This is a genomic window from Methylophilus sp. DMC18 (genome assembly GCF_056314005.1).
Map to the genome: position 1 here is coordinate 733,269 of NZ_JBQUZE010000001.1, position 100,866 is coordinate 834,134.

Annotated in this window: 100 protein-coding genes, 1 tRNA gene and 1 other RNA gene; 72 read left to right on the top strand and 30 right to left on the bottom strand. The window is 47.2% G+C overall.

Going from position 1 to position 100,866, the window contains the following annotated elements:
- The 15 genes from ACT53G_RS03300 to ACT53G_RS03370 all read left to right on the top strand — a co-directional run.
- On the top strand, window positions 1-285 hold a 285-nt coding region (locus tag ACT53G_RS03300), incomplete at its 5' end, for an SPOR domain-containing protein (RefSeq protein ID WP_476168701.1).
- Window positions 286-291: 6 nt separating this feature from the next.
- Complete coding sequence (locus tag ACT53G_RS03305; protein WP_476168702.1) at window positions 292-810, top strand: CvpA family protein; 519 nt, start codon at window positions 292-294, stop codon at window positions 808-810.
- Window positions 811-843: 33 nt separating this feature from the next.
- Window positions 844-2,379, top strand: a complete 1,536-nt coding sequence (gene purF, locus ACT53G_RS03310) for an amidophosphoribosyltransferase (RefSeq protein WP_275355070.1) — start codon at window positions 844-846, stop codon at window positions 2,377-2,379.
- Window positions 2,380-2,572: 193 nt separating this feature from the next.
- Window positions 2,573-3,760 carry an O-succinylhomoserine sulfhydrylase gene (locus ACT53G_RS03315; protein ID WP_476168703.1) on the top strand — a complete coding sequence of 396 codons (1,188 nt, stop codon included), beginning with the start codon at window positions 2,573-2,575 and terminating at the stop codon, window positions 3,758-3,760.
- Window positions 3,761-3,971: 211 nt separating this feature from the next.
- On the top strand, window positions 3,972-6,545 hold the full coding sequence (gene gyrA, locus ACT53G_RS03320) for a DNA gyrase subunit A (RefSeq protein WP_194746829.1): 2,574 nt from the start codon (window positions 3,972-3,974) through the stop codon (window positions 6,543-6,545).
- A gap of 24 nt (window positions 6,546-6,569) precedes the next feature.
- The gene (gene serC / locus ACT53G_RS03325; RefSeq protein ID WP_313989053.1) at window positions 6,570-7,649 is read left to right on the top strand and encodes a 3-phosphoserine/phosphohydroxythreonine transaminase; all 1,080 of its coding nucleotides are present in this window, start codon (window positions 6,570-6,572) and stop codon (window positions 7,647-7,649) included.
- Between the two features lie 23 nt (window positions 7,650-7,672).
- Window positions 7,673-8,755: a prephenate dehydratase gene (gene pheA / locus ACT53G_RS03330; protein WP_476168704.1), complete on the top strand. Its 1,083-nt coding sequence runs from the start codon at window positions 7,673-7,675 to the stop codon at window positions 8,753-8,755.
- A 14-nt stretch (window positions 8,756-8,769) separates the two neighbouring features.
- The gene (hisC, locus tag ACT53G_RS03335) at window positions 8,770-9,891 is read left to right on the top strand and encodes a histidinol-phosphate transaminase (RefSeq protein WP_476168705.1); all 1,122 of its coding nucleotides are present in this window, start codon (window positions 8,770-8,772) and stop codon (window positions 9,889-9,891) included.
- Window positions 9,888-10,970: a 3-deoxy-7-phosphoheptulonate synthase gene (locus ACT53G_RS03340; protein WP_275355079.1), complete on the top strand. Its 1,083-nt coding sequence runs from the start codon at window positions 9,888-9,890 to the stop codon at window positions 10,968-10,970. Before hisC ends, ACT53G_RS03340 begins: the two co-directional genes overlap by 4 nt.
- Window positions 10,971-11,221: 251 nt before the next feature.
- The gene (pqqB, locus tag ACT53G_RS03345; RefSeq protein ID WP_476168706.1) at window positions 11,222-12,163 is read left to right on the top strand and encodes a pyrroloquinoline quinone biosynthesis protein PqqB; all 942 of its coding nucleotides are present in this window, start codon (window positions 11,222-11,224) and stop codon (window positions 12,161-12,163) included.
- 9 nt (window positions 12,164-12,172) lie between these two features.
- Entirely contained in the window at window positions 12,173-12,934 is a 762-nt protein-coding gene (gene pqqC, locus ACT53G_RS03350; protein ID WP_194746823.1) for a pyrroloquinoline-quinone synthase PqqC, read from the top strand.
- A gap of 14 nt (window positions 12,935-12,948) precedes the next feature.
- Window positions 12,949-13,233, top strand: coding sequence for a pyrroloquinoline quinone biosynthesis peptide chaperone PqqD (gene pqqD, locus ACT53G_RS03355; RefSeq protein WP_194746822.1), 285 nt, complete (start codon window positions 12,949-12,951; stop codon window positions 13,231-13,233).
- A gap of 14 nt (window positions 13,234-13,247) precedes the next feature.
- Window positions 13,248-14,429, top strand: coding sequence for a pyrroloquinoline quinone biosynthesis protein PqqE (gene pqqE / locus ACT53G_RS03360; RefSeq protein ID WP_194746821.1), 1,182 nt, complete (start codon window positions 13,248-13,250; stop codon window positions 14,427-14,429).
- A 65-nt stretch (window positions 14,430-14,494) separates the two neighbouring features.
- Window positions 14,495-15,694, top strand: coding sequence for a multidrug effflux MFS transporter (locus tag ACT53G_RS03365; protein ID WP_476168770.1), 1,200 nt, complete (start codon window positions 14,495-14,497; stop codon window positions 15,692-15,694).
- 177 nt (window positions 15,695-15,871) lie between these two features.
- The gene (locus ACT53G_RS03370) at window positions 15,872-16,564 is read left to right on the top strand and encodes a hypothetical protein (RefSeq protein WP_476168707.1); all 693 of its coding nucleotides are present in this window, start codon (window positions 15,872-15,874) and stop codon (window positions 16,562-16,564) included.
- Window positions 16,565-16,631: 67 nt separating this feature from the next.
- On the opposite strand, the gene ACT53G_RS03375 is transcribed toward ACT53G_RS03370, so the two are convergent.
- Both ACT53G_RS03375 and ppsA read right to left on the bottom strand, forming a co-directional pair.
- Window positions 16,632-17,435 (bottom strand): pyruvate, water dikinase regulatory protein, encoded by an 804-nt coding sequence (locus ACT53G_RS03375; RefSeq protein WP_275355085.1) that lies wholly within the window; start codon window positions 17,433-17,435, stop codon window positions 16,632-16,634.
- A gap of 44 nt (window positions 17,436-17,479) precedes the next feature.
- Complete coding sequence (gene ppsA / locus ACT53G_RS03380) at window positions 17,480-19,852, bottom strand: phosphoenolpyruvate synthase (protein ID WP_476168708.1); 2,373 nt, start codon at window positions 19,850-19,852, stop codon at window positions 17,480-17,482.
- A gap of 203 nt (window positions 19,853-20,055) precedes the next feature.
- Between ppsA and ACT53G_RS03385 the strand changes: the two genes are divergently transcribed.
- The 8 genes from ACT53G_RS03385 to miaA all read left to right on the top strand — a co-directional run bounded on the left by ACT53G_RS03385 (window position 20,056) and on the right by miaA (window position 27,393).
- Window positions 20,056-21,030 carry a GHMP family kinase ATP-binding protein gene (locus ACT53G_RS03385; RefSeq protein ID WP_476168709.1) on the top strand — a complete coding sequence of 325 codons (975 nt, stop codon included), beginning with the start codon at window positions 20,056-20,058 and terminating at the stop codon, window positions 21,028-21,030.
- Between the two features lie 120 nt (window positions 21,031-21,150).
- On the top strand, window positions 21,151-22,044 hold the full coding sequence (locus ACT53G_RS03390) for an NAD(P)-dependent methylenetetrahydromethanopterin dehydrogenase (RefSeq protein ID WP_194746816.1): 894 nt from the start codon (window positions 21,151-21,153) through the stop codon (window positions 22,042-22,044).
- Window positions 22,045-22,051: 7 nt separating this feature from the next.
- On the top strand, window positions 22,052-23,161 hold the full coding sequence (locus tag ACT53G_RS03395) for an ATP-grasp domain-containing protein (RefSeq protein ID WP_476168710.1): 1,110 nt from the start codon (window positions 22,052-22,054) through the stop codon (window positions 23,159-23,161).
- On the top strand, window positions 23,127-24,122 hold the full coding sequence (mch, locus tag ACT53G_RS03400) for a methenyltetrahydromethanopterin cyclohydrolase (RefSeq protein ID WP_275355092.1): 996 nt from the start codon (window positions 23,127-23,129) through the stop codon (window positions 24,120-24,122). The genes ACT53G_RS03395 and mch overlap by 35 nt, the downstream gene beginning before the upstream one ends.
- Before the next feature lie 76 nt (window positions 24,123-24,198).
- Entirely contained in the window at window positions 24,199-25,095 is an 897-nt protein-coding gene (locus ACT53G_RS03405) for an ATP-grasp domain-containing protein (RefSeq protein WP_476154733.1), read from the top strand.
- Entirely contained in the window at window positions 25,096-25,965 is an 870-nt protein-coding gene (locus ACT53G_RS03410; protein ID WP_476168711.1) for a triphosphoribosyl-dephospho-CoA synthase, read from the top strand.
- 61 nt (window positions 25,966-26,026) lie between these two features.
- Window positions 26,027-26,401 (top strand): 4a-hydroxytetrahydrobiopterin dehydratase, encoded by a 375-nt coding sequence (locus tag ACT53G_RS03415; RefSeq protein WP_194746812.1) that lies wholly within the window; start codon window positions 26,027-26,029, stop codon window positions 26,399-26,401.
- A 38-nt stretch (window positions 26,402-26,439) separates the two neighbouring features.
- Window positions 26,440-27,393, top strand: coding sequence for a tRNA (adenosine(37)-N6)-dimethylallyltransferase MiaA (gene miaA / locus ACT53G_RS03420; RefSeq protein WP_476168712.1), 954 nt, complete (start codon window positions 26,440-26,442; stop codon window positions 27,391-27,393).
- A 264-nt stretch (window positions 27,394-27,657) separates the two neighbouring features.
- On the opposite strand, the gene ACT53G_RS03425 is transcribed toward miaA, so the two are convergent.
- The gene (locus ACT53G_RS03425; RefSeq protein WP_194747474.1) at window positions 27,658-28,995 is read right to left on the bottom strand and encodes an undecaprenyl-phosphate glucose phosphotransferase; all 1,338 of its coding nucleotides are present in this window, start codon (window positions 28,993-28,995) and stop codon (window positions 27,658-27,660) included.
- 366 nt (window positions 28,996-29,361) lie between these two features.
- On the opposite strand from ACT53G_RS03425, the gene epsL reads away from it, so the two are divergent.
- From epsL to ACT53G_RS03560, 27 genes are all read left to right on the top strand, one after another.
- Window positions 29,362-30,558, top strand: coding sequence for an XrtB/PEP-CTERM-associated polysaccharide biosynthesis outer membrane protein EpsL (gene epsL / locus ACT53G_RS03430; protein WP_476168713.1), 1,197 nt, complete (start codon window positions 29,362-29,364; stop codon window positions 30,556-30,558).
- 27 nt (window positions 30,559-30,585) lie between these two features.
- Window positions 30,586-31,515 carry an EpsD family peptidyl-prolyl cis-trans isomerase gene (locus ACT53G_RS03435; protein WP_476168771.1) on the top strand — a complete coding sequence of 310 codons (930 nt, stop codon included), beginning with the start codon at window positions 30,586-30,588 and terminating at the stop codon, window positions 31,513-31,515.
- 68 nt (window positions 31,516-31,583) lie between these two features.
- Entirely contained in the window at window positions 31,584-32,606 is a 1,023-nt protein-coding gene (locus tag ACT53G_RS03440) for an SLBB domain-containing protein (protein WP_476168714.1), read from the top strand.
- A 14-nt stretch (window positions 32,607-32,620) separates the two neighbouring features.
- Window positions 32,621-34,021 (top strand): chain length determinant protein EpsF, encoded by a 1,401-nt coding sequence (gene epsF, locus ACT53G_RS03445; protein WP_476168715.1) that lies wholly within the window; start codon window positions 32,621-32,623, stop codon window positions 34,019-34,021.
- A 1-nt stretch (window position 34,022) separates the two neighbouring features.
- Window positions 34,023-34,895 carry a chain length determinant protein tyrosine kinase EpsG gene (epsG, locus tag ACT53G_RS03450; RefSeq protein WP_476168716.1) on the top strand — a complete coding sequence of 291 codons (873 nt, stop codon included), beginning with the start codon at window positions 34,023-34,025 and terminating at the stop codon, window positions 34,893-34,895.
- A gap of 7 nt (window positions 34,896-34,902) precedes the next feature.
- Window positions 34,903-35,790 carry an exosortase B gene (gene xrtB, locus ACT53G_RS03455; RefSeq protein ID WP_476168717.1) on the top strand — a complete coding sequence of 296 codons (888 nt, stop codon included), beginning with the start codon at window positions 34,903-34,905 and terminating at the stop codon, window positions 35,788-35,790.
- The gene (locus tag ACT53G_RS03460) at window positions 35,783-36,472 is read left to right on the top strand and encodes an exosortase C-terminal domain/associated protein EpsI (protein WP_476168718.1); all 690 of its coding nucleotides are present in this window, start codon (window positions 35,783-35,785) and stop codon (window positions 36,470-36,472) included. Before xrtB ends, ACT53G_RS03460 begins: the two co-directional genes overlap by 8 nt.
- A 19-nt stretch (window positions 36,473-36,491) precedes the next feature.
- Window positions 36,492-37,556, top strand: coding sequence for a hypothetical protein (locus tag ACT53G_RS03465; RefSeq protein ID WP_476168719.1), 1,065 nt, complete (start codon window positions 36,492-36,494; stop codon window positions 37,554-37,556).
- Between the two features lie 14 nt (window positions 37,557-37,570).
- The gene (locus tag ACT53G_RS03470) at window positions 37,571-38,911 is read left to right on the top strand and encodes an O-antigen ligase family protein (protein WP_476168720.1); all 1,341 of its coding nucleotides are present in this window, start codon (window positions 37,571-37,573) and stop codon (window positions 38,909-38,911) included.
- A gap of 12 nt (window positions 38,912-38,923) precedes the next feature.
- On the top strand, window positions 38,924-40,066 hold the full coding sequence (locus ACT53G_RS03475; protein WP_476168721.1) for a glycosyltransferase: 1,143 nt from the start codon (window positions 38,924-38,926) through the stop codon (window positions 40,064-40,066).
- A 1-nt stretch (window position 40,067) separates the two neighbouring features.
- Window positions 40,068-41,162, top strand: a complete 1,095-nt coding sequence (locus ACT53G_RS03480; RefSeq protein ID WP_476168722.1) for a glycosyltransferase family 4 protein — start codon at window positions 40,068-40,070, stop codon at window positions 41,160-41,162.
- 136 nt (window positions 41,163-41,298) lie between these two features.
- Window positions 41,299-42,357 carry an acyltransferase family protein gene (locus ACT53G_RS03485; protein ID WP_476168723.1) on the top strand — a complete coding sequence of 353 codons (1,059 nt, stop codon included), beginning with the start codon at window positions 41,299-41,301 and terminating at the stop codon, window positions 42,355-42,357.
- Between the two features lie 36 nt (window positions 42,358-42,393).
- Window positions 42,394-43,905: a murein biosynthesis integral membrane protein MurJ gene (murJ, locus tag ACT53G_RS03490; RefSeq protein WP_476168724.1), complete on the top strand. Its 1,512-nt coding sequence runs from the start codon at window positions 42,394-42,396 to the stop codon at window positions 43,903-43,905.
- A gap of 47 nt (window positions 43,906-43,952) precedes the next feature.
- Window positions 43,953-45,116: a glycosyltransferase gene (locus tag ACT53G_RS03495; RefSeq protein ID WP_476168725.1), complete on the top strand. Its 1,164-nt coding sequence runs from the start codon at window positions 43,953-43,955 to the stop codon at window positions 45,114-45,116.
- A gap of 30 nt (window positions 45,117-45,146) precedes the next feature.
- A complete protein-coding gene (locus ACT53G_RS03500; protein WP_476168726.1) occupies window positions 45,147-46,253 on the top strand; it encodes a glycosyltransferase in 1,107 nt (368 codons plus the stop codon).
- A gap of 18 nt (window positions 46,254-46,271) precedes the next feature.
- Window positions 46,272-47,270 (top strand): NAD-dependent epimerase/dehydratase family protein, encoded by a 999-nt coding sequence (locus ACT53G_RS03505; RefSeq protein ID WP_476168727.1) that lies wholly within the window; start codon window positions 46,272-46,274, stop codon window positions 47,268-47,270.
- 48 nt (window positions 47,271-47,318) lie between these two features.
- Window positions 47,319-48,485: a nucleotide sugar dehydrogenase gene (locus ACT53G_RS03510; RefSeq protein ID WP_379076401.1), complete on the top strand. Its 1,167-nt coding sequence runs from the start codon at window positions 47,319-47,321 to the stop codon at window positions 48,483-48,485.
- Window positions 48,486-48,602: 117 nt separating this feature from the next.
- Complete coding sequence (galE, locus tag ACT53G_RS03515; protein WP_476168728.1) at window positions 48,603-49,592, top strand: UDP-glucose 4-epimerase GalE; 990 nt, start codon at window positions 48,603-48,605, stop codon at window positions 49,590-49,592.
- Between the two features lie 70 nt (window positions 49,593-49,662).
- The gene (locus ACT53G_RS03520; RefSeq protein ID WP_194746788.1) at window positions 49,663-51,072 is read left to right on the top strand and encodes a mannose-1-phosphate guanylyltransferase/mannose-6-phosphate isomerase; all 1,410 of its coding nucleotides are present in this window, start codon (window positions 49,663-49,665) and stop codon (window positions 51,070-51,072) included.
- A gap of 22 nt (window positions 51,073-51,094) precedes the next feature.
- On the top strand, window positions 51,095-52,525 hold the full coding sequence (locus ACT53G_RS03525; protein ID WP_476168729.1) for a phosphomannomutase: 1,431 nt from the start codon (window positions 51,095-51,097) through the stop codon (window positions 52,523-52,525).
- A gap of 35 nt (window positions 52,526-52,560) precedes the next feature.
- Complete coding sequence (gene lnt, locus ACT53G_RS03530; RefSeq protein WP_476168730.1) at window positions 52,561-54,132, top strand: apolipoprotein N-acyltransferase; 1,572 nt, start codon at window positions 52,561-52,563, stop codon at window positions 54,130-54,132.
- Between the two features lie 288 nt (window positions 54,133-54,420).
- Window positions 54,421-54,942 carry an FxDxF family PEP-CTERM protein gene (locus ACT53G_RS03535; protein WP_194746785.1) on the top strand — a complete coding sequence of 174 codons (522 nt, stop codon included), beginning with the start codon at window positions 54,421-54,423 and terminating at the stop codon, window positions 54,940-54,942.
- A gap of 47 nt (window positions 54,943-54,989) precedes the next feature.
- Complete coding sequence (locus tag ACT53G_RS03540; RefSeq protein WP_194746784.1) at window positions 54,990-55,625, top strand: FxDxF family PEP-CTERM protein; 636 nt, start codon at window positions 54,990-54,992, stop codon at window positions 55,623-55,625.
- Window positions 55,626-55,702: 77 nt separating this feature from the next.
- Window positions 55,703-56,236: an FxDxF family PEP-CTERM protein gene (locus ACT53G_RS03545; protein WP_194746783.1), complete on the top strand. Its 534-nt coding sequence runs from the start codon at window positions 55,703-55,705 to the stop codon at window positions 56,234-56,236.
- A gap of 26 nt (window positions 56,237-56,262) precedes the next feature.
- Window positions 56,263-56,778 (top strand): FxDxF family PEP-CTERM protein, encoded by a 516-nt coding sequence (locus ACT53G_RS03550; protein ID WP_194746782.1) that lies wholly within the window; start codon window positions 56,263-56,265, stop codon window positions 56,776-56,778.
- Between the two features lie 134 nt (window positions 56,779-56,912).
- Window positions 56,913-57,341: a PEP-CTERM sorting domain-containing protein gene (locus ACT53G_RS03555; protein WP_194746781.1), complete on the top strand. Its 429-nt coding sequence runs from the start codon at window positions 56,913-56,915 to the stop codon at window positions 57,339-57,341.
- Window positions 57,342-57,368: 27 nt separating this feature from the next.
- On the top strand, window positions 57,369-57,824 hold the full coding sequence (locus tag ACT53G_RS03560; protein ID WP_194746780.1) for an FxDxF family PEP-CTERM protein: 456 nt from the start codon (window positions 57,369-57,371) through the stop codon (window positions 57,822-57,824).
- A gap of 57 nt (window positions 57,825-57,881) precedes the next feature.
- Here the strand turns inward: ACT53G_RS03560 and dapC are convergent, their stop codons facing one another.
- Window positions 57,882-59,078 carry a succinyldiaminopimelate transaminase gene (dapC, locus tag ACT53G_RS03565; RefSeq protein ID WP_476168731.1) on the bottom strand — a complete coding sequence of 399 codons (1,197 nt, stop codon included), beginning with the start codon at window positions 59,076-59,078 and terminating at the stop codon, window positions 57,882-57,884.
- Window positions 59,079-59,093: 15 nt separating this feature from the next.
- Between dapC and ACT53G_RS03570 the strand changes: the two genes are divergently transcribed.
- Window positions 59,094-60,014, top strand: a complete 921-nt coding sequence (locus ACT53G_RS03570) for a DMT family transporter (RefSeq protein ID WP_476168732.1) — start codon at window positions 59,094-59,096, stop codon at window positions 60,012-60,014.
- On the opposite strand, the gene ACT53G_RS03575 is transcribed toward ACT53G_RS03570, so the two are convergent.
- From ACT53G_RS03575 to ACT53G_RS03625, 11 genes are all read right to left on the bottom strand, one after another.
- Window positions 60,000-61,781 carry an O-linked N-acetylglucosamine transferase, SPINDLY family protein gene (locus ACT53G_RS03575; RefSeq protein ID WP_476168733.1) on the bottom strand — a complete coding sequence of 594 codons (1,782 nt, stop codon included), beginning with the start codon at window positions 61,779-61,781 and terminating at the stop codon, window positions 60,000-60,002. The two genes, ACT53G_RS03570 and ACT53G_RS03575, sit on opposite strands and share 15 nt — an antisense overlap.
- A complete protein-coding gene (mnmC, locus tag ACT53G_RS03580; protein ID WP_476168734.1) occupies window positions 61,778-63,754 on the bottom strand; it encodes a bifunctional tRNA (5-methylaminomethyl-2-thiouridine)(34)-methyltransferase MnmC2/FAD-dependent 5-carboxymethylaminomethyl-2-thiouridine(34) oxidoreductase MnmC1 in 1,977 nt (658 codons plus the stop codon). Before mnmC ends, ACT53G_RS03575 begins: the two co-directional genes overlap by 4 nt.
- 36 nt (window positions 63,755-63,790) lie before the next feature.
- Window positions 63,791-65,080 (bottom strand): class I SAM-dependent methyltransferase, encoded by a 1,290-nt coding sequence (locus tag ACT53G_RS03585; protein ID WP_476168735.1) that lies wholly within the window; start codon window positions 65,078-65,080, stop codon window positions 63,791-63,793.
- A gap of 16 nt (window positions 65,081-65,096) precedes the next feature.
- Window positions 65,097-65,870, bottom strand: a complete 774-nt coding sequence (locus ACT53G_RS03590) for a DUF1365 domain-containing protein (RefSeq protein ID WP_476168736.1) — start codon at window positions 65,868-65,870, stop codon at window positions 65,097-65,099.
- Window positions 65,867-67,114 carry an NAD(P)/FAD-dependent oxidoreductase gene (locus ACT53G_RS03595; protein WP_476168772.1) on the bottom strand — a complete coding sequence of 416 codons (1,248 nt, stop codon included), beginning with the start codon at window positions 67,112-67,114 and terminating at the stop codon, window positions 65,867-65,869. Before ACT53G_RS03595 ends, ACT53G_RS03590 begins: the two co-directional genes overlap by 4 nt.
- A 5-nt stretch (window positions 67,115-67,119) precedes the next feature.
- Window positions 67,120-68,064, bottom strand: a complete 945-nt coding sequence (locus ACT53G_RS03600) for an acyl-CoA desaturase (protein WP_379076352.1) — start codon at window positions 68,062-68,064, stop codon at window positions 67,120-67,122.
- Between the two features lie 73 nt (window positions 68,065-68,137).
- Window positions 68,138-68,635, bottom strand: a complete 498-nt coding sequence (locus ACT53G_RS03605) for a lipocalin family protein (protein WP_476168737.1) — start codon at window positions 68,633-68,635, stop codon at window positions 68,138-68,140.
- A gap of 38 nt (window positions 68,636-68,673) precedes the next feature.
- On the bottom strand, window positions 68,674-69,312 hold the full coding sequence (locus ACT53G_RS03610; RefSeq protein WP_476168738.1) for a DUF6134 family protein: 639 nt from the start codon (window positions 69,310-69,312) through the stop codon (window positions 68,674-68,676).
- Window positions 69,309-70,076 (bottom strand): DUF1295 domain-containing protein, encoded by a 768-nt coding sequence (locus tag ACT53G_RS03615; RefSeq protein ID WP_476168739.1) that lies wholly within the window; start codon window positions 70,074-70,076, stop codon window positions 69,309-69,311. The genes ACT53G_RS03610 and ACT53G_RS03615 overlap by 4 nt, the downstream gene beginning before the upstream one ends.
- A complete protein-coding gene (locus ACT53G_RS03620; protein WP_476168740.1) occupies window positions 70,073-70,606 on the bottom strand; it encodes a DUF2878 domain-containing protein in 534 nt (177 codons plus the stop codon). Before ACT53G_RS03620 ends, ACT53G_RS03615 begins: the two co-directional genes overlap by 4 nt.
- 15 nt (window positions 70,607-70,621) lie before the next feature.
- Complete coding sequence (locus ACT53G_RS03625) at window positions 70,622-71,665, bottom strand: SAM-dependent methyltransferase (protein WP_476168741.1); 1,044 nt, start codon at window positions 71,663-71,665, stop codon at window positions 70,622-70,624.
- Window positions 71,666-71,871: 206 nt separating this feature from the next.
- Between ACT53G_RS03625 and ACT53G_RS03630 the strand changes: the two genes are divergently transcribed.
- The 5 genes from ACT53G_RS03630 to ACT53G_RS03650 all read left to right on the top strand — a co-directional run bounded on the left by ACT53G_RS03630 (window position 71,872) and on the right by ACT53G_RS03650 (window position 76,677).
- The gene (locus ACT53G_RS03630; protein ID WP_476168742.1) at window positions 71,872-73,659 is read left to right on the top strand and encodes an outer membrane protein assembly factor BamB family protein; all 1,788 of its coding nucleotides are present in this window, start codon (window positions 71,872-71,874) and stop codon (window positions 73,657-73,659) included.
- Between the two features lie 287 nt (window positions 73,660-73,946).
- Window positions 73,947-74,393 carry a hypothetical protein gene (locus ACT53G_RS03635; protein WP_476168743.1) on the top strand — a complete coding sequence of 149 codons (447 nt, stop codon included), beginning with the start codon at window positions 73,947-73,949 and terminating at the stop codon, window positions 74,391-74,393.
- A 121-nt stretch (window positions 74,394-74,514) separates the two neighbouring features.
- Window positions 74,515-75,012 carry a chemotaxis protein CheX gene (locus ACT53G_RS03640; RefSeq protein ID WP_194746764.1) on the top strand — a complete coding sequence of 166 codons (498 nt, stop codon included), beginning with the start codon at window positions 74,515-74,517 and terminating at the stop codon, window positions 75,010-75,012.
- Window positions 75,009-75,908 carry a response regulator gene (locus ACT53G_RS03645; protein WP_194746763.1) on the top strand — a complete coding sequence of 300 codons (900 nt, stop codon included), beginning with the start codon at window positions 75,009-75,011 and terminating at the stop codon, window positions 75,906-75,908. The genes ACT53G_RS03640 and ACT53G_RS03645 overlap by 4 nt, the downstream gene beginning before the upstream one ends.
- On the top strand, window positions 75,859-76,677 hold the full coding sequence (locus tag ACT53G_RS03650) for a hypothetical protein (RefSeq protein ID WP_476168744.1): 819 nt from the start codon (window positions 75,859-75,861) through the stop codon (window positions 76,675-76,677). Before ACT53G_RS03645 ends, ACT53G_RS03650 begins: the two co-directional genes overlap by 50 nt.
- Before the next feature lie 87 nt (window positions 76,678-76,764).
- On the opposite strand, the gene ssrA is transcribed toward ACT53G_RS03650, so the two are convergent.
- Window positions 76,765-77,130, bottom strand: a transfer-messenger RNA (tmRNA) gene (gene ssrA / locus ACT53G_RS03655).
- A gap of 82 nt (window positions 77,131-77,212) precedes the next feature.
- Between ssrA and ACT53G_RS03660 the strand changes: the two genes are divergently transcribed.
- Both ACT53G_RS03660 and aroA read left to right on the top strand, forming a co-directional pair.
- On the top strand, window positions 77,213-78,082 hold the full coding sequence (locus ACT53G_RS03660) for a prephenate dehydrogenase (protein WP_313989185.1): 870 nt from the start codon (window positions 77,213-77,215) through the stop codon (window positions 78,080-78,082).
- Window positions 78,083-78,094: 12 nt separating this feature from the next.
- Window positions 78,095-79,393, top strand: a complete 1,299-nt coding sequence (aroA, locus tag ACT53G_RS03665) for a 3-phosphoshikimate 1-carboxyvinyltransferase (protein ID WP_476168745.1) — start codon at window positions 78,095-78,097, stop codon at window positions 79,391-79,393.
- A 6-nt stretch (window positions 79,394-79,399) separates the two neighbouring features.
- On the opposite strand, the gene ACT53G_RS03670 is transcribed toward aroA, so the two are convergent.
- Entirely contained in the window at window positions 79,400-79,627 is a 228-nt protein-coding gene (locus ACT53G_RS03670; RefSeq protein ID WP_194746696.1) for a DUF2061 domain-containing protein, read from the bottom strand.
- A gap of 94 nt (window positions 79,628-79,721) precedes the next feature.
- Here ACT53G_RS03670 and cmk point away from each other — a divergent pair, with 94 nt between their 5' ends.
- The 9 genes from cmk to ACT53G_RS03715 all read left to right on the top strand — a co-directional run bounded on the left by cmk (window position 79,722) and on the right by ACT53G_RS03715 (window position 86,951).
- A complete protein-coding gene (cmk, locus tag ACT53G_RS03675; RefSeq protein WP_476168746.1) occupies window positions 79,722-80,396 on the top strand; it encodes a (d)CMP kinase in 675 nt (224 codons plus the stop codon).
- Between the two features lie 207 nt (window positions 80,397-80,603).
- Window positions 80,604-82,070: a 30S ribosomal protein S1 gene (gene rpsA, locus ACT53G_RS03680; protein ID WP_018985242.1), complete on the top strand. Its 1,467-nt coding sequence runs from the start codon at window positions 80,604-80,606 to the stop codon at window positions 82,068-82,070.
- 14 nt (window positions 82,071-82,084) lie between these two features.
- Window positions 82,085-82,372: an integration host factor subunit beta gene (locus ACT53G_RS03685; RefSeq protein WP_018985241.1), complete on the top strand. Its 288-nt coding sequence runs from the start codon at window positions 82,085-82,087 to the stop codon at window positions 82,370-82,372.
- A 128-nt stretch (window positions 82,373-82,500) separates the two neighbouring features.
- Window positions 82,501-83,733 (top strand): lipopolysaccharide assembly protein LapB, encoded by a 1,233-nt coding sequence (gene lapB, locus ACT53G_RS03690; RefSeq protein ID WP_476168747.1) that lies wholly within the window; start codon window positions 82,501-82,503, stop codon window positions 83,731-83,733.
- 51 nt (window positions 83,734-83,784) lie between these two features.
- Window positions 83,785-84,480: an orotidine-5'-phosphate decarboxylase gene (gene pyrF, locus ACT53G_RS03695; protein ID WP_194746692.1), complete on the top strand. Its 696-nt coding sequence runs from the start codon at window positions 83,785-83,787 to the stop codon at window positions 84,478-84,480.
- A gap of 110 nt (window positions 84,481-84,590) precedes the next feature.
- Complete coding sequence (locus tag ACT53G_RS03700; protein WP_194746691.1) at window positions 84,591-84,902, top strand: ComEA family DNA-binding protein; 312 nt, start codon at window positions 84,591-84,593, stop codon at window positions 84,900-84,902.
- Window positions 84,903-85,139: 237 nt separating this feature from the next.
- A complete protein-coding gene (locus ACT53G_RS03705) occupies window positions 85,140-85,598 on the top strand; it encodes a tyrosine-type recombinase/integrase (RefSeq protein WP_476168748.1) in 459 nt (152 codons plus the stop codon).
- Window positions 85,599-85,690: 92 nt separating this feature from the next.
- A complete protein-coding gene (locus ACT53G_RS03710) occupies window positions 85,691-86,080 on the top strand; it encodes a lysozyme inhibitor LprI family protein (RefSeq protein WP_476168749.1) in 390 nt (129 codons plus the stop codon).
- Window positions 86,081-86,549: 469 nt separating this feature from the next.
- Window positions 86,550-86,951, top strand: coding sequence for a lysozyme inhibitor LprI family protein (locus ACT53G_RS03715; RefSeq protein ID WP_476168750.1), 402 nt, complete (start codon window positions 86,550-86,552; stop codon window positions 86,949-86,951).
- Window positions 86,952-87,048: 97 nt separating this feature from the next.
- On the opposite strand, the gene ACT53G_RS03720 is transcribed toward ACT53G_RS03715, so the two are convergent.
- Together ACT53G_RS03720 and ACT53G_RS03725 are read right to left on the bottom strand one after the other, a co-directional pair.
- Window positions 87,049-87,504 (bottom strand): hypothetical protein, encoded by a 456-nt coding sequence (locus ACT53G_RS03720; RefSeq protein WP_476168751.1) that lies wholly within the window; start codon window positions 87,502-87,504, stop codon window positions 87,049-87,051.
- Window positions 87,501-87,860, bottom strand: a complete 360-nt coding sequence (locus tag ACT53G_RS03725; RefSeq protein WP_476168752.1) for a DUF805 domain-containing protein — start codon at window positions 87,858-87,860, stop codon at window positions 87,501-87,503. Before ACT53G_RS03725 ends, ACT53G_RS03720 begins: the two co-directional genes overlap by 4 nt.
- Window positions 87,861-88,062: 202 nt before the next feature.
- Here ACT53G_RS03725 and ACT53G_RS03730 point away from each other — a divergent pair, with 202 nt between their 5' ends.
- The 3 genes from ACT53G_RS03730 to ACT53G_RS03740 are packed head-to-tail and all read left to right on the top strand — an operon-like array spanning window position 88,063 to window position 89,162.
- Window positions 88,063-88,647, top strand: coding sequence for a recombinase family protein (locus ACT53G_RS03730; protein WP_476168753.1), 585 nt, complete (start codon window positions 88,063-88,065; stop codon window positions 88,645-88,647).
- Window positions 88,644-88,979, top strand: a complete 336-nt coding sequence (locus ACT53G_RS03735; protein ID WP_476168754.1) for a hypothetical protein — start codon at window positions 88,644-88,646, stop codon at window positions 88,977-88,979. Before ACT53G_RS03730 ends, ACT53G_RS03735 begins: the two co-directional genes overlap by 4 nt.
- A gap of 48 nt (window positions 88,980-89,027) precedes the next feature.
- The gene (locus ACT53G_RS03740; RefSeq protein ID WP_476168755.1) at window positions 89,028-89,162 is read left to right on the top strand and encodes a helix-turn-helix domain-containing protein; all 135 of its coding nucleotides are present in this window, start codon (window positions 89,028-89,030) and stop codon (window positions 89,160-89,162) included.
- 46 nt (window positions 89,163-89,208) lie between these two features.
- Here the strand turns inward: ACT53G_RS03740 and ACT53G_RS03745 are convergent, their stop codons facing one another.
- The 3 genes from ACT53G_RS03745 to ACT53G_RS03755 form a co-directional block, all read right to left on the bottom strand.
- The gene (locus tag ACT53G_RS03745; RefSeq protein ID WP_476168756.1) at window positions 89,209-89,967 is read right to left on the bottom strand and encodes a hypothetical protein; all 759 of its coding nucleotides are present in this window, start codon (window positions 89,965-89,967) and stop codon (window positions 89,209-89,211) included.
- A 133-nt stretch (window positions 89,968-90,100) separates the two neighbouring features.
- Window positions 90,101-90,523, bottom strand: a complete 423-nt coding sequence (locus tag ACT53G_RS03750) for a DUF4113 domain-containing protein (RefSeq protein ID WP_476168757.1) — start codon at window positions 90,521-90,523, stop codon at window positions 90,101-90,103.
- 400 nt (window positions 90,524-90,923) lie between these two features.
- Window positions 90,924-91,013: transfer RNA gene (locus tag ACT53G_RS03755), tRNA-Ser, on the bottom strand.
- A 323-nt stretch (window positions 91,014-91,336) separates the two neighbouring features.
- Between ACT53G_RS03755 and exaC the strand changes: the two genes are divergently transcribed.
- Both exaC and ACT53G_RS03765 read left to right on the top strand, forming a co-directional pair.
- On the top strand, window positions 91,337-92,857 hold the full coding sequence (gene exaC / locus ACT53G_RS03760) for an acetaldehyde dehydrogenase ExaC (RefSeq protein ID WP_194746687.1): 1,521 nt from the start codon (window positions 91,337-91,339) through the stop codon (window positions 92,855-92,857).
- A 101-nt stretch (window positions 92,858-92,958) separates the two neighbouring features.
- Complete coding sequence (locus ACT53G_RS03765; protein ID WP_476168758.1) at window positions 92,959-93,336, top strand: DUF779 domain-containing protein; 378 nt, start codon at window positions 92,959-92,961, stop codon at window positions 93,334-93,336.
- Window positions 93,337-93,415: 79 nt separating this feature from the next.
- On the opposite strand, the gene cheZ is transcribed toward ACT53G_RS03765, so the two are convergent.
- The 8 genes from cheZ to ACT53G_RS03805 all read right to left on the bottom strand — a co-directional run.
- Window positions 93,416-94,096, bottom strand: a complete 681-nt coding sequence (cheZ, locus tag ACT53G_RS03770) for a protein phosphatase CheZ (RefSeq protein ID WP_194746685.1) — start codon at window positions 94,094-94,096, stop codon at window positions 93,416-93,418.
- A gap of 2 nt (window positions 94,097-94,098) precedes the next feature.
- Window positions 94,099-94,497: a chemotaxis response regulator CheY gene (gene cheY, locus ACT53G_RS03775; protein WP_194746684.1), complete on the bottom strand. Its 399-nt coding sequence runs from the start codon at window positions 94,495-94,497 to the stop codon at window positions 94,099-94,101.
- Window positions 94,498-94,609: 112 nt separating this feature from the next.
- Window positions 94,610-95,680 (bottom strand): protein-glutamate methylesterase/protein-glutamine glutaminase, encoded by a 1,071-nt coding sequence (locus tag ACT53G_RS03780; RefSeq protein ID WP_194746683.1) that lies wholly within the window; start codon window positions 95,678-95,680, stop codon window positions 94,610-94,612.
- A 26-nt stretch (window positions 95,681-95,706) separates the two neighbouring features.
- Window positions 95,707-96,315, bottom strand: coding sequence for a chemoreceptor glutamine deamidase CheD (gene cheD, locus ACT53G_RS03785; RefSeq protein ID WP_124551641.1), 609 nt, complete (start codon window positions 96,313-96,315; stop codon window positions 95,707-95,709).
- Window positions 96,312-97,211, bottom strand: coding sequence for a CheR family methyltransferase (locus ACT53G_RS03790; RefSeq protein ID WP_194746682.1), 900 nt, complete (start codon window positions 97,209-97,211; stop codon window positions 96,312-96,314). Before ACT53G_RS03790 ends, cheD begins: the two co-directional genes overlap by 4 nt.
- Window positions 97,212-97,252: 41 nt before the next feature.
- Window positions 97,253-97,960, bottom strand: a complete 708-nt coding sequence (fae, locus tag ACT53G_RS03795) for a formaldehyde-activating enzyme (RefSeq protein WP_194746681.1) — start codon at window positions 97,958-97,960, stop codon at window positions 97,253-97,255.
- 56 nt (window positions 97,961-98,016) lie between these two features.
- Complete coding sequence (locus ACT53G_RS03800) at window positions 98,017-99,969, bottom strand: methyl-accepting chemotaxis protein (protein WP_476168759.1); 1,953 nt, start codon at window positions 99,967-99,969, stop codon at window positions 98,017-98,019.
- Window positions 99,970-100,428: 459 nt separating this feature from the next.
- A partial coding sequence (locus ACT53G_RS03805) for a methyl-accepting chemotaxis protein (RefSeq protein WP_476168760.1) occupies window positions 100,429-100,866 on the bottom strand: 438 nt, incomplete at its 5' end.

The window sequence follows — 100,866 nt, forward strand, 5'->3', positions numbered from 1 at the left end:
GTTGCGCCAGTGAAACCTGCGGTTAAAGAAGCCGCTGTGGAATCCGATAAAAAAACAGGCAAGTTTTTTGTCCAGTTTGGGGTTTTTTCTGATCCAAAAAATCTTGAAAATCTCCAGGTCAAGCTGAAGCACGCAGGGTTTGAAACGGCCACTGAGAAAGTCGATGCGGCTGGACAGAAGCTGCGTCTGCGGACACGGACTTATGCGACACGTAACGAAGCGGCAGCCACCCTCAAAAAATTGGAAGCGGCAGGTTTTAGCGGTATTGTCGCCAGTAAGTCATAAGTACTTATGACAGTATTTGATTATGTAGTATTAGGCATTCTTGGTTTTTCGATTTTGGTCGGTCTCATGCGTGGTGCCATTCATGAGCTGTTTTCTGTGCTCGGATGGGTATTGGCTTTTTATTTAGCCAACCGCTTCAATAGTCAGGTGATCGCTTATATGCCAGAACAGATTCCTGGTGAGGCGATCAAGGCCATGGCCGCATTTTTACTGGTATTTTTACTGGTATTGTTTGTTTGTACCTTGCTGGCGCTGTTGTTGACCACGTTGATTAAAGCGGTAGGTCTGGGTGGTCTGAACCGTATTTTGGGCGGTGCGGCTGGGGCGCTGAAGGGGCTGCTGATTGTCTGTATTCTGGTGATGTTGGCTGCCATGACGGAACTTCCAAAGGATCCGCGCTGGTCAAATGCCATTTTTAGCGCGCCAATTGAAGTGCTGGTCTTGAAATTGCTACCCTGGATGCCATCTAGTATTGCCAAGCATGTGCATTTGGACCAGCAACAGCTCGACGAGTCAGTGATTTAATTTGTAATCTCAAGTGTTTGATAGGATGTCACTATGTGTGGAATTATCGGTATTGTAGGCAAGAACCCGGTGAATCAGTTGTTGTATGACGGATTGCTGGTCTTACAGCACCGTGGTCAAGATGCCGCTGGCATCGTGACCTGTGATGGCAATACCTTCCATATGCATAAAAATAATGGCCTGGTGAAAGACGTCTTTCATACGCGCCACATGCGTAACCTGGTTGGTAATGTGGGTATCGCGCATGTCCGTTATCCAACCGCGGGTTCCTCCAGTGCGGCAGAAGCCCAGCCTTTTTATGTCAACTCACCATTTGGCATCGTGTTGGGCCACAACGGTAATTTGACCAACTCCGAGCAGTTGAAGTCAGAAATGTTCCGCCAGGACCTGCGTCATATCAATACCAATTCAGACTCTGAAGTGTTGTTGAATGTCTTGGCACACGAAATTGAAAGCACCTCAAAAAATGCCCTGTTAAACAGTGATATGGTGTTTGATGCGGTGGCAGGCGTGCACAGACGTTGTAAAGGTGCCTATGCCGTGGTCGCCATGATTGCTAATTTCGGGCTGCTGGCGTTCCGCGATCCGCATGGCATCCGTCCGCTGGTCATCGGCAAGCAGGAAACAGAAAAAGGCACCGAGTATATTGTGGCTTCCGAGAGCGTGGCACTGGATGTGTTGGGCTTTACGCTACTGCGTGATGTAGAGCCTGGTGAGGCCGTGTTTATTGATATGGATGGCAACCTGTGCAGCCGCCAATGTGCCGAAAATGCCAAGCTCACTTCCTGCATTTTTGAATATGTCTACCTGGCTCGCCCGGACTCTGTGATTGATGGCGTGTCTGTCTACCAGACTCGTCTGGACATGGGGACCTTGCTGGCAGAAAAAATTAAACGCGAATGGGCTGATAAGCAGATTGATGTTGTGATTCCGATTCCTGATACCAGCCGTCCAAGTGCTTTGCAACTAGGTATTGCCTTGGGTCTGGATTATCGCGAGGGCTTTATTAAAAACCGCTATATTGGCCGCACCTTCATCATGCCAGGTCAGGCCTTGCGCAAAAAATCCGTGCGCCAAAAGTTGAATCCAATCGGGATTGAATTCAAAGGCAAAAACGTCTTGCTGGTAGACGACTCAATTGTACGTGGCACCACCTCACAGCAAATCGTGCAAATGGCGCGCGATGCGGGCGCGAACAAGGTTTACTTTGCCTCAGCTGCGCCACCGGTGCGTTATCCTAACGTGTATGGCATTGATATGCCCAGCCGCCATGAACTGCTGGCAACCAACCGTACCGATGAAGAGATTTGCGCTGAAATCGGTGCAGATGCCTTGATTTACCAGGATCTGGACGCTTTGCGTGAAAGCATTACCAAGTCCAATCCACATATGACTGAATTTGATTGCAGTTGCTTTGATGGCAAATACGTGACCGGCGACATTGACGCCGCTTATTTGAATCGTATTGAGTCTGCTCGCAGTGACATGAGTAAAAAACAGTTGCCGCCAAACTCCACCACCCAGCTGGATCTGAACTTGTTATCAACGGATTTGGTGGGCGTCGAGTAAGACTTGACAGCCTACTTTAAAAGGCGTTTAATGAAATTGCGCTGATTTGAGTGGCGAACTTTAAACGAAGCCAAACTCAGCTTGCGGGCGCATTATAAATACTGCTAAAGCGAGAGCCCAAAGACCCGTTTTAGCGCAATGCTGAAACGGGTTTTTTATTGCCGTCCGTTTGCGGACAGAAGTTTGAGGAAGTATGAACGATCAATACCATTTGGAAACGCTGGCGGTGCGCGCTGGCACCTTAACCACCGAGTTTGGCGAAAACTCAGAGGCGCTGTTTTTAAACTCGAGTTTTCGCTTTAAAAATGCAGCGCAAGCGGCAGCACGTTTTGGCGGCACCGAGCCAGGTAATATTTATTCACGCTTTACCAACCCGACCGTCACCATGTTTCAGGATAAACTGGCCGCGCTGGAAGGCGCCGAACAATGCGTGGCGACTGCCAGTGGCATGTCTGCCATTCTGGCTTGCATCATGGGGATGTGCAGTGCAGGCGATCATGTGGTGGCGTCACGCAGTATTTTTGGCACTAGCGTGCAGTTGTTCACCAACATCCTCAAGCGCTGGGGCTTGGAGGTGACGCTGGTTTCCTTAACGGATCTTGATGCCTGGCAAGCGGCCATCCAGCCGAATACCAAACTGTTTTTTGCTGAAACGCCATCTAACCCACTAACCGAGATTGGGGATATTGCCAAACTGGCAGCGATTGCGCATGCCGCAGGTGCTTATCTGGCGGTAGACAATTGTTTTTGTACACCAGTCTTGCAGCAACCGCTTAAATTGGGCGCGGATATTGTGATTCATTCCGCCACCAAATATATCGATGGACAGGGTAGGGTGCTGGGCGGGGCAGTGTTGGGTAGTAAAGCCTTGATGGAGCCTGTGTATGGCTTCTTGCGTACGGCCGGGGTGACCATGAGTGCATTCAATGCCTGGGTGTTTGTGAAGGGGCTGGAAACATTGCAAGTGCGCATGGAGGCGCATGCGGCGCGTGCATCGGCTTTGGCGCAATGGCTGGAGCAACAGCCTGGCGTTGAACGTGTATTTTATCCTGGGTTAAGCTCGCACCCGCAATATGCCCTGGCGCAGCAGCAACAGCGACTGGGCGGCGGCATCGTCAGCTTTGAAGTGAAACCACGCGCCGGTCAAACCGGTCAGGAAGCTGCCTGGGCATTGATTGATGCCACACGCTTGATTTCGATTACCGCGAACCTGGGTGATGCCAAATCCACCATCACCCATCCAGCCACGACCACGCATAGCCGGGTGAGTGCTGAGGCGCGGGCTGAGGCGGGTCTCAAGGATAACCTGGTTAGAATCGCTGTTGGGCTTGAGCATGTTGAGGACTTGAAAGCCGATTTGCAATTGCTGACAACCTATTAATTTGTGTGCATGGTCCGTGAGTCGATTTGACTGCGAGTAGCATGGTCTGCAAAGGGAGCATTTAGGCTCCCTTTTGCATTTTACATAGGTTGTCCCTGCTTACGTTGAGGCACGTAAGGCCCGGGGGTCTATCGGTGGTGATTTAGCAAGCGGAAGTGCGCTATTTATGCTAAAATCGCGTGATAACTTTTAACTATAAATTGGGTCAAGAATGAGTCAGTCTCCAGATCAATTTGCTAAAGAAACCCTGCCTATCAGTTTAGAAGACGAGATGCGCCGCAGCTATCTCGATTACGCCATGAGCGTGATTGTAGGACGGGCGCTCCCGGATGTTCGTGATGGTCTCAAGCCTGTGCACAGACGTGTATTGTACGCGATGCACGAGCTGTCTAACGATTACAACAAACCCTACAAAAAATCTGCGCGTATCGTCGGCGATGTGATCGGTAAGTATCACCCGCATGGTGATACGGCTGTGTACGACACCATCGTCCGTATGGCGCAGGACTTTTCATTGCGCTACATGCTGGTAGACGGACAGGGTAACTTCGGTTCGGTCGATGGCGACAATGCTGCCGCGATGCGGTATACCGAAATCCGCATGTCCAAGATCGCACATGAGCTATTGGCGGATATCGAGAAAGAAACGGTAGATTTTGGCCCTAACTACGACGGCAGCGAGCAAGAGCCGCTCATTATGCCGACCCGTATTCCTAACCTGCTGATTAACGGTAGCTCAGGCATTGCCGTGGGCATGGCAACCAATATCCCGCCTCACAACCTCAACGAAGTTTTGAATGCGTGTTTTGCCCTGCTCAAGCAGCCAGAAATCAGTGTGGATGAGCTGATTGAATTGATCCCAGCCCCTGATTTCCCGACAGCCGGGATTATTTATGGCACGGCAGGCGTGAAAGAGGGCTACCGCACTGGCCGTGGCCGTGTGGTAATGCGTGGTCGCACCCATTTTGAAGACCTGGACAAAGGCGGTCGTCAGTCCATCATCATTGATGAGCTGCCATATCAGGTAAATAAAAAGACCCTGATTGAAAAAATTGCCGAGCTGGTCAACGAGAAGAAAATAGAAGGTATTTCTGACCTGCGCGACGAGTCCGACAAGTCCGGCATGCGCGTGGTGATTGAGCTCAAGCGTGGCGAAGTGCCCGAGGTGATTTTAAATAATCTCTACAAGCAGACTCAATTGCAAGACACGTTCGGCATGAACATGGTGGCCCTAATGGATGGCCAGCCACGGCTGCTTAACCTCAAACAGATGTTGGAAGCGTTCCTGCGTCATCGCCGTGAAGTGGTGACACGCCGGACTGTGTTTGAGTTACGTAAAGCGCGTGACCGTGGGCATGTGCTGGAAGGCTTGGCGGTGGCATTGGCCAACGTGGACGAGATGATTGCCATCATCAAGGCCGCGCCAACCCCACCTGAAGCGAAAAAAGAGTTGATGGCCCGCAGCTGGCATTCACCAGTGGTCGAGGAAATGCTCAAGCGCGCCGCCATGGAGGCCTCGCGTCCAGAAGGGCTGTCGGTCGATTTTGGCCTGACACCGCAAGGTTACAAACTGTCAGATGTACAGGCGCAAGAAATTCTGCAAATGCGTTTGCAACGTTTGACTGGTCTGGAACAAGACAAGATTGTCAGCGAATACAAAGAAGTGATGGATATCATTGCTGACTTGCTGGATATTTTGGCCAAACCTGAACGTGTCACGGCCATTATTGTGGACGAGTTGAATGAAATCCAGAAGCAGTTTGGTGACAAGCGCCGTTCAGAGATCGAGCAGAATACGCAAGATTTATCGTTGGAAGATCTGATTACACCGCAGGATGTCGTGGTGACCTTATCACATACTGGCTATGTCAAATCGCAGCCGCTAGACGAATACCGTGCCCAAAAACGCGGTGGTCGTGGCAAGCAGGCGGCCGCCACCAAAGAAGATGACTTTATCGACAAGATGTTTGTCGCCAATACGCACGATTACATTCTGTGCTTCAGTAGCCGTGGTCGTGTGTACTGGTTAAAAGTGTATGAAGTACCGCAAGGTAGCCGTGTCAGCCGTGGCAAGCCGATTGTGAACCTGTTCCCGCTGGAGGAAGGCGAGAAGATCAATGCGATCCTGCCGGTGAAAGAGTTTGACGAAAATCACTTCGTCTTTATGGCGACCGCAATGGGGACCGTGAAGAAAACAGCGCTGACCGAGTTTGCAAATCCACGTAAGTCCGGCATTATTGCCATTAACCTGGATGATGGTGACTACCTGATTGGCGCTGAAGTAACCAACGGCCAGAACGATATTGTCTTGGTCTCCAATGGTGGTAAAGCGGTCTGGTTTACCGAAGATGATGTGCGTCCGATGGGACGCGCGACGCGCGGTGTACGCGGCATGAAGCTGGCTGCGAAACAACAGGTTCTGTCCTTGCTGATTGCCGAGAACGATCAGCAGTCTGTGTTGGTTGCCACTGAAAATGGTTATGGTAAACGTACAGTGTTGTCCGAGTTCCGTCATTCCGGCCGCGGTACCCAGGGTGTGAAAGCTATTGCCATCAGCGAGCGTAACGGTCTGGCCATTGCTGCCAAGCTGGTGACGGCTGAGGATGAAATCATGTTGATCACGACCGGTGGCGTGCTGATTCGCACCCGCGTCAAGGAAATCCGTGACATGGGCCGTGCCGCACAAGGCGTGACGCTGATTAACCTGGGCGAAGGTGAAAAACTGTCTGGCTTGGAAAAAATTGTCGAAACTGACGACGACACTGACACCGACATCGAAGAATGACCTTACTCAAGAATATTTAGGCACATGAAACAGATTTTTAATTTTTCTGCCGGGCCGGCAGTGTTACCAAAACCTGTGCTGGAACGTGCCCAGGCTGAAATGCTGGATTGGCATGGTTCAGGCATGAGCGTGATGGAAATGTCTCATCGCGGTAAGGAATTTACCAGCATTCTTGAGAAAGCCGAAGCCGACTTACGCCAGTTATTAGCGATTCCAAGCAATTACAAAGTATTGTTTTTACAGGGCGGGGCGATTGCAGAGAATGCCATCATTCCCATGAACCTGTTAAACGGCAAGTCTGCTGATTATGTGGTGACGGGTTCCTGGAGCAAGCGTAGTGTTCAAGACGCAAAAGCTTATGGCCAGATCAACATTGCCGCAACGGCAGAAGCAGATGGCTTCACTCATGTGCCCGCATTTTCCGACTGGAAGCTCAATAAAGAGGCGGCCTACGTTCATTACTGCACCAATGAAACCATCAATGGGGTGGAGTTTCTTGAGGTGCCTGAGACGCATGGTGTGCCGATTGTTGCCGACATGTCTTCGCATATCCTGTCACGCCCGATTGACGTTTCAAAATACGGTGTGATTTATGGCGGTGCGCAGAAGAATATAGGCCCTGCCGGATTGTGCCTGGTCATAGTGCGTGAAGACTTGCTGGAGCAGGCTTCTCCGCTCACGCCGGCAGTGTTTCATTGGAAAACGCAGGCAGACAACCAAAGTATGATCAATACGCCACCGACTTACAGCATTTATATTGCTGGTCTGGTGTTTGAGTGGTTGCTGGCTCAGGGTGGCGTGGAAGCGATTGAGAAAATTAACATCGCCAAAGCCAACCTGCTGTATGACTATCTGGATCAAACCGAGTTTTACAGTAATCCGATTGAGCACGCCTATCGTTCGCGCATGAATATTCCCTTCCGGTTGCGTGACGAGGGCTTGAACGAAGCCTTCCTCAAAGCAGCGGATGCGCGAGGCTTATTGCAACTCAAAGGACATCGCTCAGTCGGCGGCATGCGTGCCAGCATCTACAACGCGATGCCGATTGAAGGCGTGCAGGCACTGGTCGCCTTCATGCAGGAATTTGAAAAAAATAATTCGTAAAACACATTAGAATTAAGCTTTAAATGTCTGATTTATTGAAACAATTTAGAGATAAAATTGACGCAATTGATGCGCAGGTGCTTGCGCTCGTCAACGAGCGTGCCAAGTTGGCACGCGAAATCGGTCATTTAAAAGATGATGGTGTGATCTACCGACCCGAGCGCGAAGCACAGATTATCCGCCGCCTGCAGGCTGAAAATCAGGGCCCGTTAGCGCCTGAAGCCGTGAGCCATATTTTCCGCGCCGTCATGTCAAATTGTCGCGCACTGGAGAAAGAGCTGGCCATTGCTTTTCTTGGCCCGCTGGGGACTTATAGTGAAGAGGCTGCACTCAAGCAATTTGGCGAGGGTAGGCAGGCCGTGGTGTGCGGCAGTATTGATGAGGTCTTTCGCACAGTAGAAGCAGGGCAGGCAGATTATGGCGTTGTGCCGGTCGAAAACTCAACCGAGGGCGCGGTGGGCATTACGCTGGATTTACTATTAGGCAGTGCGTTGCAGGTGGTTGGTGAAATCACTTTACCTGTGCACCACTGTTTGCTGTCGGCGCAGCAGGATCTCAACCAGATCACGCATGTCTTTTCGCACGCGCAGTCGTTGTCGCAATGTCATGAATGGTTGAACAAGGTACTGCCCAATGCCCAGCGCGAAGCAGTGACCAGCAATGCACGCGCTGCGCAAATGATCCATGAATTGGTTGCCACACAAGGCACGTTTGCAGCGGCAATTGCCAGCAAGCGCGCGGCAGAACTGTTTGACTTGAATATCCTCGCCGAGAATATTGAGGATGATCCCAAAAACACCACGCGTTTTCTGGTGTTGGGCAATCATGGTGTCGCGCCATCCGGCCAGGATAAGACCTCGCTGGTGATGAGCGCACATAACCAGCCAGGTGCTGTCCTGCAGTTGCTGGAGCCTTTATCGCGTCATGGCGTGAGCATGACCAAGCTCGAGTCACGTCCTTCACGCCAGAATCTCTGGAACTATGTATTCTTTGTGGATATTGAAGGTCACCAGCAACAGCCGACAGTGCAGGCGGCCTTGCAAGAGCTGGCTGCACGTGCCACTTTCCTTAAAGTGTTGGGTTCTTACCCAACCGCCATTATTTAACTACGTCTTCGATTATGTCTGACTTATCCAGCGATACTATTTTGTCTGCTTTGGCGCCTGCCAATATTCGTGCGATTGCGCCTTACCAAGGCGGTAAACCGATCAGTGAACTCGCTCGCGAGATGGGCCTTAACGAAGCCGATATTGTCAAATTGGCATCGAATGAAAACCCGCTGGGCATGAGCCCCAAGGCGCAAATGGCGGTAGAAGAGGCCATTGATGACATCGCGCGTTATCCTGATGGTAATAGCTTTGCTTTGCGCGATGCCGTAAGCCACAAGTATGGCGTCGCTCCCTCGCAAATTGTGTTTGGCAATGGTTCGAATGATATTCTGGAATTAGCGGCGCGCGCATTTTTGTCTGCAGGCGATGAGGTGATTTATTCGCAACATGCGTTTGCCGTGTATCCCTTGGTGACACAGGCCGTTGGTGCCACTGGTGTGGTGGTGCCCGCCATCGACTTTGGTCATGATTTGCCTGGTTTTTTAGGTGCTATGACGCCTAAAACCAAAATGATTTTCGTGGCAAACCCAAATAATCCAACGGGTACATTGATTCCTAAAGCAATATTGAAGGATTTTCTACACCAGGTGCCTAAAAATATTCTGGTGGTATTGGATGAAGCCTATGACGAGTATCTGTCAGCCACGGACAAATCTGAAGCGATTGGCTGGCTAAGCGAGTTTGAAAACCTGATCATTTCGCGTACTTTTTCCAAAGCCTATGGCTTGGCCGGATTACGCGTTGGCTTTGGTCTGATGCATGCCACCCTGGCTGATTTGATGAATCGCGTACGGCAGCCATTCAATGTGAATAATCTGGCACAAATTGCAGCGACAGTGTCTTTGCAAGATGACGACTTTGTGGCGCGCAGCTATGCCGCCAATCAGGCCGGGATGGCGCAAATTACCCAAGGCCTGACGCAATTAGGCTTGAGTTACATCCCGTCATTCGGCAACTTTGTCAGCTTTAAAGTGACCAACGCGGGTGCGGTTAATCAGGCCTTGCTCAAGCATGGCGTGATTGTGCGGCCGGTGGCCAACTATGAAATGCCGGATTATCTGCGCGTCAGCATCGGCCTGTTTAGCGAGAATGCACGTTTTCTGGACGTGCTGGAAAAGATTTTAAAGTCATGACTGCATACGAAAAATTAGCCACCGACGACGTCAGGGTGCTGGAAGTTAAACCGCTCATCAAACCTGCAGAGCTGTTGTCACGCCTGCAGGAAAGCACGGTGAGCACACAAAATATCCTGCAGACGCGCACGGCCATTCACCAGATTCTGCATCAGGGCGATGACCGCTTGCTGGTCATCGTTGGGCCATGCTCTATTCATGATACCGAGGCGGGCATGGAGTACGCCAGGCGTCTGCTTGACGTTCGTCAGCGCCTGGGCAACGAGTTGCTCATTGTGATGCGGGTCTATTTTGAAAAGCCGCGTACAACAGTTGGCTGGAAGGGACTTATCAACGATCCGCATCTCGATGGTACTTACGACATTAATTTGGGCTTGGAAAAAGCTCGCCGATTTTTGCTCGATGTAAATGAAATCGGCATGCCAGCCGCCACCGAGTTTCTGGATGTGGTTTCCCCGCAATACACGGCAGACCTGGTCAGCTGGGGCGCCATTGGCGCCCGTACGACCGAGTCGCAAATCCACCGTGAGCTAGCCTCTGGCTTGTCCTGCCCGGTGGGCTTTAAAAATGGTACCGATGGGGGCGCCAAAGTCGCGATTGATGCGATCAAGGCCGCTGCCAGCCCGCATCATTTCCTGTCAGTCACAAAAGAAGGCGAGTCGGCGATTTTTGCAACCAAGGGCAATGAAGACTGCCACGTGATTCTGCGCGGTGGCAAAACCCCTAACTACGATGCAAACAGCATTGCGGCTGTGTGTGATCAATTGGCTGAAGCGGGGCTGGCGCCTGTTTTGATGGTGGATTGCAGTCATGGCAATAGCCAAAAACTGTATAAAAACCAAATGGTCGTGGTCGATGATGTCGCGACGCAAATTGCTGGCGGCGATGCCCGGATCATAGGCGTTATGCTGGAGTCGCATCTCAATGAAGGCCGTCAGGATCATACGCCTGGCTGCAGCCTGAATTATGGTCAATCGATCACGGATGCCTGTCTGGGTTGGGACGACTCGGTCTCCGTGCTGGAGACACTGGCCGCAGCCGTGAAAGTCCGGCGCGCTAAGCGCGCTGCTGAGGAATAAGCCTCTCTGAATATCCGCCGTGCTCGAGGGCACGGCTTTTTTACGCCCATTTGCGAGCAAAACCTGAGTGCTCATGATAATCATGAGGGGGGAATCATTGTGAGTAGCAGGCTCTGACTGCAACGCATGCGTATGATGCCAGTCTTACTGATGAACAAGTGGCAAGCTGTTGCTGCAAGTGCAAACACAGAATTGTTGTATGATGCAGCGGTACAACACGATTAGAAGATCCAATGGAATAACGAGCGATTATGCATATACATGTTTTAGGTGCCGGGGCAGGCGGGGGCTTTCCGCAGTGGAATTGTAATTGTCAGAACTGTGATGGTCTGCGTAAAGGCAAGATCAAGGCCAAACGCCGTACGCAATCATCCATCTGTGTCTCCAGTAATGGCATCGACTGGGTGTTGTTCAATGCCTCCCCAGATGTATTGCAGCAGATCCAGGAGTTTCCACCGTTGCAACCTGGGCGCGCCATTCGTGACTCAGGCATCCAGGCGATCATTTTGATTGATGCGCAAATTGACCACACGACAGGCTTGTTCATGTTGCGTGAAGGCCAGGTCAAGCGTGAGATTTATTGTACACAGGCCGTCTATGGCGACTTGACCTCTGGCAACCAGATTCTGAATATTCTGGGCCATTATTGTGGCGTGAATCATCATGAAATCCCGATTGATGCCAGTGATATCAGCTATGCGCACAGTTTTGAGATTCCCAACGTGCCCAATCTGCGGTTTACTGCCGTGGCCTTAAAGAGCGCAGCGCCACCATATTCGCCACACCGCAATGACCCGCATCCGGGCGATACCATAGGCGTATTGATTGAAGAAATCACCACAGGCAAAAAGTGCTGGTATTCCCCAGGGCTGGCAGAAATTGAGCCGCATTTACCGCCACTGATGCACCAGGCGGATTGCATTATGGTCGATGGCACTTTTTGGACCAATACTGAAATGCTGGACATGGGCTTGATGACCAAGACTGCACGTAGCATCGGTCATAATCCCCAGTCTGGCCCAGGCGGCATGATAGAAGAGTTGGACAAGTTTGGTACGGATAAGGCAGTGCGCAAGGTACTGATTCATATCAACAATACCAACCCCATTTTAAGGGAAGATTCCGCCGAACGCGCCATTCTGTCCGATCACAAGATCGAGGTGGCGTATGACGGCATGGACATCATTCTATAGGAGAGCATTATGAACGCAGTCAGCCACGATAACTTGCCATGGTCCCGTGAGGAGTTTGAAGCCAAACTCCGTGAAAAAGGGCAGGGCTATCATATCTATCACCCACTGCATATGTTGATGTATGAGGGCAAGTTGAGCAGAGAGCAACTGCAATGCTGGGTTGCCAACCGCTATTACTACCAGATCATGATCCCGCAAAAAGATGCGGCTATCATGTCTAACTGCCCGGATAAAGAAGTGCGTAAAGGCTGGATTCACCGGATTACGGACCATGATGGCTATGAAGGGTCTGAGGGCGGCATCGAGGCTTGGGTCAAATTGGGAGAAGCCGTGGGCCTGACACGCGAACAGGTGACCTCACTCGAACTGGTATCGCCCGGCGTCCGTTTTGCGGTAGATGCTTATGTGAACTTTGCCCGTCAGCGCCCTTGGCAAGAAAGTGTCTGCTCCAGCCTCACCGAATTGTTTGCACCACACATCCACCAGCAACGCATCAGTTCCTGGCCCACCATGTATCCGTGGGTAAAAGAAGAAGGCTTTATTTACTTTAAAAAGCGTTTGACCGAAGCCCGTCGTGACGTTGAGCAGGGTCTGGATATTACGCTGGATTATTTCAGTGTCAGCCGTGACATGCAGTTGCGTGCGCTGGACATTCTGCAATTCAAGCTGGATGTCTTGTGGGTGATTGCTGATGCCATCATGCTGGCCTCTACACAAGTCAAGGTTGAAGACCGCGACTATACCCGTCAGCCCGTGATTAAATTCAGATAAGCGAAAGCATTGTGATGGAAAACAACATTCAACATTCAGATATTTACGCCATTGCCTTGCATCATCGCTTTCAATGGGAAGAGGCACAACAGAGTTATGTCATTCTGTTTCCTGAAGGCATGGTCAAATTGCATGGTGGCGCAGGCGAAATTCTGAAACGTGTGGATGGCAAGACCAGTGTCGGTGAGATCGTGGCTGATCTGAAGGCCACGTTTCCCGACGCGGAAGATATTGAATCCGATATCGTCGGCATGTTTGACTTGGCGTTGGGTAAAGCCTGGCTACGCAAAATCAATTAAGCAAAGGTAACAACATGGCACAAATGAATAACGGTGTAGCATCCAGCGTGACGCGCAAACAGCCTTTATGGTTGCTGGCGGAAATCACCTATCGCTGTCCATTGCATTGCGCCTTCTGTTATAACCCGACCGATTATGACAAACATACCAAAAACGAATTAAGCACCGAGGAGTGGATCAGAGCCTTGCGGGAAGCCAGAAAAATGGGCGCCATACAGCTGGGCATCTCCGGCGGGGAGCCTTTGTTACGCGATGATATTGAAGAAATTGTGGCAGAAGCGCATAAGCTGGGCTACTACAGCAACCTGATTACTTCTGGCGTTGGGCTGACCGAAAAACGCATTCAGGCCTTTAAAGAAGGCGGCCTGGATCATATTCAGTTATCCATGCACGATATCACTGAAGAAATCAACAACTTCATTACAAACACCAAAACCTTCGAACTCAAGAAAAAAGTCGCGGCCATGATCAAAGATCATGGCTATCCCATGGTGTTAAATGTGGTGATTCACCGCTACAACATTGGGCATGTCGACAAGATTCTTGAGATGGCCGAAGCGCTGGGGGCCGATTACGTCGAGCTGGCCAATACGCAATATTATGGTTGGAGCCTGGTTAACCGCAGTCAGCTGATGCCGACGCGCGAACAGCTGGCAGAGGCCGAGCGCATGACCAACGCTTTTCGTGAGCGGGTAGGCAACAAGATGAAAGTATTTTTTGTCGTGCCGGATTATTTTGCCGATAGACCTAAAAAATGCATGAACGGCTGGGGCGAGGTGTTTATGATCGTCACCGCCAATGGCGACGTATTGCCTTGCCACTCGGCGCGTGCGCTGCCCGGACTGACCTTCCCGAATGTGCGGGAACATGGGCTGGAGTGGGCCTGGAATGAATCGCCAGCCTTCAACAAATATCGTGGCATGGATTGGCTCAAGGAACCTTGCCGCAGTTGCGATGAAAAAGAAAAAGACCTCGGTGGCTGCCGCTGCCAGTCTTATTTGCTCAGTGGCGATGCTGAGGCTGCTGATCCGGTCTGCACCAAGTCACCGCATCGACATTTAATTGATGAAGCAATCAAGGATTCGGAAAACCCTTTGTTACGTGAGCAACCGATCATTTTCCGTAACGATAAAAATTCCAAGAAATATGTAGAAGGCGATAAAGAGCGTATTGAGCAGTTTCACGCATTGCCTTGATGCCTTGCTCGCCTGCATAATGTCAAAGGTGCCTGTTGGCACCTTTGCTTTTTAAAAGGGTATTTATTTTGCTTTCCCGTGCTTCTCTTTTGGTCCTGGTGCTGGCCATGCTCGCTGCTTTAGCGCCGTTTGCTATTGACACTTATCTGCCAGCCTTTCATGTGATGGCCGCTGAATTCGGCACAGATGAGCTGGCGATCCAGCAGAGTTTGACCTTATATCTGCTCCCTTATGCTGTGATGACGCTATGTCATGGCGCGATTTCAGATGCGATTGGACGCATTACCACGATCAAATGGGGCCTGGCGATTTTTATGCTGGCCAGCCTGGGTTGTGCATTTGCACCAAACGTGCAGACCTTATGGCTGTTCCGCGCGCTACAGGGCGTCAGTGGCGGGGCAGGTAACACCGTGGCACGCGCGATGGTGCGCGACCTGTTTGACGGGCCACAAGCGCAACGGGTGATGGCCACGGTACAATTGCTCTTTGGCATTGCGCCTGCGGTGGCTCCCATTCTGGGCGGCGTATTGCTGGGCATCCATTGGCAAGCTATTTTTCTCTTTCTGGCATTATATGCGGCGGTTGCCCTATGGATGGCGGTGCGTCATCTTCCCGAGACCGTTAGCCCAGAAAAACGCATTGCTTTTTCAGTGGCTGGTATCGCCCACACCTATGGGCAAATGCTTAAGAACCGGCTGTTTCTATGTTTGATCACTTGCCTCGGTCTGAATTTTTCGGCGTTTTTTATTTATGTGCTGGCCAGCCCGGTGTTTCTGGTCAAACATCTGCATTTAAATAGCCAGCAATTTGGCTACCTGTTTATTCCTACGGTCACCGGAATGATGCTGGGCTCATGGATTTCTCGCTATACAGCGGGCAAGGTCGCTGCGGCCAGGCTGTTACGCTGGGCTTTTGCCTGGATGGTCGCCATTGCAATATTGAATGTCTGCGTGCAAGTGGCGGCAAGTGATCAGCTGCATGAGGCCTGGTGGTTAGCCATTTTGCCTATTGCCTTATTTAATATCGGCATGGCTACGGCCATGCCGGTGCTATCCATTGCCGCGCTGGATTGTTATCCAAAATTACGGGGGACGGCTGCCTCGGCACAGGCATTTATGCAAATGCTCTGTTCTACCTTGAGTTCGGCATTGGTGGTGCCATTGGTATGGCACTCGCCCTTGACACTTGCCTCCGCCATGCTCGCAATGACAGGCGTGAGCGCGTTGTTGCTGTTTTTCGTGCGTAGGTTAAAGGTCAGCGCTTAATGTGAGCTTCATCGTCACTTTTCTCTGCTTACTTTATCAGGGAGGGTGCGATACGCTGAAATATAGGGCATTTCCCGATTTGATCGCATGTTTGATACACCCTCAGCTGTTTTAAGATAAAGCTGTAAACACTTGCCTTAAGTGAGTGATCCTAAAAAGAAATAGTGGGAGTCAAATATGGAAATGAACCGCGAACAAGAAGCGCAAAAAGCGTATGTCAGGCTGCTGACCGGTCAGGGCGTCAGCCAACGTGTTCTGGTACAGCGTGAATTTGTCATTGTTCGGTTAAGTGCATTTTTGAAAGATATTCCTGCAGATGGTAGCCATTATCGTCAGGCCGTAGACCGCTTTATTGCCAGTATTGATCCGGCAGAGATTCCAACGGTCTTACCGGTGATTCGTGAGTTTTTCTCGTTTTGGGTACGCGACATCAAGGCCATTGCCGCCATGAGCCAGGCGAAAGTCTTTAGTGGCACAACACCGGTGACCACCGTCACGCAGGATGAGCTGTTCAAGCATTGGTATGAGTTGGATAAAACCGTATTGAATAGCCAGGAAAAACAAACAATAGATGCATTTGAGCAGGTGATACTGATGCGTGGTTACGAGCCATCGGTATTCAAAGAGCGCATGCGCATGGCCAAATGTCTGCTACTTTCGTTGCGTCATGTGTCGTACAAGCAATCACACAGCTATCGCCAAATGGTCGATCGCAATCTGCCTCTGTTCAATGCGCTGGGTTCCCAGCATACCTTCTTGAGTGTTTCGCGCGAGTTTTATCATTTCTGGCGTGCTGATATGCTGAAACCGCAATCTGCACCAGCCAAGCCTGCTATGAGCCAATCACGTGATATGGCCATGGCGGCTTAATTGCCTGAGTCGCTATTTGGCTGCATCATCCCTGATATTGGGGAAAAGTAACAAAAAAAACGCCAGCTTAACGCTGGCGAATTTTTTGCAGGATCAATGCCGCTAGCTCTTCAATCGAGCGGCTCGTTGAGTCTGCCCATGGGATGCCAGCCTTACGCATCATGCCTTCGGCAATTTCGATTTCCTTGCGGCAGTTATCCATGGAGGCATAAAAGCTGTCTGGACGGCGCTCGTTACGCACCGAGTGCAGACGCTCAGGTTTGATGGTCAGACCAAAGATTTTATCCAGGTTTTTTTGTAAAGCCGCGGGCAGGGCACCGCGTTCAAAGTCTTCTGGAATCAATGGGTAATTGGCCGCCTTAATACCAAACTGCATGGCCAGGTAAATACTCGTCGGTGTTTTGCCGCAACGAGAAACCCCGATCAGAATCACATCCGCTTCATCCAGCCCCGAGTTAGTCATGCCATCGTCGTGGTTTAGCGTGAAGTTAATCGCCTCCATGCGCTCAAGATAACTTTGCCCTTTGACGCTATAAGCAATGCTGGCGCCTGTCAGTGGCTCTTGGTTAAGCTCGGATCCCAGCGGGTAGATAAAGCGATGGAACAGGTCAATAAAGTAAGCGTTGGCTTGCTTTAAATGATTACGATGCTCACCGTTACCGATGGACATAATCACGATAGGACGAATCCCATCCTGCTCAGCCACTCGTTGGATATGTTCAAACGCGGCTTGTACTCTTTCATCGTTATCGGTGAAAGGCAGGCGGGTCGTGGTGAATTGTGTGTTTGGAAAATGCTCGAGCAGCTTGCTCAAGGCACCCGCCGTAATCCCCGTACCATCAGAAATAATAAATACAGAACGGTGATTCATACAGGTGGGTACCTCAAGTCAAATGCTGTTTTAATACTGACTGCTTATTTTTTTGTCAGACGTTGCCAGGTCGCAACCACGGTATCCGGATTCAGCGACACGGATTGGATGCCTTCGGCAACCAGCCACTCAGCAAAGTCTTCGTGGTCAGAAGGACCCTGACCGCAAATCCCGACGTATTTGCCCAGACGGTTGCACGTATTGATGGCCATCTTCAACAGCACTTTCACTGCATCATTACGCTCGTCAAACCCATCGGCCAGGATGCCTGAGTCACGGTCCATGCCCAATGTCAGCTGTGTCAGGTCATTGGAACCGATGGAGAAGCCATCAAAGTACTCCAGGAACTGCTCTGCCAGCAAGGCGTTGGCTGGGATTTCACACATCATAATCAGGCGCAGACCATTTTCGCCGCGCTTCAGGCCATTGGCTGCCATGATTTCGGTCACGGCACGCGCTTCTTCCAGCGTGCGAACAAACGGAATCATCAACTCAACATTGGACAAGCCCATTTCATCACGTACTTTTTTCATGGCCTGGCATTCCATGGCAAAACACTCTTTAAAGTCTTCAGCCATGTAGCGTGCTGCACCACGGAAACCAATCATTGGGTTTTCTTCATCGGGCTCATAAATGTCTCCACCGACCAGTTTTTTGTATTCGTTAGACTTGAAGTCTGAAGTACGCACAATCACTGGTTTTGGATAGAAAGCAGCGGCAATGGTTGCCACGCCTTCGGCCACTTTGTCGATGTAGAACTGTTTGGGGCTGGCATAGCCGCGGGCACGGTTCTTGATCGTCGCCTGTATGGCTGCCGGCATGGCGTCAACGTTCAGGATAGCTTTCGGATGAATGCCAACCATGTTGTTAATCACAAATTCCAGGCGAGCCAGACCTACACCGTCATTTGGGGTTTGCGCAAAGGTAAACGCCATATCCGGGTTGCCAACGTTCATCATGATCTTGCAGGGTGGTTTGGACAGCTCGCTATTGGATTGCGTAGACACTTCATAGTCCAGCGCACCGTGATAGACAAAGCCGGTTTCACCTTCTGCACAAGACACCGTCACAATCTCGCCATCGCGCAACAGGTCAGTCGCGTTGACCGAGCCTACGATCGCTGGAATGCCCAGTTCACGTGCAATAATCGCTGCGTGACAAGTGCGGCCGCCACGGTTAGTCACCAAAGCGCTGGCGCGCTTCATGACGGGTTCCCAGTTCGGGTCAGTCATGTCGGCAACCAGAACATCCCCTGGCTGTACTTCATGCATTTCAGAGGGATCCAGCACGATACGCACAGGACCCACGCCTACTTTTTGTGTCACAGCACGACCGGCGACCACTGGCACGGAGGCGTGTTTTTGCAGCTTGAAGGTTTCTGTGACATTGTTGGCCGCTTCCTGGGATTTCACTGTTTCAGGACGGGCTTGCAGGATGTACAGTTTGTTATCCAGACCGTTTTTACCCCATTCAATATCCATTGGACAGCCATAATGCTGTTCAATCGTCATGGCATAGCCGGCCAATTCCAGAATGTCCGCATCAGTCAGGGAGTAACGGTTGCTTTCAGCTGGATCAACTTCCACGGTGTGGGTGGATTTTCCGGCTTGTGTCGCATCCGAGAATATCATCTTGATCAGTTTTGAGCCCATGGTGCGACGCACAATGGCTGGCTTGCCTTGCGCCAGCAATGGCTTATGTACATAAAACTCATCCGGGTTGACCGCGCCTTGCACCACCGTTTCACCCAAGCCATAAGACGAGGTGATGAACGCGACATCACGGTGGCCGGATTCAGTATCAATGGTAAACATGACACCGGCACAGCCAATGTCTGAACGTACCATTTGCTGCACACCCGCAGACAAGGCAACATCGGCGTGCACAAAGCCTTTGTGTACACGGTAGGAGATAGCACGGTCGTTATATAAAGAAGCAAACACTTCCTTGATGGCGTGGTTGATGTTGTCCAGGCCATGAATGTTGAGGAAGGATTCTTGCTGACCGGCAAAAGAAGCATCAGGCAAATCTTCAGCGGTGGCAGAAGAGCGCACCGCAAACGTGGTCCCTGGCGCTGATTTTTCAATCAATTTGGCATAATTGTCAGCAATCGCCGCCTGCAGGGCAGGGGGGAACTCGGCTTCCATGATCCATTGGCGAATTTGCGCGCCTACGCGAGCCAGTTCTTGCGTGTCATCAGCATTTAGCTTGTCTAGCAAATCGTTAATCTTGTTGTTCAGTCCGCCTTGCGCTAAAAATTCACGGTAGGCATCTGCGGTCGTTGCAAAACCAGTCGGAACGCGCACACCTTTGGCAGAAAGCTGAGAAATCATTTCACCCAGTGAAGCGTTCTTGCCGCCCACGGATGGCACATCGGTGTTTCGTAGATTCTCAAATGGAATAACATGACTTACCATATAAAACCCTTAATGATTTAAAACTGGTGATAATCTATCGCGAAATGCAATGGATTGAATTCGATAAATAGAGGCCGTTTGCCAGACATCGTCTGATTATAGAATGACTTTTATTCCGTGCATTATGCCAAAATCATGTTTTAATGTCACGTCAACGTCAAAGACGTGAAATAATTTTTTTCACACTAAATAATATTAATGCCATGAATGCTCAGATCCCTGTCGATCGTTCGGTCAGTGTGGCCACTTATGGGCGTTTGCACCTGGGTTTTTTTAACCTCGGTGCGGACGATACGCGCCGGTTTGGTAGCATGGGGGTGGCGATCGATGCCTTTCAAACCGCGCTGACTGCCAGTATTGGCCCACAGTCTGCGCCACTGGATAGCTGGGCCGCTGCCATTGTACACCGTCATCTGGCTGCGCTTGGCGTGCAACAAGCCGTCAATCTGAATATACAGCAGGCAATCCCTCGCCATGGTGGGCTGGGCTCAGGCACGCAGATGGCCCTCGCCATTGGCGTCGCCCTCAATCACCTGTTTGCTCACACACTCACTGAATCGCACATTGCAGCCTTGCATCAGCGTGGTGGTCGTTCGGGCATAGGCATTGGTACCTTTGTTCAGGGCGGCTTGATTGTCGATGGCGGCCGTGGCCCGAATACCGTGGTGCCTCCCATTCTGGTTAGGCATGCGTTTCCGCAAGACTGGCATTTTTTGCTAATCACCGACAATAGCCGCGATGGCCTGCATGGGCAAGGTGAAAAAACAGCATTCCAACAATTGGCCCCGCAATCGGCCGCAGCCACCCAGGCGATACAGCAGCAACTGCTCAGTCACGGGCTGCCTGCCTTGATCGAACAGGATTTCGCTGCATTCAGCCAGTTTGTAGGCGATTTGCAAGCCTACAATGCCGAGTATTTTGCCCCGGCCCAGGGCGGCCTCTACGCCAGCCAAGGCGTCAGCCAGATTCTGGAGCAGCTCAAAGCACAGGGGCATCGTGGCTTGGGGCAAACCTCCTGGGGGCCGACCGGATTTGTGTTATTACCAACGCGTGCAGCAGCGGTAGCCTTGCAGATGCAATTGCTTGCCCGGTATGAAGATCGGCCTGCACTGGGGTTTATCGTCACGGCAGCCATAAATTCGCCAGCCTTGATTGAGGTCAAGGCATCTGTCGATTAACTTTTATTAAGATAATTTTGAAAAGTTACAATTTTCACGGTCTGCTCTTGATTTTGAACGGGGCTCTTAGTGTGTATATTTGAGCATGAATCTATTTAACAAACGGTTTCAGGGGGAACAATGAAGAAAACCAGCATTATGCATTTGTTTACAGCCGCAAAAAATGCGAGTCCATTTGATGTCAATATGGCATTTGATGCAGGCTATGAAAAAATTATTTCTTATACCGACGTCACCCTGAATGAAATCATTCCATTGACTCAGGATGCCATTTTCTCCCGCAGTCCGAGTGGCCTCAAACAACAGGCCTTGTTTTTTGGCGGCCGTGATATTCAAGTCGCGCTTGAAATGCAGAAGCAGGCACGTAGTGCCATGTTCAAACCTTTTGAGTGTCATACCTTTTCCGATCCCTCTGGCGCGTTTACAACCGCTGCAGCCATGTTGGCCAAGGTTGATTTTTACTTGCAAAAGTCCGGCAGCGGCCTGGGCAAGGAAAAAGTCGCCATTTTTGGTGCCAGTGGCACGGTAGGTTCTACCGCGGCATTGATCGCGGCACGCCAGGGCGCAACGGTGCTAATGGTGGCACATGCCGAAATCGCGAGCATGCAGGCTTATGTGGACAAGTTGTCGACCAGTTACGACGTCAAATTGCAAGTGGTGGATGGTAGCAATGAAGCTGCGAAAATGGCGGTGTTGAACGAAGCCAGCGTGGCATTGTGTGCAACCCCGGCCGGCGTGCGTGTGCTCGAAGTGCGTCATTTCGCCAACTCCAAAACACTGAAGGTGGTTGCAGATGTCAATGCCGTACCGCCGTCTGGCATTGAAGGCGTGGACACCTTCTCGAATGGTGGCATGATTGAAGGCACGCAAGTCGCCGGTTTTGGTGCGCTGGCGATTGGTCAGCTCAAATATGTCACCCAGAATAAATTGCTGGAGCAAATGTTGCAGAGCGAGAGCCCGATGCACATTGATTATCATGAGGCATATGAATATGCCTGTGCGCACGTAGAATAGGCTGCGCTTGCGGTTGGCCATTTTGTCGCACAGTGCACGCATTTATAGCCAGATGGCACGACGTGAGGGCTTTAACGTGTTGGCTGTGGACGCGTTTGCGGATGCCGAGACGCGACAAGCCGCACAAGCCTGTGTTATCTGGCCAGGGTTTGACAACCCTGGGGCTGCACACGGGATGGCCGACCTGGTTGTGCAACTGGATGCGTTTGCACCAGAGGCCGTTGTGTTCGGTTCAGGATTTGAAGCCAATACAAAAGTGTATCAAACATTGTGCGAGCGCTATCCGGTGTACGCTAATGCTGCTGAGGTCGTGATGCAGGTGAAGGACCCTTTCGTATTGCAGCAGACTTGTGAGCGCAGCGGTATTGCATCCCCGGTGGTGGCAAGGAAAAAGCCGGTTTCTGGTACTTGGCTGTATAAACAGATTGGAGCATGCGGTGGCGGACATGTGCAGATCGACGATTGCGCAGCGACAGCGCCGTTTGTAGCTTCTGACCAAGCCTATTGGCAAGCTTTTCAAGCGGGCCAGGCCGTTGGTCTGTTGTTTATCGCCCAGTCGAACGCATGCGAGCTGATTGGCGTTCATGCGCTCAAACAGCGCCCCGGCGGCTTTACCTACGCCGGCGCGAGCCGCCTGCACGATGAAAAAATATGGGCGGCAGCGCAGCAAGTGTTGAACGCGCTCCTGCCAAACTTAAATTTGATAGGCTTGAATAGCCTGGATGCGATCTGGGTAGAGGGCACTTTACATGTGCTCGAGATCAATCCACGACTCAGTGCCAGCATGCGATTGTATAGCCAGATGCCTCTGATACAAGCACATCTGGCCAGTTGCCAGCAAGCGCAAGGGCCTGCACTGAATCGACCGACAGGCTACGCCAGCCATTGCATGGTTTATGCCCAACAGGCTATCACGGTCGGTTCACTCGACTGGCCAGAATGGGTAGAAGATCGGCCAACAACCCATGAGATTGCAGCCGGACAACCGGTGTGCAGTCTTTATGCTGAAGCAGAGACCGCGCGCGAGGTGCACGCGGCCTTGCAAGACCAAAAAACACAACTTGAAAAATTATGGGGGACGTATGTCTGCAAGCACATCGAATTCAATATCCACTAATGAGCAACCGTCAAGCATTAGCGTTCAACGCTACAGCGCACCGCTCGTTGCTGAGCTGGTTGCCAATGCAGCCGCCTTGGGCTGTGCGGTATCCACGCACGAGACAGGGGCAACCATCGTCGATGCGGGCATTCAAGTGCCGGGAGGATTGGAAGCAGGTCGCCTGATTGCTGAAATCTGTATGGGCGGACTCGGTAATGTGGCCTTGCGCCATGTGCCGCAATTTGCCAACTGGCCATTAAGTGTGGTGGTTACGGCCAAACAACCGGTGATTGCCTGCCTGGGCAGCCAGTATGCTGGTTGGGCGCTGTCCCATGAGAAATTCTTTTCGCTGGGTAGCGGCCCTGCACGGGCGATTGCGCAGCGTGAAGAGGTGTTTAAAGACATCAATTATCGCGACCAGGGCGAGCAATCGGTATTGGTGCTTGAAACTGACAAGGTGCCGCCTGCCGCCGTGATTGAAAAAGTATCCAAAGACACCGGGCTTCCGGCGAATAAACTCACCTTTATCCTGACGCCCACACGCAGTGTGGCCGGTTCATTACAAGTGACCGCACGCGTGCTCGAAGTTGCCTTGCATAAATGTCACGCCTTGCATTTTGATTTATCTGCCATTGTGGATGGCTACGGGATTGCGCCGGTGCCTGCACCATCGCCAGACTTTATCGTCGGCATGGGCCGCACCAATGATGCGATTTTGTTTGGTGGCTTTGTGCAGTTGTTTGTGAATACGGACGATGCTGCGGCAGAAGCCCTGGCAACACAATTACCTTCTTCCGCCTCCAAAGACTATGGTCGTCCTTTTGCTGAGGTATTTAAAGCGGTCAATATGGACTTTTACCAGATTGACCCGATGTTATTCTCACCGGCCAAAGTCAGTGTCAGCAATGTGAAAACAGGCCGCACATTCTTTGCTGGAAAGTTTAATGAAGATCTTTTAAATCAATCTTTTGGTAGCTAAATCTCAAGTGATTTAATATGTTCCGAGGGCAGGCGTCAGGTCTCAAAACCTGCACCTGCGTCATCGTACAAGCCTTATGCAAGTTGTTCCTATTTTTACTGACGAAGTGGCCCAGGCCGGTGGCTGGCATGGGCAGAGCTTGGCTCAGGCGTTTGCCCGTCGTGGCTGGCAAGCGCTGATGGTGTCACTGGATAGCTGTCATCTGAGTATCGCCAATCAGCAGGTGCTGATTCATATCCCCGGCTTGACGCAACCAGCCCCCATGGCCTTTGTGCGTGGGGTGGCCGCAGGCACGACACAACAAATTATTACGCGCATGAACCTGCTGCATACTTTGCAGCGGCAGGGCATTGTCATTTATAACTCGGCACGTGCCATCGAAACCACGGTGGATAAAGGGCTTACCAGTCAATTGCTGGCAGAGCAGGACGTGGCGACGCCAGCTACCTGGGTCTGTGAGCATCGGCACATTGCGCATATGTTGATGCAGCAGGCACTGGATACTGGAAAAACGCTGGTGATCAAGCCGTTGTTTGGCTCGCAAGGCAAAGGCGTGCGTCTCATCGAAAGCCGTCAGCAGTTTGCCTTGCCGCAAGACCCTTTCGTTGATGGCGTGTATTACTTGCAGGAAAAAATTGAGTGCGGGCCTTACCAGCATGATTACCGTGTGTTTGTGGTGCGCGGAGAGCCGATTGCCGTGATGCAGCGGCAAGGTGACAGCTGGTTGCATAATGTGGCGCGTGGTGCACGTTGCAGTGCCTGTGACGAACAGGATGTGGCTGACATTGGCGTGCGCGCTGCACAGGCCGTGAATATCGCCTATGCCGGGGTCGACGTGATGCGGGACAAGCATGGCAAATTGTGGGTGATCGAGGTCAACAGTATCCCGGCCTGGCGTGGGCTGCAAAGTATTACCTCGTTTGACATTGCGGATGTGCTGGTCAATGATGTGTTACAGCTGGCTGATACTTAAATGATGCAGATGAATGCACAGATTCAAACCGCTTATTTGCAGGCTTGCCTGGCCGAGCTCGAAGCGCTCAAGCCTGGCAATGTGCATATTTTTGCCGATGGACATGGCATGCAGGTCCAGCATTTCGTTGAGAGCGCACGTGTCTCGGCACCTGCGCTGTGTGATGATGCACAATTTGGCAAGCGCAGCCTTGGGCAACGTATTTTGCAGGCCTTGCAGGCCACCTACACCCAAGTCGGTTGCAATACCAATTTGGGGATTGTCTTGTTGGCCGCGCCGCTGGTGCAAGCCACAGTGGATTATGCGGCTTTGCCGTTAAAGACAGGCTTGCAGCAAGTCTTGCAGCAGACCACGGTGGAGGATGCGGCAGCGGTCTATGCCGGGATTCGTCTCGTGAATCCGGCCGGCATGGGGCAGCGCAGTGAGCATGATGTCTCAGAAGTGCCACAGATTACCTTGTTGCAAGCCATGCAACTGGCCAGCGCGCAGGATGAGATCGGCCGTCAATACAATGAGGGCTATGCCCGTCTGTTTGAGGAGGCACTGCCCCTTTATCTTGAACAATGCCAACGCTGGGAACGTCCCGCCTGGGCGTTGACGGCGGCTTATTTGTACTGGCTTTCAAGCGTGCCGGATAGTCATATTGTACGCAAATATGGCTTGCAGACAGCGCTGGAGGTGCAAGCTACCGCCGGGCAGCATTATGAGGCACTGCTGGCGTTAGATAATCCTAAAACCTACCTGCCTGCATTGCTGGCCTGGGATCAGTCACTGAAAGCGGAGCGCTTAAATCCAGGCACCAGTGCGGATTTAACGGTCATCACAGCCATGTTGGCAACCATGCAAACAACGGGCGCCCGCACCCTATAAGTCAACGCCCGACCTGCGGTATACTGCAGGATTGACATGTTTAGTCAGTCTGGAGCCGCGTATGTCCGAGCAAGTATTCACCGAGCAGGAAATTCAACAACTTTTGAGTAGCTCTTTGCCGCATTGGTACTATGAAGAGGGCTGGATACGTCGTAAATATAAAACCAATAGCTGGAAAGGGACGCTGATGGTGGTTAACACCATCGGTCATCTAGCAGAAGCGGCTTGGCACCATCCTGACCTGACGGTTTCTTATGCCTTTGTCATCGTCAAGTTATGCACGCACAGCGCAAAAGGTATCACGATGAAAGATATAGAACTCGCCAGAAAAATTGAAGAGGTGATTCAATGGCAACCTGCTCAGCAAGCAGGCTCAGCCTTAGAGGGCACACCACAAGATGACCTCCGCTTTAGTTACGTCAAATACGACCAATAACTGTTTTTACGTTTAATCTTCATTGTTGATGTTGTTGTATGCCAGCCCCAGACAAAAGCCATCTACCGCCAGCGATCTTTTTTATGGGGCCGACGGCTAGTGGCAAAACAGCCGCCACCATTGCGCTAGCCCAGCGCTTTCCGGTGGAAATCATCAGCGTCGATTCTGCGCTCGTCTATCGCGGCATGGACATTGGCACCGCTAAACCCGATGCCGAGACCTTGCGCCAGGCGCCACACCATTTAATCGATTTAATCACACCACTGGAGCAATATTCCGCCGCCCAATTTGCCAAGGATGCGTTAGCGCTCATGCACGCTGCCACCGCCAACGGACGCATCCCGGTGCTCGTGGGCGGCACCATGCTTTATTTCAACGCCTTGCAACATGGCTTGAGCGACTTGCCGCCGGCGGACCCTGTCATCCGCGCGCAAATCGAAGCTGAAGCAAGCGCGGTTGGCTGGCCAGTCATGCATGCCCAATTAGCCAGCATAGACCCCAGCGTCGCTGCCAAAATCCATACCACTGACTCGCAACGCATCGAGCGTGCCTTGGAAGTGTATCGCATCAGTGGTCAGCCGATGAGTGTCCTGCGCGCGCAGTCCGAAAAAGTCACGCTACCGTTTGATATCCTCAAAATCGCCCTCATGCCTAGCGATCGCAGCGTCTTGCATCAGCGCATTGCCGATCGTTTTCAAGCCATGCTGAAACAAGGCTTTATTGAGGAGGTTCAAGGCTTGCTCAGTGCCTATCCGCAACTCACCACCGAGACACCAAGCATGCGTTGCGTCGGTTACCGTCAGGTGTTGCAGCACCTCAATGGCGAGATTGACCTGCCCACCCTGGCTGATCATGGCGTCTACGCGACGCGGCAATTGGCGAAGCGCCAACTCACCTGGTTACGTGGTATGGATGATGTAGAAGTGTTAGATTGCTTGAGCCCGAGCTGGATCGGGCAGATGTTGACCAGAATGACCGCGCACAGCGATTAATCGCATGTGTGTGAGATTGAGATGTAAAGTTAGGGATACGCGGAATAAGTGGCTACGCGGGCCAATTGCTGCGTTGCGCGGTACTCGAAACCTCGCTGTACACCGCGTACTATCTCGGTTTCTGCGTTCCGTGCGCCTTGCACTTTATCCCGCTCGCTCACTTATTCCGTGTATCCTTAGCTTGGTAAACAAAGCTTACCATCATAAAAAAAGCCTGACGGCGTTGTCAGGCTTTTTTTATGATCCGCTTTAAAACGGATGCTATCAGTAAGCACCGTCTTGGCCGACAATGGTCAGCCAGATTGTTTTTGCCACAATTAACATATCCAGGCGAGGGCTCCAGTTCCGCAGATATTCCAGATCATAGTGCACGCGCTGTTCCATCTTATCAAGGGTGTCTGTTTCACCTCTAAAGCCATTCACCTGTGCCCAACCGGTAATCCCAGGTTTGACTTTATGACGCACCATATAGCCTTTAATCAGCTTGCGGTATTCCTCGTTATGAGCAACGGCATGCGGACGCGGGCCAACCACACTCATGCGGCCTTGCAACACATTGATAAACTGAGGCAATTCATCCAGTGACGTTTTACGTAAAAAAGCCCCCAGAGGCGTAATCCGCTGGTCATTTTTAGTAGCCTGTGTCACCTTGCTGCCATCTTCGGTTACCGTCATCGAGCGAAATTTATACACTAGGATCTCTTGTCCATCCAAACCGTAGCGGCGTTGCTTGAAAATAATTGGCCCAGGTGAAGTTAACTTTACCCCTAACGCAATAACCAGCAAAATGGGTGAGATTAAAATCAAAACAAATAACGAGAATAAAATATCTGCCGTCCGTTTGATCACACCATCTACACCAGTAAAAGGCGTCTCGCAGACAGATACGACTGGAATACCGTTTACTTCAGAGACTCGGCCCTGGATAAGGTCGGTCACAAAAATATCTGGCACAAAATAGATTGAAGCCGTCGTATCTTTTAAATCATCCAGCATTTTTAAAATCCGAGGGTGGCTAGACATCGGCAATGCAATATAAAGTTTATGTACAGTGTGCGACTTTAAGTAACGACTTAACTCATTTAAGCTACCTAACACCGGATAGGCGTCTGTTTGCGGTAGTCGATTCGGCGCACGATCTTCAAAAAAACCTAAGATATTAATACGCTGGTAGTAGTCGCGTTGTAGGTTATCCGCCAGCAACAGGCCTTGTTCATTCAAGCCAATAATCAGCGTGTTTTGCGGAGGACCTTGCCACTCAATCAGTTTCGGGCTGGCCAACTTTAAAAGCTGCAATGCAAGAATTTGGACAATAGGTGTTGCAATGAGCCATGCAAGAATGAGCTTTTCGCTATAAAGCGTAATGTAACGCGTGATGTAAGCAAACGTTAGTACAAACGTTGCAATCACCAACCACTGGCCAATCACATCGCGGCACATTTTTACAAAGCCTTTGCGAATTTTGGCGCCACTTGGAAAAGAGATAGAAAACAGCACAATGGATGTAATAAAAATCGACATCGGAATGCGGTTTTCGGTATAAATAAACAATCCCCACAAGACAAATACCATGACCAGAGGCTCAACAAGTGACTCCAGCATGTAGAGTGGATTGTTGGCACCAGCAGAAAAGCCTGAAAGTGTTCTGATCGGGGGTTTGGTAGTCATGGAAGTTAAAATTATTTTGATTAAGACTCAAACATAGTTTAACGCATCCGTTATAGTTGCATCAATGCCTTATTTGGGGCAATCGTCCAGATGGATAGGTGCAACTCTTCAATGAACATGGTAATCTGTCAAAAAAGTTTAATCTTAACGAATCATCATGTTTAACTTTCAGGGAATTGAAGTTTGCATGTGTAGATTTTAAAAAGTGTGGCCTTAGCGTAAGACGGTCTTTGGCCTCCGTGAATAATTATTAAAACAAGTAGCTCACTTCTAATTTCTAAAACTTCACACGGCTAATGCATGTTATTAAATTCTAAAAAGAGAAAACGATCTTTATTGATGACCCGCATAATGTGTTGTCTGTCATCACTCTACTTGGCAAATGCGCACGCCGATGAGTTTGATACTTTGCAATTTAGTGCTGCAGTGAACCGCACTTGGGATAACAACCTCTTTCGCCTGAGTAATAACGAGATTTCTGACCAGATTACCACCTACAATGCCGGGATTAAGCTTGATAAAAGATACTCTCAACAACGCTTTATAGTTAATCTGAACTATATTGATAACAAATATCAAACCAATGAGTTTTTGGATTTTAATACCCTAAATTACGATGCCGCATGGCAATGGACACTTACGCCTGCATTAACAGGCACAGTTTCAACTGTTAAAACAAAGTCCTTAGCTGGCTTTGCTGACTTTAGAACGCTTGCTCAAAATATTCGTACTAATGAAACTGATCAGTTTCGGGCAGAGTATTCTCCACACAAGGTTTGGGCATTGATTGCTGGTGTAACACAGTCAAAGTCAACTAATAGCCAAGTATTTAATGCTATTGCCGGTGTTGATTCAAAAGCTTTTGATTATGGTGCAAAGTACAATTATCCATCTGGGGCTAATATTACTTTTTTAGGGCATAAGAGATCTAACGATATTCAACGCCAGTTGAATCCCATAAATTTATTCGACACTGGATACAGTGAAGATGAGTTTGAAATCGATGTGGTACTTAAAGCGACTGGAAAGAGTAACCTAAGTGCAAAACTTGCCTATCTCTCACGTGATTATGATAATTTTAGCGAGCGTAATTACGGCGCTTGGCAAGGTTTTATTCGTTACGATTTGTTGTTAACTGGCAAATTAAAAGCCAATGCTGAATTATCGAGGTATTTGGGAGCGTTTGAGACAGCTTACAGTACTTATACTGCCACAGATGCAATGACTATAAATCTTAGTTACTTTTTAAGCGAAAAACTGATTTTTGGTTTAAATGGCCGTTACGCACAGCGAGATTTTCTCCAACCAGTTCGACAAGGATTGCCAACTAGAGATGACACGGAAAAGAGTTTAGGGGCATCTGTAACTTGGCAACCAATGAAGAGCATCGGCTTCATTTTCAACTCCAGCAAATCCTCAAGAAATGCCTCTAGTGGATATGATTCGTTTGATTATGATGATGTTACGTCAAGTGTTACACTGGACCTTAAAATTTAACTTTAGTTAATATATTCTGATTGCAATATAAAAAGCCGGAACCATCAACAAATGAAATCTCTGCTCATAACAATAATCACTCTAAGCTCTCTTTCAGCGTGTAGTAGCAGTGATCCTGGCGGTAAACAAACGCAGGTAGTAGCTAAAGTAAATGGTGATGAAATCACTGTGCACCAGATTAATAGTGAAATGCAGCGCTTACAAGTGCCAGTCGCTAATCCGCAGTTGGTTGCAAAAAAAATGCTAGGTAGTCTGATTGACCGGCAGCTCTTAGTTCAAGAAGCTATCAAGCTTAATTTAGACCGTACGCCTGAAGTTGTTCAATTAGTGGATGCTGCCCGTGCACAAATTTACGCTCAAGCCTACTTGGCTCGTAAGGTGTCTACATTAGGGCAGGCGACCGAAAAAGAGGTGCAACAATTCATGGTTGAACATCCAGAGGTATTTAGTCGGCGCAAAGTTTTTACTACTGCAGACATTATTTTTGCCAACAACCCTGCTAAAGTTGATCCTGATACTTTGAAAAATCTGGTAAGCAATGCCGAAGAGTTGAAGGCTTGGTTAAACAGGCATCAAATTCATTTTGAAATTGCTGAAGAAACCATCCCCACTGAGGCCTTACCCAAAGAGGCCGTCAGTTTGGCAGATCAGGTAAAAGTAGGGGATTTATTGTTTATGCATGATGACATCAAAGTGGTTGCGCGAAGCATTGCCAACATCGCTGAGGTTCCATTGACTGAACAACAGGCATTGGATATGGCCACCAAGGCTGTTAATGAGCGTAAACGTCAGCAGCTCATTTTGGATGAGTTACAACGCCTAAAAAAACTGGCGCAGATTGAGGTGCTGGATCCCAATTTAAAGTCTGAACCAGCAGCATCAACGGCTAAAGCTTCGCCTGCCTCAACAACTCAAAAAGCACCGAATACGGTGGATCATGGCTTAAAAGGGCTATAGATCAATCTGATTTTTGCCGATAACGTATCGTCTGCTTGACTAACACTACTATTTATTGAGACCTACATATGAAATTGTTAACGCGCTGTTTGTTTCTTTTCACCATGCTATTTCCGATTTGGGCTTTTGCTGATTACACCCTAGGCACTGGTGACTTTGTAAAAGTTACCGTCTATGGGGATGCAGAGCTGACCCGCGAAATTCGCATTGCCGAAAATGGTATTTTGACATTCCCATTGATTGGTGAGGTCAAGGTCGGTGGATTATCCACAGTTGAGGCTGAAAAGAAAATTGCAGAGCAACTGCAGCGCGGCGGCTTCATTGCAAGCCCACAAGTGTCTGTTGTTGTGATTCAGTTTCTAAGTAAGACCGTTTCTGTACTGGGTGGGGTGCTCAAGCCAGGTCGGTATCCTGTCACACGACCTTCCGATGTCAAAGACATGATCGCTGAAGCCGGTGGGATCACGCCAGATGGTTCAGAAATTGTGACTGTAGTTCGCGGCGACAAGCGAACCGAGCTCGACTTACATGATGTGATCAACCAACATGCTAGTAAAGAAGAAATAACTGTAGCGGGGGGGGAAACGATTTATGTAGGGTCTCGTGATGTGGCTGTGGTGGGTCAGCTGTTACGCCCAGCCAAATATGGTATTCAAGGTGGGATGCGTAAGATTAGCGACTTTATCTCAGTTGCAGGTGGCCCAACCGAGTTTGCCGGCGAAACCATTTTCTATACTACGTCTATCTCTGGTACACCAGTGACTGAGCAAATTAATATCGACGAGCTGTTTAAAGCACCGAACTCTGCACACAATAAACAGGTGTACCCAGGTGATGTACTCTATGTGCCAAAAGCCCCGCAAGTGTATGTGTATGGTGAAGTGCAGCGGCCAGGTATGTATAAAGTTGATAAAAACATGACCGTGATGCAAGCCATTGCCAAAGCAGGTGGTTTAACCATGCGCGGGACGCAGCGCTCTGTAAAATTACATCGCAAGGATGAGCATAATGAAGTCGTTAAGCAAACGCCAAGTTTAACCAGCGTATTACAAGACGAAGATGTTCTTTATATTGAGGAAAGCTTGCTATAAGCAAAGGTAATACTATGAATTTTTCACAATTTTTATTGATTTTAAATGCGCGTAGAAAATACCTTTTGTGGACATTTGGTTTGGTTATTGGGCTAACGCTTTTAATTAGCTTTTTAATCCCTAAAAGCTATACGGCTACAACCTCATTAGTCGTTAATTACAAAGGAGTTGATTCAATTACTGGTATGGCCATGCCAGCGCAGTTGATGCCTGGCTATATGGCGACACAAATGGATATCATTACTAGCCATGCTGTAGCTGTAAAGGTTGTACAAAACTTAGGTTTAACTAATAGCCCTGTAATCAAGCAACAATTTGAAGATGAGACTGCTGGCGCAGTAAAAGTTGAGGATTGGTTAGCCGATATTTTATTAAAGAAACTCGATGTAAAACCATCTCGCGAAAGTAGTATGCTTGAAATTAGCTATTCGGGAAACGATCCGCAATTTGCAGCTGCGATTGCAAATGCGTTTGCTGATGCTTATCAAGAAGCAAGCTTAAGATTAAAGGTAGAGCCTTCGCAAAAGGCAGCAGGCTATTTGGTTTCTCAGGCAAAGATTTATCGAGATAAACTTGAGGATGCGCAAGCTAAACTCTCAAAGTATCAACAAGATACGGGGTTGACCAGTATTGCTGAAAATCTGGATGTTGAGAACGCCAAGCTTAACCAACTTGCTAACCAGCTGATTATGGTACAAGCGCAAGCATTGGACTCTTCAGCGCGTCAACGTAATGCTAATTCATCTGGCGATGCCTCTCCAGATGTTGCAGCAAGCCCGGTTATTCAAAACTTAAAAGTGGCACTAGCTCAGGCTTCATCCAAACTTGCGGAAGTTGGTAATCGTCTAGGAGCAAATCATCCGCAATACCAATCGGCCGAAGCTGAGGTTGCAAAATTAAAGTCGCAACTTGAGATTGAGGTTGCCAGGATTGGTAGTAGTGTTGGTGGGAGTGCTCGCATTTATCAACAAAATGAATCACAGTTAAAAGCTGCTTTGGCAACACAAAAACAAAAAGTGCTCGAATTAAATCGTAACCGAGATCAACTTTCTGTTTTACAGCGCGATGTGGAGACTGCGCAGACTGCATATAATACTGTCGCTCAAAGATTAAACCAAACAAGCATAGAAGGTAAAGTAAATGAAAGTGATATTTCAATTCTAAACCCAGCTATACCTCCAGAAAAACCATCAAGTCCTCGTATATTACTAAATCTAGTGATTGCAATTGTTTTTGGCGGGTTGTTATCTATTGGTATTGCACTTTTAGCAGAACTTTTGAACAGAAGAGTGCGTAGTGCTTACGACATTGTTGAGCTACTAGATATTCCTGTGCTAACAGTATTAAGTGCGAATAAATTGCCTAAGTCTAAAGGTGGGCGTGGCAAGCTGACATTTAACTCTAAAGGTATTTAACATGAGTCATCAAATAATTGATCCGCAAGCAAACTCCAAAGTATCTAATATAGGTAGGCTGCTATTAGAGCTAGGTAAAATCACTCCAGAGGATACTGATCGAATTTTGCGTAAGCAAAAGGAAACGGGCCAGAAGTTTGGCGATGTTGCCAAACACCTTGGTTTAATTAATGATGAGGATGTTCAATACGTATTATCGAAACAATTTGAATATACTTATTTACAGTCTGAAAATGTTAATTACAGCCGAGATTTGATTGCAGCATACGAACCATTCTCTTCTCAAGTTGAGGCTTTTAGAGCTCTACGCAGTCAGCTACTTTTTCGTTGGCTAAATGAAGGTTTTAAAGCGTTCTCCATTGTTTCAGCCAACTCTAATGAAGGATGTTCTTACTTAGCTGCTAATCTTGCAATTGTTTTTTCTCAAATGGGGAAAAAAACATTGTTGGTAGATGGAAATATGCGTACTCCGCGGCAGCACAAAATTTTTAATTTGAAACATACTTTTGGCTTATCTGATATTTTGGCTGATCGGACTGCCGGCTCTGAAGTTTTAACGGGTTTATCTGACTTTCCTAATTTAACAGTATTAGGTGCGGGAACTGTGCCTCCTAATCCTCAAGAATTAATTGGAAGAAGCACTTTTACACAACTAATAAAATATGCAAGTTCAATTTTTGATGTAATCATTGTAGATACACCATCACTCAAGAGTGGCTCAGATGCGCAAATGTTTTCGTCAATTTTGCGAGGTGCGGTGATAGTAACTCGATTAAATCATACTGCTGTATCCGATATTCAGGAACTAAAGCTTCAAATTGAAGGTTCAGGTGCAACAATTATTGGTGCAGTATTGAGTGACTTTGAGAAGTGACAGAAAAATGGGTTCGCAGATATTATTTAGGCATATTTATTTAACTTTGGAGAACTGGCTATTAGTTTTCTTTGGTTTGTTGTGCATGTATATGCCGACTTTCTTATATCTATCTGAGAATATTTGGAACAATGACGAACAAGCTCATGGACCATTAATTATATTAATTGTTGGTTATTTGTTTTGGACAAAAAAAGATACTTTCCAACAATCAAAAACAAAGTCAAGTCCAATTCTAGGCAGTTTATTTTTATTGATTGGTTTTGTATTTTACATAATCGGTAGATCACAAGAGGTAATGGTTCTAGATGTTGGTTCAATAATTCCCGTATTAATCGGATTGTTACTAATCAAACATGGTCCTTCTGCTCTAAGGCACTTTTGGTTTCCACTTTTCTTTTTATTCTTTTTAGTACCTTTGCCAGGCTCTTTGTTGGATGTTGTCACTCTACCCATGAAAATAGCTGTTTCATATGTAGCTTCTAACATTTTGTATTTTTTCGATTATCCCATAGCAAGATCTGGGGTGGTTTTGCATATTGGACAATACCAATTGTTAGTAGCTGATGCATGTGCTGGTATGCATACTCTAATTTCGCTTGAAGCCATGGGGCTGCTTTATCTTAATTTAGTCAAGCATGATTCCTTCATTCGTAATTTATTTTTGGGTATTTTAATTATTCCCATTTCCTTTACTGCAAATGTGATTAGGGTTATGGCCTTAGTTCTCATTACTTACTACTATGGGGACGAGGTTGGTCAAGGATTCGTTCATGGCTTTGCTGGTATGTTGCTTTTTGTAGTAGCGTTGTTCCTCATTATTTCTGTCGATAATCTCATTCAATACTTTGTCATTAAAAATAAGACGAAGTTAACGGTTGATTCATATGTCTAGGTTAAATTATGTTTTGGTTGTTTTACTGGTGACCGTTGCTATTGTTGCTTATTTGCTTACGCCCAAACAAATTATTGCGTCTTCACATGATCAATCACTCGATAGCCTTTTACCCAATGTGATAGGTGAGTGGGAAGTTGTGACCAATAACAATATTCAAGTCGATTTAGTCCCTAGAAAAGATGGTAAGCCGGTGCCTTTCGGTCCCTACGATGACTCTTTAACTCGAACTTACAAGAATAAAAATGGTGACTTAGTTATGTTGGCACTTGCATATGGGCGAACCCAAAAGCAAGAGGTCAAGATTCATCGACCAGAGTTGTGTTATGTTGCACAAGGCTTTCTTGCCAAAAATCTCAGCGAAGCAAACTTTGGAAAAATGCAATATAGCTCAGCTGATGTAATTGGCAAAAATATGCTCGCTGAGACACCTGGTCGTTTTGAAGCAGTAAGTTATTGGATCAGAATTGGTGATCTCTACAGCAGAAATGCCTGGCAAACTAGATATTACATTTTAAAAAAAGGACTCTCTGGATTTGTCCCAGATGGTATATTGGTTAGGGTATCTTCATTTGTTAAAGATGATAGTGATGCTCAACAAGGTTGGGACATGAATAAGCGATTTATGTCTGATCTGGTTCAAAACTCCAATACTGACCTGCGTAAATTATTAATACACTAACATCGGTTAAAGGAAGTTCATGGGAAAAGACCTGACTATGAGAAATTTTTATCTTTCAATATTGGTAACGTTTCTTTTAGTCATTCCATATTGTGCATATGCCGAAGATTCACTCACAGGAAATGATGAAAGTCTTGTGGGGGTTTCAATGCACCTTTGGGGAATGAGCAGAGTAAACGTTGATAAGCAGATCCAAGCTGCGAAATTAGCCGGGTTCAAGGTAATTCGTTGGGATGCGCCATGGAAAGCTGTAGAAATCCAAAAAGGTCAACTCAGGATTCCTGATAATTGGAATTATATTGTTAGTAGAGCAAATGCAGCTGGGCTGCAATCTCTACTTATACTTGACTATGGTAACAAGTATTATGACAACGGCGATAAACCTACATCACCTACAGCAATAAAAGCTTTTGCACGCTATGCAAATTTTGTTGCAACTCATTTTAAAGGCCAGGTTAAATATTATGAAGTGTGGAATGAATGGAATGGGCGGGTTGGTGAAACTACACCAGGTAAATTAAATGATTACGTGAAGCTTTTAAGGGAAACCTATCCTGCAATTAAAAGTGTAGATAATACCAATATTGTATTAGGCGGGAGCTTTACAACAGGTGGCAATGATTCTATTCTCGGCCTCAAGCTGACTGATACAGTTTATCAAACACACACTGAAGCCTTTCTTAAAACCGATGCATACAATTATTTAGATGCTTTATCACTGCATCCATATGTTTGTGAGCGTAAGGCGGAGTGGAGGTCGGCAAATGGCTTTTCAACTTTTCTATCAACAATCGTTAATAAGGTAAGATTAAGCCCGGGTTTTCAATCAAAACCAATATATATTACTGAAATTGGCTGGCACACCTCAAAGCTAAATAAAAACGGCGTGAGTGAGTCTGAGCAAGCTGATTACCTGGAGCAATCTATTGCTGAGGCTAAAAGTCTTGGTATATCAATGGTAATTATTTATGAGTTAATTGATGGTGGGATAAATCCAGCTGACAAAGAGAACAATTTCGGTCTTCTTCGCTATGATGGTTCTCAAAAGCCCTCATTCCAAAGAATGCAATTAATAAACAATTAGTTTAAAGCCCTGCTGTGATTTTAATATTTCTTCTTCTGCTCCTATTCTTAATAGGCTTATCTGCGATTGTCATTTACAAGACTAAGCCGATTTTTTTTGCATCATTTAGTGCGATTACTTCTACTATCCAAATTTATACTATACCAATAGCTGGTATTTACTTTTCCCTCTCTTTTATCTCAGGTTTGTTTTCAATAAAAGCAATATTAAATAGGCATAGTTTCAGATTTTCTTGGATCAAGTTTTTACTCTTATTCGAGTTGGCTCGTGCTGTAAGTATTTTCTGGTCACCAGTACCAATCGAAGGCATTCGATATATAGTTTATGAAATGGTTTTTGTATTTATTTTTTGCGCTTTTAGCAATAGCGATCCAAAAATACAAAAAACAAAAGAGCTATCTTTAATAGTTGGGTTAATGGCAGTTTCAATTAACGCGTTATTTGTAATATTTTTTAGAGTATTTCCTGAACTTGAGTCAGCATTCTTGCATTCTGGTTTTGCTTCGTTATTAATTTCTGAGAATACTATTCGATCCCTATTAACCAATGAGCCAAGTAATGTACTTGATCCGCTGAAAGCTGGAGGAGTATTTGTTAATGCAAATATTGCTGCAGTTCATTTAGGTGTGTCATCCTTTCTTGCAATAACTTTTGGGAAAGTATTGAAGTCAAAATATTTGTTCTTCTTGGGATGTTTTTACTGGGTGGCTGTTTTCTTTGCTGGATCAAAGGCTTCCATTATGATTGGCCTAAGTCTGCCAATCTTTATTTATTTTATTGGCAATTTTTATACTAAAAACATAACCCTTAAACATGTTGTTTTTTTAGTATGGTTCATAATCTTTGCAATAATTGTCGCTGGTCTAATTTATTATTTTATTAAGGACTCTCGGTTCGCCGAAAACTCTCAATCTACTTTGGAGAGTAGGATTGCGATTTGGGAGTTCGCTCGAATTTCATTTTTTAAATCTCCTCTTTTAGGCTTAGGATTCGGGGGATGGAGTAAAGAGTTTGCTGCTTATGCCTATTTAAATGGTATTCGTGCGGACTTCCCTGCCCATAATTCATATTTGGTTTTGTGGGCTCAAAGTGGCATGTTGGCACTTCTATTAGGTATTTGTTTTACGGTGTCTTTAATAAAAAATTTGCTTCAAGCTCTGAAAAATAATAATACGGCAACAGAGAGGCTTTTGGTCAAGGGAATATTGGGCGCCTTTTTATGGATGACTATGCAATCTCTGGGCGAAAATTATCCAGTAATAGGGGAAATTCATATTGCTCCATTACTTGCGATGGTATTAGGCTATGCTGCAAGCATTGGTATTCTTGATAAGAACATTCAACAAAAGACGTAAGGGAAGTTGTCGATGAAGTTGGTAGCAGTTTTTAGATGGCAATTATTTAAGCCTTCGGAAGGCTTTATTGCCTCTCAAGTATCAACAATGGCAAGGTTTAAACCGATTTTTTTCGGTGGGAAGCTTTTTGGTAAAGCGCCCAATTATGATGTCTATAACATATTGACCTCCAGCTCTCGTATTGTAAATTTATTGACCTATTTGAGATTGGTTGTTCTTGGTAATGTGCAACCGTTTTTAAAGCTTATCAAAACCTCAGAGATTAGATTGATTCATGCCCACTTTGCAATGGATGCCGTGATAGCTCTGCCATTGGCAAAGAGACTTAGAGTCCCTTTTATAACCACATTACATGGGATGGATGTTACGGTTTCTGATAAAAATTTTATTCTATCTGGGCGCCCCAATTTAATTAAATACGTACTTTTAAGAAAGCAGCTATTTAAAACGGCTGATCTGTTTATTTGTGTATCCGCATTCATTAAGAAAAAGGCCATTGAAAGAGGCTTTCCACCAGATAAGCTTGTTGTGCATTACATAGGTATAAACACTGAGCTTTTGAGTCCAAGATCAGGTAGCGGTGAGAATAACCTTGTTGTGCATGTTGCCAGGTTAGTTGAAAAAAAAGGGACAATATATCTAATACGGGCATTGGCATTGGTAAAGCAATCAATCCCAGATGTTAAATTAATGATAATTGGCGATGGGCCACTGAGATCCGAATTGGAAAAAGAGGTTGCCGATCTTGAACTATCCAAAAACGTTCAGTTTTTAGGTGTACAACCCAATAGCGTAACGGTTGATTGGGTACGTAAGTCTTCATTACTTGCTGTTCCTAGTGTGACAGCTTCCAATGGTGATTGCGAAGGTTTGCCGACTGTAATCGCAGAGGCTGGTGCACAAAGAGTTCCTGTGGTTGCATTTAATTCTGCCGGGATTGGTGAAATTATCACTCATGGCCAGACGGGCTTGCTTTCTGAAGAGCGAGATGTAATTGGTTTAAAAGATAACTTACTTTGTTTGCTGAGTAGTCCAGCATTAAGAGAAGAAATTGGTACCAAAGCCCGTGAAAATATTGAAATAAATTTTGACCTGAAAACGCAAAGTGCCAAGTTGGAAAATATATATCTGGATTTAATACAGGCTAAGAATTGATATGAGTCAAAGTTTTGAGATTGTACAAGTTGTCCGTGGAATACATCCCAATGGGGGTATCAGCGGTGTAGCGTTTTATTTGCGTGAAGAGTTTAATAAAAAAGGGGTTAATAACTCTGTTATAAACCTGGATGCAGAGCAGTCAAAGATTAAGAACAAATTCTTTAATAGACTCCAGTATATTAAAGATGTATTAAATTTTACATTTAACGCCAGTTTAAAAATTAGGAGCTTAAAGCAGCGTCCTGATACTGTAGTGATAGTGCATGGTGACGCGGTCGGCGGCGATGTATATGTCGATCATGGGTTACATAAGGCTGTTGTTTTGCAAAAACCAGTCATGTTCCTGCGTAATCCTTTCCACGTATTTTTATACTTGCGTGAGGAAATAAGGCATAGATTCAATACTTATCGCTATCTTGTAACACTATCAAAGTTTAGCGAAAGTAATGTGAATCGATATTACTCATTTGTACCCTCATCAAAAATTGTCAGAATTCCTAATGGGATCAATCTGGAGCGATTCAAAATGAAAAGCTCCTTTAATGAAAATAATCCTTTAAAGCTTATTTTTGTCGGTTACGAATATGAGCGCAAAGGTTTGAGATTCATAATCGAAGCATTATCCTTTTTGGACACAAACGTAACTCTCACCGTCGTAGGCGGCACGACAGGCGAAATACAATCCCATAAAGAAATTGCTATAAAACATAATGTTTTAGATCGCGTTTTTTTTCTTGGCCCAAGAAAAGATGTTGAAGCGCTTTTTTCTCAACATGACATTATGGTTTTGCCATCTGCATTTGAGAGCTGGCAATTGGTTGCGCTAGAGGCAATGGCAAGCGGACTTCCTGTATTAGGGACACCAGTGGGTTGCGCAGAAGAGGTGATTTTTGATGGAAAAACGGGTTATATCATATCGCAGTCTGCTACGGATATTGCTGATAAAGTGGCCTTAATAAATCAAAACCGGGCAGCGCTCAAGACAATGGGGATAGAGGCTGCTGCGACCGCCCAAAACTATTCCTGGGGGCAAATTGCAGATCTTTATATTGGTCTTGCTCAAAAAGTGGTTCAAGAAAAATTAAAAAAATAAATTCAATAGCTTGTTTATAGCACGCTAATGCATATTGCCTCAATCATTCAATATCCAGATTAAACATCTGAAAAGGCTAATTTAGCCCACCAATTAATAGAAGCTGGTATTAAAAAAATAAAACATTGGATGAAATATGAGAATCAAATTTTTAGATAGCTTGCGCGGTTTAGCAATATTGATGGTCATTTTTTACCATTCATATGCTCGATGGGTTGACATTGTTCCCTATAAAAATGCTTATGCTGATTTCCCCGTTTTCAAATTCGGATGGTTAGGAGTTCAACTTTTTTTCTTGATTTCGGGTTTTGTCATTTTTATGACCCTGGATAAAACTGAAAGCTTTAAGAGTTTTTTATACAAAAGATGGTTAAGGCTATTCCCAGCAATGTTAATTGCATCGTTGCTAATTTTCACTACCTCTAGTTTTTTTGCTGAGCGTCCTGCAGGTATGCCTTATTTGATATATTTTCTACCAGGATTAACATTTATTGAGCCTAGTTGGTGGAGTCAGCTATTTTCTCTTCCGATACGTTCCTTAGAGGGTACATTCTGGTCCTTGTATGTTGAATTCAAGTTCTACTTAATTGCGGGCGCAGCTTATTACTTTTTAGGTAGAAAGTATCTAATCAAAATAATTTTCTTGTTATTTATTATTGCTGTTGCTGCATTAATAGCGGTAAAAATGACGTCTTTTAATTTAAATCTTGTCGTAAGGCTTACGACTGCATTATCAACCATTAACTTTGGATGGTTTGCATCAGGGGCTTTATTTTATGAGTATTACCTGTCTAAAAATAAGAAATACCTATACTTTGCTCTATTTTCAGCCGGACTGTCTGCATTTGTAGTCAAAGATCAAATAAGTTTATCCATGATTATTTCAGCATTTTTGGTGGCAGTATTATTTGCAGTTTCAATTTTATCTGAGAAGGTTCAAATGTTGCTGGAGAATAGGGCTTTAATGTTTGTCGGCTTTATTAGTTATCCTTTATATCTGATACATGAAAATGCACTGATTTCGATGATAATAAAATCATCAGTAATATTCCCTTACATGCATTCATTTGCATACCCTATTTTACCATTTGTGATTTTATCTACTGTTGCTTATGTCATTGCTAAATACTTGGAACCATGGCTAAGAAATGCGATAAAAAATAAAATAAATTCAAAGCCATATGTATCCAGTTAAGTTATTCCTACTTACATACAAAGAAAAAACATTTAAATGAAACTTGGGTTTCTTTCTATTATCGTAGGAAATTTAGCCTCTAAGCTATTGGGTATAGTTAGGGAGATTTTGTTTGCTGCATGGTTTGGTGCGGGAGAAGTTGCAGCCGCTTATCGTATTGCTCAAACTGGTTTTCTCATGCCAACGCATACATTGGTCGGTGACACAATTAGTGCAGGAGTATTGCCACTTTATAAAAAGCTACAAAGCGAAGGAGCTAATCAGCATCAAGTATTATTAATTATTGCTTGCCTATATGGAGTCGTCTTTTCTGCGGTAGTTACTAGTCTTGTTTATCTTTATTCTGAGCTCGTGGTGAGCATCATCGCTCCCGGTGCTTCAGCATATGCGCTTGAGTTAGCTTCCAAGTTACTCAAAATAATGGTACTAGCTACACCATTTTACGTTCTGAGTGGGGTTATTGGTTATGTGGAAACTGCATTTGGTAAATATGGTGCAATCGCTTGGCGCCCCTCACTGATTAATCTTGGCGCTATTACTGGAGCCGCTATTGCGGTTTTTACTGGTATGGCTGACTGGTTGGCGTGGGGGCTTTTATTAAGCCATATTTTCTTTTTCTTGCTTACCGTTTACAAGTTTAGAAAGTTGGAGCAAATACTTCCAGAAACATCTTTTTTTAAAACACACTTCCACGCAATAACAAAAAAGTTCTTTAAAAATATGTTGCCATTACTTGGGTTGCCTATGTTGGCCCAAGGTAATGTTTTAATAGAGAGGGTGGTTTCGTCTTGGATTGGTACAGCAGTAATTCCAAGTGTTGATTATGCAAGATTTATTTCAGAAACCATGGTGAATTTGATTGCAATGCCTTTGGGAATTTTAACCATGTCTAAACATGGTGGTTCGACTGAGGCCGAATCGAATAAACATATTTATGATATTTCCAGTTTAATCATGGTGATATCTTTTCCAGTAGCGATATTTACAGCACTTAACTCTACCGAATTGGTAACTTTGTTGTTTGCACGAGGAAAATTTGATCAAAATGCCGTTCAGATAACATCCCAAATTTTATTTTGGATTGGGTTGAGTCTCGGAACTACGATTACTGGTTACTATATGATTAAGGCATTAAATTCTCAGCTAAGGAATTCGGAGACGTTGTTGATCACTGCTGCAGGATGTGTTGGTAACGTTTTGGTAAATTTGATCTTTTGGCGTTCTTTGGGACCCGCTTGTTTAGGCGTTGGTGCTGCCACTTACAGCATAATCATATTTTTAATTTGTACTTTTAGATTGAAGTTGAGTGCCAAGCTACTCAACTTGATCTTGTGGTTGATTGTAGGCTCTTTAGTGCAATTAATCATATGGTATGGACTAAAGAATCAATTTCTTTATCCAGTAAACCTGATTGTAAATACTATAATTTTTGTGTGTATTTGGTCTTTTGTTTTTGTTTTATCAAAGCCTTTTAGAATTGCTACCTTACCGATTATTGAACGGTTGCCTGGAAGTATAAGAACACGCTTACTCCACTCTCTAAAATAAACAGTGAGCTTTATAGAGTTTATAAGTATCGTTAGTTAGGAAATATCTTGATAGATGCTGGAATAATTTTATTGTCTACTGCTGACTGGGATAACCCTTTTTGGACTAATAAGCAGCATGTTGCTTGTGAGTTAGCTCGCACAGGGCACAGAGTTTTTTACATTGATTCATTGGGCCTAAGGAGACCCTCTGCATCCGCCCAAGATTTAAAGCGGATTTGGGGGCGGGTTAAAAAAGCAATCAGGCCACCGCAAAACGTAAGGGAAAATGTGTGGGTATGGTCACCTATTGTGATTCCTTTGCAGCGCTATAAGGCTGTACAGCAGTTAAATCGTTTTTTGTTAAATGCGGGCCTCAAGTTTTGGCTGTGGAAACTAAATTTTAACGATAGTCTGTTTTGGACATATAACCCGATGACTACTCGTTTTTTTAATCTTAAAGATTACAAAAAAACGGTTTATCACTGCGTGGATGAAATCAAGGCACAACCTGGTATGCCGGTTGAAGAGATTGAGGCGGCTGAGACTGAGTTAGTGAAAGGCGTGAATGTTTGCTTTGTGACAGCAGAGAATCTTTTTGAAACGCGAAAGTCTTTAAATCCTAATACGCATTATTTTTCTAATGTTGCCGATTATGCTCACTTTTCTCAAGCGAGAGAAAGTGATCTTGAGGTTCCAGAGGATGTGAAAAATTTGAGCAAGCCTGTGATTGGCTTTGTGGGTGCAATTAGTGGTTACAAGGTTAATTTTAGCCTGTTAGAGCAAATGGCTGCTAAACATCCTGAGTGGTCCATCGTGATGATTGGTAAAGTTGGGGAGGGTGATCCATGGACCGATGTTTCAACCTTAAAAAAATATTCGAATATTCATTTTTTGGGTCCCAAGTCTTATCAGTCTTTGCCTGCTTATATGAAGGCATTTGATGTAGGTATTCTGCCTAACATGCTTAATGAGTATACCAAGTCAATGTTCCCAATGAAGTTTTATGAGTATTTGGCAGCGGGTTTGCCGGTGGTAGCAACCGAGTTAAACGCTTTGAAAAATTGCAAACATATTGCTGCGATCACCAAATCTGACGAAGCATTTGTACAAGCATTAGAACAAACCTTAGCAGGACAAGTGATCCCTCTTGAAGCCAGACTTGAGGCAGCAAAAGAGCAAACATATGAGCGTCGTACAAAAAAAATGCTCGATATTGTTGGCGATTTTTGATTCCAGATTTTAAAAAACTAAAGGCATGCTATGAAAGTTGCAGTTGTACATTATTGGTGGCTGAGTAACCGGGGAGGGGAGGCTGTTGTATCTGCGATTGTCTCTGCGTTTCCACAAGCTGATGTGTTTATCCACGTGTGTGATCGAGATCTGGTTATTAAGACGTTGGGGCCAGATTTTAAAGGCAATGTTTACAATACCTTTATTTCTAAATTACCAGGCGCAAAAAAACATTATCAAAAATATTTGCCATTGATGCCGTTGGCGCTTGAGCAGTTAGATTTGACGGCTTACGACTTGATTATCAGTAGTGAGTCTGGGCCGGCAAAAGGCGTGATTACCAGACCGGATGCTGTGCATATTTGCTATTGCCACTCTCCGATGCGATATGTGTGGGATATGTATTATTCATATGTTGCAGGTGCTGGGCGCTTGATCAGAACATTATTTCCTTTCATCGCGCATTGGCTTAGGGTTTGGGATAGAGCATCTGCTGATCGCGTAGACCATTTTGTTGCTAACTCTAGCTTTGTCGCAAGCCGTATTAAAAAGTTTTATCGCCGGGATTCAGACGTGGTGTTCCCGCCCGTAAATGCGACTTTATTTGACCATACACGTACTAGAGGGGATTTCTATCTCTGCTTGGGCCAATTGGTTGGGTATAAAAGAGCTGATTTAGTTGTTGAGGTGTTTAATAAGCTTAACTTGCCTTTGGTTGTGATTGGTGAGGGTGAGCTGTTTGAGAAGTTGAAAGAGACTGCAGGCCCGAACGTAACCTTAATGGGGCGCCAACCATTTAATGTGGTGAAAGACCATCTAGAGCGTTGCAAGGCACTCGTTTTCCCGGGGCTTGAGGATTTTGGTATTGTGCCTGTGGAGGCAATGGCAGCGGGTGCTCCGGTAATTGCTTATGGTAAGGGTGGCGCGCTAGATACTGTGGTTGATGGCAAAACAGGCATATTATTTGCTGAGCAAACCTTTGAGGATCTCGAACAGGCGATTCTTGCGATGGAAAATGGCAAGTTTCAATTTGACCCTAGCTATTTGCATGACCATGCCATGCAATTTGAAAAGAATGTGTTCCTGGATAGATTCATGGCAATCGTCAATCAGTCTGTGAATGCACCAAAAAAGTAAAAAAACTGAGAGGATGACATGAAAACGTGCGTAATTTTTGGCGGTACTGGATTTATTGGCAGTCATCTGGCGCTTTATCTGATTAATAATCAATTGGCAGATCATGTGGTGTTGGCGGATATTAAGCCTATCCGTAGTGACTTCACTTTTGATTCATCAAAAGTCAGTTATGCCAATATTGATGTGAGAACACCGATTTCTGCCTGGAATTTACCCGCCTCGGTTGATCTGATCGCTAACTTTGCTGCGGTACACCGTGAACCGGGACATGAGTCGCATGAGTATTACGAAACGAATTTGCCAGGAGCTGATAATGTATGTGCTTGGGCCGAAAAAGTAGGTTGTAATAGTATTATTTTCACCAGTAGCATTGCGCCATATGGACCGTCTGAGGCTGAAAAAACCGAAGAGTCCATCCCGACTCCTGTAAGCGCCTATGGCGGCTCAAAATTGGCTGCAGAAAAAATTCATATGGCTTGGCAAAAAGCTGATCAAACGCGGCGCTTGGTGATTGTTAGACCTGGCGTTGTGTTTGGTCCAGGTGAGGGCGGGAATGTAACCCGTTTGGTGAAAGCCACATTGAAACGTTATTTCTTTTACATGGGCAATCGCTCAACCAGAAAGTCTGGTGGCTATGTTAAAGAGTTGGTGAATACAATGTGGTGGGCACTCAATGAAAAAGTGCCAGCAACCGGTGGTTCCTTTTTGTATAACTTCACCATGAAGCCGCCCTCTGTAGAAGAGTATGTCAATGCAACGTGTCAGGTAGCTGGTGTTTCACGTTTCGTTCCTTCTATCCCGTATCGTTTGTTGTTAATAGGCTCTTATTTGGTTGAGGCTGTGACCAGACCTTTTGGCATCTCTACACCTATCAGCCCGGTCAGAATCAAGAAGCTGGTTCGTTCAAATAATATCCAGCCATATGTGCTGACCAAAGAGAAATATCCCTTTAAATATACGCTTGAGACCGCTTTCGCCGACTGGAAGAACGATAGGCCTGATGACTGGAAAGCCTAGTTGATATTTAACCGGAATATTTAAAAGTTAAACATTAAGGGATTTAGAATGAAAATTGCCATCGCTGGTACTGGTTATGTTGGATTGTCACTGGCCGTATTGTTAGCCCAAAAAAATGAAGTGGTTGCCCTGGATATTGTCCCTGAAAAAGTGGCGTTGCTAAACCAGAAAAAGTCGCCGATTGTAGACCATGAAATTGAAGATTTTTTGGCGAACAAACAGCTTAATTTTAAAGCGACTACCGACAAGCAAGAGGCTTACATCGGAGCTGAGTTTGTTATCATTGCCACGCCAACCGATTATGATCCTGAAACCAACTACTTTAACACCCGCTCTGTTGAGGCGGTGATTAAAGATGTAATGGCGATTAACCCCAATGCGGTGATGGTAATCAAATCAACTATCCCTGTGGGTTACACTGAGAAAATACGCGCTGAACTTAATTGTAAAAACCTGATTTTCTCACCTGAGTTTTTGCGTGAAGGTAAAGCCTTGTATGACAACCTGTATCCTTCGCGGATTGTGGTGGGCGAGGTTTCTGAGCGTGCGCAGACCTTTGCTAATTTGCTAAAAGATAACTGCCTGAAGCCTGATGTGCCGGTGTTGTTAACCAACAGCTCAGAGGCTGAAGCGATCAAGCTCTTTGCGAATACCTTCCTTGCGATGCGTGTGGCTTATTTCAATGAATTGGACACTTATGCCGAGTCCCATGGCCTGGATTCACGCCAGATTATTAATGGCGTGTGTATGGACCCGCGCATTGGCAATCATTACAACAACCCTTCGTTTGGTTATGGTGGCTACTGCTTGCCTAAAGATACCAAACAGCTGCTGGCTAACTATTCACAAGTACCACAAAATCTGATTAATGCGATTGTGGAAGCGAACACGACGCGTAAAGACTTTATTGCCGATAGCATTATCAAGAAAAAACCAAAAGTGGTTGGCATTTACCGCTTGATCATGAAGGCAGGGTCTGACAACTTTAGAGCGTCTTCGATTCAGGGCATCATGAAGCGCATTAAAGGTAAGGGGATTGAGGTGGTTGTCTATGAGCCCGTGCTAGAGGAATCGGAGTTTTTTAACTCGAAAGTAGTGAATGATTTAAACCAGTTTAAGCAGATTTCGGATGTGATTATTGCCAACCGCCACGCGAAAGAGCTGGAAGATGTGGTAGGTAAAGTTTACACACGAGACCTTTTTGGTAATGACTAAATCAACCTCTGTCATGGTCAGCGTTGCTGGAGTGGTGACGCAAAAACTTAAACTTTAAAGAGTAAATATTAGTTCAGACCTCTTCACTCAATAATTAAAGATATAAGGATACTTACAATGCGTGTGTTAGTGGTGGGTGGTGCCGGCTATATTGGCTCACACATGGTTAAAATGCTTCTGGACTCTGGTCACGACGTGATTACGTTGGATAACTTGTCTAGCGGGCATCGCGATGCTGTGCTCGGTGGTGTGTTTGTTGAGGGGGATCTGGCTGATATCAATTGTTTGGATAAAGTATTTACTGAGCATCACCCAGAGGCGGTGATGCACTTTGCTTCCTTTATTCAGGTGGGTGAGTCCGTCCGCAAGCCAGACATCTACTACCGTAACAATGTCACAAACACTTTAAATTTGCTGGATACCATGCTCAAGTTTGATGTGAAAAAATTTATTTTCTCATCCACGGCAGCGGTATTTGGTGAGCCAGACTATGTGCCGATTGATGAGGCGCATCCTAATCGCCCCTTAAACCCTTATGGCCGATCAAAACTTATGATAGAGCATGTTTTGGCAGATTATGCCAAGGCTTTTGATTTCAGGTCTGTTTGCTTACGCTATTTTAATGCTGCGGGCGCAGACCCTGAGGGGCAGCTGGGTGAGCGCCACGACCCTGAGACACATTTAATCCCGTTGATTTTACAGGCCGCCTCTGGGCGTCGTGAAAACATTCAGGTGTTTGGCCGTGACTATGATACGCCGGATGGCACATGTATCCGGGACTATATTCACATTGTAGATTTATGCGCTGCACATCTTGCTGCGTTAGATTATTTGGAAAGTGGTGGCGAGAGTGACCGCTTTAACTTGGGCAATGGTTCTGGCTTCTCTGTGCAGGAAGTGCTCGATGCAGTGCAAAAAGTCTCTGGCAGATCGGTTAAGGTGATTGATGGCCCGCGTAGAGAGGGAGATCCGGCAAGACTGGTCGCTGACGCCAAGCGCGCAAGGAGTATTTTGAACTGGAAGCCGGTATTTACCGACCTTGAAACGATTGTTCAACATGCCTGGCAGTGGGAGTTAAAGTGTTTGGATCGTGCTGCGAAAGAATAATGAGTTGATCGTTCATCGTAAGTGATGCGAAAGCCTTTAGAGTTATGTATTTAATTTTTGGATGTCTTTCATGAAAATTGTTCCAGTGATTTTGTCCGGTGGTTCGGGCACCAGGTTGTGGCCGTTGTCGCGTGCGGTGTTACCTAAACAGTTGTTGCCTCTGGTCACCGATAACACCATGTTGCAAGAGACCTTGCTGCGTTTATCTAGCTGGGCCCAGGTGGCTTCCCCGGTGGTAGTTTGCGGCAACGACCACCGCTTTTTGGTGGCCGAGCAGTTGCGCCAGGTGAATTTGACGCCACAGGCAATTGTGTTGGAGCCGGTGGCGAAAAATACCGCACCTGCGATTGCGGCGGCGGCGATGGCGTTGAAAGATCAGGACGTGTTGATGCTGGTATTGCCGGCAGACCATGTGATTACCGATGTTGCGGCGTTTGAGGCGGCCGTTCGCCGTGCCTGTGTGGCAGCCACGCAAGGCAAGCTGGTGACCTTTGGCATTGAGCCGACGCATCCCGAGACTGGCTATGGATATATTCAATCGGGGGCGGCACTGGCAGCTGATGGTTGTTTTGAAGTGGCACGGTTTGTGGAAAAGCCGGATGCGGCGACTGCAAAGCAATACCTGGATGCTGGCAATTTTTACTGGAACAGTGGCATGTTTTTGTTTAAGCCCTCTGTATTTTTGAGTGAGTTGCAGCAATATGCGCCTGCCATGGTTAATGCAGTAAGCAGTGCGGTTGCGCAGAGCTATCAGGATCTGGATTTTGTGCGGTTGCATGAGGCCTCGTTTGCGGAATCTCCATCGGACTCCATTGATTATGCGGTGATGGAAAAAACCAAACTGGCCGCCGTGGTGCCTGCCAGCATGGGTTGGAACGATGTCGGTTCGTGGACGGCACTCAAAGAGGTGCAGCCTAACGACGAGGCAGGTAATGCCACGCGTGGTGATGTGTACTTGAAAAACGTGAAGAACACCTTGGTGCGCGCAGAAAGCCGATTTGTGGCGGCGGTGGGGGTTGAAGACTTGCTGATTGTGGAAACCAGCGATGCAGTATTGGTGGCTCATCGGGATTGCGCACAAGATGTGAAAAATATTGTTGATCATTTAAAGGCCAGCGGCCGCAATGAGCATCAGGTGCATCCCCGTGTGTACCGTCCATGGGGCTGGTATGAGGGCATTGATGTGGGAGAGAGATTTCAGGTCAAACGCATCATGGTCAAGCCTGGTGAAAAGCTGTCACTGCAAATGCATCACCACCGTGCAGAACATTGGGTAGTGGTCAGTGGCTCTGCCATGATTACGGTGGATAATGTGACTAAGCTGTATACCGAAAATGAGTCTACCTATATTCCGATTGGCTCTACGCACCGGCTTGAAAATCCCGGCAAATTGCCATTGCATCTGATTGAAGTGCAGTCTGGCAGCTATTTGGGCGAGGACGATATTGTGCGCTATGAGGATACTTATGGTCGCGCTTGAATGCGATGGCCTTAACTGAGAGATGGCAGTGACTCAATTAAAAGATGTAATTCAGCAGAGTGGGGTAGCATTTGGCACCAGTGGCGCACGCGGCTTGGTCTCTGCGCTGACTGATGAGGTGTGTGCTGCCTATACACAGGCCTTTGCGTGCACCATGCAGGCGAATTTTCGCTTTGACAAGGTGGCGATTGCCGTAGATTTGCGCCCCAGTAGTTTGCGTATTGCGCAGGCTTGCGCCAGCATGTTGCGTCAACTAGGGATTGAGGCTGTATTTTGCGGTGCAATCCCAACACCTGCGTTGGCTTTATATGCGCAGACACGACAAATCCCAGGCATTATGGTGACAGGCAGTCATATTCCATTTGACCGTAATGGTCTCAAGTTTTACCGCCCGGATGGTGAGATCAGTAAATCGGATGAAGCGGCCATGCTTGACTGTGAGTTGACGGAGAGGGCGGTAGATGAAGCGGTACTGTCTCCCGTCAATCCTGACGCCTATCAGGAATATATGCAACGTTATACTGCTGTTGCAGGGGTGAATGGGTTCGCAGGTTTGAAGCTTGCGCTTTACCAGCATTCTAGCGTTGGGCGCGATTTGATGCAGGCGTTGTTGACAAGCTTGGGCGCTGAGGTGATTTGTTTAGAGCGCTCGGAGTCGTTTGTGCCTATTGATACAGAAGCAGTCTCGGCAGAAGATGTGCAGCGTGGTTTGGCATGGGCTAGACAATATGAGGTGGATGCTATTATCTCTACTGATGGTGATGGTGATCGTCCACTGATTAGTGATGAGTGCGGGCAATGGTTACGTGGCGATATTGTGGGTCTGTTGACGGCAAGAGCTCTGAAGATTGATCATTTGGCAGTCCCTGTCAGTTGTAATACAGCGATAGAAAATAGTGGTTTCTTTAAGCAAGTGATTCGCACCAGGATTGGTTCTCCATTTGTCATTGCAGGGATGGAACAACTTGCTGCAGGTGGGGCAAGCAGTGTGGCGGGATTTGAAGCGAATGGCGGTTTTTTATTGGGTAGCCCATCACCACAGTTTCCTGCATTGGCCGCATTGCCAACTAGGGATGCAGTTTTGCCAGTTGTAATTCTGCTGACCCAAGTTAAACAGCTCGGTCAAGCACTGTCACAACAGGTAGCGATGTTACCGCAAAGGTTTACTGCCAGTGACCGACTGCAAAATTTTGCCACCAGTAAAAGTCAGGCCTTGTTAGCTGAATGGTCTGTCAATCTTGATGTGCTGGTAGATGCTTTAAAATTGCCGTTTGAGGTGAGTCAGGTGGATACCACTGATGGTTTGAGATTAACCTTGACGTCAAATCAGATTGTTCATTTACGCCCTTCAGGAAATGCGCCAGAGTTCCGCTGTTATGTCGAAGACGTATCTGTAGCTGCTGCCATGACACTGCTTGAGACAACGCTGACACAACTTTCCAAGTTTGCTTGATCTGTTCCTTTCCGGAATGTTTTAGTTTCATTTGAATGATGAACTTTAGACAGGTAGCGCAATTAGGTTTGAGCATTTTGCATGCATTCAAATCTCATTTGCATGAACCTGCTTATTTACTAGTCACTGCTGCAGTGTCTGGCGCACTCACCGTTTTGGGGTTTGCGCCTTTTTATTTTTATCTTGTTCCATTTGCGACGCTTTTAGTTTTGTATTGGTTGCTTGACCAGAGTAGCACGCCTGGTCAAGCTGGATGGGTTGGTTTGTCCTTTGGCTTGGGAATGTACGCGGCAGGTCTCTCGTGGATGGTGGGTACGTTGCACGACTTTGGCGAAATGCCGTCATGGCTAGCTTATATTTCTACGATCATGTTATGCCTGTATTTGGCCAGTTTTACTGCTGCGGCTACGTGGTTGGTAGTTTATACCCGGTCCTTATGGTTTTTACCTTTGGCCTGGGGGATGGCAGACTGGCTGCGCAGCTGGATATGTTCGGGATTCCCATGGTTGACAATGGGCTACAGTCAGGTGCCTTCGAGTGTCTTGAGTAGTTACTTGCCAGTGATGGGCGTGTATGGATTAAGCATCATCGTGGTGGCGATGGCAGCACTGATTTTTTACATGCTTAGGTTTCGAGGCCATAGACGCTGGATCAATGCTCTGTCAGCGTTAGTCATTGCTGGTACCGCAATGACTCTTCAGCACATCACCTGGACAACCAAAATAGGCGCTCCTGTCAGTGTTGCTTTACTACAGGGAAATATCAGCCAGCAGACTAAATGGTCTGTTGAGCAGAGCAAGCAAATTATATTGAGCTACCTTGATTTGCTTGACCAAGCGGATGCGCGCGTTGTTGTTTTGCCCGAAACGGCATTCCCGATTTATCGCTCGCAAGCGATGGGCAAAACACGTGGCAAGCTACTGGGATTGGCCTCAGAAAAACAGGCTGATATCCTTATCGGGATGCTTGATTGGCAAAACGGTGCAGAGGGCCGAAAAAAATTTAATGCTGTTGTAAATTACGGAATCTCTGGATTACAGATACAACATAAAGTACATCTGGTACCGTTTGGAGAGTTCATCCCTCTGCCGCTTTTGTTTGCACCCATGTACGCGTATTGGTTTCATATGCCGCATAATGATTTTTCAGTAGGCAAAAGGCAACCGCTGTTCTCACTTGGTCAAGCTGAGGTCGCAATTTCAATTTGTTATGACGAACTATTTGGTGGTGATTTGGCTGAATATGCCAGAAATGCAGACTACTTGGTGAGTGTCAGTAACGGGGCTTGGTTTGGTAAGAGTGCTGGTCTCGAACAGTACCTGCAATTTAGCCAGGCTCGTGCCATTGAGAATCAAAAAATCATTGTGAGAGCGAGCAATAATGGTGTAACGGCCTTTATTGATAAAACAGGTGAAGTTATAAAACGAGCGCCCAAGGACGAACGTTATATCCTCAGGCACATGGTTCAGCCCTACCATGGAAGTACGCTTTATAATCTCTGGCAAGACACGCCGTTCTGGGGACTGCAACTCATTGGTTTCATTACTCTGATCGCAAGACTATGGATTGTCAAAAAAAATTCACAAAACCATTCCACTTGTGTGTAAAATGGTGTATGTATAAGCGCACTCTAATAGTGCATCAGAATTGAAAAGCCGGTTTATTTGGAGCATAACTGGTGGCTAAAAGCACTTTTTAGCCAATATTTTAAAAATAAAATGTTTAAAATCAACATTTTAATATTTTTGTAATATTGGTATATTTCTTGCTGCGATAATAAATAATAAATGGCAGTAAGTGCTTTGAGTTTGATTAGAGTAAGTATTAGCCCAAATGGGTAGTTTTACGAATAAAAGAATTTATATATTGTATTAATAACATTGAGGAGAATTAAAGTGAGTAAATTGACAGGTTTTGCATTAGCAACATTGCTTGTATCTGGTTTTGCTACCAATGCAAGCGCCGCAACTGCAACGTTGGGTGCAGGGAGTACCAATTTGATTATTACTGCGCCATCCGGTACGAATGGTGCGAGTGTTACTTTTAATGATCTCTTTAACTTTACTTTGACTGGTCCAGGTAAAGTGAGCTATCAAGTGACTGAGAAAGAGTTCCAGTTTGGTGTTCCAACCCCTAGCGGATTTTTAACTTATCAACTGTATGATATTGATGACAGTTCTCTAACATATGGCTTATACAACTCAGCCAATCAACTAGTAACCAACTTAAACAGCCTGACGAGTGGTGCTTATTCCTTTAAGGTGTCTGGTTTGACCACAGGTCTGCTCGGCGGTCAATACTCCCTTAAAATGAACATTACGGCGCTTCCAGTGCCTGAGCCAGAAACCAATCTGATGATGTTGTTAGGCTTGGCGGCTATTGGCCGCATCGCATATCGCAAGAAAACTTCAGCTTAATTTGTTGATTAGCTGATTTTTTATATTGCGTACATGGGAGAGCTCAAATGAAATTAACAACATCTTTAGTCCTGGCTGGATTATTAACTGTAAACGGCTTTGCATATGCTGGAACACCTTCTTCCAGCATACCCTCAACAACGTCTACCAACATTTCATCTGATTTGTTTGCAGATGGAGACTTTAACGTTAGCAAGTCTTATGCAGGCAACAAGACTTTCACTGATAATTACACCTTTAATTTGAATTCTCAGCGTCTCCAAGAATTCAACTCGCTGTCCGCATCTTTGAACTATACCAACTCTAAATCTGTTGGTTGTGCACTATTGATTTTTTGTGGTGTATCAAATACCGGCTTTAGTAACTTGAATGTGACACTGACAGCCCCTTCTGGTAGCACAACGAGTGGAACGACGACAACTGGCTCCACTAACAGCAGCGTATTTGTGATTCCTATTCTGGTTTGGAGTGCAACGACATCCACCCAAAACACAGTATCTACTGACTGGATTAGTTTGCTGTCGACAGGAAACTACACACTGTCAGTTTCTGGTACGACACTGAAAAACGGTGGTGGCTACAGCCTGGGTGTGACTGCTGTTCCTGAACCACAGACGGCAGCCCTGGCAGCATTGGGTTTGGGCCTGATGGGTTTCATTGCACGTAGGAAAAGATTTGAATAAGTCCTTGCTGGATTTATTTTGCTAATTTGAGTGGTTTTTACGTTTTACAATTTATTTTATATCTTGAGGAGTAGTTCATGACTACAGTGTTTTCCACTAAAAAAGTGATCGCTGCGTTGTTTTTGAGCGCTGGTTTGATCTCTAATGCTGGTGCAGCTGCTTACAGCCTGAATACCAGTGTGGCTGCAGGCAATTTCACCAACACCTATTCTTTCAGTGTCGGCAATGGTTACACTGCAAGCTTGTTTGGTAATTTGACCAGTTCGTATGACCTTTTTACCGACACAGGCTCTCTTATCGGAACAAATGTGTCATCAATCACTCTGAGTAGCGGTGCTTTCACATCCAGCTACACGTTAACTGATGATGATGTAGCGGGTGACTCAAGCTGGTTGGCCTACACCAAAACGTTTAACTTCTCTGCACTGAATTTGACTGCAGGTAATTATATTCTGACTGTAAAAGGTAAAGCATTCTCGAGTGATACTTATGCTGGTAGCTTTGCAGTTTCAACCACAGCCTTACCTGTTCCTGAACCAGAAGCATACGGCATGATGATGCTGGGCTTGGGTTTGTTTGGTCTAGTTGGTTACCGTCGTAAATCCGCATAATCAAGGATCAACTAAGGAGATTTAGTATGTTAACCCGTCATCTGAAAACGGTTTTACTCGCAGCAGTCGCTTCCACTTTGAGTGTGAGTGCAAATGCTGCAGTGTATGGTTTAAATCAAAGCAACATTGCCCCAGGTTCTTTTTCATATACTGTTAATTTTAGTATTTTGTCAGGCAATGTTGGTTCTTTGACAGGTCAAGTTGACTCAGTATTTAGAAGCATTGGATCGACTAAGGCCGCTGGTTTTGATATTACAGACATCTTGTTATCCACAGGTAGCTTGATTAAAGCTGACAATGAAGTGATAACGTCATTGGGTTCACCACGTACTAAGACGACAGATTCCTTCTCGTTTTCTAACAATGCACTTGCAGCAGGTAACTATACTTTGACTGTTTTTGGTAACTCCTACAGCTCAAATGCAAGTTTTTCTGGTGGATTCGAGGTAGTCACTTCCCCAGTGCCTGAGGCAGAAACCACAGCAATGATTGGTCTCGGCTTGGGTTTAATGGGATTGATCTCACGTCGTAAGAAACAGTAATTTGTTTTAAATTAGAAAAGGCCATGTTTTACATGGCCTTTTTTTATTGGATTAGCCCATGTGGGTCATATCGCACGGTCTGGTTTTACCGCATTATTCACCTGTCAAGTTTATTTTTATTTGGGAGATGGATTGTGAAAAAAATTATCTACAGCTTCGTTGCCGCGAGTGCTTTAATGTTTACAGGCGCGGCGTCTGCGACCTCAACTACTACGAATATTTCAAATACTGGCTCGCAAACATTTTCTATCAATGTGGTTGACACATTATTCAATGCCTCTTTTGATGGTTTGGGGATTTCTGCAGTCACCTTGTCAGGTCCTGCCAATTACTCTTTCACACAGAACTTTATTACTGATACGTGGGAATTTAATACCACTAACTTTGCGCCAGGTTTATATAACTTGAATGTGACTGCGTTGGGCGCATGGACTGGCCAATATACGACCACACTGGGCACCTTCATCCCAGCAGCGCCAGTGCCAGAGCCTGAGACCAATATGATGATGTTGTTTGGCTTGCTAGCAGTTGCTGTTGCTTTTGGCAAAACAAAATCAGCCTAATTCTATTTCCTTTTTGGAGTGATCATCATGCGTCAATTATTTAAAAACAGTATTATCGGCCTGGCGTTTCTTGGAATGTCTACAGGCGCTTTTGCAGCCACCTATTCATTTAATCAAACCAAAGGGATTGCCATTCCAGCGATTAATGAAACTGGAAGCTTTGTGTTAAGTGGCTATGCTATGTCAAGCTCGGCAACAGTTCTGGATATTAAAAATGCTGCTGGCGATGTGGTCTTGAGTTTAAACAAAAACACTGCAACCAACCAGTTTGCATTGGGTTATACCTCCTTTATTTCAGGCAGTTACACTTTGTCTTTTAACTCGGCGGTATTGGATGCAAAAGGCTCTTTTAGTTCAGCCTTGGGGTCTATTAGTGGTCAAACTGCAATCGGCGCATCTCCAGTGCCAGAACCAGAGTCTAATGCATTAATGTTGATGGGTTTGGGTATGCTCGGTCTGATCGTCCGCAGAAAACTTGCTTGATTTTTTCGCGCATGAAAAAGCCAGTTGCATGATTGCAACTGGCTTTTTTGTTTACACCTAGCGTTGATTGTAAAAGTGAGCAATCCGTTGCGCTGCGGCAATTGTTTCTTCGTTGGACGCTACTAGAGCCATTCGAATAAAACTTTGTCCAGGATTGACGCCATGCGCTTCACGGGCAAGGAATGAGCCCGGCAGCACGGTGATATTCAGGTCTTGATAGAGCTGTTTGGCTACAGCAGTATCATCTTGCTCGGTATTGATCCACAGGTAAAATGCGGCATCAGGTAGTTGCGTTTGTGGCCAGACAGTTTGCAACCGTGGTGTGACGGCCGCAAATTTTTCACTGTAAAGTGCGCGGTTGTGTTGAACGTGCGCTTCGTCATTCCAGGCCACGATACTTGCAGCTTGTACGGCGGGATTCATGGCGCAGCCATGGTAAGTGCGGTATACCGCAAACTTTTCTACAATCTCTTCATCCCCTGCGACAAAGCCAGAGCGCATGCCAGGCACATTTGACCGTTTTGACAGTGAGCTGAACATGACGATGCGTTTAAAGTCGCGACCAAGTTGATACGCGGCTTGCAAGGCACCAACGGGCGGCAGCGCTTCATCAAAATAGATTTCCGAATAGCATTCGTCTGAGGCAATCACAAATCCGTATTGATCAGAGAGTTCAAACAGTGTTTTCCAAGCGGCAATGTCCATGACTTTGCCGGAAGGATTACCGGGACTGCAGACAAATACCAATTGCGTGCGCTTCAGCACGTCAGCAGGCACTTGTGTGAGATCCATCACAAAATCATTCTCGACGGTGGTATTGATAAAGTAGGGCTGGGCGCCTGCCAGAAATGCAGCACCTTCGTAAATCTGGTAAAACGGATTGGGTGAGATGACCACTGGCGCTTGTGAGCCCGTGTTGTCTATCACCGCTTGCGCAAAGGCGAATAATGCTTCGCGGCTGCCATTAACCGGCAAGATGGCTTTATCGATATTGAGTGCCGGGATCTGGTAGCGGCGCTGTAGCCATTGATTGATGGCTTCACGCAAGGCCGCTACGCCGATTGTGGTAGGATAGCTGGCCAGTCCACTCAGGTTGTTCGCCAGTGCTTCAGAAATGATGGTTGGCGTGGCGTGCTTGGGCTCACCGATAGACAGGTTAACGTGGCTATACTTAGGATTCGGCGTCAGTCCTTGAAACAAGTCGCGCAGACGTTGAAAAGGGTAGGGCTGGAGAAGATTTAAATGTGGATTCATAGGTGTGTATTATAAGTGACGCTTTCGCATAAACAAAAAGCTTCGCAGCAAAAAAAGTGGGCATCGTTGGCCCTGGTGTATGGCGCCTTGTGCTGGGGCGTGATTTGGTATCCTTACCGGCTGCTGAATGAGGTCGGTCTGTCTGGCGTGCAATCCAGCGTACTGAGTTATTTCGTGGCTTTGGTGATGGGTATGCTGCTGTTCTGGCAGCGGGCGGCGTATATCTCGCAGATTCCTTTTTCAGCTTATGGCTTAAGCCTGGTGGCGGGCTGGACCAATCTCGCTTATGTGTTGGCGGTGATTGATGGCGAAGTCATGCGGGTCATGTTGCTGTTTTATCTTTCGCCATTGTGGACGCTGCTGTTGGCCAGAATCTGGTTGCATGAGCCCTGGCATCTGCCGCAACTGGCGGCGATAGGCTTGTCTTTGCTTGGTGCGACCTTGATGCTGACAGACGGCCTATGGATTTGGCCGTGGCCACAATCCACCTCAGATTGGTTAGCGTTATCCGCCGGCATTGGTTTTTCGCTGACCAATGTGATTACCCGTTACTCCACTCACCTCTCTGTTGCGGCAAAAGGCATGCTGGTTTGGATTGGCGTATTTGGTTTATCTATGTTGGTGTTGCTCTGGCTCAAGGGGGCGAGTGGTTTTGCTTTTGTCACAGACGTGACGCCTATGATGTGGCTTTGGTTGGTGTTGATCGCATTGCTACTGGTTTCTGCCACCTTGCTTGTCCAGTATGGCGTCACCAAAATCCCGGCCATTCAAGCCTCAGTGTTATTTATGACCGAGTTGATTGTCGCCGCCATCGCCGCCTACTTTTTGGCACATGAAACGATGTCTGTAACAGAAATGATGGGCGGCCTCTGTATTATTGCCGCTGGCGTATTATCAGTCGTCACCGCGGAGACGGAAGATTCAGCCGCTGGGTAAAAGCAATTGCTGATACGCCTGCTCAAGCTGGCGGCAGAAGTTGTCCGGGCTAAACAGGCGATTGGCATGGTTTTGCAAGCGCGCTTTGATGGCGGCTAATGCTGCTGGCGTTTGTGCCAGCATGACCGCACGTTGCTCCAAAGCCTGCCAATCCTGGCAAATACACTCCTCCAAGCCGAGTTGTTTGAGCAAACTTGTGCTGACGCGTGCTGGGAAGGTGCTGCCTTGCACGGTAAGCAGAGGAATGCCTTGCCACAGCGCGTCACTAGCAGTGGTATGGGCATTGTAGGGTGCGGTGTCCAGCATTAAATCTGCATGCTGCTGCCTGGCGATGTGTTGCTCGATACTGGTGCGCGGCGCGAAAATCAAACGATCAGCAGCGACGCCCAGTGCCATGGCGGCGTTTGTCAAATGCTTGGCTGCCCAGACATTACCTTCGAGCAGCCACAATACACTGCCTGGGACCTGTTTTAAAATCCGCATCCAGCAGGCAAACACCTCAGGCGTAATCTTGAAACTCTGGTTAAAGCAGCAGAACACAAAGCCTTGCTCTGGCAAACCATGTGAGTGGCGGCTACCTGCGTCTGTAGTGGGGCGACGTGCATTATTCGGTTGATAGCAGGGCAGTATGATCGCTTTCTCCGCCAAGGCCACTTCTGCCAAGATTTCATCCACGATAATCGCATCGTATAGCGGTACCCCATTAAGCATGCCCATGCTGCCGGGATACCCCAACCAGTTGACTTGCTTGCGCGCCGGTTTATAAGCGGCGACGCCACTGCGACTGCGTTGAGTAAAGCCGGTTAAGTCTACCAGCAGGTCAATCTCCGCTGCGCGCATATGCTGCGCCACCGCTTCGTCTGTCATGTTGCTGATTTCCAGCCACTGATCTGCGGCCGCATGAAAAGCGTGCCATTCGGCAGACTGATCATTGTGGCTATTGCTGTATATCAGTATTTCAAACTGCTCGCGATGGTGTGCAGCGATGACCTCAGTGACCAAATAAGCCAGGGGGTGTTTACGAAAATCCGAGGATAGATAAGCCACTTTGATGCGCGCACCTGCTAATTTGGCCGCTGGCGCAGCCAGTGGTTGGATGTGCGCGTAATGTTGTTGCGCCCAACGGCTGGCACAGGCTAACTGCTCCTGATCCGTGGTGCCTGGCATGGCCAGAAAGGCAAATGGCGGGATTTGTGCCTGAGGCAGCGCCTGTAACGCGTGACGCACCTCTGCAATGGCTTGCTCAAGCCCTTGCCAGTCAGCCATATGCTGTTTTTGATGGATCCAATGCACCTTGGCGTGCAGCAGTTTGGGATTTAATTGCAGGGCACGCGCATAGGAAGCCACTGCCAAGTCCAGCTGGCCTTGCTCACGGTAGGCATTGCCCAGATTGTTATGGCATTCTGCATCTTGCGGATCCAGTTGCAATGATTGCTGGTAGTGCTGGATGGCGAGCGCTGTTTGCCCAAGTTTGCGCAGGCTATTGGCCAGATTAAAATGCACATCGGCCTGCTGCTTGTCTTGTGCCAGTGAACGCCTGAAAAAGGTGGCTGCCAAAGTTTCATCTCCGCGCAGGCTGGCCACATTACCGAGTTGCATCAATATCTGCGGATGTTCTGGCACCAGTTGCAGGGCGTGCTGAAAAGCGCTTTCCGCCGCATTGGCTTGCTTGGTTTGCAAGTAATACCGTCCCAGCTCGTAATGCAGTTCCGGGTCATCTGGCGTGCGGCTGAGCTGCTGCTGAAGTTTGGCTAGCTGATCAGTCATGTTTTCTCTTGCTCACTAAACGGCTGTAGCAATGGCTTCCAGCCGGCCTGTTTAAACAATAACCGCTGCGGATGCAGACCTAGCCAAAAAGTATCCTCAGAGAGTTGTGGCAAGGTATGGCCAAAGTCTTGCAGCATGCGTCTGGCTAGTATGGCTGCACAATAAGGGGCTGTCATCAGGCCTTTGCTACCGTGCGCTGCATGCACATACAACCCTTGTGCAGCGGGCAAGTCAGCGAAGCTGTTGACGGAGGCATGACTGTCCATCAAGTGTTGTAACGGCAAAAGCGGACCCACATAGGGTAAATAATCCGGCGAGCCACAACGTAGCGAAGCCCGTGCCGAGATCACGGCCGTGTGCGCCACTGGACCAAATTGTGGGCTGAGCGTGCTCACCATATGCAGATTTTGCTCGCTATCTTCAGCACGCACGCTGGTATCCGTCTCGCCTGGCGCAAAGGTGGCTCCCATGGCATGCGTTCCTTGATGCGCTGGGGTTAGATAGCCATCCCCACACAAGATGGTACGCAAGGGTTGCATCGCCGGTTGCGCGGCAATCACCCCCATTTGTCCACGCACCGGATTGAGCCACATCCCACTCTCAGGAATTAAAGCTGCCGCTTCAGCCGCATTACACACCACCACGGCATCAAACGTGCCCAAGGGGTTGCTATCACTGAATAGCTGCCAGCCGGAAGAAATGCGTGAAAGCTTGTCGACCGCCTGCGCTAAATGCAGCCTAATTTTTGGCTGCTTCACCATCTGCTGGCAAGCCCGCACCGGATTGACCCAGGCCCCGTGCGGAAAATATAAGCACTCATGGCCAATCTGAACGCCCGCGCATTCGCTGGCTGCTGCTGCCGTCATTTTGTGGAGCAGTGGCATATCGACGCCAAGCTGTTCATAGCGGTTGGCAACTTTTTGCACGCGTTTATGTTCACGTGGGCTGCCACCGAGTTGTAATAACCCGACGCTCTGGAAGCCGTCGTCGCCCAGATTGAGCTGCGCATAATGCCGCAGGCTATAACTATAGCTACGCCAGGCGAGCTGGTCATTCATCGGTTTTTCGGCATTGAGCCTGGGATAGAGCATGCCTCGGGGATTGCCAGAGGCCCCCGTAGCGACTTGCGCCGCACGCTCAAACACATGCACTTCACAGCCGAGCGACGCCAATTGATTGGCCGTGCTGCAGCCAGCAATGCCTGCACCTATGATGGCCACTTTAGGCAGCGGGTTGATCGTTGGTGCCGTCGTCGTGGGCCAATTTCCACGTAACATTTCACGCTTGTTGCCAAAGCCTTTAGTTTTTTGGACTACAAATCCAGCGGCTTGCAAGCCGCGCTTGACCACACCCGCACTGGTAAAGGTGGCAAATGTGGTGCCTGTGTGCGCACAGGTGGCCATGCTTGCAAATAAATATGGTTGCCACATTTGCGGATTCTTGGACGGCGCAAAGCCATCGAGAAACCAGGCATCGGCCTTCAAAGTGAGCTGTGGCAAATAATGCGCACTGTCCCCGATAAACAAGGTCAGGCTGGCCGAGAAACTAGGCAGCTCAAGCTGGTTAATGCCTGGCTGTAACAAGTGATATTGTGCGCAGAGTGCCGCGCTTGCTTCGGCCAGTTCTGGAAAATGCGCATGCGCGGTTCGCAAATCCTGCAAGGTGAAGGGCGCAATTTCGACGCTGACAAAATGCAGGTGGGCGTGAGCAGGAGCGGTGTCACGCCAGAGCTTGAGAGCCGCCAGAAAATTGAGGCCGCTGCCAAAACCCGTCTCTACAATGACAAAATGACTCGCTGTGTCGGCCGGGAGCTGCTGCCAGCGTTCAGCCAAATGGTTATGCTGCAAAAACACATAACGGGTTTCTGCCAGCCCATGCTGCGGATGCTCGGGACTGACAGAAAAATAAACATCATCGAATTCGGGGGAGTAGGGCAGGCCATTGCGCCACTCCAAGACTGCATGTGTACTCATGCCGCCAAGTTTATCATGGCCGGAGCATGCGCTGCTTTAGGCCACGCGCTTAAGCTGACGATAACCAGGTTTGGCCAACATCAAATGCACGTCGCCCAGCGCGCACTCTGCAAAGCCGCCTTCGCAATAACTCAGGTAAAAGTCCCACATGCGAATAAAGGTCTCGCTATAGCCCAACCGCTGTACGGCATCGATGTTGGCAAAAAAGTTTTCTCGCCAGAGACGCAAGGTGGTGGCATAGTCCAGGCCAATATCCTGCAAGTCCACCAGCCGCAAGTCGCTGGCGCGCGTCATGCTAGCCAGCATGGCAGTGTTCGATGGGATATTCGAGCCTGGAAAAATATAGCGCTGGATAAAATCCACGGAGCGGATGGCACTGTCATAACGCTGATCCGCAATCGTAATGGCCTGAATCAATGCAACACCGTTGGGCTTCAATAACTGGCTGACTTTGTTGAAATACGTGTCGTAGTATTGATAACCGACCGCTTCTATCATTTCGATTGAAACCAGCTTGTCGTATTGCCCATGCAGATGACGGTAATCCTGCTTGAGCAGCGTGATGCGGTCTTGCAGTCCTGCTTCCGCGATTCTGCTTTGTGCCAACGCATATTGTTGCTGCGAAATGGTGGTGGTGGTCACATGGCAACCATAGTGCTTGGCCGCATAGATGGCGAAGCCGCCCCATCCCGTACCAATCTCAATCACGCGATCGTTGGCGCTAAGCTGTAATTTCTCGCAAATGACCTGTAACTTACGCTCAGAAGCCGCTTGTAAACTAGCGGGTTCCGTGTCAAACATGGCAGAGGAATACATCATGGTCGGGTCCAGAAATAACTGGAACAAGTCATTACCGAGATCATAGTGCGCGGCAATATTCTTTTTGCTGCCTGCCTCGCTGTTGCTATTGAGCCAGTGAAACAGTTTGAGCACGGGCTTGCTTAGCCATTGATAGCCGCCTTCCAGTGTGTCCATGACAGATTGGTTAAGCACCATCAGGCGGATCACATCTGTTAATGTGTCTGCTTGCCAGTAGCCCAGCATATACGCCTCCCCCGCACCAATGCTGCCACCAAATGCAATTTCGCCATAAAAACGCGCATCAAGCACGGTAATGCTGGCTTGAATCTGGCCTGGTTGTGCCTGGCCAAACACATGCGTTTCTGTACCATCCACAAGCGTAAGTTGGCCAATCTGCAGTCCTGCCAGGCGTTTGAGCACCTGCGATTTGGCCAGTTGCGCTACCCATTTGGCGCGGCTTTTGGCCTTGAGCGGTTTGGTCAGGGTGTCCGTTGGCAAGGATGAAGGGCTGGGAAGGGTATTCATAGTATTCAATTCAGCGTCAGGTATTTTGATCAGGATGGGGATAGAACGGCACTTTTTTGAGCCAAAGCCGCAAGGCTTGCCAATAAATGGCGGCAATCACTTTCAGTGTCATCCACGGGTACTGCCATAACAGGCGATTCAAGGTAGCCGCTTGCCAGGGCTGTCTATGTAATTTCAAGGTGGCAAAAAACATGGACTGTTGATCTCGCCAGTTTTGCATATGTACGTTGAGGACTTCCGCCGGCAATGAAAATTGCCATTGATACTGGATATCCATAGGCATAAATGGCGAAACATGAAAGTCTTTTTTGAGGCTAAATACCCCGTTCTCGGCCGTATTCATGGCATGTACATAAGCAAACCGTTCTTTCCATGGAGTATTGGTGATGTGGCTCACAATCGCTTGTAATTGGCCTTGCTCATCGTGGCAGTAATAAAAACTCACCGGATTAAAGCAAATACCCCAGTAACGGCAATGCGTCAGCAAGCCGATGCGGCCCAGTGGACGCTGCCCGGTTTCCTGTTCAACCAGGTTACGCACGCTGACATCCAGCGGCTCATGGCTGGGGCCCAGATAGTCCTGGCGCCGAAAGTAAGCCAGATTTGGTTTAAGATAAGACCATAAGCGATTGTTTTTAAATAGCTTTGGCAATTCATCCAGATCCAGATACAACATAAACAGCTGGTAACGAAAACCATGCAGGGTTGGCTGCAGCCGCTGATGGCTCACCCAACCAGTATAAATGGCACTTTGCAAACTATCTGTTTGCAATGCTGCAGGGGGACTCATAAATGCATCGCCTGAAAATGTTGTATGGCCGCCAGTGCACTGACCACGCCGTCCTCGTGAAAACCGTTGCGCCAGTAGGCGCCGGCATAGCCAGTCCGGTGTTTGCCACTGATCTCGGCATGGCGGGCTTGCGCCTGGGCGCCTGCCAGCGTGTACAAAGGATGGCGGTAGTGCAGCTTTTTAATCACTTTGTCTGGCGCGATGGCATCGGTGTAGTTCAAGGTGACCAGTAAAGGCTCGCTGGACTGGATGCCTTGCAGGATGTTCATGTTATAGGTGACCTGCACCTTGCCTGTCGCTTGCGCCGTAACGTGGTAGTTCCACGCCGCCCAGGCTAGCTTGCGTTGCGGCATCAGACGGGCATCCGTATGCAGATACACGGTGTTGTCCTGATAGGGAATGGCGCCTAGGATGTCGCGCTCGGCCGTTGTGGCCTCAGCGCCCAATATCTGCAAGGCTTCATCACTGTGGCAGGCAAAAAAGACAAAATCAAACCGCTGTGATTGCCCGTTTTGCGTGGTCACGCTGACGCCCTGTGCATCGCGTTGCACAGCCTGCACTGCTGCATTAAGCTGGATGCGGTCACGATAGCCGGCAGTGATTTTTTCCAGATAGCGCGCAGATCCGCCGACGATGGTGCGCCACTGCGGCCGCTGGTCTACCGTGAGCATGCCGTGATGGTGAAAAAAGCGCACAAAGAAGCGGGCAGGGAACTGCAACATCTGTTCGGCATCAGTTGACCAGATCGCGGCCCCCATAGGCACGATGTAGTCGCGGATGAATTGGCTTGAATATCCCTGCTGTTTTAAATAGTCACCCAGCGGAATTTCATCGCCTGCAGCGAGCAGGGCCAGTGAGGTTTTGTTAAAGCGCAAGATATCCAGAATCATGCGGTAAAACGCTGGAGACAGTAAGTTGCGGCGCTGGGCAAACAGACTGTTTAACGTCGTACCGTTATATTCCAGCCCGCTGACTTCGTTGCGCACGCTAAAGCTCATATTGCTGTCACGCCAGACGACACCCGTTTCACGCAAAATGCGCTCAAACTCAGGATAGGTTTTATCGTTAAATACAATAAAGCCAGTATCTACCGCATGCTTCTGGCCACCAACCGTCACCTCATGTGTGTGCGTATGGCCACCGATGTAGTCGTTAGCTTCAAACAGGGTGATGTCATGCTGCTGATGCAAATAATAGGCAAGGGTATTACCAGCGATACCGCCGCCGATAATGGCAATCTTCAATCCCATTACAGCGGCCTTTCCTGATGATGCTGATCACGCACCTCAACCGGTACTTGCTTTAAATTCCAGATTAACCCCAAAGCAGCCAGAATTCTCAGTCCGTAATAGGTCAAATCAATCTCCCACCAGTAAAAACCTTGCTTGACCGAACCCGGAAAATGATGATGATTGTTGTGCCAACCTTCCCCCAGCGTTAGCAGGGCAATCAGCCAGTTATTGCGACTGTGGTCGCGCGTGGCATAACGGCGGCTACCCCAGACATGCGCCAAGGAGTTGACACAAAAAGTGGCGTGATAAAGCGCCACGGTGGACACCACAAAGCCCCACACCAGTAACTGCCAGCCGTTGGTTTGTAATTGTGGCGCATAATGTGCCAGCGTAGTCCCCAGTAAAAAGATGCCTAAAGCCAGTGCGAGCGGCACCAGGCTGTCAAAACGGTCCAACCAGCAGAGTTCACGAAAACGCGTCAATTCACGCACACGCTCTAATTGCGTCTTGAAATTGGCATGGCTCAGAAACCAGCCTAAATGACTCCACAGCAAGCCATGCTGGTGTGGGGAATGGATATCTTGCGGCTGATCTGCATGCACATGATGACTGCGGTGGTGGGCGGCCCACCACAAAGGACCGCGCTGTACTGCAGTGGCTCCAATCAAGGCAAATAAGAACTGTCCAGCGCGCGAGGTTTGAAAGGTCTTGTGGGCAAAATAGCGGTGATAAAAGCCGGTAATCGCAAACATGCGGATCAAATAAAGCCCGATGGCAAAGGCCACCGCAAAAGGACTCCAGCCCACCCAATATAAAGCGATCAGGGCAAGATGCAGGCCAACAAACGGCAGCACCCGCCACCAGTCTATGCTCTCCGCATGCGCACTGGCTGGCGGCTGGTAGCGCTGGTTATCCAGCCAGCCAATGAGCCGCCATAGCAGCCCGGTGATTCTGTGTTGCATGATTCGTCCTCTCTCAAATACGCGTCGCCTGTTGCGCGTATGGTGATGTTTGTTTGATCAACAACTCACCCTTTTATTGTGGTTGATGCTTGAAAACCTCTAGCTTGCTGGTGTCGTAGCCCATGGCCCGGATTCTAGCGACCAGTTGTTCATAGCTGGCCTGATCCAGCGTTGGCTTCCTCGACATCAGCCAGACATAATCCCGTTTGTTACGCGCAATGATCGTATGCTGGTAACCCTGGTCCAGGTAAGCAATCAGGTATTCTGATTTGAACGGCCACACAAACTGCATGCGCCACTCGGCATTGCCAGTGCCCGGCACAATAAAACCCGTCGGGTGATAGACTTTAAGTGGGCCTGTAAAACTGCCCTGATTAAAGCTGAAAGTAGTGGCAATACTGCCATCCGAAGTCTTTTCATAGCGCTCAACCGGATTGTAGGGATCCTTTTCAATGAAGGTCGGGATCGCTGCTATCACATACCAGTCGCCCATAAAACGGTCCAAATCCACTTGCTCAACCGTTTTAATCGGAGGCAAGCTTTGGCAAGCGGTCAGAGAAAAAATACTCATTATACAAATCACTTTAAATAATTTATTCAACATATTGATTAAATAAGTTTATATTTAATTTTATAACCTTCTGGCGTAATCGACTCCAACGCCACCCACTGCTGTTGCTGATCGTACCAAAGCGTAATTTTCAATTTGTCTTTACCCTTTAAGCGGCCATTGAGCCGGTATTGATGGGTGAGGGTGGTCTGACCTTTCACCTCTATTGTTTTGCTGCCTTCATCCGTGACAGTCACATCCAGATATTCTGCATTTTGTGGGTTAAGTAAACGGGATTGCTTGAGTATTTCGGGATTCCAGTAAGCAAAGGTCATGATACAGCCTGGCAGGGTTTGCGTACTGCCATTTTTCTCAAGTACAAACTGATTATTTTGTATCGCTCCTTTGACGTCGGTGATTTCTTTATTTTCCTCGGTGTGTGCCGTCAGTTGAGACAGGCAGTTGCCTTGCCACTGTTCATCGGCCTGGTGCTGGTAGCGATAGGCATTAATAAACAGCACTTTGACCTTGAAATTGGCGCGGCTTTGCAATTGGTTCTGATCCAGGCTAAAGGTGTGCGTCCCAATTTTTTGCTGGTCCAGGTAGACCTCAAATGACCAGTCCTGCGCCTGTAGGGGAATAGCGAATAACAGCGCCAGGCCAGTTAAAGTGTGTCGCGTGATAACCTTAGTTTTCATTTTTCAGCTCGCTTGGGGATCCCGGGAATAAATGCATTAGTATTTTTGACGTATTCGGCATACCCGGGACGACGGCTGTGGATAGTCTGCTCCATCAAACTCACACCACTGACTTTTAACAGCAAGAACGTCATCAAAAGCGGAGACACCCAAACCCAATAGCTCCCTGAATACGCCGCCAACAGTGCAAATCCCCACCAGATCAGACACTCGCCAAAGTAGTTTGGGTGGCGGCTGTAGCGCCATAAACCAGTATTCAGTACCTGGGTTTGATGTCCGGTGGAAGCCCTGAATCGTGTGAGCTGCAAGTCCGCCACCACCTCCCAATATAGACCGAGCACAAATAACAATACACCGGCCAGGTCCAGCCAATTCAAGGCAGCAGTGCTTGAGATGGCCGCGAACAGTGGATAAGAAATGATCCAGGCCAGCAGCGCCTGAAAAGCGAACACAATGTAAAGGCTTTTCAACCAGAAATAAGGCTCATTGTTTTTGCGTATCGTGTCATATCGATGATCTTCTTTGCCCCAGTTGCGCCAGGTTAAAAAAATACTCAACCTTAGCGACCATAAGGTCACTGCGAACAGCACCAGGCAGGCGCGGAATGAAAGGTCTTGCAGGAATATGGCGGTGACATAGGCCGTGATGGCAAAGAACAGGCTCCACATGCTATCCACATGGCTGTAGTGTTTGGTGATAAAACTTAAGAACCAGCCGCAAAGTGCAAACAACACAATCGCGATCAGCGCGTAGTAATAAATCATGTTTGCTCCAAAGCGAGAGACTGGTTAAAGCTATGACGTAACCACAGCATGAGTGGTAACAGAGTGGCCCATTCAAAGGCAAACCAGGCCAGGCTATAAAGGCTTGGTAATTGAATGGCTCCCACACTTTCAGCCCCTAAATAAGCAAGGGGGCCGAACACTGCCCCCAGCATGAACGCCAAGGCATATTTATGTTGTAACCAGCGCATGCTGACGTTCAGCGTGGTGGCAAAGGCAAGCCATAAGGCCAACATCCAGAGTGGGATGTAGGCCAACCACTGCGTATGGTTTTCAAATAGGATCCATTGCAACTTATATGCAAATTGGTCTGCCACTGCGCCAATCACTGCCGTCAATAAGAGCGGCAACGTTTGCGCCCAACCCTCGACCAGCGATAAATGCAGCAGGGTATAGAGCAACACTGCAGCGAAAACGGCTGTACTCAAGCCGGGTTTAGCGGACAATACGCACAGCCACCAGATCACTTGAAAAGAAATAAAATTAAATATAATCAATTTCTTATTGGTCATATTTAATCTTTCAGATTATCGTTTGGCAAATAAATAGTGGCTGACCCACCAAGTCTGGCCATGGTTGTAACCGAACAGTTCTGCGCAGGCCATGAAAAAAATCCGCCAACGTTGACGCCACATTTCTGCATCGGCCGGGCCATAGATAGACGCCAGGACAGGGGTCAGTGCCTGATGGTTTTGGTCCATCAGTTGCAGCCAGGCATTCGCCGTTTTTTCATAATGCGTACCATCCCAGCGCCATTTGTCTAGCAGTTTCAAATCATCCTGAAAATACAGCGGCAAATCATCACTAGGCATCATGCCACCACTAAAGAAATACTGGCTCATCCAATCATCTTCCGCTTTGACATCAAAAGCATAAGGGGTGTAGCGGTGGACAAAAATATGCTTGAAAAACAAACCACCCGGCTTCAGCCAGCGCGCCACTTTGCCATAGAGCACTTGGTAGTTGCGCATGTGTTCAAACATTTCAACCGAAACAATGCGGTCGTAAGTTTGCTCGGTATCAAACACATTCATGTCTGCAGTGAGGATATGAATGTTTGACAGACCACGCGCTTTTGCCTGACTCATAATATATTCACGCTGCGAAGCGGAGTTTGAGACCCCCGTAATCTGCGCCTGCGGATAATGGCTGGCCATCCATAGCGTCAGCGAACCCCAGCCGCACCCCAGCTCTAAAATATGTTGACCATCATGCAACTGGGCATGTGCACAGGTTTGCGTGAGCGCCAGCTGCTCGGCTTCATCAAGCGTGCGTGTTTCCGGCAACCAGAAACAGCTACTGTATTTGCGATTGCTACCTAAACAATATTGATAAAAATCGGCAGGTACTTCGTAATGCTGTGCATTGGCTTTTTCAGGCAGTGGCGCGATCTCTGCCCGAGCCATTGCCTGCAAAAATTGGACTAGACTTGACTGCGCTTGCTCACAATCCTGTTCAGAAATTTCTTGCAGCCTTGATTTGCACAGGCGTTGAATGCCTTTACGGATCAAAGCATCAGAGAGGTAGCCTTTTTCAGCCAATTTTAAGGCAAATGTTACAGGTGAAGTCATGATGATAATTATTGTATTAACTAAATGATCCTAGTATAAGTCCATTCGTTCTCCAGATTAGTTTCATGGATAGAAAACTTTTTATCACATCCAAAATTTAGGTGAATGTTGCTAGAGTTTACAGAGGGATATGCTGAACTCGTTGCCGGATAAGTTTTAGGTGTATACTAACCTGTATAGTTAAAAATATAGCCGGGGTTATCATCATGCAAAACAACACTTCGACGGTATGTGCTGTAGTGACACTTTCTGTCATGCTTATGGCTTGTTCGCATGCCAGCAAGCCAGAAAAAACGGCTTCCGCCAATGTCGATTGGCCAAGTTATGGCTTAAATCTGAAGGCGCAGCGTTACTCTGCTTTATCTCAAATCAACCAGAAAAATGTTCACCAGCTTGCGCTCGCCTGGAAAGTGGAAACCGGTGTAAAAGCCACGTTTCAAGCCACTCCGATTGTGGTCAGTGGCGTCATGTATGTCAGTTTGCCCTACAACCATGTGTTGGCGCTGGATGCGGCGACGGGTCAACAGCTATGGAAATACACGCACGACCGCAAACCAGACTGGCCGATGTGCTGCGGTCCAGCTAACCGTGGCGTAGCTGTGGCAGAAGGCAAAGTGTTTATTGGTACAGTGGATGCCAGGCTGATTGCATTGGATGCCAAAACGGGCGCAAAGCAGTGGGATATTGATGTCGCCGCTAATCAGGTGAGCACCGAGCACCAGGACGCCTTAAGTGGTGATGACCCCAATAAAACCCGCAAAGTGACAGGGGGCACCGGGGTAGGCATTGCGATGGCCCCGGTTGTTTACAATCATAAGGTCATGATAGGCATTACCGGTGTCGGCTATGGCTTGCATATTGACAATCCACGCAGTGATGCGCCTTTGGGCGCGGTGATCGGCGTCACTGGCCGTTATGGCCGTCCAGGCTTTTTGGCGGCTTATGACGTGAATGATGGTCATCAGGTCTGGCAGTTTGATACGATCCCCAAGCAGGGTTGGGAAGGGCAGTTTGTGACTAAAACGGCCGATGGCAATCAGTTTCACAGAGACACGGCCGCTGAACGGGCAGCACTCAAAGACTACCCTGACGCCGCAAAATTTGGTGGGGGCTCAGCCTGGAGTACACCAGCCATTGATACCGCAACTAATACCCTATACTTTGGCACAGGCAATCCCTCACCTCAAATGAACGATATTTCGCGCCCAGGCGATAACTTATATACAGTTTCTTTAGTGGCGCTCGATACCGAAACCGGTCAATACAAATGGCATTATCAACAAGTTCCTCACGATCTTTGGGGCTATGATCTGGCAAGCCCACCAGTCCTGTTTGACTATCAATACCATGGCAAGACTATTCCTGCCGTGGGGCAGGCCAGTAAAACGGGCTGGTTTTACATTCACGACCGCAACACGGGTCAGTTCTTGACCAAGTCAGCCCCATTTGTGCCACAACACAATTTATTTGCCAAGCCAAGTCAAGAAGGCACTGTCATCTATCCAGGCATTTTAGGTGGTGCCAACTGGTCACCTGTCAGCCTCGATGAAAAACATCAGAAAGTTTATGTGGCTGCAATGCATAGCCCGATCAAATATACCGTTCACGAAACCACAGTGAATCCGGGCGAAAAACCTATTCGCTATGCGGCCAGTGAACCCACAGACGACCCTAGATGGGGCGTACTCAGTGCAATTAACCTGACTGATGGCAAAATTTTATGGCAGCGAAAAACGAATCAACCATTGGTTGGCGGTGTTCTGAGCACTGAAGGCGGTCTGCTTTTTTGCGGTGAGGGTGCTGGTGCATTTGCTGCATACAACAGTAAAAATGGTGATGTGTTATGGCAATATCACTCGCAATATGGTGTGAATGCGCCACCAATTACATATATGGCTAAACAGACTCAATATATTGCAGTGGTAAGTGGCGGTAATTCATTGTTCGGTTTTAATCAAGGCGATGCAATCTTGGTATTTAAGCTTTTGCAGTAATGCTAAGTATCTATTTAATCTATTTTATAGATTAACAATCCCAACATAATTATTAAGACATATCTAAGGCGAATAAACTTTGTTTTTCGCCTTCTGATAAATGGCGAAGCTTCGTCCTTTTTTGTTCGCATAATGTATATTATGTTAAATTAATAAAATTCAATAAGTTATCATTTTCACAGAAATTTAGTTCTTTACTATCAGAAAGCATCACATACTCCGCCAGAAGATTACTTAAAGAGAGTGTTTACTGGTGCTTTACTAAATGAAAACTTAAGACATTTTAAATGATTGCAAATAAATCAATATTTACATTACCTTACAAAGTGCTAGTATTAGCTTTCAAACAAGAAAAAGGGAAGAAAATGAGGGAAGAAAAACAAATTGCAAAAGTACAAACGCAACTCACCCTGCTCTGGTGCTTAAAAATTGGGGAATTCCTAGGGACCATAGATCAGCAGAAACTTATCCATCAGTTAAATTTGAAACCTATTTTCCTCAGAAGATGGTTATTGGGTAAGATGGTGGTCCCTAGCACTATCATTTATCAAGTAAAACAACTGGCCTATGCACCACCACGTTCACGCAAGTGTAGAAAATTACGCATGACTGCGTGTGGTGAACAAAATTTAGCTTCACTGAAGGTAAGGTGTGAATGGAAGATCCGTTTTTTTGATGAGATGAATAAGCGAGCAAAGTACAAGTTTTGTAAGAAATTAAAGCGGATCATTTAATTCACCGCGTAAATCCAATGAATGGCAATTGAAAAATTTACCTGCTTTTTACACCATTTATTCAGCCTTCAATCCTTTTTAAGCTGCGTTAGCATCAATATCCTATTGTTGGAGATGCTACATGCAGCTTTTGCCTACACAGGAAATGGTGAAAAAAATATCTGACTCCTGGTCGTTTGTAAGCGGTTCCGCTTTCAACTTCAAGGAAAGTCAGCGCTATACATTTCACAATCATGACAACCTCATGGCGGTTGTTCTTCCACTTTATATTGACCAATTACCGCAACATGAGTCGATTGCGATTGGTTTGATATTAGATGATGCTGAGGCACACAAAATCGCATCTCATATGTTTGGCTTATCTTCTGACGAATTATCCGATGAGGATGTCAAAGATGCCAAAAAGGAGACATGCAATATCATGGGGGGCGGCTTGATTGTAGATGAGCACAGTGAATTGGGCCTACCCAAAGAGATTCCTTTAGAAGAGTTCTTTGAACTCCAAAAAACGGCAACATTTAGCCGTTTATTTGTAAGCGATAAACCAAACGAAGACCTGGTGAATCTGGTGATCTTCGATGTAAATAATCATAAGTTTTCAGGGGTATTTTCATTATGAGCACAATGACGGGTGAAGCAGCCAAATTCTTGATTGTGGATGACAGTCGTGCAATACAAAGTATTATCAAACGTGCGATTGAAGGATGTAATTATCCAAAGCTCGAAATTCAAACTGCGACAGATGCTGAAGCTGCGATGAATATTCTCGAGGGCTATCGCCCTGACTTGATTATTACTGACTGGCACATGCATAAAATCAGTGGCCTTGAATTTTGTCAGCATGTCTGCCAAACATACGGAAAAAAAATCCCAATTGGCTTTGTGACCACGGAATCTGCCGCCGAAAAAATCGACCAGGCTTATCAAAGTGGCGCAAGATTTGTAATTAACAAACCCTTCCAAGATATTGATTTAAGATCAAAAATATTAGAGATCATTCCAGTGGGTGGTATCACTGAGCAGCCTGCGGCTATCCCAGAGAATCTCGCGACTAGCCATCAAATGCTCTCAAGCATGCTTAAGGGTCAGGCTTTTACGCTAGAGCCCTGCCCTCCACTGGGCTTAACGGATTTGACTGAAAACAATTTCATTGGATTGTTTGGCGAAAACGGGAAAACACCCCCCGTCAATGCGCTTGCTATCATGGAAATGAACGCTGTAGGCCTGTTATGGGCGTTGAATAATGAAAAACCCGAAATGCTTAAAACTATACTCGCCAGTGGTGGCGCCAGTAACGACCAACTAGATGAAGCGAGAAGGTTCATGGATGAGTTTGGTGCGGGTATGTCAATTGGACATAAAAATGGTCCATTGAAACTGGCTAGATCAAGTATAGTCAGTCGGCAATTTCCCCGCCTTGAGATGTCGTTGAAGAGCAATGCTGGCCGTATGGATTATCGAATCCATGTACCAGAAATCGGAACAGGATTTATTACTTATATTAAACTCCTGTAAGGAGAATAGGATGCCATTTTCTTGGGGTGAATTACTGAGCGGTGCCGGGATTATCGTTAGCTTGGGTGCCGCCTTTTTATTAGTCAAGTTGCTCATCAGCAATACATTACAGCAGGAAAAGTTTTTTAACGCACTGGGTAAGTGCTATACAGAGCTCGAGTCATCCAGCGATCGACTAGACACGCTCTGTACTATTCTGGATAGAAGATTTTCCAACTACGAGGAAAACCATAAACAATCAGATCCATTGTTAATCAATAGCATACAGCGTTTTGATAAAGTAGCACAGGAGATCAGGGATCGCCTGGATGATTTGTTGCTATCGGAAGCCTCGGATAACATTATTGCTGAGCGATTGAGTGAGCCTGTGCTGCAAGAGCTGAATAAATTGCAAACACATCTAGAGCAAATGGCTGGTCAACTCCGGCGCAATAACAATTTGTCTGCTGACGAAAATGTCGAAATGGCTGCCATGAGAAAGCGGATTGAAAGCTATCAATCCATGATGATGAAAGCAAGATCAGAAGCCAAAGAGGCTGAAAACATCATGGCGGAATTGCGTCAGGAAATCCAGCAATTACAGGTCATGAACAATCGCCCGATACAATCAGCCAATGATGCATTCACAAAAGAGCTACAATTCCAACTGAATGAAATGGAACAACAAAAACGCAGACTTGAGGAACAGCTTGCGGCATTAACCACAGAGAAACAGCGCAATGAAATCGAGAAACAATTCATTGAAGACCGTTTTATGGAGTTATCGTAACCCATACGTAAAACAAAAAGCCACCCGAAGGTGGCTTTTTGTTTTACGCTCATTGTTCAATCAAATCAATGCATTGAACATTTCAAATGGTGGAGCTGGGGGGAATTGAACCCCCGTCCGCAAGCCCTCCACAGACAGTTCTACATACTTAGCTGTGTTGTTTATATTTAACCAGGCATCCACCAACGAGCAAGCAGATGACAAGCGAGTTGCCTTGGATTTAATGCCTTACCAAGCAACCCGGTAAAGCACGATCCTCTCTAAATGACGCTGCTGCCGGTTACCCGGCCCGACCGAGAGGCTCTTCGGTGCAGCGTTCAGCCGGGATTAAGCGGCTAAAGCGTAAGTTTCGTCGTTTGCGACTATACTTTTTCAGATGGATTTACGAGGGAACCTGAATCCTCGGTATGCCCTGCACTGCTTTGCAACCCACGTCGAAACCGGGTCAGCCCCAATACAGACTTTGGATTATACGCCTTAAACGGTGGTGAGCCAAACTTAAAGGCGCATTGCTTCGACATGGTACAATTTACAAATGTTCAAGAAAATTGTGATTTTTGGGGTTGGTTTAATAGGGGGCTCCATTGCGCTGGCCCTTAAAAAACACCCGGAGGCTCCTCACATTGTTGGTGTGGGCCGCGCTCAACAAAGCTTGCAGGAAGCACTGGATTTGGGTTTGATTGACAGTGCGGAAACGGATATTGCTTCTGCACTGCACGCGGCGGATCTGGTTATCATTGCCACTCCAGTGGCACAGACGCCGGCGATTTTAAAGGCCATCCGCCCCTATTTGGACGAGTCGACCATTATCACAGATGCCGGCAGCACCAAGTCGGACGTGATGGCGTACGCGAGGGCCGAACTTGGGGACCAGGTTAATCAATTTGTGGGTGGTCATCCGATTGCTGGGGCGGAAAAAAGTGGCCCTGCTGCTGCCATGGCTGATTTGTATCTCGGTAAGAATGTCATTCTGACGCCTGATGCGCAGACCTCTAACTCAGCGCTGGATCAAGTCAGCAGACTTTGGCAGCAATGTGGTGCAGTGGTTTCGCACATGAGTGCGCAAGAACATGACAGCGTATTTGCAGCCGTCAGCCATTTGCCGCACCTGCTTGCCTTCGCACTGGTGGAGGATCTGGCCAAGCGTAGCAATGCGGAATTGTTGTTCAAATTTGCCGCCAGCGGTTTCCGCGACTTTACGCGCATTGCAGGCAGTCATCCTGAGATGTGGCGGGATATTGCACTGGCTAACAAAACCGCCTTATTAAGTGAACTTAGGCTCTATCAACAAGCGCTCAGCGACATGACGGCACTCTTGGAGGCTGATGACAGTCGTGCTTTGCACGATTTGTTTGAACATGCCAGCCGTGCACGTAATGACTGGGCCAAGTCAAAAATTCAATAATTACCAATCGCTATGGAACAACTGCATTTACCCGCTGCCCACCAAGCCCAAGGCGCAATTACCTTGCCTGGCTCAAAAAGTATCTCAAACCGTACGCTATTGCTCGCAGCACTTGCTGACGGCGTCACTGTCATTCGCGACTTGCTCGCCTCAGACGATACCGCCAGAATGCTGGAGGCCTTATCAGCGTTAGGCGTCAAGCTGGAAAATATCTCTGAAAATGCCTGGCAAGTCACGGGCTGTAGCGGCAACTTTCCCAATAAGCAAGCGGATTTGTTTCTGGGCAATGCGGGGACGGCCTTTAGGCCTTTGACTGCCGCACTGGCATTCTCAGGTGGTGACTACCATTTGCATGGGATTGCACGCATGCATGAGCGGCCGATTGCCGATTTGGTGGATGCCTTGCAACAGGCTGGCGCGCAAGTCAGCTACCTGGGGAATGCGGGCTACCCTCCCCTGCAAATTTCGCCAGCGCAGCTGGATGTCAGTCAAGCGATCAAAATACGAGGTGATGTGTCAAGCCAGTTTTTGACAGCCTTGTTGATGGCCTTGCCGCTAACAGGCCAGCCGGCCAGTATTGAAGTGGTAGGCGAACTGATCTCCAAGCCTTATATCGAAATCACGCTCAACCTGATGCAACGCTTTGGTGTGACCGTGCAACGGGATGGCTGGCAGCACTTTTACATTGCTGCTGGTGCGCGTTATCACGCGCCAGGAGAGATATATGTAGAGGGTGACGCGTCAAGTGCCTCTTATTTTATTGGTGCGGGTATTGTTGCGGGGGACGTCACCGTCAACGGCGTCGGCGCGCAAAGCATACAAGGCGACATCCGCTTTGCTGAAGCGGCCAACCTCATGGGCGGACGGATCAGCTATGGCGACAACCACGTGCGTGCTGAAAACACAGGCACATTGAAGGCGATTGACCTTGATTGTAATCACATCCCCGATGCGGCCATGACTTTAGCCGTGATGGCCATGTTTGTGCATGGCGATTCGGATCAGGACCGTACAACCACCCTACGCAATATCGCCAGCTGGCGCGTAAAAGAGACCGACCGCATTGCAGCCATGGCAACAGAGCTGCGCAAAGTCGGGGCCACAGTGGTCGAAGGCCCGGACTACATTCAGGTCACCGCCCCCTTGCAACTGACCCCTAACGCAGTAATTGATACCTATGATGACCACCGCATGGCCATGTGCTTTTCATTGCTCAGCCTGGCCGGCGTGCCCATTACCATTAATGACCCCAAATGTGTGGGTAAAACCTTTCCAGAGTACTTTAAGGTATTCGCCAGCATTGTTCGCTAGCCATTCTCAAGCCGCATACGCCCATTCATGCTCGTCAGGCTCTGCGGCAGGCGCCGCGTCGTGAGAATGCTGATGCTGTTGCCAGGCACGCTCGTGAAAATAAAACACCACGGTGTTGCAGGCCGGTTCAACCAGCGCCATCAGCCCACCCACCAGCAGGCTGCCTGTGAAAAGATAGGCAATGGTGAACGCGACGCTAAAATGCAGCATGGCAAAAGACATGGTTTTAATCATGGTGTGCTCCTTATTAACGATGTAGCCATGATATAAAAGCCAAAAGTCAAAATCCAATTCATTGTTTTTAACTAATTGATAAGTAAAATTTATTATGAATAATCCTCTCCCTCCAGTCATTGCCATTGACGGCCCTTCTGCTTCTGGCAAGGGCAGCGTCGCTGAACGCGTGGCTATCCATTTTGGATTTCATTACCTGGACTCGGGTGCGATTTATCGTCTATTGGCTTATGCCGCTGCTCAACAAGCCGTGGCCTGGTCAAATGCTGATGCACTGGCTGATATCGCGACACAGATGCAGATCAAGTTTGAGCATGGCCAAGCTTATTTAAACGGCGAGCAAGTCAGCCACCATATTCGTACAGAACAGATGGGCAAAGGGGCCTCTGAAGTCGCTGTCCACCCTGCCGTACGCACCGCGCTGTTGCAAACGCAACGCAATTTCAGGCAAGCCCCTGGGTTGGTTGGCGATGGCCGCGATATTGGCTCTGTCATTTTCCCGGATGCCGGATTGAAAATATTTTTGACAGCCTCGGTCGAAACGCGCGCAAAACGTCGCTACGATCAGTTAATTCAACGCGGCGATCACGCAGAATACGCTTTGATTCTAGCTGATTTGCAGCAGCGCGATTTACGCGATAGCCAGCGCGCAGTCGCGCCACTCAAGCAATTGCCAGATGCGGTTTTGCTGGACACCACCGACATCAATATTGAGCAAGCGGTGAATATCATTATCGAAGCATTTAAAAAAGCGGCGCAAACTAAATAAAAACACACATAAGTCATTGAACCCAATAATTTTTTTGTGTATAGTCTTGGATTCGGGTTGCTCAAGTCACGCTTGGGCAATATTTTTTAAACCTTTTCCATTGTTGGCGCTTTTGCCTTGCAATGGCTCGCTGCAAGATGCCTGTCTTCATGCGAGTAAAAATTGGACAATTTTTTAATGGCTTCTATTTCTAATACATCCTCTTCCATGGAATCTTTTGCAGCCCTCTTCGAAGAAAGCCTGGCCCGCCAGGAAATGCGCGCTGGTGAAGTAATCACCGCCGAAGTAGTTTCTGTAGACAATGATTTCGTTATCGTGAACGCCGGCTTGAAATCCGAGAGCGTAATTAACGCCAGTGAATTCAAAAACGCACAAGGCGAACTGGAAGTTGCCGTTGGCGACTTCGTTAAAGTAGCGATCGAAAAACTGGAAGATGGTTTTGGTTCTACACAACTTTCTCGCGAAAAAGCGAAGAAAATGCAAGCATGGCTGGATCTGGAAGAAGCCATGAACGAAGGCCGTGTAGTTAAAGGTTTTGTCAGCAGCCGTGTTAAAGGCGGTCTGCGCGTTTCTGTCAGCGGCATCATGGCTTTCTTGCCAGGCTCACTGGTAGACATTCGTCCAGTTAAAGACACCACTCCTTACGAAAACAAAGAGTGGGACTTCAAAGTCATTAAGCTGGATCGCAAGCGTAACAATATCGTGGTTTCCCGCCGTGCTGTGATGGAAGACACCTTGGGTGCTGACCGTGAAGCATTGTTGGGTAGCCTGACTGAAGGTGCTGTGATCAAGGGTATCGTTAAAAACATCACTGACTACGGCGCGTTCGTGGATCTGGGTGGTATCGATGGCCTGTTGCACATCACTGATTTGGCATGGCGCCGTGTGAAGCACCCATCTGAAGTGCTGACCGTTGGTGAAGAAGTTGAAGCCAAGATCCTGAAATTCGATCAAGAGAAAAACCGTGTTTCTCTGGGGATCAAACAATTGGGCGACGACCCATGGGTGGCATTGAGCCGCCGTTACCCAGTCGGTACACGCCTGTTCGGTAAAGTGTCTAACCTGACTGACTACGGTGCGTTCGTTGAAGTAGAACCAGGCATTGAAGGTTTGGTACACGTGTCTGAAATGGACTGGACCAACAAGAACATCCACCCGGGCAAAATCGCTCAACTGGGCGACGAAGTTGAAGTGATGATTCTGGAAATCGACGAAGACCGTCGTCGTCTGTCACTGGGCATGAAACAGTGCAAACCAAACCCATGGGATGATTTCGCTGCAACCCACGCTAAAGGCGACAAAGTTTCAGGCCAGATCAAGTCTATCACTGACTTTGGTGTGTTCATTGGCTTGCCAGGCGGTATTGATGGCTTGGTACACTTGTCTGACCTGTCCTGGACTCAGTCTGGCGAAGAAGCGATCCGCAACTTCAAGAAAGGTGATGAGCTGCAAGCTGTTATCTTGGGCATTGATGTTGAGAAAGAGCGTATCTCTCTGGGCGTTAAACAGTTGACTGAAGATCCAAGCGGCAACAGCGCACCAATTGGCGAAGACAAAGGTGGTAAACCAAAAGCCAAAAAAGCAAAAGCGGATGATGTCATGATTGATGAAGCTTCTGCCGGGACAACTAACCTGGGTGCTTTGCTGAAAGCCAAACTGGATAGCAAAAAATAAGAAGGCTTTAGATCATGACAAGATCTGAACTAATAGACCTGCTTGCCCAGCGCTTTCCGCAACTTGTGCTGAAAGACGCAGAGTTATCCGTCAAGACCATCCTTGATGCAATGACGGAAAACCTGGCAACAGGTGAGCGTATCGAAATACGCGGTTTTGGCAGCTTTAGCTTGAACTACCGCCCGCCTCGTTTGGGACGTAACCCGAAAACTGGTACCAAAGTACAGGTGCCAGCGAAATACGTGCCGCACTTTAAGGCTGGTAAAGAGTTGCGTGACCGCGTAGACGCGATCGAATCTTAATTTTTGTGATTCAGCAGTAAAAAACGGTATCTTCGGATACCGTTTTTTTTTGGCCGCTCAGACCGCTATTGATGGCGCATTGAGGAGCGCTTGGGTAAAATGTCATGTGATCAAACAAGAGAGCTTTTATGCTGGTTGAATTCGAGTATTGGTGGTTATTGATTCTGCCTCTGTTTTTTACATTGGGCTGGATTGCAGCCCGCGTGGATATCAAGCAACTGATTGCTGAATCCACCTCATTGCCAGCCACCTATTTTAAAGGTCTGAATCTGCTCATTGCTGACCAGTACCACAAAGCGGTGGATGCGTTCAGTGAAGCGCTTTACATGAACAAAGACTCCCTGGAGCTGCATTTTGTATTGGGGAGCCTGTTTCGCCGCACAGGTGAGACAGACCGCGCGATTCACTTGCACTTAAACCTGCTCGAAAACTACGAACTCACCGAGCAGCAATCGACATCAATCAAAGTAGAATTGGCGCAGGATTACTTCAAGGCAGGCCTGTATGATCGTGCCGAAGAAATTTTTCAAACACTGCGCCATACTCGCTATGAACAAGCGGCCTTACGTCACCTGCTTGAGATTTATGTCAAGGAACGCGAATGGTCGCTCGGCATTGGCATTGCCACCGAATTAGAGCGTTCGTCAGGCGTGTCTTACCGCAAAGAGGTCGCTCAGTATTATTGTGAATTGGCTGCCAATGCGATGATCAAGCAGGATTGGTCCTCTGCAAAAGTCCAACTCGAACAAGCGCTGGACGCCAATAAGAACTGTGTACGCGCAAATGTCTTACTGGGCGATATCGCGGCACATCAAGGTCATCATTCCGATGCGATTGCGCTCTGGAAACGCATAGAAATGCAGCATCCAGAACATTTGGGCCTGGTCGCGCAAAAAATGCTTAAAAGCTATGCCGCGCTGTATGGTGAAGAGGAAAGCGAAGGCGACCTCAAACTGTCCAGAGGCTTAAAGGAAGGCCTGAGCCAACTCCATTACTATCTGGAGTTGTATCAACTCAGTAGCATTATGTCGGTGTTGTATGAGGCCACCCTGCAGGCTGAAGGTGCGGATAAAGCGGCAAAACTTGCCCGTAACGAGTTAATCCGCAAACCCAGCCTCAAATCGCTGGATCAATTGCTCCAAGCGCGTGCCATGCTCCAGGATGAACAGCATGATTTGCAGTTGATGCAGCAAACCGTTCGCAATGCCATTGGCGACCGTGCCGCCTATTATTGCGACCAATGTGGTTTCCGGGCCAAACAATATCATTGGCAATGCCCAGCCTGTAATGCCTGGGAGTCGCTGCCGCCCGAACCCACTGAAGCGACCATTCGAGATATCAAGTTACTTAAACGAAAATAAAACCGTTTGGCGCCCTTCCCCAACCCGTTTCATTCCTAAGACAATTCCTTTATGACCGACAGTAAAATTGTTGTTGCCCTGGATTATGCAGATGCCAAATCGGCAATCGCGCTAGTAGATCGGCTTGACCCAAGCCTGTGTAAACTCAAGGTGGGTAAGGAACTGTTTACCGCCGCCGGGCCTCAGCTTGTCGAACAACTGGTTGCGCGGCAATACGATGTGTTCCTCGATCTCAAATTTCACGATATCCCGAATACTGTGGCAAAAGCCTGTCAGGCCGCCGCAAATTTAGGCGTTTGGATGGTCAATGTTCACGCCAGTGGGGGGCAACCCATGATGCAGGCCGCACGTGAAGGCTTGGATAAAGCATTTGGTGATCAAGCGCCGCTGCTAATCGCTGTCACGGTATTAACCAGTATGGATGCGCCAACGTTGCATAGTTTGGGGATCCAGCGCGCCCTGCCTGAACAGGTACTCGCATTGGCCACACTGACACAACAATCTGGCTTAGATGGTGTAGTTTGTTCAGCACAAGAGGCCAGCATGCTCAGAAAAGCATTGGGGCCTGACTTTTGTCTGGTCACCCCGGGCATTCGCCCCAAGGACTCTGCAAAGGACGATCAAACCAGAATTGTGACGCCTGCAGATGCCATCGCATTAGGCGCCAGCTACTTGGTGATAGGCAGGCCAATTACACAAGCAGATGACCCGATTGTTGCATTAAATACAATTATTAAAAATATTTAACATTTTTAAATTAATTTAAGGACGTTAACCTTCCGATCAGGAACGGGCTCAGTAGAATTAAAAACAGGCGCAATGCCTGTTTTTTTATACTTAACGATTCTGGAGGTCATATGATGAAAACGCTTATGGGTTACCTGATGTATTTCCTTTTATTGCCAGCCGCTTATGCGGTGGTTGATATCAATACGGCCAGCCAGGCTGAACTTGAAAGCCTGAATGGTATCGGTCCGGCCAAGGCGCAAGCCATCATTGAATATCGAAAAAAGAGTGGTGGCTTTAAGTCAGTGGAAGAGCTGGATCAAGTGCCAGGCATAGGCCAGGCAACCTTGGCAAACCTGAAGAAAGATGTGAGCGTCGGCGCCAAGAAAGCAACTGCGGCTGAGGCTAATAAAACCGAAAAAGTAGCAGAGAAAAAGAAATAACGATCTACATTAAACAAAAAGCACCCTATTGGGTGCTTTTTTTATTTGGCGGAGAGAGTGGAGTAAAGGCTTCAACAGATACATAAGCGACTGCCGGAACTATTGAAAATATATACAACCGTATGAGGAGTCTATAGCTGACCTTGAGCCATTCCGAGACATCCTCTCACATAAGCGCAAGAAAAAAGACAAAGCTGACGCTAAGGACGCATGGACGAAAGAGGAAGTATTACTTCTATGGAATACGGCCAACCTCAAAGGCAAACAAGACCTTGTAGACCTGATATCCCTTGCGGCTTACACTGGAGAGCACGCATTGAAGAGATATGTAGCCTGAAGGTTGAAGATGTCTCAGATAACGCCTTTAACATTACAGATGCCAAAACTAAAGCTGGGATAAGGTCTATCCCTATCCACAGCAAGATTGAACCTGTAGTGAAGCGTCTTAAGGAAAACTCTAAGGATCGTTACTTACTATCCGGTCTGACCTTTAATAAATACGGCGAGAGGTCTAATGCCATAGGTAAGCGATTCGGGACGCTTAAGACTTGCTTGGGCTTCAATAAAGACAAATCCACTCACAGTTTCAGACACTCGCTTATTACCTTCTTGGATGATGCTGGGGTGCAGACAATATTGTCGGCCATGAGAAATATGGCACTACGGGCAAGGTGTACAACAAGCCTGCACCTGTGAGTGTGCTTAAGGTGGACATTGAGAACCTGATTTATCCATTACCTGATTTGGCATAGTAGAATGACTCTCAAATCTAATAATAGAAAAACCGCGTGAAAATCATCTACATAGTCATGTTGTTTTGCCTCAGCATAACTAAAACATATGCCCTAACTCCTTTATGTCAAAAAGCAGAAGGTACTATCCAGATTAATGAATGCATGGAGGCTGAGCTAGAGAAGGTTGAGAAAAAGCTTAATGCCAAGTACAAGAAGACTTTAAAGGCATTATCTGCACCTGATGAAGATGGTTGGAAGTACTCCATTTCAAAGAAAGCCGTGATTGAATCTCAAAGAGCATGGGTGAAGTTTCGTGATAAGGATTGCGAAGCAGAAGAAACAATGACTAATGGCACAGGTACGGCAAGTTGGTACATGGACTGTATGATTAACCATGCAAAAATAAGAATAAAGCGACTCGATGAGTTTGACCCTAAGTTTTAATTTACAAACATCAAATTTCACAGCAAATTTGTTTGAGTTGATTGATTGATTTATGCTCAGGCTGCTCCCCCCGTGCCACCCCTTCGAGCCGTGGCTGTAGATATAGCAACTAGTTTCCTTTAAATTGTTAGGACTTAATGAACTGGTTTAACATCTTTGTATCTAGTTCTTTGTACATTGCAGGCCTGCTTCTGTTCTTGGGAGCACTCCTGCTACTTAGACTACTCCTCAAGCGTTTCTCACCAGATAACAAACTCAAGACGTTCTTAGAGCGTATTAACCTTGTACACTTAGCTGAATGGGCTTTAGTTGTGTCATTGCTTTTATGTGCAGTCGGCTTAACGCTCTATTATGCATAAGACAATCGAATGTTCGTTTTGAATGCAATAATTTATTATCCAGCAGAAGTGGAACTCATGCACTTGTGCAAGGTTATAGTTAAAACCTTGGTGAATAATAAGGAAGAATAATGAAGAAGCTCTGTGTGCTTTTCTGGTTTGGCTTAAGCATTTCTAATATGGCTCACGCTGTCACTCCCGAATGTCAGGAGTCTAAGAACACAATTGAAATGGATGAATGCATGTCTAATGCAGTTAAGCAGACCGAGCAAAGACTAAATGCTAAATATAAGAAGATTCTCTCCATATTGTCCGAGCCTGACGACGAGATTCAGCAATACTCCGTTTCGAAAAAAGCGGTTATAGAGTCTCAAAAAGCTTGGGTTAAGCTTAGAGAAAAAGATTGCTATGCAGAATCGACAATGTTACTCCCACCCACAGGAACAGCAGCGGCAAGCATGCACATGCAATGTATGATTGATTACGCGAATAGAAGAATAAGAAGACTCGAAGTGTTTGACCCAAACCTTTAATCAGATATAAAAATTCAACACAAATTTTCGTGGGGATATTGATAGTTTAAGGAACGCGAAGTACCCCCCGTGGGTGTCTTGAGGTGTGGCTAAAGGGTCAAACTTCCTTCTTCTTAGAGCTGGACTTTGCACGCTTAGGCTTCTGTCTTTCTATGTAGGCGCACTTCTTAAATACACCGTCAACATCAGCATTAGCAGGCAGTGCAAAATACAATTGATAGTCCTTCTCTCGTAGACCATCATTTAAGAATACATCAATCCAGAAAATTGGCTCAGGACATAACTTCAGCGTTTTAAAAATTGGCCATGTTGGCTCACTGAATGGCTTTGCAGTCCACCTAATAATTCGGAGACCACTTTTCATTAAACCAATAATAAACTCTCTACCATTTCTCTCTGAAGACTCAATGTAAGAATAAGACAAGTCTCTATATTTTTCATAATCTCCAGAGTTAAATGCGCCTGAAGCCGCCTCCATGAAACTTAAGATTTTTTCAATATCTTCTGGTTGCTCGATATTTACAAATTGATATTGAATAGTTTGATTATTCATACTGCTGGTGCTGCCTTTGGATTGGCTCCATATTCATTTTCATGTGGTTGACTGTCTAAATATGCAAATACAAGGCTTACGACTGGAACAATAATCCACCAACCGCTTTTACCTATATCGTGCATTCTCCTTACACCTGCTGAAAAGCCTGCAATCATTGAGGCGATTATAAAAGCATTCTTTAGCAGCTTATTTAACACCTCCTGCTCTCCAATCAAGGATTCAGCCATCCCCATGATTAGACCCAGAAGCATTGAGACAAGTAGAGTAAATAGGAAGAACAGCCAATACTCTTTTCTTCTTGCTCGACCTTTGAAGACTAAAGCCTTTTTCCAAGCTGTTATATACCAATCCATAAACTTCCTTTGATTATTGTGTATAGCTATTTAATTTAACGTCGACGAGTTTAACCCAATACTGGTAAGTAAGAGCAAGCCTGTCAGAAAGTGGTCATATTCTAACAGTCTGAAATTAACATGTTAGAAAGTAGCCTATTGCATTTAATAACATACCGATATAAACTGACACCACTTTCCAACAGTTAATGGAGTTAGTTTGATGTCTAAATTATTTGTGTATGGTCGAGTGTCTACAGTTGAGCAAGACCCTGAGAACCAGCTATTAGAGATTGAGCAAGCTGGGTACAAGCCTGAGCCTGACCGAGTCATCCTTGAGAAGGTCTCAGGGGCAACTCCAGCGGACTCAAGGGAAGGCTTTAGCAAACTTAAGGTCAAGCTGGACAAGGGAGACACTCTCATAGTCACCAAGCTTGACCGATTGGGCCGTGACTCCATAGACGTACAGCAGCAGGTGGAGTGGTTTAAGGCTAACGATGTCCGGTTGATAGTCTTGCAGTTAGGCAACCTTGACCTTACCTCAGAGGCTGGAGCGTTCACCTTAAAGATACTCGCTGCCGTTGCTGACTTTGAGCGTGGCCTAATTCGCGAGAGAACCCTTGCAGGACAGGCTAAAGCATGGCAGGCAGGCAAGACTAAAGGGAGGCCAGCAAAGACCACCAGCGAAGAGCGTAAGGTGATTCTTGAGCAGTTGGCTAATGGGGTGTCTGTAAGTCAGTTGTCTAGAGACTACAAGATAAGCCGTGCTACTATTATCAGCATTAGAGAAACTCAGGAAGTAGCATGATATTGCAGGACAAAACTGTGGAGGATGTTGAAAACACCTTTGACTACTTAATGGGCGTTTGTGGTCTAGCCAGCCAAGGCGACAAAGAAGAGTTTGATGAGGGCGCTTTTGATTATGCCAGAATGGTATTAAAAGCCGCCGAACGACCAATGCAAAAGCTAGGAAAGTATGAGGCGGCCTTACACGTATTGAACACAGCAGAGCAGCTTAGTCTTTCTGAACAATTTGAAGAAGCAGACCAACTCTTACTAGCCTTTGCAAGAGAGTTAAGAGAAACGTCAGGCACCAATGCAAAGCTCAGGAAACTCTACACTAAGCCAACCGCTCACTAAATATACTTAATACAGAAGTATTCAAAGCGACCCTAAGCAACTGAGCTAGTGGCTAAATATAAGGCCAACGGGGGGGGGAAGAATAGAGCTACTCTAGCCCGTGAATATGGCATCTCAAGCGAGACCCTTTATCAGTACTTAAGAGCGGCTGAAGCATCACCAGCGAAGAAGGCTCTGGCATGAATCAAGCCTTAATCGGTCTCTTGATGGTCGGCGGGGTTTGGTCGAATCATGGCCCTAAGAAAGGGAGGTATGGTTTTACTGCCTTGTACCCAGAGTCTACGTTTTGACATAGCTTGATTATCTTGTCCATTACATCACCAGCCTCAGCGACTCGTTTAACAATAATACTCAATTTAGAAACCACACCTTTTACTTCCTCGTCAGCCTCTGCCAACTCTGCGTTAAGCTGGTCACTATGAATCAGACACTCACCAGTGAAGCTGGTAACTGCACTTCTAAGGGATTGAGCGCCTTTGATTCTGGCTGATAACACTGACTTTCTTAGCGCTTTGATTTGAGCAACAATAAAATGCCTCATGTTTGGAGACATTTCTATCGCAATTATGTCAATTTCGAGCAAGCGAATTGCTTCTAAGATTTCGTCAATCTCATTTTCACTCACTTCCTCCTCATTCAAGCTTTTAAGTAATGCTGAAGTCCATGTCAAGGTCACTCTAGTATCGGAGCCGATTAGAGCTTTCTTGGTTTCTCCACAATTGTTGTAGATTGTGGTTGGGGATGTGAATTGCTTTAGTTTAGAGATGCCTGACTCGCCTAAGTCTCGCTCAATACCATAGGTCGGTAAAAGATTACATACAAACTGCATATGCTCTCTTAAAGCTATGAGACTTGTAACCAAATCATCTTCATAATCTAACTCAAGATTTAATGAAAATGTATGCGCCCATGCCTGCCCAACATGAATGTTATCTGGTTGCTGAAGAAACTTATCATACAGTGCAAGTAGTCTTTGAGCTGGATTCATATTTTCGATTATGGATATGTAATTATCTAACCATTATGCCTGAACAAACGCTCAGAATCGAGCTACAGCGTATCATCGCACCTCAACCCAAGACACCCCATTGCCGTGCGATTAAAGTGTCTCCATGGCGCACCTAAGCCCTCACCTCGGGCAACTCCTCCCAGCTAGCAAAGTTTGGACTCTTAAAGCCTCGCTTCATAGACCATGCCTTATGGAAATCCTCAGAGGCCAGCTTAATAGTCCCTCGGGAATACTTGCTATTGATGGAGTCCATGAGAGTCATTAAAGCGTCCGCCCTAGCCCGCCCTTTACCAAACCCAAACATATCAGCCTGTCGCCCAGCGGCTGGCACTAACTCAGTTAGCATCACACCGCACATCTGATAATAGATGCCTGGCTTAAAGAGTTTCTTGAGAATCCAAAGGGCAACCCTATTTATCTGGACTGTGTTGTCTGTAGGTGCTGGGAAGGCTAACGAGTGACTGGCCCCATAATACTCAGCTTCATCAAAGAGGCTATTCTGAATAAAGACCATCACAACACTGGCTATACGCATGTATTCCCGTGGACAGTTATGGATACCCTCTTTAAGTAACTCTCTCGCTACCTATTTTCTGAATAGTTGATTAAATCACAAGGGTATTCATATCTATATCTATCTTACTTAATTCAGGATTACCTTAAGTTTAACTCCAAGCGCCCCGCCCTCTCTCCATGTCTCGATTAAGCCGGACGAGTCTACAGCCTCAAAGGCAATACGATGAGCAAAAGGTGTTGTCAATGTGTTGAGGGGTGATGCTAAGCGTTACATTGTTTATTCCTTATATACGTTGAAAATGAATATCAACGAGCTAGGAACATCACGCAAACGTAAGGTAAAAGCGCAAGGTAAAAATAAAAGACCTGTTATCCGTAACTTATTAATTAGTAACAGAAAACAGGCCTTATTTTACTGCTGGCGGAGAGAGAGGGATTCGAACCCTCGATAGAGTTGCCCCTATGCCACCTTTCCAGGGTGGTGACTTAAACCGCTCATCCATCTCTCCGAAAGAAGGCGGGATTATACCCATAAAAGTTAAAGACGCCAAATCATTTTATGATGCAATCACTGGCGACTTTCACACTGCATATGGCCTGTTTTAGGGCTAGCAAGATGTCAGGTCTGCTATCTTATAAAACAGTATAAAGTTGGCTAAAAAGCTTGCTTTTGTTATTTTTAAGGTTTAATGTTTAGCACACAAACACACGGCTAAGCCTTATAAAATAAGGTGTTAACGTATGTTTATCGCGATATCTAGTTGCGATTTGATGTAGGCGGTTTGGAGAGCAGTTCTGCTACGATATTAATAGAAAAAACACAGGAGTTACTATGAGTTTGGATCTTCTCAAGGCGATGGGCGTTAAAGTGCCCTATAAAGCCAAGTATGATAACTTTATCGGTGGAAAATGGGTTGCACCGGTCAAAGGTGAATATTTTGATGTCATCTCGCCTATTACTGGCAAGCCCTACACACAAGCTGCACGCTCTAGCGCCGAGGATGTTGAATTGGCATTGGATGCAGCGCATGCAGCAGCCGATAAATGGGGCAAGACTTCTGTCGTTGATCGCTCCAACTTGTTGCTGAAAATTGCTGATCGCATCGAGCAAAACCTTGAGTTGATCGCGACTGCGGAAACCGTCGATAACGGTAAGCCTATCCGCGAAACCATGAATGCCGATATTCCATTGGCAGCAGACCATTTCCGCTATTTTGCCGGGGCGTTGCGTGCGCAAGAAGGCAGCATTAGTGAACTGGACGAACATACCGTTGCCTACCACTTTCACGAGCCACTAGGCGTGGTCGGCCAGATTATTCCGTGGAACTTCCCTATTCTGATGGCCGCCTGGAAACTGGCGCCAGCTGTGGCCGCGGGTAACGTGGTGGTAATGAAGCCTGCAGAGTTCACGCCGATTAGCCTGCTGATCCTGATGGAAGTAATTGCTGATTTGATTCCACCTGGCGTCATCAACATCGTCAACGGCTTTGGCCGTGAGGTAGGTGCTCCACTCTCTACCAGCAAGCGTATCGCGAAAATCGCCTTTACTGGTTCGACAGCCACCGGCCGTTATATTGCCCAGGCTGCAGCCAGCAACCTGATTCCAGCAACCCTCGAACTGGGTGGCAAATCGCCTAACATCTTCTTTGAAGATATCATGTCTGCCGATGATGATTTCCTGGATAAAGCCGTTGAAGGCTTGGTGCTGTTTGCATTTAACCAGGGTGAAGTCTGTACCTGCCCTTCCCGTGCGTTAATCCAGGAATCCATTTACGACAAGTTTATGGAGCGTGTATTGCCACGTGTTGCAGCCATCAAGCAAGGTAACCCACTTGACCCCAACACCATGATTGGTGCGCAGGCATCCCAAGACCAAGTGAACAAGATCCTCTCCTACATGGATATTGGTCGTCAGGAAGGTGCGCAGTTATTATGCGGAGGTGAGCGTAATGTACTCAGCGGTGATCTGGCTGAAGGCTATTACATCAAGCCGACCTTGTTCAAAGGTCATAATAAAATGCGCATCTTCCAGGAAGAAATTTTTGGACCTGTGCTGGCAGTGACCACCTTTAAAGATGAAGCTGAAGCACTGAGCATTGCCAACGACACCATTTTCGGCCTGGGTTCAGGCGTCTGGTCGCGTGACGGCAGCCGCGCTTACCGTATGGGCCGTGGCATCAAGGCTGGCCGCGTTTGGACTAACTGCTACCACGCTTATCCTGCGCATGCCGCATTCGGTGGCTACAAAGAGTCCGGCATTGGCCGTGAAACGCATAAAATGATGCTGGACCACTACCAGCAAACCAAAAACCTGCTGGTCAGCTACAGCCCGAAAAAACTGGGATTCTTCTAAATCTTGGCGGGAATGCTAAAACAGACATTAGTTTGATCTAAAGGAGCGAATTTTTCGCTCCTTTTTTTATCTATCTATCACAATATAAACAGGGGAAAAGCATGACTGAACGTGTTTCTGCAACGCCAGCGGCCATCGCGCTCATTGAGCAATTAACCGCTCAGCATGGCCCGATTGTATTTTTTCAATCAGGCGGATGTTGTGAAGGTAGTGGCCCGATGTGCTTACCAGCTGCCGAATACATCGCCAATCCGATGGATGTCAAACTGGGAACCTTGCCCGGTGGTGCTATTTTTTACATGAGTGACAGTCATTTCAGTTTTATGCACAGTACGCACACCATCCTCGATGCGATGCCGGGCTCCAGTGGCTCATTTTCTCTCGATTGTGGCAGTGGCATGGCCTTTATCACGCGAGGCCGCTTATATTCGGATGAGGAACTCGCTGCGCTAAAACCCGAAGAGCGCGTCGGGCTTTAATAAGTAGAAGTCTGCCTGATCAATAAAAAAGGCATCCTAAGATGCCTTTGCCAGGATGACACTGGATAAACGCTGAGAGTTAAAAGCCCAGGCTTTCCAGCAGATCATCCACCTGTTCCTGATTGGCGACCACATCCACGGTGTTATGTGGATCAATTTGTGGACCATTCATCAAGGAGTCTTCGTCTTTTTTGGCCGCAGGAGAAAAATCCACCAACACTTGCACCAATTGTCTCTCCAGGTCTTGTGCCAGTGAGGTCACTTTTTTGATCACCTGGCCGGTCAGATCCTGAAAGTCCTGCGCCATCATGATATCCATCAGTAACGATTTGGTCGTCGATGTGTGTTGACTGACCAGTGACATATATTCCAGTGTTTCATGGACAACAGCATCGTATTCCGATTTCAGCGAAGCACGCTGCATGACCTCTTCCCAACGTTGCTTCAACACTGCAGCCCGATCAGATAACTCTGACTGTAAAGGCGTGGCCAGATCAGTGGCGTTCAGCACACGCTCAGCCGCCTGTTCAGTCATTTTTGCCACATAACTTAACCGGTCTCTGGCATCAGGAATTTCCTGCGCGACTTGTTCCAGCACCTTGTCATAGCCCAGCGCACTCAGATTATCGTGCAAGGAGCGGGTCATGTGTCCAATCCGGCTGATCATTTCCTCTTGCTGATTGGGACTCATCGTGGAGATCAGGTTAGAGGCAAGATCCATCGCCGCATGATCCTGATTCGGATTGATCGCTTCGGTCATGGTTACACCTCGCCTTTTTCCAATTTTTCAAAGATTTTGGATAACTTCTCTTCAAGTGTGGCCGCAGTGAAAGGCTTCACCACATAGCCACTCGCTTTGGCCTGGGCCGCAGCAATAATGTTTTCTTTTTTTGCCTCGGCAGTGACCATCAATACAGGCAATTTGGATAATTTGCTGTCTGCACGGATATTCTGCAACATGGTCAAACCGTCCATGTTGGGCATATTCCAGTCGGAAACCACGAATTCAAAGTCACCATTGCGCAACTTGTTGAGGGCATCTGCACCATCTTCTGCTTCTTCAACATTGTTATAACCAAGTTCTTTGAGCAGGTTGCGCACAATTCTACGCATCGTAGAAAAATCATCCACTACCAGAAATTTAGTATTTGGGTTGCCCATTTGTTACTCCGCTATCATTTAATTACTAATCCCGTAGCCTGTATTATGGAACGAACCATGGTCAATGCTAATCAGGATAAAGCTGGGATTTACCGGTTTATTCCTCACAGTACTATACGCGAATGGCGCGTTCACTGTTAGTTGCAAGATGTTGTAGCACCAGACGTGGCAAGTCTTTTAAATGCCCGACTTCGTGAACACCACCATGCGCAACCGCTTCGCGTGGCATACCATACACCACACAGCTTTCTTCGTTTTGGGCAAAATTGAAAGAGCCGGCATTCTTCATGCGCAACATGCCCGCGGCGCCATCTTTGCCCATGCCCGTTAAAATGATCCCGACGGCGTTTTTACCGGCGTTTGTAGCCGCTGAATCAAACAATACATCGACTGATGGCTTATGTCTATTCACCGGCTCGGCGTCAGATAAACGGGTGACATAGTTGGCGCCACTTCTGGCGAGCAGTAAATGCTGATCCCCAGGCGCGATATAGGCATGGCCAGGCAATACGCGCTCACCATCTTCGGCTTCCTTGACGGCAATTTTGCACAGACTGTCCAGACGACTAGCAAAGGACTTGGTGAAGCCTGCAGGCATGTGTTGGGTAATTAAAATGCCTGGGCAATCAGAAGGCATCTGCATTAAAAAGGACTTGATCGCTTCGGTGCCGCCAGTAGAGGCGCCAATAATCAGCAGTTTTTCACTACTGATGAGCGGATTGCGGATGGGACTTTGTTGTATCTGCGTATTAGACGCTTTGGCAATACTTTGCAAGGTGCTGATTTTTGCCCTGGCAGCAACACGGATCTTGTCAGTAATCTCGGCGGCATACTGCTGCATGCCCTGGGTAATGCCCATTTTGGGTTTGGTGACAAAGTCGGTGGCACCCAGCTCCAGTGCACGCAAAGTGATTTCAGAGCCTTTTTCTGTCAGCGTGGATACCATAAGCACGGGCATCGGACGCAAACGCATGAGTTTTTCTAAAAAATCCAGACCGTCCATGCGTGGCATTTCTACATCCAGCGTGAGTACATCCGGATTCAACTGCTTGATCATCTCGCGCGCGACCAGCGGATCCGGTGCGGTTCCAACCACTTCCAGATCCTTGGTGTCGTTAATGATTTCGCTCAACAAACTGCGTATCAATGCCGAGTCGTCAATCACCAGCACTTTTGTTTTCATGGCATAACCCCTTGTTTTAATTATTATTAGAACAAATCGATATCTCCACCCACATCGTTGGTTTGCAGCTTGCTGGAGTAAGCTTGCTCGCGCTTGACCAAGGTGTAGTTGTTCAATTGTTTCAGCTTTTTAACCAGTACTTTACCGGTTTTGGGAAAGAAATAAACCTTGCGGGGATAAATATCCAGCAAATCTTCGCCGGTGACTTTAATCCCTTCTTCTTTCAGATATTTTTTGACAAACGCAGCATTACGATCACCCACGTTATTGGTGGTAAAGCTGCGCAAGACGTTGCCGCCCCCAAAAATTTTAGCTTCGAGGTTTTCGCGCTTGGCGCCGTTACGCAACAGCTGGTTGATCAAGACTTCCATGGCATAAGTGCCATAGCGCATCGACTCAGAGATCGGGCTGTCCTTGTCTGCACTGCCCCCCTCGGGCAACATGAAATGGTTCATGCCACCAATGCCGGTACGGCTGTCACGGATACAGGCAGAAACACAGGACCCAAGCACGGTGACAATCAACATGTCCTTGTCTGTGTAGTAATACTCCCCTGGTGAAATTTTGGCAGCATTGCAATTAAATGTTCTGTCAAAATACAGGGTGTTAGAAATTTCTTCTTGCATGACACTCATAGCGATTTCCGATGCGTAAAGAGGCTGGAACGTGCCGCGCCACTGGTTTTTAATTTATAGACGGTTTTTCCCAACAGTTGCAGGTGGTCGGACACATACAAAAAGTTTTCTGAATGGCCTGCCAATAACAAACTGTCTTCATGCATGAGGTTGACAAATTTTTCAATGATTTTGCCTTGTGTCGGCTTGTCAAAATAGATCATGACATTGCGGCAAAAAATCACATCAAAGCCATCATGAAATGGCCATTGTGCATCCAGTAAATTCAATTGGTGAAAATGAATCAGGTCACGGGCGGCTTTTTTGACACGGACCAGGCCGTCATGCTTGCCTGTGCCACGTTCAAAAAATTTGCGTACACGACCGTCATCCATTTTCTTGACCCGGTCTAGCGGGTACACGCCTGCACTCGCCGTTGCCAGCACATTTGTATCAATGTCTGTCGCAACAATCTCTACAGGCGGCTTCAAGCTATTAAACGCTTCGCAAGCGGTGATCGCAATCGAATAAGGCTCTTCGCCTGTCGATGCCGCAGAACACCAGATGCGTAGCGGTTTTCCTCGCCGGTTGGCTGACAGCTTCACCAGATGTTCGGCCAAAATCGGAAAATGATGTTCTTCCCGAAAAAACGAGGTCAAATTAGTGGTTAGCGCATTGGTAAATGCCTGCCACTCATCCGCATTGTTCTGCTGCTCGAGCGTGTCCAGATAGTGTTTGAAACTATTCATGTCCAGCGCGCGCAAACGCCTTCCGATTCGGCTGTAGACCATATCGGTCTTTGCATCGGATAATGAAATGCCTGCATGGCGATAAATCAGACTTTTAATTCTGACGAAATCATCGCGCGTAAACAAAAACTCGCGATCTTCTTGCTCTTGTTTTTTTAATGCACTCACTTCGTTATCCTATGCAAATCCGCGGGCATACACTGCCAGAATTAAGCGCGTGTCGTGTTGATACGCTCTCTCATTTGTGAAATGGCCAAATCAACTTGCTGATCATCTTTAACTTGGGTTTCATAGCTGTTTTTTGCATGCTTGCTGCGCTCTTGCATTTGAGAAATTGCTAAGGCAGCAGCTTTGTCTTCAGCACGACGGTTTTGTGCTTCCGGGGTTTGTGCAGCAAATGGATGCAGCGCTTCCTTGTACTGCTTCACGACGTCAGCAGCTTTAGGCTCACGCGCAACGGCGGCTTTAATCGCCATTTTTGTTGCACGGTAGTTCCAGTCTTGGATACGGTCATCCATGTCAGCTTTGCTGTCGATGAATACACCAACACAGATAAATACATCATCTGCTTCTTCCAGCGGGATCGTGCCGTCAGCGACGCAATCCATTACAGCCATAGCCACACCACGTTGTGCCGGGCCAAACATTTGTGTTGCCTGACGTCCATCTTTGATGGTCACCTTGTTAAACATTACGGTGTTTGGTTTTACCATCATATTTGGCGCTGCAATCGCCAACAAACCGTTTACGCCTTGTTTTTGGTCGGTGAGCGTACGACAAAATGCGTCTTCTGCAGCGCTACCGCGTGGACCCATAATCAAGTCAATGTGGGCCACATTTTTCAAATCCAAACCACCTTCTGGACGCTCTTCGATGACTAAACCTTCGCCAATCAATACTCGATCAATCACTGCCATTTTTAACTCCTGATATAAAAAGTACTACTTTATTAAAGGGCGTTCCCTACCCTGCCCTAACCGTTGCTGACCTGACGATAATCATCGTCCCAGTCTGCATTTCCTGCGCGATGGCTGGACGCTTTTGCCTGTCCATCCACAATAAATACCCCTACTGCACTAGCCAACTCGTTGGCGTGATCCATCAGGGATTCTGCAGCCGCAGCAGCCTCTTCAACCAAAGCGGTGTTTTGCTGCGTCACATCATCCATGCGGATCACCGCATCGTTGACCATGGCGATGCCGGCACTTTGTTCATTCGATGCCGATGCAATTTCACCAATAATCACACTGACCCGTTTCACGGAATCCACGATTTCATGCATCGTGTTTCCAGCTTCCTGTACCTGACGGCTACCTTCTGCTGTTTTGTTCACTGAGTCAGTAATCAATTCTTTAATTTCACGTGCGGCCACGGATGAGCGTTGCGCCAGGCTACCCACCTCGGCCGCCACCACTGCAAAACCCCGACCTTGCTCACCGGCCCGGGCCGCTTCTACCGCTGCATTTAGCGCCAGAATGTTGGTCTGGAAGGCAATGCCATCGATCACGGAAATAATGTCTTCAATCTTGCGGGCACTCTCATTGATATCACTCATAGTGGCCACCACCGCACCGACAACCTCGCCACCCTTGACGGCAACTTGTGAGGCCTGTGCAGCTAAATTATTCGCCTGCTTGGCATTTTCGGCATTCTGTTTCACAGTCGATGCGAGCTCGTCCATGCTGGAAGCTGTTTTTTCCAGGTTGGCTGCTTGGTCCTCAGTACGGCGACTCAAGTCGGCATTGCCCTGGGCAATTTCCTTGGCAGCAATATTGATAGATTCCGCTGCGGTCTTCACCGTCAACACTGGCTCTACAATCATGTCCAGCGTATTGTTCATGCCTTGCACAATCTTGCGATAATCGCCTGGGTGTCTGTCTGCATTGGCGCGGACGGTGACACGGCCCTCTTTGGCGGCTTCGGCAAGCATTTGGGCGTCTGCATTCAAGGCTTTCAAGTTGCTGCGCACTTGCTCTATGGTTTGATTGATTTTTGCCTTGAGGCCTGGGAACTGCTCCAGCGGCGCATCAAAATTACCATCACCAAACGCTTGTACGCAGGCCATGGCTTTTTGATTCAACTCGATATGTCCAGCCACGATATTGTTGATACTTTCAGCCAATAATGAGAACTGGCCTTTGAACATGTCTGCACGCAGGGTCATATCAATATTGCCTTTTTCGTGCTCGGCATTGACCCAGTTTACAGAGTCTACAATCCCTTTCAGGTTGCCGCGGATACGATCTACGCTCTTGTTCATGGCGGCTTTCTTGCCTGGCATGGCTTCCAGTTGCGCCGTCAGGTCACCACGGCCAATACTGTCCATGACTGCAATAAAGCGCTCGGTTTCGGTCACATAGCCATGAATCATGCGATTCACAACGTCAGCCACCACTTTAAAATCACCCTGCAATTGACCGCTATTCAAACGCGCATCCGTTTCACCTTCGGCATGGTTTTTAGCCATTGCTGTCAGATCCTGAATCAATGCCTGTACGTTAGATTTGAGGCCATCGAAGCCTTGATTGAAGGCATGCAAATGTTCTGGCAAGCGCTCAAGCTGCGTATTCAGCTCACCACGACCCAGCGCCTCAACGGCGCGGCCGGCTTTTTCCATACTGGCCACATGCATGTTTAATAGATGGTTCACGCTTGCGGCAGACTGGCTCAGCTCCCCTGCAAACGCACTCACATCCAGCTGCGCGTTAAGGTTGCCTTTGGCATGTTCGGCTTCTATCAGCGCCAATTGCTGTTTGAAGTTTGCAAAACCGGCTTTTGACTGATTGATTGCATCTGCCACCGAGGCTGTGGCTGCGCTTGTCTGCACAGCAAAGTCACCCTGCGCTAGAGATTGTGCGGCTTGCAGTGTTTGCAAGGGCTCGCCACCTACCACGTGCTTCACTGAGGCGGTCAGACTGCATGCCATGAATATAGCCAACAGCGTTAATCCTGCATGAAGCATGAAACCCATACCTGAACCGGTATTTAAAACCAGTGGTGCCAACAGACTGCATACCAGCACGCCCAGTATCATCGTCAGTTGTAATGAAAGCTTAGTACGAGAAAGTCTTCCCGCAAGCGCACCCCATTGATCAGCGAACATGCGTTTCACTCCTTTTTTCCAGATCCAGATAATTTATTATTTGGTCTATTTATCGACCTATGTCAGCGATTATTCAGCATGCAAGCCACTTTTGAATTGCATGTAAAAAGGGGAAATTTGGTTCTTTTGCGGTAATTGCCCCCCTAAAGAAATTCTTATCGTCGTAATTACTTACCTGGCGGGGTGGTTTTGATCATGGGGATTATTCGAGCCATTTAGCCTTTACAGCAGCAAACAGGGGGATTTAAGCCCTATGAGCTGCTACAGAAGGCAATTTGGCGCTTAAAAACTTTCCCAGCTATGATCGTGCGTGCCCGTTTTGAGCAACTTGCCCGGATCACCAGCGCCACGGCTTGGGCTGACTTTATGTCTATGCATGGCAGTCAGGTTGACTGCATGTTTTTTCTCAGACGCGCGGTGCGTGTTTGCGTGCGCACTGGAAAACCCGCCAGCGGCCACGCCCTCAAGTTTAAACTGACTAATGGCATCGGCTAATTGATTGGCCTGATCGACCAGGGATTCAGCCGCAGCAGCGGCCTCTTCAACCAAGGCTGCATTTTGCTGGGTGGTTTCATCCATACTGGTCACTGCCTGGTTCACCTGGTCAATGCCCGTTGACTGCTCGGTAGATGCGGCTGAGATTTCACTGATGATATCGGCCACACGCTGGACTGAGGAAACCACTTCTTCCATGGTGTTACCAGCATTCTCAACCAGTTT

Bases quoted from the DNA above. Each gene is read 5' to 3' on its own strand.
- ACT53G_RS03305 (WP_476168702.1), top strand. From the start codon at position 292: ATGACAGTATTTGATTATGTAGTATTAGGCATTCTTGGTTTTTCGATT.
- purF (WP_275355070.1), top strand. From the start codon at position 844: ATGTGTGGAATTATCGGTATTGTAGGCAAGAACCCGGTGAATCAGTTG.
- ACT53G_RS03315 (WP_476168703.1), top strand. From the start codon at position 2,573: ATGAACGATCAATACCATTTGGAAACGCTGGCGGTGCGCGCTGGCACC.
- gyrA (WP_194746829.1), top strand. From the start codon at position 3,972: ATGAGTCAGTCTCCAGATCAATTTGCTAAAGAAACCCTGCCTATCAGT.
- serC (WP_313989053.1), top strand. From the start codon at position 6,570: ATGAAACAGATTTTTAATTTTTCTGCCGGGCCGGCAGTGTTACCAAAA.
- pheA (WP_476168704.1), top strand. From the start codon at position 7,673: ATGTCTGATTTATTGAAACAATTTAGAGATAAAATTGACGCAATTGAT.
- hisC (WP_476168705.1), top strand. From the start codon at position 8,770: ATGTCTGACTTATCCAGCGATACTATTTTGTCTGCTTTGGCGCCTGCC.
- ACT53G_RS03340 (WP_275355079.1), top strand. From the start codon at position 9,888: ATGACTGCATACGAAAAATTAGCCACCGACGACGTCAGGGTGCTGGAA.
- pqqB (WP_476168706.1), top strand. From the start codon at position 11,222: ATGCATATACATGTTTTAGGTGCCGGGGCAGGCGGGGGCTTTCCGCAG.
- pqqC (WP_194746823.1), top strand. From the start codon at position 12,173: ATGAACGCAGTCAGCCACGATAACTTGCCATGGTCCCGTGAGGAGTTT.
- pqqD (WP_194746822.1), top strand. From the start codon at position 12,949: ATGGAAAACAACATTCAACATTCAGATATTTACGCCATTGCCTTGCAT.
- pqqE (WP_194746821.1), top strand. From the start codon at position 13,248: ATGGCACAAATGAATAACGGTGTAGCATCCAGCGTGACGCGCAAACAG.
- ACT53G_RS03370 (WP_476168707.1), top strand. From the start codon at position 15,872: ATGGAAATGAACCGCGAACAAGAAGCGCAAAAAGCGTATGTCAGGCTG.
- ACT53G_RS03375 (WP_275355085.1), bottom strand. From the start codon at position 17,435: ATGAATCACCGTTCTGTATTTATTATTTCTGATGGTACGGGGATTACG.
- ppsA (WP_476168708.1), bottom strand. From the start codon at position 19,852: ATGGTAAGTCATGTTATTCCATTTGAGAATCTACGAAACACCGATGTG.
- ACT53G_RS03385 (WP_476168709.1), top strand. From the start codon at position 20,056: ATGAATGCTCAGATCCCTGTCGATCGTTCGGTCAGTGTGGCCACTTAT.
- ACT53G_RS03390 (WP_194746816.1), top strand. From the start codon at position 21,151: ATGAAGAAAACCAGCATTATGCATTTGTTTACAGCCGCAAAAAATGCG.
- mch (WP_275355092.1), top strand. From the start codon at position 23,127: ATGTCTGCAAGCACATCGAATTCAATATCCACTAATGAGCAACCGTCA.
- ACT53G_RS03405 (WP_476154733.1), top strand. From the start codon at position 24,199: ATGCAAGTTGTTCCTATTTTTACTGACGAAGTGGCCCAGGCCGGTGGC.
- ACT53G_RS03410 (WP_476168711.1), top strand. From the start codon at position 25,096: ATGATGCAGATGAATGCACAGATTCAAACCGCTTATTTGCAGGCTTGC.
- ACT53G_RS03415 (WP_194746812.1), top strand. From the start codon at position 26,027: ATGTCCGAGCAAGTATTCACCGAGCAGGAAATTCAACAACTTTTGAGT.
- miaA (WP_476168712.1), top strand. From the start codon at position 26,440: ATGCCAGCCCCAGACAAAAGCCATCTACCGCCAGCGATCTTTTTTATG.
- ACT53G_RS03425 (WP_194747474.1), bottom strand. From the start codon at position 28,995: ATGCTGGAGTCACTTGTTGAGCCTCTGGTCATGGTATTTGTCTTGTGG.
- epsL (WP_476168713.1), top strand. From the start codon at position 29,362: ATGTTATTAAATTCTAAAAAGAGAAAACGATCTTTATTGATGACCCGC.
- ACT53G_RS03440 (WP_476168714.1), top strand. From the start codon at position 31,584: ATGAAATTGTTAACGCGCTGTTTGTTTCTTTTCACCATGCTATTTCCG.
- epsF (WP_476168715.1), top strand. From the start codon at position 32,621: ATGAATTTTTCACAATTTTTATTGATTTTAAATGCGCGTAGAAAATAC.
- epsG (WP_476168716.1), top strand. From the start codon at position 34,023: ATGAGTCATCAAATAATTGATCCGCAAGCAAACTCCAAAGTATCTAAT.
- xrtB (WP_476168717.1), top strand. From the start codon at position 34,903: ATGGGTTCGCAGATATTATTTAGGCATATTTATTTAACTTTGGAGAAC.
- ACT53G_RS03460 (WP_476168718.1), top strand. From the start codon at position 35,783: ATGTCTAGGTTAAATTATGTTTTGGTTGTTTTACTGGTGACCGTTGCT.
- ACT53G_RS03465 (WP_476168719.1), top strand. From the start codon at position 36,492: ATGGGAAAAGACCTGACTATGAGAAATTTTTATCTTTCAATATTGGTA.
- ACT53G_RS03475 (WP_476168721.1), top strand. From the start codon at position 38,924: ATGAAGTTGGTAGCAGTTTTTAGATGGCAATTATTTAAGCCTTCGGAA.
- ACT53G_RS03480 (WP_476168722.1), top strand. From the start codon at position 40,068: ATGAGTCAAAGTTTTGAGATTGTACAAGTTGTCCGTGGAATACATCCC.
- ACT53G_RS03485 (WP_476168723.1), top strand. From the start codon at position 41,299: ATGAGAATCAAATTTTTAGATAGCTTGCGCGGTTTAGCAATATTGATG.
- murJ (WP_476168724.1), top strand. From the start codon at position 42,394: ATGAAACTTGGGTTTCTTTCTATTATCGTAGGAAATTTAGCCTCTAAG.
- ACT53G_RS03500 (WP_476168726.1), top strand. From the start codon at position 45,147: ATGAAAGTTGCAGTTGTACATTATTGGTGGCTGAGTAACCGGGGAGGG.
- ACT53G_RS03505 (WP_476168727.1), top strand. From the start codon at position 46,272: ATGAAAACGTGCGTAATTTTTGGCGGTACTGGATTTATTGGCAGTCAT.
- ACT53G_RS03510 (WP_379076401.1), top strand. From the start codon at position 47,319: ATGAAAATTGCCATCGCTGGTACTGGTTATGTTGGATTGTCACTGGCC.
- galE (WP_476168728.1), top strand. From the start codon at position 48,603: ATGCGTGTGTTAGTGGTGGGTGGTGCCGGCTATATTGGCTCACACATG.
- ACT53G_RS03520 (WP_194746788.1), top strand. From the start codon at position 49,663: ATGAAAATTGTTCCAGTGATTTTGTCCGGTGGTTCGGGCACCAGGTTG.
- ACT53G_RS03525 (WP_476168729.1), top strand. From the start codon at position 51,095: ATGGCAGTGACTCAATTAAAAGATGTAATTCAGCAGAGTGGGGTAGCA.
- lnt (WP_476168730.1), top strand. From the start codon at position 52,561: ATGATGAACTTTAGACAGGTAGCGCAATTAGGTTTGAGCATTTTGCAT.
- ACT53G_RS03540 (WP_194746784.1), top strand. From the start codon at position 54,990: ATGAAATTAACAACATCTTTAGTCCTGGCTGGATTATTAACTGTAAAC.
- ACT53G_RS03545 (WP_194746783.1), top strand. From the start codon at position 55,703: ATGACTACAGTGTTTTCCACTAAAAAAGTGATCGCTGCGTTGTTTTTG.
- ACT53G_RS03550 (WP_194746782.1), top strand. From the start codon at position 56,263: ATGTTAACCCGTCATCTGAAAACGGTTTTACTCGCAGCAGTCGCTTCC.
- ACT53G_RS03560 (WP_194746780.1), top strand. From the start codon at position 57,369: ATGCGTCAATTATTTAAAAACAGTATTATCGGCCTGGCGTTTCTTGGA.
- dapC (WP_476168731.1), bottom strand. From the start codon at position 59,078: ATGAATCCACATTTAAATCTTCTCCAGCCCTACCCTTTTCAACGTCTG.
- ACT53G_RS03575 (WP_476168733.1), bottom strand. From the start codon at position 61,781: ATGACTGATCAGCTAGCCAAACTTCAGCAGCAGCTCAGCCGCACGCCA.
- mnmC (WP_476168734.1), bottom strand. From the start codon at position 63,754: ATGAGTACACATGCAGTCTTGGAGTGGCGCAATGGCCTGCCCTACTCC.
- ACT53G_RS03585 (WP_476168735.1), bottom strand. From the start codon at position 65,080: ATGAATACCCTTCCCAGCCCTTCATCCTTGCCAACGGACACCCTGACC.
- ACT53G_RS03590 (WP_476168736.1), bottom strand. From the start codon at position 65,870: ATGAGTCCCCCTGCAGCATTGCAAACAGATAGTTTGCAAAGTGCCATT.
- ACT53G_RS03600 (WP_379076352.1), bottom strand. From the start codon at position 68,064: ATGCAACACAGAATCACCGGGCTGCTATGGCGGCTCATTGGCTGGCTG.
- ACT53G_RS03605 (WP_476168737.1), bottom strand. From the start codon at position 68,635: ATGAGTATTTTTTCTCTGACCGCTTGCCAAAGCTTGCCTCCGATTAAA.
- ACT53G_RS03610 (WP_476168738.1), bottom strand. From the start codon at position 69,312: ATGAAAACTAAGGTTATCACGCGACACACTTTAACTGGCCTGGCGCTG.
- ACT53G_RS03615 (WP_476168739.1), bottom strand. From the start codon at position 70,076: ATGATTTATTACTACGCGCTGATCGCGATTGTGTTGTTTGCACTTTGC.
- ACT53G_RS03620 (WP_476168740.1), bottom strand. From the start codon at position 70,606: ATGACCAATAAGAAATTGATTATATTTAATTTTATTTCTTTTCAAGTG.
- ACT53G_RS03625 (WP_476168741.1), bottom strand. From the start codon at position 71,665: ATGACTTCACCTGTAACATTTGCCTTAAAATTGGCTGAAAAAGGCTAC.
- ACT53G_RS03630 (WP_476168742.1), top strand. From the start codon at position 71,872: ATGCAAAACAACACTTCGACGGTATGTGCTGTAGTGACACTTTCTGTC.
- ACT53G_RS03635 (WP_476168743.1), top strand. From the start codon at position 73,947: ATGATTGCAAATAAATCAATATTTACATTACCTTACAAAGTGCTAGTA.
- ACT53G_RS03640 (WP_194746764.1), top strand. From the start codon at position 74,515: ATGCAGCTTTTGCCTACACAGGAAATGGTGAAAAAAATATCTGACTCC.
- ACT53G_RS03645 (WP_194746763.1), top strand. From the start codon at position 75,009: ATGAGCACAATGACGGGTGAAGCAGCCAAATTCTTGATTGTGGATGAC.
- ACT53G_RS03650 (WP_476168744.1), top strand. From the start codon at position 75,859: ATGTACCAGAAATCGGAACAGGATTTATTACTTATATTAAACTCCTGT.
- ACT53G_RS03660 (WP_313989185.1), top strand. From the start codon at position 77,213: ATGTTCAAGAAAATTGTGATTTTTGGGGTTGGTTTAATAGGGGGCTCC.
- aroA (WP_476168745.1), top strand. From the start codon at position 78,095: ATGGAACAACTGCATTTACCCGCTGCCCACCAAGCCCAAGGCGCAATT.
- ACT53G_RS03670 (WP_194746696.1), bottom strand. From the start codon at position 79,627: ATGATTAAAACCATGTCTTTTGCCATGCTGCATTTTAGCGTCGCGTTC.
- cmk (WP_476168746.1), top strand. From the start codon at position 79,722: ATGAATAATCCTCTCCCTCCAGTCATTGCCATTGACGGCCCTTCTGCT.
- rpsA (WP_018985242.1), top strand. From the start codon at position 80,604: ATGGAATCTTTTGCAGCCCTCTTCGAAGAAAGCCTGGCCCGCCAGGAA.
- ACT53G_RS03685 (WP_018985241.1), top strand. From the start codon at position 82,085: ATGACAAGATCTGAACTAATAGACCTGCTTGCCCAGCGCTTTCCGCAA.
- lapB (WP_476168747.1), top strand. From the start codon at position 82,501: ATGCTGGTTGAATTCGAGTATTGGTGGTTATTGATTCTGCCTCTGTTT.
- pyrF (WP_194746692.1), top strand. From the start codon at position 83,785: ATGACCGACAGTAAAATTGTTGTTGCCCTGGATTATGCAGATGCCAAA.
- ACT53G_RS03700 (WP_194746691.1), top strand. From the start codon at position 84,591: ATGATGAAAACGCTTATGGGTTACCTGATGTATTTCCTTTTATTGCCA.
- ACT53G_RS03705 (WP_476168748.1), top strand. From the start codon at position 85,140: ATGGAATACGGCCAACCTCAAAGGCAAACAAGACCTTGTAGACCTGAT.
- ACT53G_RS03715 (WP_476168750.1), top strand. From the start codon at position 86,550: ATGAAGAAGCTCTGTGTGCTTTTCTGGTTTGGCTTAAGCATTTCTAAT.
- ACT53G_RS03720 (WP_476168751.1), bottom strand. From the start codon at position 87,504: ATGAATAATCAAACTATTCAATATCAATTTGTAAATATCGAGCAACCA.
- ACT53G_RS03725 (WP_476168752.1), bottom strand. From the start codon at position 87,860: ATGGATTGGTATATAACAGCTTGGAAAAAGGCTTTAGTCTTCAAAGGT.
- ACT53G_RS03730 (WP_476168753.1), top strand. From the start codon at position 88,063: ATGTCTAAATTATTTGTGTATGGTCGAGTGTCTACAGTTGAGCAAGAC.
- ACT53G_RS03735 (WP_476168754.1), top strand. From the start codon at position 88,644: ATGATATTGCAGGACAAAACTGTGGAGGATGTTGAAAACACCTTTGAC.
- ACT53G_RS03745 (WP_476168756.1), bottom strand. From the start codon at position 89,967: ATGAATCCAGCTCAAAGACTACTTGCACTGTATGATAAGTTTCTTCAG.
- ACT53G_RS03750 (WP_476168757.1), bottom strand. From the start codon at position 90,523: ATGCGTATAGCCAGTGTTGTGATGGTCTTTATTCAGAATAGCCTCTTT.
- exaC (WP_194746687.1), top strand. From the start codon at position 91,337: ATGAGTTTGGATCTTCTCAAGGCGATGGGCGTTAAAGTGCCCTATAAA.
- ACT53G_RS03765 (WP_476168758.1), top strand. From the start codon at position 92,959: ATGACTGAACGTGTTTCTGCAACGCCAGCGGCCATCGCGCTCATTGAG.
- cheZ (WP_194746685.1), bottom strand. From the start codon at position 94,096: ATGACCGAAGCGATCAATCCGAATCAGGATCATGCGGCGATGGATCTT.
- cheY (WP_194746684.1), bottom strand. From the start codon at position 94,497: ATGGGCAACCCAAATACTAAATTTCTGGTAGTGGATGATTTTTCTACG.
- ACT53G_RS03780 (WP_194746683.1), bottom strand. From the start codon at position 95,680: ATGAAAACAAAAGTGCTGGTGATTGACGACTCGGCATTGATACGCAGT.
- cheD (WP_124551641.1), bottom strand. From the start codon at position 96,315: ATGAGTGTCATGCAAGAAGAAATTTCTAACACCCTGTATTTTGACAGA.
- fae (WP_194746681.1), bottom strand. From the start codon at position 97,960: ATGGCAGTGATTGATCGAGTATTGATTGGCGAAGGTTTAGTCATCGAA.
- ACT53G_RS03800 (WP_476168759.1), bottom strand. From the start codon at position 99,969: ATGGCATGCAGTCTGACCGCCTCAGTGAAGCACGTGGTAGGTGGCGAG.